This is a genomic window from Streptomyces sp. NPDC052396, from assembly GCF_044593195.1.
GTDB lineage: Bacteria > Actinomycetota > Actinomycetes > Streptomycetales > Streptomycetaceae > Streptomyces.
This window is the reverse complement of record NZ_JBIUAW010000009.1, coordinates 1-115,343: the sequence shown is the minus strand read 5'-3', so window position 1 is coordinate 115,343 and position 115,343 is coordinate 1. Positions and strand designations below refer to the sequence as shown.

General features: G+C 71.1%; 91 protein-coding genes, 1 tRNA gene and 5 pseudogenes (1 of these 97 running past the window's edge). 48 read left to right on the top strand and 49 right to left on the bottom strand.

Annotated features, from left to right (window positions below):
* Positions 1 to 203: the 3' portion of a phosphoketolase gene (locus ACIHFE_RS24000; protein ID WP_400109461.1), read on the top strand. The gene continues 2,182 nt to the left of window position 1, outside the view; only the last 203 of its 2,385 coding nucleotides appear in the window; its start codon lies beyond the left edge, outside the window; the stop codon is at positions 201 to 203.
* A 28-nt stretch (positions 204 to 231) separates the two neighbouring features.
* Here ACIHFE_RS24000 and ACIHFE_RS23995 read toward each other — a convergent pair whose 3' ends face one another.
* On the bottom strand, positions 232 to 2,634 hold the full coding sequence (locus ACIHFE_RS23995; protein WP_400109459.1) for a glycoside hydrolase family 65 protein: 2,403 nt from the start codon (positions 2,632 to 2,634) through the stop codon (positions 232 to 234).
* Positions 2,635 to 2,872: 238 nt separating this feature from the next.
* Here ACIHFE_RS23995 and ACIHFE_RS23990 point away from each other — a divergent pair, with 238 nt between their 5' ends.
* The 14 genes and pseudogenes from ACIHFE_RS23990 to ACIHFE_RS23925 all read left to right on the top strand — a co-directional run bounded on the left by ACIHFE_RS23990 (position 2,873) and on the right by ACIHFE_RS23925 (position 17,366).
* Positions 2,873 to 3,388: a hydrogenase maturation protease gene (locus ACIHFE_RS23990; protein ID WP_400109457.1), complete on the top strand. Its 516-nt coding sequence runs from the start codon at positions 2,873 to 2,875 to the stop codon at positions 3,386 to 3,388.
* A pseudogene (locus ACIHFE_RS23985) lies at positions 3,354 to 4,661 on the top strand (acylphosphatase); the annotation flags it as partial. The gene ACIHFE_RS23990 and the pseudogene ACIHFE_RS23985, both read left to right, overlap by 35 nt.
* A 62-nt stretch (positions 4,662 to 4,723) precedes the next feature.
* Positions 4,724 to 4,939 (top strand): HypC/HybG/HupF family hydrogenase formation chaperone, encoded by a 216-nt coding sequence (locus tag ACIHFE_RS23980; RefSeq protein WP_400109455.1) that lies wholly within the window; start codon positions 4,724 to 4,726, stop codon positions 4,937 to 4,939.
* A gap of 110 nt (positions 4,940 to 5,049) precedes the next feature.
* Positions 5,050 to 7,752 carry a GNAT family N-acetyltransferase gene (locus ACIHFE_RS23975; RefSeq protein WP_400109454.1) on the top strand — a complete coding sequence of 901 codons (2,703 nt, stop codon included), beginning with the start codon at positions 5,050 to 5,052 and terminating at the stop codon, positions 7,750 to 7,752.
* Between the two features lie 17 nt (positions 7,753 to 7,769).
* Positions 7,770 to 8,480 (top strand): CBS domain-containing protein, encoded by a 711-nt coding sequence (locus ACIHFE_RS23970; RefSeq protein WP_400109731.1) that lies wholly within the window; start codon positions 7,770 to 7,772, stop codon positions 8,478 to 8,480.
* Positions 8,481 to 8,516: 36 nt separating this feature from the next.
* Positions 8,517 to 9,689 (top strand): 4Fe-4S dicluster domain-containing protein, encoded by a 1,173-nt coding sequence (locus tag ACIHFE_RS23965; RefSeq protein WP_400109452.1) that lies wholly within the window; start codon positions 8,517 to 8,519, stop codon positions 9,687 to 9,689.
* The gene (locus tag ACIHFE_RS23960; RefSeq protein WP_400109451.1) at positions 9,686 to 10,141 is read left to right on the top strand and encodes a Crp/Fnr family transcriptional regulator; all 456 of its coding nucleotides are present in this window, start codon (positions 9,686 to 9,688) and stop codon (positions 10,139 to 10,141) included. Before ACIHFE_RS23965 ends, ACIHFE_RS23960 begins: the two co-directional genes overlap by 4 nt.
* Entirely contained in the window at positions 10,138 to 10,944 is an 807-nt protein-coding gene (locus ACIHFE_RS23955) for an FAD/NAD(P)-binding protein (RefSeq protein WP_400109449.1), read from the top strand. The genes ACIHFE_RS23960 and ACIHFE_RS23955 overlap by 4 nt, the downstream gene beginning before the upstream one ends.
* 2 nt (positions 10,945 to 10,946) lie before the next feature.
* Complete coding sequence (locus ACIHFE_RS23950; RefSeq protein ID WP_400109448.1) at positions 10,947 to 11,777, top strand: oxidoreductase; 831 nt, start codon at positions 10,947 to 10,949, stop codon at positions 11,775 to 11,777.
* The gene (locus ACIHFE_RS23945; protein WP_400109446.1) at positions 11,774 to 13,096 is read left to right on the top strand and encodes a Ni/Fe hydrogenase subunit alpha; all 1,323 of its coding nucleotides are present in this window, start codon (positions 11,774 to 11,776) and stop codon (positions 13,094 to 13,096) included. The genes ACIHFE_RS23950 and ACIHFE_RS23945 overlap by 4 nt, the downstream gene beginning before the upstream one ends.
* 10 nt (positions 13,097 to 13,106) lie before the next feature.
* A pseudogene (gene hypD, locus ACIHFE_RS23940) lies at positions 13,107 to 14,170 on the top strand (hydrogenase formation protein HypD).
* Entirely contained in the window at positions 14,167 to 15,207 is a 1,041-nt protein-coding gene (gene hypE, locus ACIHFE_RS23935; RefSeq protein ID WP_400109444.1) for a hydrogenase expression/formation protein HypE, read from the top strand. Before hypD ends, hypE begins: the two are co-directional and overlap by 4 nt.
* Positions 15,208 to 15,225: 18 nt before the next feature.
* Positions 15,226 to 16,956 carry a GAF domain-containing protein gene (locus ACIHFE_RS23930; RefSeq protein WP_400109443.1) on the top strand — a complete coding sequence of 577 codons (1,731 nt, stop codon included), beginning with the start codon at positions 15,226 to 15,228 and terminating at the stop codon, positions 16,954 to 16,956.
* Positions 16,957 to 17,078: 122 nt separating this feature from the next.
* On the top strand, positions 17,079 to 17,366 hold the full coding sequence (locus tag ACIHFE_RS23925; RefSeq protein ID WP_400109442.1) for an SHOCT domain-containing protein: 288 nt from the start codon (positions 17,079 to 17,081) through the stop codon (positions 17,364 to 17,366).
* Between the two features lie 6 nt (positions 17,367 to 17,372).
* On the opposite strand, the gene ACIHFE_RS23920 is transcribed toward ACIHFE_RS23925, so the two are convergent.
* Together ACIHFE_RS23920 and ACIHFE_RS23915 are read right to left on the bottom strand one after the other, a co-directional pair.
* On the bottom strand, positions 17,373 to 18,407 hold the full coding sequence (locus ACIHFE_RS23920) for a 2-hydroxyacid dehydrogenase (RefSeq protein WP_400109440.1): 1,035 nt from the start codon (positions 18,405 to 18,407) through the stop codon (positions 17,373 to 17,375).
* Between the two features lie 38 nt (positions 18,408 to 18,445).
* Entirely contained in the window at positions 18,446 to 19,162 is a 717-nt protein-coding gene (locus tag ACIHFE_RS23915; RefSeq protein ID WP_400109729.1) for a response regulator, read from the bottom strand.
* Between the two features lie 388 nt (positions 19,163 to 19,550).
* On the opposite strand from ACIHFE_RS23915, the gene ACIHFE_RS23910 reads away from it, so the two are divergent.
* Positions 19,551 to 19,874 carry an Hsp20/alpha crystallin family protein gene (locus tag ACIHFE_RS23910; RefSeq protein ID WP_400109438.1) on the top strand — a complete coding sequence of 108 codons (324 nt, stop codon included), beginning with the start codon at positions 19,551 to 19,553 and terminating at the stop codon, positions 19,872 to 19,874.
* A gap of 168 nt (positions 19,875 to 20,042) precedes the next feature.
* On the opposite strand, the gene ACIHFE_RS23905 is transcribed toward ACIHFE_RS23910, so the two are convergent.
* Positions 20,043 to 20,267: a DUF1918 domain-containing protein gene (locus ACIHFE_RS23905; RefSeq protein ID WP_400109437.1), complete on the bottom strand. Its 225-nt coding sequence runs from the start codon at positions 20,265 to 20,267 to the stop codon at positions 20,043 to 20,045.
* Positions 20,268 to 20,742: 475 nt separating this feature from the next.
* Between ACIHFE_RS23905 and ppsA the strand changes: the two genes are divergently transcribed.
* Positions 20,743 to 23,142, top strand: a complete 2,400-nt coding sequence (ppsA, locus tag ACIHFE_RS23900; protein ID WP_400109435.1) for a phosphoenolpyruvate synthase — start codon at positions 20,743 to 20,745, stop codon at positions 23,140 to 23,142.
* A complete protein-coding gene (locus ACIHFE_RS23895; protein ID WP_400109433.1) occupies positions 23,139 to 24,542 on the top strand; it encodes an MBL fold metallo-hydrolase RNA specificity domain-containing protein in 1,404 nt (467 codons plus the stop codon). Before ppsA ends, ACIHFE_RS23895 begins: the two co-directional genes overlap by 4 nt.
* Before the next feature lie 214 nt (positions 24,543 to 24,756).
* Here ACIHFE_RS23895 and ACIHFE_RS23890 read toward each other — a convergent pair whose 3' ends face one another.
* Entirely contained in the window at positions 24,757 to 25,734 is a 978-nt protein-coding gene (locus ACIHFE_RS23890) for an Acg family FMN-binding oxidoreductase (protein ID WP_400109727.1), read from the bottom strand.
* Between the two features lie 205 nt (positions 25,735 to 25,939).
* Here ACIHFE_RS23890 and ACIHFE_RS23885 point away from each other — a divergent pair, with 205 nt between their 5' ends.
* The 3 genes from ACIHFE_RS23885 (at position 25,940) to ACIHFE_RS23875 (ending at position 28,151) form a co-directional block, all read left to right on the top strand.
* On the top strand, positions 25,940 to 26,614 hold the full coding sequence (locus tag ACIHFE_RS23885) for a CBS domain-containing protein (RefSeq protein WP_400109725.1): 675 nt from the start codon (positions 25,940 to 25,942) through the stop codon (positions 26,612 to 26,614).
* Positions 26,615 to 26,644: 30 nt separating this feature from the next.
* A complete protein-coding gene (locus ACIHFE_RS23880; RefSeq protein ID WP_400109431.1) occupies positions 26,645 to 27,337 on the top strand; it encodes a CBS domain-containing protein in 693 nt (230 codons plus the stop codon).
* A 190-nt stretch (positions 27,338 to 27,527) separates the two neighbouring features.
* Entirely contained in the window at positions 27,528 to 28,151 is a 624-nt protein-coding gene (locus tag ACIHFE_RS23875) for a pyridoxamine 5'-phosphate oxidase family protein (protein WP_400109430.1), read from the top strand.
* 260 nt (positions 28,152 to 28,411) lie between these two features.
* Here the strand turns inward: ACIHFE_RS23875 and ACIHFE_RS23870 are convergent, their stop codons facing one another.
* A complete protein-coding gene (locus tag ACIHFE_RS23870; RefSeq protein ID WP_400109428.1) occupies positions 28,412 to 29,128 on the bottom strand; it encodes a hypothetical protein in 717 nt (238 codons plus the stop codon).
* A gap of 39 nt (positions 29,129 to 29,167) precedes the next feature.
* Here ACIHFE_RS23870 and ACIHFE_RS23865 point away from each other — a divergent pair, with 39 nt between their 5' ends.
* Positions 29,168 to 29,383, top strand: coding sequence for a hypothetical protein (locus tag ACIHFE_RS23865; RefSeq protein ID WP_400109426.1), 216 nt, complete (start codon positions 29,168 to 29,170; stop codon positions 29,381 to 29,383).
* A gap of 60 nt (positions 29,384 to 29,443) precedes the next feature.
* Here the strand turns inward: ACIHFE_RS23865 and ACIHFE_RS23860 are convergent.
* Positions 29,444 to 29,517: transfer RNA gene (locus ACIHFE_RS23860), tRNA-Pro, on the bottom strand.
* A 384-nt stretch (positions 29,518 to 29,901) separates the two neighbouring features.
* Here ACIHFE_RS23860 and ACIHFE_RS23855 point away from each other — a divergent pair.
* A complete protein-coding gene (locus ACIHFE_RS23855; RefSeq protein ID WP_400109424.1) occupies positions 29,902 to 33,075 on the top strand; it encodes an amidohydrolase family protein in 3,174 nt (1,057 codons plus the stop codon).
* 3 nt (positions 33,076 to 33,078) lie between these two features.
* On the opposite strand, the gene ACIHFE_RS23850 is transcribed toward ACIHFE_RS23855, so the two are convergent.
* Positions 33,079 to 34,212 (bottom strand): MBL fold metallo-hydrolase, encoded by a 1,134-nt coding sequence (locus ACIHFE_RS23850; RefSeq protein WP_400109422.1) that lies wholly within the window; start codon positions 34,210 to 34,212, stop codon positions 33,079 to 33,081.
* A 178-nt stretch (positions 34,213 to 34,390) separates the two neighbouring features.
* Complete coding sequence (locus ACIHFE_RS23845) at positions 34,391 to 35,110, bottom strand: alpha-ketoglutarate-dependent dioxygenase AlkB (protein ID WP_400109421.1); 720 nt, start codon at positions 35,108 to 35,110, stop codon at positions 34,391 to 34,393.
* Positions 35,111 to 36,235: 1,125 nt separating this feature from the next.
* On the opposite strand from ACIHFE_RS23845, the gene ACIHFE_RS23840 reads away from it, so the two are divergent.
* The 4 genes from ACIHFE_RS23840 (at position 36,236) to ACIHFE_RS23825 (ending at position 39,595) form a co-directional block, all read left to right on the top strand.
* Positions 36,236 to 36,547, top strand: coding sequence for a hypothetical protein (locus ACIHFE_RS23840; RefSeq protein ID WP_400109419.1), 312 nt, complete (start codon positions 36,236 to 36,238; stop codon positions 36,545 to 36,547).
* Positions 36,548 to 36,837: 290 nt separating this feature from the next.
* Complete coding sequence (locus ACIHFE_RS23835; protein ID WP_400109418.1) at positions 36,838 to 38,607, top strand: trypsin-like serine peptidase; 1,770 nt, start codon at positions 36,838 to 36,840, stop codon at positions 38,605 to 38,607.
* A gap of 297 nt (positions 38,608 to 38,904) precedes the next feature.
* On the top strand, positions 38,905 to 39,195 hold the full coding sequence (locus ACIHFE_RS23830) for a hypothetical protein (RefSeq protein ID WP_400109753.1): 291 nt from the start codon (positions 38,905 to 38,907) through the stop codon (positions 39,193 to 39,195).
* A 34-nt stretch (positions 39,196 to 39,229) separates the two neighbouring features.
* On the top strand, positions 39,230 to 39,595 hold the full coding sequence (locus ACIHFE_RS23825; RefSeq protein ID WP_400109751.1) for a hypothetical protein: 366 nt from the start codon (positions 39,230 to 39,232) through the stop codon (positions 39,593 to 39,595).
* A gap of 21 nt (positions 39,596 to 39,616) precedes the next feature.
* On the opposite strand, the pseudogene ACIHFE_RS23820 reads toward ACIHFE_RS23825, so the two are convergent.
* Positions 39,617 to 39,820: pseudogene (locus tag ACIHFE_RS23820) on the bottom strand (alpha-ketoglutarate-dependent dioxygenase AlkB); the annotation flags it as partial.
* 363 nt (positions 39,821 to 40,183) lie between these two features.
* Here ACIHFE_RS23820 and ACIHFE_RS23815 point away from each other — a divergent pair.
* The gene (locus tag ACIHFE_RS23815) at positions 40,184 to 40,549 is read left to right on the top strand and encodes a hypothetical protein (protein ID WP_400109417.1); all 366 of its coding nucleotides are present in this window, start codon (positions 40,184 to 40,186) and stop codon (positions 40,547 to 40,549) included.
* A gap of 312 nt (positions 40,550 to 40,861) precedes the next feature.
* Here ACIHFE_RS23815 and ACIHFE_RS23810 read toward each other — a convergent pair whose 3' ends face one another.
* The 5 genes from ACIHFE_RS23810 to ACIHFE_RS23790 all read right to left on the bottom strand — a co-directional run bounded on the left by ACIHFE_RS23810 (position 40,862) and on the right by ACIHFE_RS23790 (position 46,697).
* On the bottom strand, positions 40,862 to 42,103 hold the full coding sequence (locus ACIHFE_RS23810; protein ID WP_400109415.1) for a DUF1266 domain-containing protein: 1,242 nt from the start codon (positions 42,101 to 42,103) through the stop codon (positions 40,862 to 40,864).
* A 112-nt stretch (positions 42,104 to 42,215) separates the two neighbouring features.
* Positions 42,216 to 43,214 (bottom strand): alpha/beta hydrolase-fold protein, encoded by a 999-nt coding sequence (locus tag ACIHFE_RS23805; protein ID WP_400109413.1) that lies wholly within the window; start codon positions 43,212 to 43,214, stop codon positions 42,216 to 42,218.
* A 20-nt stretch (positions 43,215 to 43,234) separates the two neighbouring features.
* The gene (locus tag ACIHFE_RS23800; protein WP_400109411.1) at positions 43,235 to 44,224 is read right to left on the bottom strand and encodes an LGFP repeat-containing protein; all 990 of its coding nucleotides are present in this window, start codon (positions 44,222 to 44,224) and stop codon (positions 43,235 to 43,237) included.
* Between the two features lie 222 nt (positions 44,225 to 44,446).
* Entirely contained in the window at positions 44,447 to 45,880 is a 1,434-nt protein-coding gene (locus tag ACIHFE_RS23795; RefSeq protein ID WP_400109723.1) for a protein kinase, read from the bottom strand.
* A gap of 1 nt (position 45,881) precedes the next feature.
* A complete protein-coding gene (locus tag ACIHFE_RS23790; RefSeq protein ID WP_400109409.1) occupies positions 45,882 to 46,697 on the bottom strand; it encodes a serine/threonine protein kinase in 816 nt (271 codons plus the stop codon).
* A 756-nt stretch (positions 46,698 to 47,453) separates the two neighbouring features.
* Here ACIHFE_RS23790 and ACIHFE_RS23785 point away from each other — a divergent pair.
* Both ACIHFE_RS23785 and ACIHFE_RS23780 read left to right on the top strand, forming a co-directional pair.
* Positions 47,454 to 48,146 (top strand): ABC transporter ATP-binding protein, encoded by a 693-nt coding sequence (locus ACIHFE_RS23785; protein WP_400109407.1) that lies wholly within the window; start codon positions 47,454 to 47,456, stop codon positions 48,144 to 48,146.
* Complete coding sequence (locus ACIHFE_RS23780; RefSeq protein ID WP_400109405.1) at positions 48,137 to 49,885, top strand: hypothetical protein; 1,749 nt, start codon at positions 48,137 to 48,139, stop codon at positions 49,883 to 49,885. Before ACIHFE_RS23785 ends, ACIHFE_RS23780 begins: the two co-directional genes overlap by 10 nt.
* Here the strand turns inward: ACIHFE_RS23780 and ACIHFE_RS23775 are convergent.
* The 3 genes from ACIHFE_RS23775 to ACIHFE_RS23765 all read right to left on the bottom strand — a co-directional run bounded on the left by ACIHFE_RS23775 (position 49,875) and on the right by ACIHFE_RS23765 (position 51,894).
* Positions 49,875 to 50,621 (bottom strand): SAM-dependent methyltransferase, encoded by a 747-nt coding sequence (locus ACIHFE_RS23775; protein WP_400109722.1) that lies wholly within the window; start codon positions 50,619 to 50,621, stop codon positions 49,875 to 49,877. The genes ACIHFE_RS23780 and ACIHFE_RS23775 overlap by 11 nt on opposite strands.
* Positions 50,622 to 50,763: 142 nt before the next feature.
* On the bottom strand, positions 50,764 to 51,024 hold the full coding sequence (locus tag ACIHFE_RS23770; RefSeq protein ID WP_400109403.1) for a DUF397 domain-containing protein: 261 nt from the start codon (positions 51,022 to 51,024) through the stop codon (positions 50,764 to 50,766).
* A 3-nt stretch (positions 51,025 to 51,027) separates the two neighbouring features.
* Positions 51,028 to 51,894, bottom strand: coding sequence for a helix-turn-helix domain-containing protein (locus ACIHFE_RS23765; protein WP_400109402.1), 867 nt, complete (start codon positions 51,892 to 51,894; stop codon positions 51,028 to 51,030).
* Positions 51,895 to 52,031: 137 nt separating this feature from the next.
* Here ACIHFE_RS23765 and ACIHFE_RS23760 point away from each other — a divergent pair, with 137 nt between their 5' ends.
* On the top strand, positions 52,032 to 52,499 hold the full coding sequence (locus tag ACIHFE_RS23760) for an ATP-binding protein (protein ID WP_400109400.1): 468 nt from the start codon (positions 52,032 to 52,034) through the stop codon (positions 52,497 to 52,499).
* A gap of 11 nt (positions 52,500 to 52,510) precedes the next feature.
* Here the strand turns inward: ACIHFE_RS23760 and ACIHFE_RS23755 are convergent, their stop codons facing one another.
* Positions 52,511 to 53,302 (bottom strand): SGNH/GDSL hydrolase family protein, encoded by a 792-nt coding sequence (locus ACIHFE_RS23755; RefSeq protein ID WP_400109398.1) that lies wholly within the window; start codon positions 53,300 to 53,302, stop codon positions 52,511 to 52,513.
* Positions 53,303 to 53,509: 207 nt separating this feature from the next.
* On the opposite strand from ACIHFE_RS23755, the gene ACIHFE_RS23750 reads away from it, so the two are divergent.
* From ACIHFE_RS23750 to ACIHFE_RS23740, 3 genes are all read left to right on the top strand, one after another.
* Positions 53,510 to 54,307: a tyrosine-protein phosphatase gene (locus ACIHFE_RS23750; RefSeq protein WP_400109396.1), complete on the top strand. Its 798-nt coding sequence runs from the start codon at positions 53,510 to 53,512 to the stop codon at positions 54,305 to 54,307.
* 460 nt (positions 54,308 to 54,767) lie between these two features.
* Positions 54,768 to 63,131, top strand: coding sequence for an amino acid adenylation domain-containing protein (locus ACIHFE_RS23745; RefSeq protein WP_400109394.1), 8,364 nt, complete (start codon positions 54,768 to 54,770; stop codon positions 63,129 to 63,131).
* 3 nt (positions 63,132 to 63,134) lie between these two features.
* Complete coding sequence (locus ACIHFE_RS23740; protein WP_400109392.1) at positions 63,135 to 63,353, top strand: MbtH family protein; 219 nt, start codon at positions 63,135 to 63,137, stop codon at positions 63,351 to 63,353.
* Positions 63,354 to 63,448: 95 nt separating this feature from the next.
* Here the strand turns inward: ACIHFE_RS23740 and ACIHFE_RS23735 are convergent, their stop codons facing one another.
* The 17 genes from ACIHFE_RS23735 to ACIHFE_RS23655 all read right to left on the bottom strand — a co-directional run bounded on the left by ACIHFE_RS23735 (position 63,449) and on the right by ACIHFE_RS23655 (position 83,742).
* The gene (locus ACIHFE_RS23735; RefSeq protein ID WP_400109390.1) at positions 63,449 to 64,834 is read right to left on the bottom strand and encodes an aspartate aminotransferase family protein; all 1,386 of its coding nucleotides are present in this window, start codon (positions 64,832 to 64,834) and stop codon (positions 63,449 to 63,451) included.
* Positions 64,831 to 66,741 carry a 1-deoxy-D-xylulose-5-phosphate synthase gene (dxs, locus tag ACIHFE_RS23730; protein ID WP_400109389.1) on the bottom strand — a complete coding sequence of 637 codons (1,911 nt, stop codon included), beginning with the start codon at positions 66,739 to 66,741 and terminating at the stop codon, positions 64,831 to 64,833. The genes ACIHFE_RS23735 and dxs overlap by 4 nt, the downstream gene beginning before the upstream one ends.
* Before the next feature lie 71 nt (positions 66,742 to 66,812).
* Positions 66,813 to 67,988 carry a flavodoxin-dependent (E)-4-hydroxy-3-methylbut-2-enyl-diphosphate synthase gene (gene ispG, locus ACIHFE_RS23725; protein ID WP_400109721.1) on the bottom strand — a complete coding sequence of 392 codons (1,176 nt, stop codon included), beginning with the start codon at positions 67,986 to 67,988 and terminating at the stop codon, positions 66,813 to 66,815.
* Between the two features lie 2 nt (positions 67,989 to 67,990).
* Positions 67,991 to 69,016 (bottom strand): adenosyl-hopene transferase HpnH, encoded by a 1,026-nt coding sequence (gene hpnH / locus ACIHFE_RS23720; RefSeq protein ID WP_400109387.1) that lies wholly within the window; start codon positions 69,014 to 69,016, stop codon positions 67,991 to 67,993.
* 5 nt (positions 69,017 to 69,021) lie between these two features.
* Positions 69,022 to 69,666: a 1-hydroxy-2-methyl-2-butenyl 4-diphosphate reductase gene (locus ACIHFE_RS23715; RefSeq protein ID WP_400109386.1), complete on the bottom strand. Its 645-nt coding sequence runs from the start codon at positions 69,664 to 69,666 to the stop codon at positions 69,022 to 69,024.
* Positions 69,666 to 71,618, bottom strand: coding sequence for a squalene--hopene cyclase (shc, locus tag ACIHFE_RS23710; RefSeq protein WP_400109384.1), 1,953 nt, complete (start codon positions 71,616 to 71,618; stop codon positions 69,666 to 69,668). Before shc ends, ACIHFE_RS23715 begins: the two co-directional genes overlap by 1 nt.
* A gap of 119 nt (positions 71,619 to 71,737) precedes the next feature.
* On the bottom strand, positions 71,738 to 72,799 hold the full coding sequence (locus ACIHFE_RS23705) for a polyprenyl synthetase family protein (RefSeq protein WP_400109383.1): 1,062 nt from the start codon (positions 72,797 to 72,799) through the stop codon (positions 71,738 to 71,740).
* Between the two features lie 100 nt (positions 72,800 to 72,899).
* The gene (gene hpnE / locus ACIHFE_RS23700; protein WP_400109381.1) at positions 72,900 to 74,348 is read right to left on the bottom strand and encodes a hydroxysqualene dehydroxylase HpnE; all 1,449 of its coding nucleotides are present in this window, start codon (positions 74,346 to 74,348) and stop codon (positions 72,900 to 72,902) included.
* Between the two features lie 106 nt (positions 74,349 to 74,454).
* Complete coding sequence (hpnD, locus tag ACIHFE_RS23695) at positions 74,455 to 75,405, bottom strand: presqualene diphosphate synthase HpnD (RefSeq protein WP_400109379.1); 951 nt, start codon at positions 75,403 to 75,405, stop codon at positions 74,455 to 74,457.
* Positions 75,402 to 76,301, bottom strand: coding sequence for a squalene synthase HpnC (hpnC, locus tag ACIHFE_RS23690; RefSeq protein WP_400109377.1), 900 nt, complete (start codon positions 76,299 to 76,301; stop codon positions 75,402 to 75,404). Before hpnC ends, hpnD begins: the two co-directional genes overlap by 4 nt.
* A 434-nt stretch (positions 76,302 to 76,735) precedes the next feature.
* Entirely contained in the window at positions 76,736 to 77,515 is a 780-nt protein-coding gene (locus tag ACIHFE_RS23685; RefSeq protein WP_400105912.1) for an ABC transporter ATP-binding protein, read from the bottom strand.
* Entirely contained in the window at positions 77,508 to 78,452 is a 945-nt protein-coding gene (locus ACIHFE_RS23680) for an ABC transporter permease (protein ID WP_400109376.1), read from the bottom strand. The genes ACIHFE_RS23685 and ACIHFE_RS23680 overlap by 8 nt, the downstream gene beginning before the upstream one ends.
* A gap of 78 nt (positions 78,453 to 78,530) precedes the next feature.
* Positions 78,531 to 79,427, bottom strand: coding sequence for a glycosyltransferase family 2 protein (locus tag ACIHFE_RS23675; protein WP_400109374.1), 897 nt, complete (start codon positions 79,425 to 79,427; stop codon positions 78,531 to 78,533).
* Positions 79,424 to 80,203, bottom strand: coding sequence for a CDP-alcohol phosphatidyltransferase family protein (locus tag ACIHFE_RS23670; protein WP_400109372.1), 780 nt, complete (start codon positions 80,201 to 80,203; stop codon positions 79,424 to 79,426). Before ACIHFE_RS23670 ends, ACIHFE_RS23675 begins: the two co-directional genes overlap by 4 nt.
* Positions 80,181 to 81,242, bottom strand: a complete 1,062-nt coding sequence (locus tag ACIHFE_RS23665; protein ID WP_400109370.1) for an iron-containing alcohol dehydrogenase family protein — start codon at positions 81,240 to 81,242, stop codon at positions 80,181 to 80,183. The genes ACIHFE_RS23670 and ACIHFE_RS23665 overlap by 23 nt, the downstream gene beginning before the upstream one ends.
* Entirely contained in the window at positions 81,230 to 81,967 is a 738-nt protein-coding gene (locus ACIHFE_RS23660; RefSeq protein ID WP_400109368.1) for a sugar phosphate nucleotidyltransferase, read from the bottom strand. The genes ACIHFE_RS23665 and ACIHFE_RS23660 overlap by 13 nt, the downstream gene beginning before the upstream one ends.
* Complete coding sequence (locus ACIHFE_RS23655; protein WP_400109720.1) at positions 81,964 to 83,742, bottom strand: DUF5941 domain-containing protein; 1,779 nt, start codon at positions 83,740 to 83,742, stop codon at positions 81,964 to 81,966. Before ACIHFE_RS23655 ends, ACIHFE_RS23660 begins: the two co-directional genes overlap by 4 nt.
* Positions 83,743 to 84,009: 267 nt before the next feature.
* On the opposite strand from ACIHFE_RS23655, the gene galE reads away from it, so the two are divergent.
* From galE to idi, 3 genes are all read left to right on the top strand, one after another.
* Positions 84,010 to 85,002, top strand: a complete 993-nt coding sequence (gene galE, locus ACIHFE_RS23650; RefSeq protein WP_400109367.1) for a UDP-glucose 4-epimerase GalE — start codon at positions 84,010 to 84,012, stop codon at positions 85,000 to 85,002.
* A 48-nt stretch (positions 85,003 to 85,050) separates the two neighbouring features.
* Positions 85,051 to 85,998 carry a cation diffusion facilitator family transporter gene (locus ACIHFE_RS23645; RefSeq protein WP_400109365.1) on the top strand — a complete coding sequence of 316 codons (948 nt, stop codon included), beginning with the start codon at positions 85,051 to 85,053 and terminating at the stop codon, positions 85,996 to 85,998.
* A gap of 93 nt (positions 85,999 to 86,091) precedes the next feature.
* Positions 86,092 to 86,700, top strand: a complete 609-nt coding sequence (gene idi / locus ACIHFE_RS23640; RefSeq protein WP_400109363.1) for an isopentenyl-diphosphate Delta-isomerase — start codon at positions 86,092 to 86,094, stop codon at positions 86,698 to 86,700.
* Here idi and ACIHFE_RS23635 read toward each other — a convergent pair.
* Positions 86,675 to 87,181: an ATP-binding protein gene (locus ACIHFE_RS23635; protein WP_400109361.1), complete on the bottom strand. Its 507-nt coding sequence runs from the start codon at positions 87,179 to 87,181 to the stop codon at positions 86,675 to 86,677. The genes idi and ACIHFE_RS23635 overlap by 26 nt on opposite strands.
* 289 nt (positions 87,182 to 87,470) lie before the next feature.
* On the opposite strand from ACIHFE_RS23635, the gene ACIHFE_RS23630 reads away from it, so the two are divergent.
* A complete protein-coding gene (locus ACIHFE_RS23630; protein WP_400109359.1) occupies positions 87,471 to 88,226 on the top strand; it encodes an enoyl-CoA hydratase/isomerase family protein in 756 nt (251 codons plus the stop codon).
* Between the two features lie 126 nt (positions 88,227 to 88,352).
* Here ACIHFE_RS23630 and ACIHFE_RS23625 read toward each other — a convergent pair whose 3' ends face one another.
* Both ACIHFE_RS23625 and ACIHFE_RS23620 read right to left on the bottom strand, forming a co-directional pair.
* Positions 88,353 to 88,982, bottom strand: a complete 630-nt coding sequence (locus ACIHFE_RS23625; protein WP_400109358.1) for a DJ-1/PfpI family protein — start codon at positions 88,980 to 88,982, stop codon at positions 88,353 to 88,355.
* Positions 88,983 to 89,007: 25 nt separating this feature from the next.
* Positions 89,008 to 89,982 (bottom strand): GlxA family transcriptional regulator, encoded by a 975-nt coding sequence (locus ACIHFE_RS23620; protein ID WP_400109356.1) that lies wholly within the window; start codon positions 89,980 to 89,982, stop codon positions 89,008 to 89,010.
* Positions 89,983 to 90,102: 120 nt separating this feature from the next.
* On the opposite strand from ACIHFE_RS23620, the gene ACIHFE_RS23615 reads away from it, so the two are divergent.
* Positions 90,103 to 90,990, top strand: coding sequence for a hypothetical protein (locus ACIHFE_RS23615; protein WP_400109354.1), 888 nt, complete (start codon positions 90,103 to 90,105; stop codon positions 90,988 to 90,990).
* A gap of 76 nt (positions 90,991 to 91,066) precedes the next feature.
* Positions 91,067 to 93,379, top strand: coding sequence for a Tex family protein (locus ACIHFE_RS23610; protein ID WP_400109353.1), 2,313 nt, complete (start codon positions 91,067 to 91,069; stop codon positions 93,377 to 93,379).
* 83 nt (positions 93,380 to 93,462) lie between these two features.
* Here ACIHFE_RS23610 and ACIHFE_RS23605 read toward each other — a convergent pair whose 3' ends face one another.
* The 4 genes from ACIHFE_RS23605 to ACIHFE_RS23590 all read right to left on the bottom strand — a co-directional run bounded on the left by ACIHFE_RS23605 (position 93,463) and on the right by ACIHFE_RS23590 (position 102,447).
* Complete coding sequence (locus ACIHFE_RS23605; RefSeq protein WP_400109351.1) at positions 93,463 to 94,923, bottom strand: M1 family metallopeptidase; 1,461 nt, start codon at positions 94,921 to 94,923, stop codon at positions 93,463 to 93,465.
* The gene (locus ACIHFE_RS23600) at positions 94,911 to 98,894 is read right to left on the bottom strand and encodes a Pls/PosA family non-ribosomal peptide synthetase (protein WP_400109349.1); all 3,984 of its coding nucleotides are present in this window, start codon (positions 98,892 to 98,894) and stop codon (positions 94,911 to 94,913) included. The genes ACIHFE_RS23605 and ACIHFE_RS23600 overlap by 13 nt, the downstream gene beginning before the upstream one ends.
* 297 nt (positions 98,895 to 99,191) lie before the next feature.
* The gene (locus ACIHFE_RS23595; protein ID WP_400109347.1) at positions 99,192 to 100,298 is read right to left on the bottom strand and encodes an oxidoreductase; all 1,107 of its coding nucleotides are present in this window, start codon (positions 100,296 to 100,298) and stop codon (positions 99,192 to 99,194) included.
* Between the two features lie 193 nt (positions 100,299 to 100,491).
* On the bottom strand, positions 100,492 to 102,447 hold the full coding sequence (locus ACIHFE_RS23590; protein WP_400109345.1) for a Xaa-Pro dipeptidyl-peptidase: 1,956 nt from the start codon (positions 102,445 to 102,447) through the stop codon (positions 100,492 to 100,494).
* Positions 102,448 to 102,648: 201 nt separating this feature from the next.
* On the opposite strand from ACIHFE_RS23590, the gene ACIHFE_RS23585 reads away from it, so the two are divergent.
* Complete coding sequence (locus ACIHFE_RS23585; RefSeq protein WP_400109343.1) at positions 102,649 to 104,187, top strand: M1 family metallopeptidase; 1,539 nt, start codon at positions 102,649 to 102,651, stop codon at positions 104,185 to 104,187.
* 186 nt (positions 104,188 to 104,373) lie between these two features.
* Positions 104,374 to 105,120, top strand: a complete 747-nt coding sequence (locus tag ACIHFE_RS23580; protein ID WP_400109341.1) for a MerR family transcriptional regulator — start codon at positions 104,374 to 104,376, stop codon at positions 105,118 to 105,120.
* A gap of 7 nt (positions 105,121 to 105,127) precedes the next feature.
* Here ACIHFE_RS23580 and ACIHFE_RS23575 read toward each other — a convergent pair whose 3' ends face one another.
* Entirely contained in the window at positions 105,128 to 105,742 is a 615-nt protein-coding gene (locus ACIHFE_RS23575; RefSeq protein ID WP_400109339.1) for a YitT family protein, read from the bottom strand.
* A 331-nt stretch (positions 105,743 to 106,073) separates the two neighbouring features.
* Here ACIHFE_RS23575 and ACIHFE_RS23570 point away from each other — a divergent pair, with 331 nt between their 5' ends.
* Genes ACIHFE_RS23570 through ACIHFE_RS23555 form a run of 4 tightly spaced genes read left to right on the top strand, consistent with a single transcriptional unit; the run spans position 106,074 to position 109,610 of the window.
* Complete coding sequence (locus tag ACIHFE_RS23570) at positions 106,074 to 106,730, top strand: DUF6875 domain-containing protein (protein ID WP_400109338.1); 657 nt, start codon at positions 106,074 to 106,076, stop codon at positions 106,728 to 106,730.
* The gene (locus ACIHFE_RS23565; RefSeq protein WP_400109336.1) at positions 106,727 to 107,611 is read left to right on the top strand and encodes a tryptophan 2,3-dioxygenase; all 885 of its coding nucleotides are present in this window, start codon (positions 106,727 to 106,729) and stop codon (positions 107,609 to 107,611) included. The genes ACIHFE_RS23570 and ACIHFE_RS23565 overlap by 4 nt, the downstream gene beginning before the upstream one ends.
* Positions 107,608 to 108,834 carry a kynureninase gene (locus tag ACIHFE_RS23560; protein WP_400109334.1) on the top strand — a complete coding sequence of 409 codons (1,227 nt, stop codon included), beginning with the start codon at positions 107,608 to 107,610 and terminating at the stop codon, positions 108,832 to 108,834. Before ACIHFE_RS23565 ends, ACIHFE_RS23560 begins: the two co-directional genes overlap by 4 nt.
* A complete protein-coding gene (locus ACIHFE_RS23555) occupies positions 108,831 to 109,610 on the top strand; it encodes an SDR family NAD(P)-dependent oxidoreductase (protein ID WP_400109332.1) in 780 nt (259 codons plus the stop codon). Before ACIHFE_RS23560 ends, ACIHFE_RS23555 begins: the two co-directional genes overlap by 4 nt.
* A gap of 111 nt (positions 109,611 to 109,721) precedes the next feature.
* Here the strand turns inward: ACIHFE_RS23555 and ACIHFE_RS23550 are convergent, their stop codons facing one another.
* From ACIHFE_RS23550 to ACIHFE_RS23535, 4 genes and pseudogenes are all read right to left on the bottom strand, one after another.
* Positions 109,722 to 110,906, bottom strand: coding sequence for an RNA polymerase sigma factor (locus tag ACIHFE_RS23550; protein ID WP_400109718.1), 1,185 nt, complete (start codon positions 110,904 to 110,906; stop codon positions 109,722 to 109,724).
* Positions 110,907 to 110,956: 50 nt separating this feature from the next.
* Complete coding sequence (locus tag ACIHFE_RS23545; protein ID WP_400109330.1) at positions 110,957 to 111,304, bottom strand: YciI family protein; 348 nt, start codon at positions 111,302 to 111,304, stop codon at positions 110,957 to 110,959.
* A complete protein-coding gene (locus ACIHFE_RS23540) occupies positions 111,304 to 112,083 on the bottom strand; it encodes an SRPBCC domain-containing protein (RefSeq protein WP_400109328.1) in 780 nt (259 codons plus the stop codon). Before ACIHFE_RS23540 ends, ACIHFE_RS23545 begins: the two co-directional genes overlap by 1 nt.
* A 74-nt stretch (positions 112,084 to 112,157) precedes the next feature.
* Positions 112,158 to 112,473, bottom strand: a pseudogene (locus tag ACIHFE_RS23535) (DJ-1/PfpI family protein); the annotation flags it as partial.
* A 225-nt stretch (positions 112,474 to 112,698) separates the two neighbouring features.
* Here ACIHFE_RS23535 and ACIHFE_RS23530 point away from each other — a divergent pair.
* A pseudogene (locus ACIHFE_RS23530) lies at positions 112,699 to 113,554 on the top strand (alpha/beta fold hydrolase).
* Between the two features lie 116 nt (positions 113,555 to 113,670).
* Here ACIHFE_RS23530 and ACIHFE_RS23525 read toward each other — a convergent pair.
* A complete protein-coding gene (locus ACIHFE_RS23525; protein ID WP_400109326.1) occupies positions 113,671 to 114,612 on the bottom strand; it encodes an alpha/beta fold hydrolase in 942 nt (313 codons plus the stop codon).
* 73 nt (positions 114,613 to 114,685) lie between these two features.
* Here ACIHFE_RS23525 and ACIHFE_RS23520 point away from each other — a divergent pair, with 73 nt between their 5' ends.
* On the top strand, positions 114,686 to 115,252 hold the full coding sequence (locus ACIHFE_RS23520) for a helix-turn-helix domain-containing protein (RefSeq protein WP_400109324.1): 567 nt from the start codon (positions 114,686 to 114,688) through the stop codon (positions 115,250 to 115,252).
* Positions 115,253 to 115,343: the final 91 nt, after the last annotated feature.

Below are 115,343 nucleotides of genomic sequence, written 5' to 3'. Positions count from 1 at the left end.
CCACGCCCTTCGACATGGTCGTCCGCAACGACCTCGACCGCTACCGCCTCGTCATGGACGTCATCGACCGCGTCCCGGGCCTCGCCGTACGCGCCGCCCCGGTGCGGCAGGCCATGGAGGACGCCCGCACCCGCCACCACGCCTGGATCCGCGAGCACGGCACCGACCTGCCAGAGGTCGCCGACTGGACCTGGACCACGTGATCGCCACCGGCTCGCCGAGATGGCTGCCTCAATCGCTGTGATGCAGTGTCAACCTGCGGGTCCTGCCTGGCGGGATGATGACCGAACGGCCTTGCAACACGATCCTCAGTGCGGACTCCTCCGAGTCCGGCACGCTGATGGTCAGCTGGTCGCCGCGCAGGCGCACCCCGATCCCCCAGTGGCCGCGGTAACGGATCGTGAAGCCGAATTCGGAGAGTCCGAGGAACTCGACCGGGTCGAGCCAGAGGGCGTCCTCGCGGGTCTCCAGGCCCGTGAGGCCCCGCTGCACCAAGTCCAGCGTGCCGGCCATCGCTGCGAGATGGATGCCCTCCGCGGTGGTGCCTCCCTGGACGTCCACGGCGTCCTCCTCGAGCGCTTCACGGCAGTACCGCCAGGCATCGGCGCGGCGGGCCCGGGCCAGCACCCAGCCGTGGACCAGGCCGCTGAGGGTGGAGCCATGACTGGTGCGCCGGAGGTAGTAGTCGACGGTGCGGCGCCATGTGTCGTCGGTGAGTTCGTAGCCTAGCTGCCGGAAGAGCGCAGACAGTTCGGCGGGCGAGAAGAGATAGCCGAGCATCAGCACGTCCGCCTGCTTCGACGCCTGGTAGCGGTTGACCGAGTCGCCCTCGGCCTCCAGGATGCGGTCCAGCCGCCTGATGTCGCCGTACCGTTCACGGTAAGCGGCCCAGTCCAGCTCGGCCAGTTCCCCGTAGCCCTCGAACTGGCTGATGACGCCCTGGTGGAAGGGCACGTGCAGGCGCCGGGAGATCTCCTCCCAGCGCGTGAGCTCCCCGGCCTCCAGGCTCTCGCGCTCGAAGAGCTCCTGACGGAGCCGGCCGGGCAGGCTTCGGACCAGGTCCAGCGCGCGGGCGAGGACCCACGCGGCGGTGACGTTCGTGTACGCGTTGTCGTCGATTCCGGGATCCTCGGCCTCCGGATAGGCGTCGTGGTACTCGTCGGGGCCGACGACCCCGCGGATCCGGTAGCGGCCGATTGCCGAGTCGAATACCGCGCTGCCGGCCCAGAAGCGGGCGATCTGCAGCAGCATGTCCGCGCCCTTGGTGTGCAGGTACTTCGCATCTCCGGTCGCCTGGCAGTACTGCCACACGTTGTACGCGACGGCGGAACCGACGTGGTGCTGAAGCCGGGAACGGTCCGCAACCCAGCGGCCGGAGCACGGGTTGAGGTGCAGAGTCTGCGTCTCGTCGCGGCCGTCGCTCCCGCTCTGCCACGGGTACCGCGCCCCCGCCCGCCCCTCCTGCCGCGCGGCCAGGAGCGCCTTCGGCAGACGGCGGTGACGGTAGTTCAGCAGCGCCCGGGAGACCTCCGGGAAGTGCAGGTTCAAGTACGGGAGCACGAACAGCTCGTCCCAGAAGACATGGCCCCGGTACGCCTCGCCGTGCAGCCCCCGCGCCGGCACCCCCACGTCCAGGCCCGTCGTGTGCGGGGAGAGCGTCTGCAGCACGTGGAAGAGATGCAGGCGCAGGACACGGCCCGCTTCGCCCGGCACCCAGATGTCCGCCCGCCGCCACAGGTGCTCCCAGGCGACGGTGTGCGACTGCAGGAGCTCCCGGAAGCCCGGGGCTACCGCCACCCGTTCGAGGGCCGCGGTGAAAGGGTCGCTGATCGCACGGTCGTGGGAGGTGTGCAGCGCGACCGTCTTGTCCACCATGACGGGCTGACCGTCGGACACGACGAGCTGGAGGCGATGGACGGCCTGCCGGCCGACCATCTCCATGGACATGGATGTCGGCGCGTTGCCGGCGACAGTGGTGCGCTGCGCCATGGCGATGCCGATGTCCGACGTCCTGGTGCGGCAGCGCAGCCAGACCGTGTCCGGCTCGGCCGTACCGACATGGAACCCCGTGAGGTGGCGGCCGTCGAGGTCCCGGTAGCGGGCCACATTGGCATTGACGATGTTTCCGTCGAGCCCGGATTCCACCTCGATCCGCCCGGACCAGCCCTCGGGGGTGAAGACGGTCCGCAGGGCTCCGACGTGCGGGTCACCCATGTGGACCAGCCGGTGCTGCTCCACCCTCAGTACCCGGCCGTCAGGCGCCCGGCAGCGGAACGTCCGTGTCACCGTGCCGCTGCGCAGGTGGAGGACCAGCCGGTGGTCGAGGACCTCGCCTTCGTCCATGGTGAACCACGGCCCGGGCGCGCCGTCGGCCGCGAGCAGCCGGAAGCGCAGGAGCAGCCAGTTCGGGAGGTTGACGACATCCTCGTTCTCGACCTCGCGGCCGGACACAGCCGAGACCAGCCGGTCGTAACACCCCGCCGCATAGGTGCCCGGATAGTGGCCGTGCCCGGCCGGGCTCTCGGGCGCGGCGCCGCGGGTGGCGAAGTAGCCGTTGCCGAGCGTGCACAGCGCTTCCCGAAGCCCCTCGGTGGACGGGTCGTAGCCCGCGTACTCCCAGGTCCACTCCGGCATGGCCGTCCTCGCTTCCGGTCCTCCCGTTCAGCAGAACAGACACCGCCCCTGACCGGGCTCCCTGTCACCCTCCCGGGTCTGGGATGGTCCATCCAGACGTAGGCGTATGCGGCCACGGACGGTGTGGAGAACGCGGGGGAGGGAGGTTCGGGCCGGGGCTCGGGGACCATCCGGCCCAGGCGGGCTTGGCTCGTCCCGGAGATCATCGAAGATGGACACCCAGGACAGGGAGTGAGTCATGGCGATCTCCGCCCGCATCGCGGTCATCGGAGTCGGCAATGAGTTCCGCCGGGACGACGGCGTAGGCCCCGCGGTCATCGCCCGGCTGCAGGAGCGTGCCGCCGACCGGCCGCTGCCGGCGGGAACCACGCTGTCGTCGAGTGACGGTGAACCCGGACGGCTGATCGGTCTGTGGGAGAACACCGAGCTCGCCGTGGTCGTGGACGCCGCCCATGCGCATCCGGGACGCCCGGGACGGGTGCACCGGGTGGATCTGGACCGGCACGGGACCTGGCAGTCGGGATCCTCCAGCACGCACGGTCTCGGCCTCGGCGAGGCTGTGGAGCTGTCGCGGACGCTCGGCCGGATGCCGCGGCACGTGATCGTGTACGCGGTCGAGGGCGCTGACAGCTCGTTGGGGACCGGACTCACGGCAGCCGTCGCCGCAGCAGTGGACCCGTTGACCGAGCGGATCGAAGCGGACATCGCGCGGCACCGTGATGCCGTCGCCCGTGGTGAGGTCCCGGGCCTGTGAGACGAGCACACCGCGTCTCCGGCGCAGGTCCCGGGCACGGAGGATGCGACCGCTGGCGAGAGCAGTGTCCGGCAGGATTCAGGGGGTGGGCTTCCGCCCCTTCGTCCACCGCGTCGGCACGTGCCTGGGGCTCGACGGGTGGGTGCTCAATACCGGCGGGCATGTCGAGTTGTCGGTGGCCGGGTCGCCGGATGCGCTGAGAACCCTCGTCCATGTGTTGCGGCACGAGGCACCGCCCCTGGCCGAGGTCCGCCACGTGGGAACAGCACCCCTTGCGGAACCGCTTCCGGCTCCGGGCTCGGGCTTCTCCGTACGCAGCAGCACCAGCGCATCGGGCCGTACGGCCTCCCGGGCGCCGACCTGGTACGGCTTGACCGGCATCGAGCCGCGCGCCGTGGCACACGACCTGCACCCCGGCTACCTGTCCACCCAGTGGGCCCGGGCCCTTCCAATGGGGCGACGGATCGCCGTGCAGCACCACCATGCGCATGTCGCGGCCTGCGCCGCCGAGCATGGGGTGCGCGGAGCGTTCGTCGGGATCGCCTACGACGGGCTGGGGTTCGGTGACGACGGCACGCTGTGGGGCGGGGGGATCCTCGTCGCCGACCTGGTCCGCTATCGCCAGGTGGGCCGCTTCGCCACGGCGCCACTGCCCGGAGGCGCGGCGGCCGTGCGCCGGCCTGCGCGCATGGCAATGGGTTACCTCTACGGCGCCGAACCGCTGGGCACGCCGCTCCCGCCCGCCTCGCTGATCCGTTCGTTCACGCAGCGCTTCGATCCGCGCGAGGTGCGCGCGGTCAGGACGATGGTCGAGCGCGGCGTCAACTGCCCACGGGCGTCCAGTGCGGGCCGGCTCTTCGACGCCGCAGCAAGCCTGCTCGGCCTCGGCGACGACGCGACGTACGAGGGCCAGGCGGCCGTAGCCCTCGAAACGGCCGCGGGAAACACGCGCGTCGAAGCGCTGCCTTGGCGACTGGTTCCGGTCGGCGGCGTGTGGGTGTACGACCCCGTGCCCACCCTTATCGCCCTCCTCGAAAGAGCCGTCGACGGCGAGCGGGCCAGCTGGCTCGCGGCCGCACTCCACCAGACGGTCGCCGAGGTGACCGGCGCCCTCGTGGAGCGGGCCGTACAGGCAGGAGCGCCGCGCACGGTGTGCCTGTCCGGCGGCTGTTTCCAGAACGTCCGGCTGCTCACGGACACCACAACTCTGCTGCGGTCGCAGGGACTTCGCGTCCTCGTCGGCAGTGCCGTGCCCGTCAACGACGGCGGTATCAGCTACGGACAGGCGGCGGTCGCCGCCGCCCGCATCGGTGTCGAAGGCGTGCCGGGCTACGGGTGGCGACGGTCGACTTCGGCGGGGTCCGCCGCGAGGCATGCCTGGCCTATACGCCCGAGGCGGATGTCGGTACGTACGTCGTCGTCCACGTCGGATTCGCGATCACCACGGTCGACGAGGCCGAGGCACAGCGCACCCTGGGCGTGCTGCGGGCCATGGCCGACGCCGTGGAGGGCGAGCTCGGCGAGCCGCTCCCGGCCACCGGGACCAAGTAGCCGGTGACTCCTCCGGCAGGGCCGGTCGGCCCTTCGGCCTGCCCGGTCAGCCCATCCGTCCGAGCCGGACCCGACCCAGGCTGGAGGTGACCGAAGGAGGTGGCGGGAGGATGAAAGGCACCCTGAACCGGCCCTCACCGCCTGTGCATGCTCTGCTGGCGGACGGTACGACCGTGCAGGTCCGGCAGGCGGTGCCGGAGGATCATGCGGCCGTCCTGCGGATGTACCAGCGGATGTCCCCCGAGAGCCTCCGCCTGCGGTTCTTCTCGACGGGCTCCCGCAACGAACAGCGAGCAGCCGACCAGGTGTGCACCGGCGGGCGGCCGGGCGATCGGGCGCTGCTCGCGGAAGCAGGCGGCGGCGAGATCGCAGGCATCGCCGAGTACCACGCCGACCCCGAACTTCCGGCCCGGGCCGAGGTCGCCCTGGCCGTGGCCGACGACTGGCACCACCGCGGCGTCGGCACCCTGCTCCTGGAGCACCTGGTGGACGCCGCCCGCTCGGACGGCCTGGAAGCCTTCACCGCCGAGGCGCTCAGCGAGAACTATCCGGTCCTCCGGGTCTTCACGGATCTCGGCCTCCCGCTCACCCGGCGTTTCGACGGCCCGGAGGTCCACGTCACGGTCCGGCTGTCGCAGGACGAGGGCTATCTGACCGCCCTGGACACCCGGGGCCAGACCGCCGACGTCGCCAGCATGCAGCCACTGCTGCGCCCGAAGTCCGTCGTCGTCATCGGCGCGGGCCGCCGGCCGGGCTCGGTGGGCCGGGCGATCCTGCACAACCTCCGTGCAGGCGGATTCACCGGCCGCGTACACGCCGTCAATCCGCATGCGCAGGTCATCGAGCGCCTCCCCTGCCACGCGGCCGTCTCGGACCTGCCCGAACCACCCGAGCTGGCCGTCCTCGCGGTTCCCTGCGCCGCGGTGCCGTCCGTCGCCGAGGAGTGCGGCCGGTGCGGCGTACGGGCGCTGCTCGTCGTGACCTCGGGGCTCGATGCCTCCCAGGCAGCGGCTCTCCAGGCGGCCTGTCGCCGGTACGGGATGCGGCTGGTCGGCCCCAACTGCCTCGGTCTGGCCAACACGGAGCGGGACGTCCGGCTGGACGCGACCTTTGCGGCCGGCTTCCCGCTGCCCGGCACGGCAGGCGTCGCCGCACAGTCCGGCGGCGTGGGCATCGCCCTGCTCAGCGGTCTCTCCCGGCTCGGCATCGGGGTCTCCAGCTTCGTCTCCCTCGGAGACAAGTACGACGTCAGCGGCAACGACCTCCTCCAGTGGTGGGAGAGCGACGGGCGCACCGACCTCGCCGTCCTGCACCTGGAGTCCTTCGGCAACCCCCGGGCCTTCTCCCGCACCGCCCGCCGGGTCGGCCACAGGATGCCGGTGCTCACCGTGGACGCGGGCCGCTCGGAGGCCGGCCGCCGGGCGGCGGCCTCGCACACGGCCGCGGCCGCCACCCCCACCATGACCCGGCAGGCACTCTTCACCCAGGCCGGCATCATCGCCACCCGGAGCATCGGCGAACTGCTCGAGGCCATAGCGCTGTTGCACTCCCAGCCACTGCCGGCCGGCAACTCGGTGGTCGTCGTCACCAACGCCGGCGGTGTCGGCGTGCTGGCCGCCGACGCTTGCAGCGAAGCGGGCCTGGAAGTCCAGCCGCCAGAGCCCGAATTGGCGGCCGAACTGGCAGCGGTACTGCCCGACGGGGCCACCGTCGGCAACCCGGTCGACGCCACCGCCGCCGTCTCCGAGGAGGAGCTGCGCACCTGCCTCGACCGGCTGGCGGCGCACCGCGACGTCGACGCCGTGCTGGGCGTGCTGGTGCCCACGGCCCTCGCGGCGGCCACCGGCGACGACCTGGTGCGGGCGCTCACCCACAGCCCGGACCGTGCCCCCCTCACGACGGCGGCCGTGCTCCTCGAACAGCCCACGCGCGTCGAGCTGTTGGCGGCCGAAGGCGGCGGCACCGTTCCGGCCTTCGCCGACCCGCAGGATGCTGCCAGAGCCCTGGCGTACGCCACCACCTACGCCCGGTGGCGCGCACGGCCACAGGCGGCAGCGGCCGAAACTCCCGATGCCGACACCGAAGGCGCCCGGGCCGAGGTGATTTCCTGGCTCGCCGGGCACCCGGAGGGCGGCTGGCTGGACCCGCTCGCGTGCGCGCGGCTCCTGGAGTACTACGGCATTCCGCAGATCGTCTGGGAGTGGGTGTGCAGCGAGGACACCGCCGTCGCGGCAGCACGGCGGCTCGCCGGGCCCCGGGGCCGCGTCGTACTGAAGGCGCACTGGCCGGGGCTGGTGCACAAGACCGCCGAAGGCGCCCTCCGCCTCGACCTGCAGGGCGACGACGAAGTGCGGGCCGCCTATCGCGACCTCGCGGCCCGCTTCGGCGAGAAGCTCTCCGGAGTCGTCGTCCAGCCGCAGGCGTCCCACGTGCTCGAACTGGTGGCCGGGGTGGTGCAGGACGAGGTCTTCGGGCCCCTCGTGCTCTTCGGCCAGGGCGGCACCGCCACCGAGATCCTGGCCGACCACGCCGCCCGCCTCGCCCCGCTCACCACCTACGACGTCGACGACCTGATCACCGCCCCTCACTGCGCCCGCCTGCTGTCCGGCCACCCCGGGGCCGCCCCTGTCGACCTCGGCGCGCTGGAGCAGCTGCTGCTCCGGTTGTCGCGGATGGCGTGCGATCTGCCGCAGCTGGTGGAGGCGGACCTCAACCCGGTGGTGGCGAGCCCGGAGGGCGTCACGGCACTCGATGCCCGCATCCGGCTCGTACCGCGCCACGCGCATGACCCGTACCTGCGGCGACTGCGCTGAGAAAGGCCACGATGACCATGCGACAGAACAAGGTGGGAAACCTGATGACGAGCGACGTCGTCTCCGTGCTTCCCCCGACACCCTTCAAGGACGTCGCCAAACTGCTCGCGGAGCACGACATCAGCGGTCTGCCCGTGGTGGACGAGGACGACAAGGTCCTGGGCGTGATCTCCGAGAGCGATCTCATGCTGCGCCAAGCCGCTCTCCCGGCGGAGCCCGCTCCCCCACACCGCCGGTGGTTGAGCAGGCACCGCGACGCGGCCCCCACCCGGGCACCCGCACCGACCGCAGAGGGGCTGATGTCCCATCCCGCGATCACCGTGCACGCCGACGACACCATCGCCGAGGCCGCCCGCACCATGGCACGCCACCGCATCGAGCGACTCCCGGTGCTCGACGAGGAGGAGCGGCTGGTCGGCATCGTCACCCGTCGCGACCTGCTTCAGGTGTTCCTGCGGCCCGATGCGGACATCCGCCGCGAGGTGATCGCCGACGTGGTCGTGGGCACCATGTGGCTCACTCCCGCCACGCTCGACGTGCGGGTTCTGGACGGTGTGGTCACGCTGAAGGGGCAGCTGGAGCGGCGCAGCGAGGTCTCGGTGCTGCTGCGGCTGACGGAGCAGGTCGACGGGGTCGTCTCGGCCGTCGACGAACTGACGTACCGGATCGACGACTCGCGTCCGCCCCGGCCGGCCGAGCAGACGCTGCTCGGTCTCGCCGAGGACTGATCCGCGACCGCGTGCAAACCGGACAGGAGAGAGGCCATGGGTTCCGCGACCACGACACAGGACGTTGCGGGCCCGGAGGACGTGGCTTGTGTCCTCGACCGTGACGGGCTCGACGCGCTCGTGCAGGTCCTCCGTGCGCGCGGCCGCACGGTGGTCGGCCCCACGCAGCGCGACGGCGCCATCGTCCTGGCCGAGCTGGAGTCCGCGGCCGAGCTGCCCTACGGCTGGGGCGTGGAGCTGGAGGGCGGTCACTACCGGGTGATCCGGCGCGACGACGAGGCGGCCTTCGCCCACAGCGCCGGCCCCCAGTCCTGGAAGAACTTCCTGCTCCCGGAGCGGGTGCGTCAGTGGTCGGCCGATCGCGGCCCCGACGGCGAGCTGACAGTGCGGCCCGAGCGGCACGATCCGGCCTCGTACGCCTTCCTGGGAGTGCGGCCCTGCGATCTGCGCGCCATCGCCATCCAGGACCGGGTGCTGATCGGCGGACGCCACAAGGACGACGCCTATCAGGCCCGGCGCAACGGCGCGTTCCTGATCGCCGTGGAATGCACCGAGCCCGGCGCCACCTGTTTCTGCGTCTCCATGGGCACCGGCCCGGCCGCCGGGCCCGGGTACGACATCGCGATGACGGAGGTGCTCGACGACTCCGGGCACCGCTACCTCGCCCGCGCCGGAACGGCCGAAGGGGCCGAGGTGCTGGCCGAGTTGCCGCGCCAGGCCGCCGACCACGCCACCCGTACCGCGGCGACGGAGGCGGTCGAGGCCGCCGCGGGCCGCATGGGCCGCACCATGCCGGAGGTGGACCTGCGGGCCCTGCTGGCCGAAACACTGGACGCGGAGCGCTGGAATGACGTCGCCTCCCGCTGCCTCACCTGCGGCAACTGCACCATGGCCTGCCCCACCTGCTTCTGCACCACCACCGAGGACGTCACCGACCTCACCGGCGACCACGCCGAACGCTGGAGCCGCTGGGAATCCTGCTACGACCTCGACTTCTCCCACCTCCAAGGCGGCCCCGTCCGGGCATCCGGGCGCAGCCGCTACCGGCAGTGGCTCACCCACAAACTGGGCACCTGGTACGACCAGTTCGGCAGTTCGGGCTGCGTGGGATGCGGGCGGTGCATCGTGTGGTGCCCAGTCGCCATCGACATCACCGAGGAAGCCCACGCCCTGCACCAGGAGGCCCTCGACAAGGACAGCCCTTCATGACCAGGACCGGCCTCTTCTCCACCATCCCCGAAGACCACCGCGACCAGCTGATGGCTCTCGGCCGCGAAGTATCGTTCCCTGTCGGCGCCCGCATTTTCGAAGAGGGGTCCAAAGCCGACCGCTTCCGGGTCATCCACACCGGCGGTGTGGCCCTCGACCTGCATGTGCCCGGCCGACAGCCGGCCGTCGTCGAGACCACCGGGTCCGGGGAACTGCTGGGCTGGTCCTGGGTGTGCCCGCCCCGGCAGTGGCACCTGGGCGCCGAGGCCGTCAGCCCGGTACGCGCCTGGGAGTTCGACACCCAGGAAGTCTTCGACCTGTGCGACCGCGATCCAGCACTCGACCACGCGCTGCTCACCTACGTCATCGGGACCATCGGCCACCGGCTGCGGTCCGCCCGTACCCGCCTGCTCGACCTGTACGGCCCATACGGGAGCGGAGCACCACGATGACGGCGGTGCCGCTCCCCTACCGCGTGGTGGACACCCGCCCCGAGACCGCCGACACCATCACCGTCCGCCTGGAGCCGGTCCACGAAGCCCTGCCGCCTTTCGTGCCGGGCCAGTTCGCGATGGTGTACGCGTTCGGCGTGGGCGAGGCGCCGATTTCCGTGGCCGGCATCCTCCCCGACGGCGGTCTGCTGCACACCGTCCGCGCGGTCGGCGCGGTCTCGCGTGCCCTGTACGCGCTCGCACCGGGCGCGGTGGTCGGAATGCGCGGACCGTTCGGCACGAGCTGGGACCTGCCGTTGGCCGCCCGCGACGACCTGCTCGTCGTCGCGGGCGGCATCGGTCTGGCCCCGCTGCGGCCTCTGGTACAGGCCGTCCTGGCCGCACCGCAGGGCTACGGCCGACTGAACGTCCTCATCGGCGCCCGCACCCCCGACGACCTGCTCTACCGGGACGAGTTGGATCGCTGGGCCAGGCCGTACTGCGGCATCACCGTGGACCGCCCGGCGGCGGGATGGCGAGGCCGGATCGGCGTCGTCACCACCCTCCTCGACGAAGCACTCTTCTCCCCCGCCGAGACCACCGCCTTCGTCTGCGGCCCCGAGGTCATGATCCGCGCCACCGCCCGCGAACTGCTCCACCGCGGCCTGGCCCCCGACCGGATCCTGATCTCCCTCGAACGCAACATGCACTGTGCCACCGGCCACTGCGGCCACTGCCAGCTCGGCCCCCTGCTGCTGTGCCGCGACGGCCCCGTCGTCGGCTACGAGCGTGCCGAGCCCCTCCTCGCCGTGCGGGAGCTGTGACCATGGACGTAACTGCTCCGCGCCGTCCCAGACTCGGCGTCTTCAAGTTCGCCTCCTGTGACGGATGCCAGCTCACCCTGCTCGACTGCGAGGACGAACTGCTCCCGCTGGCAGGGGAGATGGACATCTCCTACTTCCTGGAGGCATCCAGCGCGGTCGAGCCAGGGCCGTACGACCTGTCCCTGGTCGAAGGGTCGGTCACCACCGCCGAGGACGCCGAACGCATCCGCCGCATCCGTGCCGAGTCCCGCACGCTCGTCACCATCGGCGCCTGCGCAACCGCCGGAGGCGTCCAAGCCCTGCGTAACTTCGCCGACGTCGCCGAATACCGCGAGATCGTTTATGCCAAGCCCGAGTACATCGAGACCCTCGCCACCTCCACCCCCATCGCCGCCCACGTCCCCGTCGACCTCGAACTCCAGGGCTGTCCCATCGACCGCGGACAGCTGCTGGAGGTCATCACCGCATTCCTCGCCGGACGCAGGCCGGACATCCCCCGCCACAGCGTCTGCTTCGAATGCAAGCGGCGTGGCACCCCCTGCGTGACCGTCGCCCACGGAACCCCCTGCCTGGGGCCCATCACCCACGCCGGGTGCGGCGCGCTCTGCCCGTCCTATGGGCGCGGCTGTTACGGCTGCTTCGGGCCGTCCGGCTCGGCCAACATGCCCGCGATGATCCCGCTGTTGCGCAGCGACGGCATGAGCGACGAAGACATGCTGCGGATCCTCCACACCTTCAACGTCGCCAAGTTCGCCGAGATCGAGACCAGCGAGGAAGCGCCACACCGCTGGGCAGCTCAGCGGGATACCGAGGCTGAGGGAGAGCGCCCGTGACGCACCGCGGTTCACGTGTCCTGCAACTCGGCTCGCTCGCCCGCGTCGAGGGCGAGGGAGCGTTGCACCTGAGCATCGACGACGACACGGTCACCGCTGCCCAGCTGAAGATCTACGAACCGCCGCGATTCTTCGAGGCGTTCCTGCGCGGCCGCCGGCACACCGAACCGCCCGACATCACCTCCCGGGTTTGCGGGATCTGCCCGGTTGCCTACCAGACGAGCGCCTGCCGGGCCATCGAGGACGCGTGCTCCGTCACCGTCGGCGGTCAACTGGCGGCACTGCGGCGCCTGCTGTACTGCGGTGAGTGGATCGAGAGCCAGACCCTGCACATCTACCTGCTCCACGCCCCCGACTTCCTCGGTTACGAGAGCGCCATCCATCTCGCGCGCGACCACCGGGAGCACGTCGAGAGGGGGCTACGGCTCAAACAGGCCGGAAACACCATCATGGAGCTCCTGGGCGGCCGCTCCATCCACCCCATCAACGTCCGCGTCGGCGGCTTCCACCGTGCACCCGCCCGCGCCGAACTGCGGCCGCTGGCCGAGCGATTGCGCCGCGCCCGCGACGACGCGCGGGAGACCGTCCACTGGGTGTCGGGCTTCGACTTCCCGGACGCGACCTGCGACGCGGATCTGTTCGCGCTCGCCGAGCCCGGCACCTACGCCATCGACGGAGGCACCCCCACGGTCCTCCCCTACGGAGACGGGCAGGAGCCGCGCGCCTTCCCGGTGCCCGCCTTCACCGATCACGTGGTGGAGGAGCAAGTCCCCTATTCCACCGCGCTCCAGGCACGGCTCGACGGCCGCCGACACCTGACGGGCTCCCTCGCTCGGTACGCCATCAGCGGCCACCTGCTCCCGCCCGCCGTCCAGGAGACCGCCCACGCCGCGGGCCTCGACGGAGTGTGCCGCAATCCCTTCCGCAGCATCGTCGTGCGGGCCGTCGAAGTCCTGTACGCGGTGGAGGAGGCCCTGCGCCTGATCGACGCCTACGAACCACCGCCCCGGCCGGCCGTGGACGTACCGGCACGGGCCGGCGTCGGCCACGGAGCGACCGAAGCACCGCGCGGCACCCTCTACCACCGCTACGTCCTCGACGCGGACGGGATCGTCACCGACGCCCGTCTCATCCCGCCCACCTCTCAGAACCAGGGCGCCATCGAGGAGGACCTGCGCCGCATCGTCCAGGACCAACTCGCCCACGGCGACGCCACCGACGCCGAGCTGACCCGCCTGTGCGAACGCGCCATCCGCAACCACGATCCGTGCATCTCCTGCTCCGCCCACTTCCTCGACCTGTCCGTCGAACGAGCGTGAGGACAGCTGCGTGAAATACCTCGACGAATACCGCGATCCGCAGCTCGCCCGGCGGCTGCTGGACGAGCTGCACCGCACCGCCACCCGCCCCTGGCAGATCATGGAAGTCTGCGGCGGCCGGACCCACACGCTCGTCCGCCAGGGCATCGACGAACTCCTGCCCACCGGCATGCGCATGGTGCACGGCCCTGGCTGCCCGGTCTGCGTCACCCCGCTGGAAACCCTCGACCGGGCCATGGCCATCGCCGCCCGGCCCGGCGTGATCCTCACCAGCTTCGGCGACATGCTGCGCGTCCCCGGCTCCCACACCGACCTGCTCGCGCAGCGGGCGCGCGGCGCGGATGTCCGCGTCGTCTACTCCCCCATGGACGCGGTGAAACTGGCGGAGGAGAACCCCGACAGTGAAGTCGTCTTCCTCGCCGTCGGCTTCGAGACCACCACACCCGCCAACGCCATGGCCGTCCTGCACGCCTCCCGCCTCCGGCTGCGGAACTTCTCGATGCTGGTCAGCCACGTGCTCGTACCGCCCGCCATGACCGCACTGCTGGAATCCCCCGAGTGCGAGGTGCAGGCCTTCCTCGCCGCCGGGCACGTCTGCGCGGTCATGGGCTGGACCGAGTACGAACCCATCGTCGCCAAGCACCGAGTCCCCGTCGTGGTCACCGGGTTCGAGCCCCTCGACCTGCTGGAAGGCATCTTGATGGCCGTCCGGCAGCTGGAGGAGGGCAGAGCAGAAGGTCCGCGGTCGCCCGCGTCTTCCGCGTCACCGACCGGGCCTGGCGGGGTGTGGGTGAGCTTCCCCGCAGCGGCCTCGAACTCCGCCCGGAATTCGCCGCGTTCGATGCGACGCAGCGCTACGAGGTCGGCGCGCTGCGCTCTGCCGAAGACCCCGAGTGCATCGCGGGCGCCATCCTCACCGGGGCCAAGCTTCCCACCGACTGCACCGCCTACGGCATCCGCTGCACTCCCCGCCGCCCCCTCGGTGCCCCCATGGTCTCCACCGAGGGCACCTGCGCGGCCTTCCACGCCGCGGGGCGAACCGCCACCACGCCTCTGGAAGGGAGTCCCGCGTGACCACCAGTTGCCCTCTGCCGTACGCGGAGAACGAGCGCGTCCTGCTCGGTCACGGAGCCGGGGGACGGCTCACCGCCGAACTGCTGGAGTCCGTGGTCCTGCCGGCCATCGGCAGCAGCGAGGAAGGCCCGATGGAGGACGCCGCCCTCCTGCCAGGACATCAGGATCTGGTGATGAGCACGGACGGCTTCGTCGTCAGCCCGCTGTTCTTCCCCGGAGGGGACATCGGGTCACTGGCCGTCCACGGCACCGTCAACGACCTGGCGATGCGCGGGGCCGAGCCCGTCGCTCTGTCCGTCGCCCTGCTTCTGGAAGAGGGGCTGGCGCTCACGGACCTGGAGGCCGTGCTCGGCTCGCTGGGCAAGGCGGCCCAGGAAGTCGGCGTGCCGGTGATCACGGGTGACACCAAGGTCGTCGGCCGGGGAGCGGCCGACCAGGTCTTCATCACCACGACCGGCATCGGCCGCCGCCTCCCCGGGCTCTCCGTATCGTCGGCCGGCGCCCGCCCTGGGGACGCCATCCTGCTGTCCGGGCCGATCGGGCTGCACGGCACCGCCGTGCTCAGCACGCGCGAGGGGCTCGGTTTCGAAGCCGATATCGCCTCCGACACCCGCCCACTGCACCGCCTCGTGGCCGGGCTCACCGGCTTGGGCGGTGAGATCCACGCCTTGCGCGACCCGACACGCGGCGGATTCGCAGCAGCGCTCAACGAGATCGCGCGGGACTCGGGCGTGACAGTGGAGATCGACGAGGGCGCGATCCCGGTGCCCGAGCCGGTCGCGGCGGCCTGCGACATCCTCGGCCTCGACCCGCTGCACGTGGCCAACGAGGGCTGCATGGTCGCCTTCGTGTCCCCGGCCGTGGCCGACGAGGCCCTGGCTGCGATGCACTCCTTGCCGGAGGGCGGCGGAGCGGTGAGGATCGGACAGGTAGCACCGTCCGACGGACACCCCGGGCGCGTCGTCATGCGGACGGTCGTCGGCGCCCGTCGCGTGGTGGACATGCCGGTCGGCGAACAGCTTCCCCGCATCTGCTGATCAGCGGCTGGAGGGACAGTGGAGGGCACGGGAGAAAGGCCGGTACGGCTGCCGCAGCTCAAACTCGACGAGCTGCTCGGCGAGTTGCAGGCCCGGCTGGACGCGGCGCGCGGCACCCGGGACCGGGTGCACAGCCTGCTGGAGGCCGTGCTCTCGGTGGGCCGGGGGCTGGACCTGGAGCACGTCCTGCGGCAGATCATCGAATCGGCCGTCGCGCTGGTGGATGCCCGCTACGGTGCGCTGGGCGTGATCGGCCCGGACGGCCGTACCATCGCGCAGTTCCTCACCGTGGGCCTGACCGACGAACAGATCAAGGCCATCGGGCCGTTCCCCTCGGGTCACGGCATCCTCGGCGAGCTCATCCGCAACCCGGAACCGCTGCGGCTCACCAAGATCTCTGCACACCCGGCCTCGTACGGCTTCCCGGCCAACCATCCACCGATGCACAGCTTCCTGGGCGTTCCCATCCGCGTGCGCGACCAGGTCTTCGGCAACCTCTATCTCACCGAGAAGCACGGCGGCGCGGACTTCACGGACGAGGACGAGGCGATGCTCTCCACCCTCGCTGTCGCCGCCGGTGTCGCCATCGACAACGCGCGGCTGTACGAGGAGTCCACGCGGCGGGAACGCTGGCTGCGGGCGAGCGCCGAAGTGACGACCAGCCTGATGTCCGGTTCACCGCGTACGGACGTCACCACTCTGATCGCCGAACTGGCGAAGGAGATCACCGGCGCCGAACTGGCCACTTTCTCGGTGCCGCTCCCGGACGGCACGTCCCTGACCGTCGAAGTGACCATCGGGACGCGCGGCGACGAACTGCGCGGCCTGGCGATCCCGGCGGAGGGAACCCTGGTGGGACTGGCATTCCACCAGGGCGACCCCGTACGCAGCCACGATGTCACCGATGATCCACGGGTGTCGCCGACTCCCAACCGACTGGCGGGACTCGGCCCGGCCGTGGCCGTCCCGGTCAAGACGGGAGAAGACGTATGCGGCGTCCTGCTGTTGGCCAGGGGCCATGGACAACTCGACTTCTCGGACGAGGAGATCGAGCCCCTGCTCGCCTTCGCCGGGCAGGCGGCGCTGGCCATGGAACTGGCCGAACGACGCGCGGGCGCCGAGCAGCTCGCGCTGCTGGAGGACCACGACCGCATCGCCCGCGACCTGCACGACCTGGCCATTCAGCGGCTCTTCGCGACCGGCATGACGCTGCAGAGCGCCGACCGCTTCATCGACCACCCCGAGGCATCGGAGCGGGTCCGCCGGGCGGTGAACGACCTGGACGAAACCACCAAGATCATCCGATCGACGATCTTCGGGCTGCGAGCGCGCGAAACGGCACCGCAGCACGGCCTGCGCACCCGCGTGCTCCAGACCGTCAACGAGGCCGGCGGCACCCTCGGCTTCGCGCCGAGCCTGCGCATGGAGGGCCTGCTGGACATCGAGGTGCCCCGCCCCGTCGCCGACGATGTGGTGGCCGTCCTGGGCGAAGCCCTGACAAACGTCACCCGGCACGCGCACGCAGGCACAGTGGACGTGTCTGTCGTCAACGACGGCCGGGAGCTGGCGGTAACCGTCACCGACAACGGCGTCGGGATACCCGAGGGCGCGCGCCGCAGCGGCCTGCGCAATCTCGCCGAACGGGCCAAGAACCACGGCGGAGAACTCCGTCTCACGGCCCCATCCGACGGCGGCACGACGCTTATCTGGCGGGTTCCGCTCGACGCGCCTCCAGTCCGTAAGGGCTGACCGGCCCAACTGGATGGGGCCGATGGACCCCCACGTCGCAGTCGTCTCCGAGGGACGGTGGCAATAGGAGAACGAACGTCGCACCCGGGCCCCGCACCGGGCCGACCTGGAGGTGACAGGCGATGATGTTCTGGTACGGCCACCCCGGCGGCGGCTGGGGCTGGATCGCCATGTCGATCGGCATGATCCTCTTCTGGGCGCTGGTCATTACCGCCCTCGTGCTGCTCTTCCGCACGCTCAGCCGGCCTCACGAGCACGCCCATGCACCCGCTCCTCCCACTCCCCCTGCGCCCACGCCCGAGCAGATCCTGGCCGAGCGCTTCGCCCGCAGCGAGATCGACGAGGAGGAGTACCAACGCCGACTTTCCGTATTGCGCTCTTTGGGCCCCCGCACACCACCAGCGGCCTGAAGGGCTTCACGCTCCGTCGGCCGCGCTCCCGGCGTCGTGCCGGTGGGCGGCCGGCACGAGCGTGTTGTCACTGGTCCGCCCGGCGAGATGGTCGGCGATGTTGTCCGCCGTGGTCCGCACGATCTGCCCGACCGCGTCACGGGTGAAGTAAGCCTGGTGCGAGCTGATGAGGACGTTCCTGAAGGTCATCAGCCGGGCAAGAGTGTCGTCGGTCATGACCTCAAGGGACTTGTCGAAGAAGAAGACGCCCGCTTCCTCTTCGTACACGTCCAGACCAACGCCCTCCAGCCGCCCGGCCCGCAGGGTCTCGACCAGTGCGTGGGCGTCCAGCAGGCCACCGCGGCTGGTGTTGATCAAAATGGCGTCGTCCTTCATGAGCGCCAACGCCTCCGCGTCGACGACGTGATAGGTCTCGGGCACCAACGGCGCATGCAGGCTGAGCAGATCGGATTCGGTGAACAGGCGCTTGCGGTCCACGTACTCCATGCCCAGCGCCTCGCACTCCTCGTTCGGTGCGACGTCATGGCCGAGCAGTCGCATCCCGAATCCCGCGGCGATACGGGCGAACGCGGTGCCGATCCTGCCGGTGCCGAGCACGCCCGCGGTGCGCCCATGGAAGTCCCGGCCCATCAGACCGTTGAGGCGGAAGTCGAAGTCACGGGTGCGGGTGACCGATCGCGGGATCCTGCGATCGACTGCCAGCGCCAGCCCCCACGCGAACTCGGCCACGGAATAAGGCGAGTAGAACGACACCCGGGACACGGCCACGCCCAGCTTCCGGGCTGCGTCCAGGTCGATGTTGTTGTAGCCCGTGGCCCGTTGGGTGATCAGCTCGGTGCCGCCCTCGGCAAGGGCCCGCAGGACGGTCTCGTCCAGGACGTCGTTGACACTGCTGCAGACAATCCTGCGTCCGGTCGCCGTGGCCACCGTGTCCGCGTTGAGGATGAGGTCCAGACACCGCAGGTCGTGGTCCCGGCCGAGTGCGCGCTCCAGCAGTGGCCGCTCGTCGGTGGTCACTCCGTACGCGACGATTCCCGCCATGGTCCTGTGCTCCTTGTCGTGCGTGGCCGGCCGTTTACTCAGCCGTGATGGCCTGGCGGCTCGTGGTGCACGGAGTGGGCGTCCGGATGTGCCGCCTCCGTGGCGATCACAGCGGCCTGGATGCGCCTCTCGACGCCGAGTTTGGCGAGCAGGCGCGAGATGTGGTTCTTGACCGTCTTCTCGGACAGGAACAGTTGCTTGCCGATTTCACGGTTGGTGAGTCCTTCGCCGATCAGGCCGAGGATGTCGCGCTCGCGCGGGGACAGACCGGCCAAGCGCTCGTCCTCGGGCTCGGCCTCCCCCTCGCCCCGCAAGCTGCTCATCAGCCGGGCGGTGGTGGCCGGGTCCAGCAACGACTGGCCGGAGGCCACCGTGCGGATGGCGGCCACGAGGTCAGAACCCTGGATCTGCTTGAGAACGTAGCCCGCAGCCCCGGCCATGATCGCGTCGAGCAGGGCGTCGTCATCGTCGAACGACGTGAGCATCAGGCAGGCTAGATCCGGCATGTGGGAGCGCAGCTCCCGGCACACGGTGACGCCGTCGCCGTCGGGCAGCCGCACATCCAACACCGCGACGTCCGGGCGGAGGGCCGGGCCCCGGGCCAGGGCGCGTTCGACGGTGCCGGCCTCTCCGACGATGGTGATGTCGTCCTCGGCGTCCAGCAGGTCGTGGATGCCTCGCCGGACGACTTCGTGGTCGTCCAGCAGGAACACCCGGATCGGCCGCTCCGCCGAGAAGATCCTTGCCTGATCCACAACCGGCTCCCTGCAGACGATCGGCACTAAGGCCGCGCCCCTACGAGGCTGCTACCAGCATGATCTCGCTGTTGGCCGGACGTCATGGGCCGAACGGTCCATACGCGTGACAACCGGCCCCAGGCGGGCCAGGCGCTCCATACCTCGGCAGTCTTGTCCCGTCCGGCCCCGGCCCCAGGGCCGGGTGACCCATGGCTGGAACGCGCCTGCGCGGGATGGTGGAAGCAGAGGAAGAACGCAAAGACGGTGAAGCACCGTTGGGACAAGGAGGCCCGTCATGGCAGGCTCATCGATATCCAGGCACCGGTCAGGTCTGCCGGAGCTGATGGAGTGGCTGGGTGCAGGGTTCCCCAACGTGCCAGTGGCCTGGAGCCACCGGGATTTCCACGTGATCCCGATCGAGGTCACCGACGATGACGGGAAGTACGTGCTGCGTGCCGAGCTGCCCGGCATGGACCCGGAGAAGGACATCCGGATCACGGTCGAGGGCGACACCCTGACCGTCAGGGCCGAGCACACCGAGAGCAAGGAAGACAAGCGGCACTCGGAGTTCCGCTACGGCTCGTTCGAACGGTCCGTCCGGCTGCCGTTCCCGATCCCGGACGAGGGCCCCGAGGCCGAATACCGCGACGGCATCCTCACCGTGACCGTCCCGCGGGCGGCTGAGGAAGCACCGGCCACTCGCACCGTGCAGGTCCGGCGTGCCGACTGAGCAGCCGACCGCCGGGCCGCAGAGGGGCCGGACCGCCCGTGTGGCCCGGCGTGAGAGGACACGGACTCAGCCGACCAGGAGGTCCTGCTCGATACAGTGCCGCACCCGGGCCGCAAGCACAGTGAGCGGCCCGGAGAACTGGGCCCGCGGAGCCGCAGGCGAGGCCGATTACGTCCGCGCATCCGTGCGCGGCGCCGCAGCCTCGTGTTCGAGGTGCTGAACGTGTGCGTCGGGCCCGGGGTAGACCAGGGTCACCTTGTCGTTGTCCGACCAGCGCACGTCGTAGGGAGGCGTGCCGTCGGTGTGGTGCAGGCCGACAATCTCCCCGTCGCGCTTGGTCGCTCCCGTCGTCGGGCTCTCGACAACGAGGCGGTCTCCGAGGTGGGCGCGCATGGAGCATCACCACTCTCCGGTTCGTCTGCTCCGACACCGGGGCTTCGGTTGCGGTCGATTCCAGCGTCGGCCTTCCTCGTCCCACTGTCATGGGCCGGTCGGGACCAGGACAGGGCCGCCCGGCCCTGGCGGCGAATCCGGGTGAATGGTGTGCTGGAGGTGACGGGAAGGAGCCTCTGAGACGCGGAGAAGCGGTGAAAGACCGCGCACCGCGCAATCGGGATCCGCGAGAAGCGGATGGGCCCTTCCCGTCCAGGAGCCGCTCGCAGACGCGAGCGGCCTGCGCTACGGCGACGTCAGCACGAACCGGACCTGCCCCGGGCATGACTGAGCAGGAGGTGGCGGCCATGATCCGGATCAGAATCGGCAGGCTCCCCGCCGACCGGCGGAAGCCCCCGCCCATGGACCTGCGCACACCGTCCGGCCGGCCCCTGCCCTACTGATCGGTCGCACAGTCACCACCAGGGAGGCAGCGATGTCCCCGAATCGACGCGTCGTCCCCTTCGCCGAGCTGGGACGTGCGGACGTCGGCCTCGTCGGCGGCAAGAACGCCTCGCTGGGCGAGATGATCACACACCTCATCCCCGCCGGCATCAAAGTGCCCGACGGGTTCGCCACCACCGCCGACGCCTACCGGGAACTGCTCGACACCGGCGGCCTGCGCGACCGCATCGCCGAACAGCTGGCCAGGCTGCACGAAGGAGCATCACTCTCCAAGGTCGGCACCGCCATTCGCGCCGACATCCTCGCCACCCCGCTGCCCCCTGCACTCGCCGAGGAGATCGGCGACGCGTACGCCCGGCTCGCTCACGAGGCCGGGCGTACCGACCCCGACGTTGCGGTCCGCAGCAGTGCGACCGCCGAGGACCTGCCCGAGGCCAGCTTCGCCGGGCAGCAGGAGACCTTCCTCAACGTGACCGGCCGGCGGGCGCTGCTCGCGGCGTGCCACAGCTGCTACGCGTCACTGTTCACCGACCGGGCCATCGACTACCGGGAGCGTATGCACTTCGACCACCTCGCGGTGGCGCTGTCCGTCGGCGTGCAGCTGATGGTGCGCTCCGACCTCGGCGGCGCCGGAGTGGTATTCACCCTCGACACCGAGACCGGCTTCCCCGAAGCCGTGGTCGTCAATGCATCCTGGGGACTCGGCGAGAGCGTGGTCAGCGGCCAGGTCGACCCCGACGAGTACGTGGTGTTCAAGCCGCTGCTGGAGAACCCGGCCCTGAACCCGGTCATCCGGGCGGAGACCGGGCGCAAGAGCCGCAAGGTCGTCTACGCGGAGGGCGGACGCACCCGCGTCACCGACACCACAGCGGCGGAACAGGCCGCGCGGGTGCTGGACGACACCGAGGTACGCCGGCTCGCCGAGTGGGCCGTCGTCGTGGAGAAGCACTACGGCGTGCCCATGGACATCGAGTGGGCCAAGGACGGCCGCACGGGCGAGATCTTCCTGGTGCAGGCCCGGCCCGAGACCGTACGCTCCCGCCGCAGCGCCACCGTGCTGCGCCGCTACCGCCTCACCGGCACCGGCGAGCGGCTGGTCACCGGCATCGCCGTCGGCGAGGCGGTGGGGGCCGGGCCGGTGTGTGCCCTGGCGGAACCCGTCGGGCTGGAACGTTTCCCGGCCGGTTCGGTGCTCGTCACCTCGGTCACCGACCCGGACTGGGAGCCACTGATGAAGCGGGCCGCCGCAATCGTGACCGACCACGGCGGACGCACCTCGCACGCCGCCATCGTCAGCCGTGAGCTCGGCGTGCCCGCCGTCGTCGGTACCGGCGAGGGGACCTCCGTCCTGGCCGAGGGCCAACCGGTCACCGTGTCCTGCGCCGAGGGCGCAGAGGGCCACGTGTACGCCGGGCTCGTCGACCACGAGGTGACCGAGGTCGATCTGGCGGACCTGCCGCGCACCAGGACCCGGGTGATGCTGAACCTGGCCGACCCGTCCGCCGCCTTCCGCTGGTGGCAACTCCCTGCGGACGGCGTGGGGTTGGCCCGCATGGAGTTCATGGTGGCCCATCAGGTCAAGGTGCACCCGATGGCCCTGGTCCACCCCGAACGGCTGGTCCGGTACGTGCGACGCCAGGTCGATCGGCTCACCGAGGGCTACCCCGACCCCGCCGAGTACTTCCTCGACCGGCTCGCACGCGGAGTGGCCACCATCGCCGCATCCCGCTGGCCGGCACCGGTGATCCTGCGCACCAGCGACTTCAAGACCAACGAGTACGCCAAGCTGGTCGGCGGCGGGCCGTTCGAACCGGCCGAGGCCAACCCGATGATCGGGTGGCGCGGCGCGAGCCGCTACTACAGCGAGGGGTACCGGGACGGCTTCGCCCTCGAATGCCGGGCGATCTCGCGGGTCCGCGAGGAGTTCGGTCTGACCAACGTCGTAGTGATGATCCCGTTCTGCCGCACCCCGCACGAGGCGGACCGGGTACTGGAGGTCATGGCCCAGGAGGGCCTGGAACGCGGCCGCGACGGCCTGAAGGTGTACGTCATGGCGGAGGTCCCCGCCAACATCATCCTGGCCGCGGAGTTCGCCGAGCGCTTCGACGGCTTCTCCATCGGTAGCAACGACCTCACCCAGCTCACCCTCGGCGTGGACCGCGACTCGGAGGAGCTCGCCCACCTCTTCGACGAAACCGACCGGGCCGTGACCCGCAGCATCGAGAACCTCATCACCGTCGCGCACAAGGCGGGCCGACCGGTCGGGCTCTGCGGTCAACGCCCGAGCGACGACCCGGAGTTCGCCGCGTTCCTGGTACGTGCCGGGATCGATTCCATCTCGGTCGCCCCGGACAGCTTCGTGACCGTGAAGCAGCATGTGGCCGCTGCCGAAAGGGAGTTCGTCACCGGAACCCTGGAGGCTGTCGCATGACCGGCACCAGCAGACCCGGTCTGCTGACGTTCCTCGGTGGCGTCGGCACCGTGACCGGCAGCAAGTTCATGGTCGAGACCGATCACGTACGGATCCTGGTGGACTGCGGCCTCTTCCAGGGCCTGGCGGACCTGCGCCGCAAGAACTGGCGACCCCTCCCCGCCGAAGCCTCCACGATCCATGCGATCGTCCTCACCCACGCCCACCTCGACCACTGCGGCTACCTGCCCCGCCTGGTCCGGCAGGGCTTCCACGGAGACGTCTTCTGCACCCCGTACACGGCCCGTCTCGCCGAGATCGTGCTGCGCGACAGCGCCCGGCTACAGCAGGAACAAGCCGAACACAGCAACCGCCACGGCCACTCCAAGCACCGCCCCGCCGAACCCCTTTACGAGGAGATGGACGTCGACCGCGCGATGAAGCTGTTCCGGATCGTTCCCCCCGGTCAGGACACCGAGATCGCCCTGGACACGCGGCTGCGCCTGCATCACGCAGGGCACATCCTCGGCTCGGCGTGGGCTCACGTCACGCTGGAGGACGGGCACACCCTGGCCTCCAGCGGCGACCTCGGCAGACCCGTCCACCCGCTCCTGCGCCCGCCGGATCCCTTCACCGGAGCCGATGTGCTGCTGCTCGAATCCACCTACGGAAGCCGCCGCCACGACACCGAGACCAGCCGCGCGGTTTTCGCCGAAGCGCTGCACCGCACGTTCCGACGCGGCGGGCTGGTGGTCATCCCGTCCTTCGCGGTGGACCGCACCGAAGTGGTCCTCAACGAACTCGCCCAACTCCGGGCATCCGGGCAGCTGTCCGCAAACGTGCCCATTTACGTCGATAGCCCAATGGCACTCGCGGCGCTGCGCGTCTACGAGGAGGCATTGACGAACCGGGATGACGGAATCCGCCCGGAGGTGCTGGCAGCGGGTGCATCCGTGCTGGACTCGGCCCCGTTCTCCGCCGCCCGTTCCGCGGCCGAATCGATCGAGATCAACAACGTCAGAGAACCGTGCATCATCGTCTCCGCCTCCGGGATGGCCACCGGCGGCCGCGTCCTGCACCACCTGTACCGGCTGCTGCCCGACTCCAGGAACACCGTGATCATCAGCGGGTTCGCCGCCCAGGGCACCCGGGCACGCGACCTCGTCGACGGTGCCCGCACGCTCAAGATGTTCGGCGAGTACGTGCCCGTACGCGCCGAAGTCGTCGACGTCCAGGGCTTCTCCGCGCACGCCGACGCCGCCGAGATCCTCGACTGGCTCCGCGGAGCACCGGCGCCGAGCGCAACGTACCTCGTGCATGGCGAGCCCGAAGCAGCCGAAGCACTGCGCGACCGGATCGACCACAACCTCCATTGGACCGCAGTCGTCCCCCGCTCCGGAGAACGCGTCCTCGTGCGCTGACGGATTGCCCGCTTCCGAGGTCTCCGCTGCCCTGGTGCCCTCCGAGAAGGGCTGCCCCAGCGCGGAAGCGGCGCAACGCGCTGACCGGCTCGGCCGCAACGGGCTCCCGCACGGTGCCCGCCGGACCCGTGGTGCACGCCGTACTGCATCACTCGCCGTGCCGGGTTGGGTGGCGATCGTCCCGCACGGCTGTGGGCCCGAGGGGTGAGTGCGGTCAATCCTCTGTGACCAGGACGTCCTGCACAGGCCGCCGCGCCACGCGCGGGCCCTTCGGGCCGTACCCGAGGCGCAGCATCATCTGGACGTGGCCCGTTCCGGAGGACGGGTCGCGCAGGGGCCAGCGCAGGTCGGGCCATTCGAGGGCCTGGGTGGAGAGGGATGTGGCCAGCCCCTCCAGGGTGGCCAGGAGCAGGACGCGTTCCATGGCCTGGCCCGCGCACAGCCAGTCCAGGGGCCGGTCGCCCTCGGTGCTCAGCAGGGCCAGGTGGGGGTCCTTCTCGAAGGGGGTCGATCCAAAGTCAGGGCTCGGCCTGCCGCCCGAGAAGTCGCGCACGGGCGCTCGGCCCCCGTGTTTCTGCGGCCCGAAGGCGTAGTCCGGGACGCCGTCGGTGGCCGTGTCGGCCTCGGCGATCCCAATGCGTGTCCACCGGGCCAGGTCCTCTTCGCTGCCGCTGTCGGTGAGATTGCGGGCTTCGGCTTCCTCGGCGAGCTCCTCGATCCAGCGCAGGTGCCAGGAGGCCGGGAAGGCCAGGGTGGCGCCCTCCTGCTGGGCGGCGTCGGTCAGGGCGGTTTTGAGGTTCTCGGGGATCTCGGTCTCCGCGAAGGGGTACCGGCTGGTATGCCGCTGGTGGATCGCCGGGTGGAGCAGGGCCAGAGCGACGTCGTCGGCACTGGGGTCGGCAAGCCGTACGGTCGCGAGCAGGGCCGCGTCGTCGGAGTCCGGCAGGAGCGTGACGCTCGGGTGGAAGCCGGCGTTGGCGATGGCGGCGCGCAGGTTGAACAGGGCCGCGCCGCAGCCCAGGTGCAGGGCGCGGGCGTCGGGGTCCGAATGCGGCATGATCCGCTCGAAGTCGGCGTACAGCCGGAACGTACGGCTCCTCCGCGCATACCGGAATCGCCAGGGCTGCGCGTTGTGCATGGACGGGGCGGCAGCCGCATCACGGACCAGCTCGGCCACGCGTGCGTCGTCCATCGTGAGTGATGCAGTCACCGGAATCTCCCTTCCGGAGGTTGCGACCCTGGTCCGGAGTCTCCTTCATGGTCCCTCCATCGCGGCCCGCCAGCGGGAGGGCCGGGTGTCCCCCGCCCTGGGCCGACCGGCTCATTCCAGGGCCGTCCCGGCCTGTCACGCTGAAATCAAGGACGCCCAGGACTTCAAGAGAAGGAGCGGGATCATGCTGCAGCACCGAACGGTCGACGAGCTCATGACCCGGAAGGTGGTCCAGGTGCGCCAGGACACGCCCTTCAAGGAGATCGTCAGGGAGCTCGCAGAGAACGACGTCACCGCCGTGCCGGTCGTGGCCCATGACGGACGGGTGATCGGCGTGGTGTCCGAGGCGGACCTGATGCGCAAGTCCGCCGACCAGCCCGACCCCTTCGGCCGCGTCCCGGTCCCGGACCTCGAGGCATGGGAGCGCGCCAAGGCCGAGGGCGCCAGGGCCGAAGAGCTGATGTCAGCACCGCCGGTATGCGCCCGGCCGGAGTGGAACGTCGTGGAGACAGCCCGGCTCATGACAGTGCAGGGCGTGAAGCGCCTGCCCGTGGTCGACGAGACCGACAAGCTGGTCGGCATCATCAGCCGCGCCGACATCCTGCGGGTCTTCCTGCGCGAGGACACCGCCATTCGCGAGGAGATCCACCGCGACCTGCTGCAGCACACCCTGGGCCTGGCTCCGTCGGCCGTGACGGCGGACGTCTCGGAGGGACAGGTCACGCTCACCGGAACGGTCGAGGCACGCAGCATGATCCCGGTCATCGAGCGGCTGTGCCGCTCCGTCGACGGCGTTGTCGCCGTCCATCAGCACCTCACGTACACGAGTGACGACACAGGCGGCCGCTTCCCCGCCCCATGAGCACGCTGTCCGGCTGGCGAGGAGTCAGAGATGAACAGCACCCAGCGCACCGTCAGTGACGTCATGACGCAAACGGTCATCGCGGTCAGCCGCAACGCCCTGTACAAGGAGATTGCCAAGACGCTCGCGGAGTGGAAGGTCAGCGCGATGCCGGTCCTGGCGGGCGAGGGCCGGGTCATCGGGGTGGTCTCCGAAGCCGACCTGCTGCCGAAAGAGGAGTCCAAGGACCGCGACCTGTCCCGTCCGGAACAGCTCCACCGCTTCGACGACCTGGTGAAGGCCGGCGCGGCGACCGCCGAGGACCTGATGAGCACGCCCGCGATCACCATCCACGCGAACGCGACCGTGGCGGAAGCCGCCCGTGTGATGGCCCGCAAGGGCGTCAAGCGCCTCCCCGTCGTGGACGCTGAGGGCATGCTCACCGGCATCGTCAGCCGCAGCGACCTGCTCAAGGTGTACCTCCGTGACGACGAGGACATCGCCCGGGAGGTGCGCGAGGACGTCATCGCGCGGCTGTTCCGCCACCGGAAGCCGACCGTGGAGGTCGAGGTGGCGGAAGGAGTCGTCACCCTCTCCGGTTCGCTGGACGATACGGCGATGGTGCCCCTGGTGGCACGGCTTGTCCGCGCGGTGGAAGGCGTTGTGAACGTCGAGCTCCAGCTCACCTCGCACACCGCCAAGTCCCGTATCCCGGAGCCGCCGATCGTCGGCTCGCAGTTCTGACGTCCCGCTGAACGGCCGATCAGCGCTGGCGCAAGGCCGCAGGGTCTGATCGCCTGGAAGGTGAGCAACCTAGCCACGTCGACGACGCGGCTCGCGGGTCACCGACGGGCGAGCGTACGGAGGAGCGGCCGTGCACGGCGAAGGGATGCCATCCGGCGGTTCGGCGGATGCCTCGTCCCGCGGTGACAGCATGGCCACCCGCGCCTCCCTGCGACGCGAGCAGCTCGGGATGACGCGGGAAGAACTGGCCTATCGCGCCGGCATGTCCGTCGCGTACCTGCGTCGGCTGGAGAAGTCCGGCAGCGACTTCGCCCCCGCCGCCCTCATGCGCCTCGCCGCCGCGCTGGAGATGTCCTACGAGGAGTTGGCCGAGGGCCGCCACGATGCTCCACCAGGTCAGCCAGGGGCAGGAGTTCACCCCATGCTCATGCGGCTGTCGGAACGCGAGTGCTGGGAAAGACTCGGCACACACGGCATCGGCCGCCTGGGCCTGTCGGCCGACACCGGCCCGGTCATCCTCCCGGTCAACTTCCTGGTCGACGCACACACCATCGCCTACCGCACGGATGCGGAAGGCGCGGCGGCGGCTGCTGCCGGATCCCAACTGGCCTTCGAAACCGACCACATCGACGAGCACTTGAGGAACGGCTGGAGCGTCCTCGTGGTCGGGACCGCGCATCACATCACCGACCCCGACGCGGTACGCACCCTGGCCGAGCGGCCGGGGGCGGAGCCGTGGGCGGGCGGCGCACGGGACCTGTGGATCCGCATCGTGCCGAGCCAGATCAGCGGACGCACCATCCGCATGTCCTGACCTCCGAGGTCCCAGACGCACAGATGGGCCATCAGGCCCACAGCCCGGCCCCACAGGTCCCTTGGCTCCGGTGCACGGCCGGGCATTGCCTGGAATCGGGAAAAAGGAGGCACGCCATGGGTACCGGCACACTCACCGTGACCTTCACGGGCGGCGAGTCCTATCGCGTCTCTTCACGCGGTCACGAGCTCACCATGGACCAGCCTCACGACGCTGGCGACAACGATCTCGGCCCGACTCCTGTGGACCTCTTCGTGGCCTCACCGGCCACTTGCATCGCTTTCTACGCCGGGCCCGGCCGGACCGAAGGACTGGCCGCACTCCGAAGTGGCCCGATTCCACCGGGCGTTGTCCGCGTTCGTGGCGGCGATCGCGGTACTCCTCGTCGCGGGCGAGCTGCTCCGGCACCATCGCCCGCTCGAAGCCCTCCTCCTCACCACGACCGGCTCCGTCCACACAAGTGTCCGAGCCGTCTCGTGCGCCAGGCTGGCCTCCGGGAAGAACCAGACGCGAGCAGGCTCCTCGAGGCCGGCATCCGCCGCGGCGAGATCGTCTTCCGCCCGAAGAAGGGCGGTGACCGCATCTCGCTTCTGCCCTGCCGCGGCCAGACTGCGCGCTTGCACCACGCCGAGCAAGGCCCGCTCCCGAGGGCAGGCGAGGCTGTAGCGCTTACGCTCGAACGACGCCAGCGCAAGGCTTACACCCTGCTTGGGGTGCCCCAAGTCGGTCGCCTGGTGGGCCATGGCCCGCAGGACATGCCCCTCCAGCGGCGCGTCACCGGCCTCCGCTGCCATGGTCACCGCCAGTGTGAAGTAGCGGCGGGCGACCTCGTAATCGGAGGCGTCAAAGCTCATCCAGCCGGCCACGTACACGGGCTCCGCGGCGGCGGCCAGCAGACGGCTTCGTATCTTGTCGGTGGCGAAGACGCCGCCGACATAGGCTGCCAGGTCGTCGTCGTCCGCCTCGGCTACGAGCACCTACGCCGGCACGACCTCCGGCACACCGGACTGACCTGGATGGCGGATGCCGGCATCCCCGTCCACGTCCTCCGCATGATCGCCGGACACGGCTCGATCACCACCACCCAGCGGTACCTCCACCCGGACCGCCGCTCGATCCATCTGGCGGGCGCCGCCCTCAGCCGCTACCTCGCAGAAGGCCGCCAGGAACCCGCTGGTCCCAAACTGGTCCATGAGGCCGCACCCGTGCGGCACCTGCGGCTCGTCAGGTGATCAACGCGAAAAAGCCTCTGACCTGCGGTTTCCCGCTGATCAGAGGCTTTTATCACCGTGTCGGGACGGCGGGATTTGAACCCACGACCCCTTGACCCCCAGTCAAGTGCGCTACCAAACTGCGCCACGTCCCGGTGCTTGTCCGGCCCTGGCTTTCGCCCGTGCCGACCGCGCAAGAGAACAATACCCCACCCGGCAGGGTGCCCGCGTACGGGTTGTCCGCGGCGGCCTGCGGCGGCGGTGTGCCGCGGGTCACCCCGGAGGGTCCGGCGCGGGCGGGAATGGAGACCCCCAGCCACCCGGCCGGCCCCGACCGGCCGCAGGTCAGGCCGCGCCTCCCCGCCCGCGACCGCCGCCCCGCCCACCCCCGCGCCCCCGGACTGCCGCACCCCGGGCCGCAGTTGCGCGGTGCCCACGTGGCCAAGGTGGTATTGACCGGCTACCCGATCTTCATGCGACCATCAGTCCGCCGCACCAGCACCCGGAGTTGACACAACTCCCGTAGCACAGGAGGACAGTTGGCCGTCTTCGAACCCGCCCCGCTTTCCAGACGCCGCTTCCTGCAGGCCACCGCCGGCACCGCCGCGGTGACCGGGCTGGCCGGGACGCTGCCTGCGGCGGCCGAGGCCGGGGAAGCGCATCCGGTCGTGCTGTCCTTCACCGGCGCGACCAATGGCGCCGGCACCCTCTCGCCGGCCGGTGACCGGCTGGTCGCCGAGGTGCAGAACATCCTGTGGTCCGTCCCCCGCAAGGGCGGCCGGGCCCGGGCCATCACGCCGGCGGATCTGGAGCCCACCCGGCCGGTGTTCTCGCCGGACGGCCGCCGGCTGGCGGTCTGCGCCTACCGGGGCGGCGGGTTCCACATCTGGACGCTGCGGCCCGACGGCTCAGGGCTGCGGCAGCTGACGGACGGGCCCTGGGATGACCGGGGTCCGTCCTGGTCGCCGGACGGCACCAAGATCGCCTTCGCCTCCGAGCGCGACGGCGATCCGGTCCAGGGCAGCCCGTACCGGGTGTGGGTGGCGGATGTGAGCACCGGCGCGCTCACCCGGGTCACCGGGCTGCCCGGGCAGGATGGCCCCCAACAGGGCGGCGCCTGGGAGGACTTCGACCCGGCGTGGTCCCCGGACGGCCAGCGGCTGCTGTTTGTCCGCGGCCATCTGGAGGGCACCACGCTGGTGGCCCGCACCATCGCCTCGGTGGCCGCGGACGGGCGCGGGCCGGTGCGCGCCGAGCACACCGAGACCGCGCAGGTGTCGGTGATGACGCCCGCCGTCTCGGCCGCCGGCCGGCTGGCCTATCTGCGCACCACTCCGGCCCCCGCCGCCTCCTGCACCCTGGTGGTGGACGGTGCCGTGGTGCCGGTGGAGGGCGATCTGGAGCCGGTTCCGCCGCGCTGGGTGTCGCGGGAGGAGCTGTTGCTGACCGTGGACGGCCAGTTCCGGATCGTCCGCGCCGACGCCGCCCGGCCCGCCGTCACCGCCACCGTGCCGTTCACCGCCGCCCTGCCGCTGGACCGGCCGCGCTACCGCGTCAAGCGGTACGACCTGGCGGGCGGCGGGGTGCGCAAGGTGCGTGCGGTGCATCTGCCCGCGCTGTCGCCCGACGCCCGCCAGGTGGCCTTCGCCGCGCTCAACTCGCTGTGGGTGGCCGACACTTCGGGTGGCCGGGCGCCGCGCCGGGTGGTTCAGGCCGACCCGGCGCACTATCTGCTCGGCCCCTCCTGGACCCCCGACGGCAAGGCGCTGATCTGGGCCGACGACCGGGACGGCCTGCTGGCCGTACGCCGCCGTGAGCTGGACTCCGGGCGGGAGAGCGTGCTGGCGAGCGGCGGCCGGGTCAGCCCGGCGCTGTCGCCGGACGGCAAGCGGCTGGCCTGTCTGGACATGAGCGGGAACCTGATCGTCCGCGAGCTGGGCAGCGGCACCGAGCGGCTGCTGACCGCTCCGATGGGCGGCGGCGGCCTGCCCGGCAGGCCCAGCTGGTCGCCCGACGGCCGCTTTATCGCCTATTGCGACCGCAACCGCCTCAATCAGCGCTTCCGTGAGGGCTACAACCTGATCCGGGTGGTGGACGCCGCCGACGGCGCCTCCCGGCTGCATGCGCTGGCCCCGCATGCCTCGGTCTCCGACCGCTTCGACTCCGGCCCGGTGTGGTCACCGGACGGCAAGTCCATGGCGGTGATCAGCGAGTCGGCGCTCTGGCTGCTGCCGGTACGGCCGGACGGCACCCCCGACGGCGCCCCGCGCCGGCTGACCGAGGAGGCCGCCGACCACCCCTCCTGGTCCGCCGACTCGCGCCGGCTGCTGTATCTGTCCGCCGGGCGGCTGCGGCTGCTGACCGTGGCAGACGGCACCACCCGCACCATCCCGGTCGCCCTGGACTACCGGCGGCCGGCCCCGCCGGACACCGTGGTGCACGCCGGAAGGTTCTGGGACGGCACCGGCAGCACGGTCCACGAGGACGTGGATGTGCTGGTGCGCGACGGGCGGATCTCGGCCGTGGAACCACACCGCGCCCGCCGGGGCGCGGCCCACACCGTGGACGCCTCCCGGCGCACCGTGATCCCCGGACTCTGGGACGCGCACACCCACCCCTGGCAGAGCACCTACGGCGGGCGGCAGACCGCGCTGCAGCTGGCCTATGGCATCACCACCGCGGTCTCGCTGGGCGGGCCCGCCTATGAGCAGGCCCGGATCCGGGAGGCGGTGGCCGCCGGGGCGCTGGCCGGGCCGCGTCTGCTGACCTGCGGCGAACTGCTGGACGGGGCCAGGGTGGCCTACAGCATGGGGCGCGCCCACCGCACCGAGGAGGGGCTGCGCCGCTCGCTGTCCCGGGCCGAGCCGCTGGACTGGGACTTCGTCAAGACCTATGTGCGGGCGCCGGGCTGGCTGATGGCGGAGGCGGCCCGGTTCGCCCACCAGCGGCTGGGCGTGCGCAGCGGCAGCCATCTGTGCACCCCGGGCATCCAGCTGGGGCAGGACCTGACCACCCATCTCCAGGCCACCCAGCGGCTGGAGTTCGGGCATGCCACCACCGCCACCGGTCGCGCCTACCAGGACCTGACGGAGATCTACACCGCCGGTGGCTTCCATATGATCGCCACCGTCTTCACCTCCGTCCCGCTGCTGGGCGCCGATCCCCAGCTGGCCGAGGACCCCCGGGTGACCCGGCTGATGCCGCCCTGGGACCGGGACCTGGTGCGCAAGACGGCCGGTACCGCGCCGGACGACCATCAACTGGCCACCCTGCGCACCGAGATCGAGGTCTACCGGCGGGTCCTGGCCGACGGCGGGCTGGTGGCGCTGGGCACCGACGCCCCCCTGGTGCCGGTGGGGCTCTCACTGCATCTGGGGCTGCGGGCACTGCACCGCCATGGCCTGTCCCCGGCCGAGGCGCTGCGTACGGCCACCCTGATCCCGGCCCGGGTCTTCGGCGCGGAACGGGACCTGGGCACCCTGGAGCCCGGCAAGCTGGCGGATCTCACGGTGGTGGACGGGGATCCGTTCACCGACTTCGACACGCTGGTACGGACCGAGTCGGTGCTACGCGGCGGAGTGCCCTTCTCCCAGGGCGAGTTGGTGAGCTCCTACCAGGAGACACCGCAACACGCCCGGCCCGCGCACGGCGAATGGCTGGATGTGGGGCGTCAGTTGCGGCGTGACTCCTGCTGTGAGCACGAACACGGCTGATCCTCAGACCGCGATGGGCTCCGGCGGGGCCGGTGCGGGCGCCGGCGCCGTGCCCGCCGGGGCCCACCACCGGTCAGGCGCCAGTCCGGTGGCCGGTTCGAAGGGCTGCCCGGGGCGCGGTACCGCACACCGCGTCCCGGCCTCCCGGGCGGCGGCCACGCTCAACTCGGCCGGATCCGCCCAGGGGTGGGGCGCCAGCACAAAGGTCCCCCAGTGGATCGGCATCATCAGCTCGCCGCGCAGGTCCAGATGGGCCCGCACGCCCTCCTCCGGGGTCATATGGATGTCGGGCCAGAACTCCGAGTAAGCCCCGACCTGCACCATGGTGGCGTCGAACGGCCCGTATCGCAGCCCGATCTCGGCGAAGCCGGGGAAGTAGCCGGTGTCCCCGCTGTGGAAGATCCGGTGCTCGGGGCCGGCCACCACCCAGGAGGCCCACAGGGTGTGCTGGACATTGCGCAGCGCCCGGCCGCAGAAGTGCCGGGCCGGGGTGGCGGTGAGCGTCAGCTCGCCGACGGTGGTGGACTCGTGCCAGTCCAGCTCGGTGATCTGTGCCGGGCGCACGCCCCAGTGCTCCAGGTGCGCGCCCACGCCCAGCGGCACCACAAAGGCCGTGCCACGGGCGGCCAGTGCGCGCACGGTCGGCATGTCCAGGTGGTCGTAGTGGTCATGCGAGATGATCACCGCGTCCACCCGTCCCACCTCGGCCAGCGGCACCGGCACGGGGTGCAGTCGCCGGGGGCCGGCGAAGCCGAAGGGCGAGCAGCGCTCGGACCAGACCGGGTCGAACAGCACCCGGTGGCCGTCGATCTCGGCCAGCACACTGGAGTGTCCCATCCAGGTGAGGCGGAGCCCGGAGGCCGCCGGGGTGGCGAGATCGGCCACGGTGGTCGGGTGCACCGGAATGGGGTGGGCCGGGGTGCGCCGGGCGCGCTCCTCCTTGCCGAAGTAGGTCGGCAGGTACTTCAGCATCGAGCCGGAGGGCTTCCGCGAGACGCCGAGCGGGTTGATGAACACCCCGTCCGCGAAGTTGGGCGACCGCCGGATGCGGGCCAGCCGTTCCCCGGCCGGATCGGCCCCGAACGCCGCCGGGCGCAGGGCGTCGAGCGGGGAGCTGAGCGAGCGGAAGCCGGGCACGGCACCTCCAGGAGGTGAGAGGGCAGGTTCCGTCATTATCCGCCGGGCCCGGCCGGCCGTTCCGGGCCCACCCCCGTTCACGGCCCGGACGGCCGGCCCGGCGGCCGACGGTGCCCCACTGTGCAGCCTGCCGCCGCGCCGCGCATCCGGTTTTCGAACGCGGCCGGTCAGGGCCTGGTCACAGGCCGCTGACCCGCAGGGTGATGTTCAGCCGCCCGGCCAGGCCCAGTCCGGTGGGCGCGGTGCCCGGGATGATTCTGGTCACCCCGTGATAGGCGAGCCGCGTGGGCCCGCCGAAGACCATCAGGTCGCCGCTGCGCAGTTCCACATCCGTCCAGGGGCGGCCGCGCCCCTCGGTGTTGCCGAAGCGGAACACACCGGTGTCCCCCAGGCTGAGCGAGACCACCGGGGCGTCCGACTTCTCGTCGCTGTCCCGGTGCAGTCCCATCCTGGCGTCGGCGTCATAGAAGTTCACCAGCGCGATGTCATACGCCTCCGGGCCCGCCGGCCGCCGGTACGCCCGCGCCACGGCTGCCCGGGCCAGGGCGTCCAGCCGGGGCGGGAAGGGTTTGACGGGCGCTCCGTCGCCGTCCACTACGGTGCGGGCGTAGCCGTAGGGGTACCAGTGCCACCCGGGGCACTGCGGATTTTCCCGTACCGACTTTCCGCAGTTCGGGCACCGGGGCACCACGGCCCAATGCCAGCCCAAGCAAACCTGCCGCACTGACATCGTGCCCCCGCCAGGCGTGCGCACCGTCCGCAGCCCGGCCGGCGGCCGTGCCCACTCCCGGCAGGCCGCCAGCAGCTCGCGCTGAGCGTCGAGATCCAGCCAGTCCGGAACGTGAACGGCGCCAGGGGCGACTTCCGCCTGGTCGCGCGGGAACAATCCGTCTTCCACCGTTCCCATGTTCGCAGCTGACGCTTACTGCTTGGAAACGTCGCCGATGAGCGCCAGCGCGTGCGATCCGCCAGGTACGTAGAAGCGACGGCTACCCACGCCGCCGATCGCTGCGCTCACCAGTGCTGTCCAGTCCATCACACCAGGCTGCCATCTCTGTGCGTGGAGCCGACACCAGGCCCGGCACCGTGCCGTCTTGACGAGAGACCATCCCCACTGTGCGGGGCAGACCTGTACAGCACGGGCATCGCGCGGGCTGCGCCCGAATCATCCCCGCGCATGCGGGAATCACCAAGCTCAGGAAGTGCCGGCCCCGCGCACGCGGGGTTGGTCCCTCGAACACGAGCCGCATGCGGTTGTGGTCGGTGTCGGTCCCGCGCGTAGGGACGGTCCGCATGACCGCAACCACCACCGCCCCCACCATAGGTCGGCCCCGTATGGTCCTCGGTGCACTACTCAGCGGGATCAGTGCCGCTCGTGCTCAGCAGATCGGCACCGACCTCCGCGGTGTTAAGCGCCCGCCCAAGAAGGGTGAGGATCTGTCTGCTGAGTGAGTCGGGCGCCGGATATCGGTGGCTCAGGTCGGGTGGCCTCGGCGATGTCAGTCAGTGAACTCTCCTTCCATACGCAGGATTTGGCCACAGCGGTAAATTTTTGTCATTGGCGGGAGCTCGCCACTACGGGGTAAGTGTGGTGTCGTACTGTCGCTGTTGCTGCTGCGGCATCCCGGGCAGGGGGCCCGGTGGGGAGACCACGGCGGCGAGCCAACGATCTGGCTGACCTGCTCCAGGACCGGTTCGGCGATGTCCTGGACGATGACGGCTACGAATGGACCCCAAAGTGACTGCACTTGCCCGGGCACGGCTTGCCTCGCTCCTCCTGATGGCATTCGCCTTTCTGGTCTTGTGCGGGGGACAGCCTGTTCACGCGGAAGACCAGAAGCGGGCCAGTGACAGATCCTGGTGGCTTGCAGTGTCTCCCGACCCCGACGGGAACGAACCGGAGAGCCCCCCGGAAATCGCACCTGGCGCCGCCGTGTCGCTCATGCTCAGAACCAGTGGGGGCATGCTCCCCAAAGGCGAATCCTGGACATTGCAGTCGCCGGCCTTCGTTTCCGATGTCCCCGTGAGCAGCACGGATGCCACCACCATTGGCAAGAGCCTGAAGTGGAAGATCATGGCAACGGCGCACATCCGCCGCGATGCCGCGCCTGGCTCCTACCCCATCACCGTCCCGGGGCTGCACGACGACAATCATCGCCCCCTTCGGGCATCGATCACGGTCACCGACTCCGGACGGGGCGCCGCTGCTGCCCGTCATACGGATACGCCGCTGTGGGTGTACGTCTCCACGATTGGCTTGGCGGCCGTTGCCCTCGGCGGTTCGGCCTGGTGGCTTCTGCGGCGGAACCGCCGCGCCCGCCAGTCCGCCGAGTAGCCGGACAGCCCGGGGTTCCCATCGACTCTATTTGAGGTGAATTCTTCTTGTTATCCCTTGCGCACATACGGGTGCGCCGCTTGGCCGGCGCTCTCCTCCTGGCAGGCATGCTGGCCGGCGGGACCGGCACGGCCACCGCGGCAGCAACGCCCCAGCCAGCGCCGTCCCCTTCCGCCCCGGGTACGGCGTCCCGGCCGCCCTCGGCGTCCTCCGACCCGACGGGCGGCACCGCGTCGCCGACCCCACCTTCCGCAGCAGCCGCGGCCGAGGCGTACTGGACCCCGCAACGCATGGCAGCCGCCAAGCCCTTCCCCGTGGACCGCACCAAGCAGCCCACCACCTCCCCAAGAGCACCGAGAACGCCAAGAGCGCCCGGCAACGACTTCGACGGCCTGCCAACCGTCGGCCAGATCTTCATCCCGGCGGCGCAGGACTATTTCTGCACCGCCTCCGTCGTCTCCTCGCCCGGCCATAACATCGTGCTGACCGCAGGGCACTGCCTGGATGACGAGGACGCCGGCAAGCCACTCGCCTTCGTGCCGCAGTACACCAAGAACAAACCGCAGCCGTACGGGATCTTCCCCCTGCTGAGCTGGTCACCGAGGCACAACAAGATCTGGATCGACGCCCGCTACTACTCACGCGGCCACCAGCACGGCGCACCCTACGACGCGGCGTTCCTCAAGGTCGGCGCCAACACCAACGGGAAGCAGGTGGAGGACGCCGTCGGCGGGAACCGGCTGAAGACCGACGCCGGCTACGAGCACAACAACGTCCACCTGATCGGCTACCCAGGCGGTCACCCTCGCCCCAAGACCTGCACCGCGCCCACCACCAAGTACACCAGCACCGACCCGAACATCCCCGGCTCCTACCTGCGCATCGCCTGCGACGGATACTCACCCGGGGTCAGCGGCGGCCCGTTCCTGGCAAACTTCGACGAGAAGACCAAGACAGGCGACGTCATCGGCGACATCGGCGGCTACAAGACCGGTGGGCCTACCGACGACATCTCCTACAGCTCCTACTTCGGCGCCGACATCAAGAACCTCTACGACCAGGCGGTCGCCGACCACCGTCCCGAAACCAGCGTCCTGGGAACCGCGGCGACGTGGCGGCACGCCCGGCTCCTGGCCTCGGGGAACTACACCGGCCACGGTGACGGCACCATGGACATGATCGTGGTGTGGACCGACGGCGAGGTCACCCTCTACACCGGCGACGGCAATGCCACCTTCAAGGCAGAACGGCAGTTGCTCAGCCCCAACAGCACCTGGAAGCACGCCAAGGCGATCACCGGCGGCGACTACGCAGGCAGCAACCTCTCCGACCTGCTGGTGACCTGGTCAGACGGGGAAGTATCGCTGTATCCGGACGTGGACCTCAGAGGCTTCCACCAAGAGATCCAGCTGGCCAAACCCGAGTCGATCTGGAAGAAGGCCGAGCAGATCGCCGGCGGGAACTTCGGCACCAACGGTTACACCACGGATCTGATCGTGCGCTGGGCCGACGGGGAACTCACCAACTACACCAAAGTCAGCAGCCAGGGCTTCGGCACCGAACACCAGTTGCTGAAGCCCAACGACCTGTGGAAGAAAGCCACCTTGACCACCGCAGGCGACTTCTCCGGAAACGACTACTGGGACCTGCTGGTCCGCTGGTCCGACGGCGAGGTCTCTCAGTACCAGGACACCAACGCCGCAGGCCTGGGCAAGGAGATCCAGATGGCCGCACCCCACACCATCTGGGAACACGACATGGCCATGACCGCGGGCAGCTTCAACCACAACGGACACCCCGACGACCTCATCGTCCGCTGGTCCGACGGCGAAGTCACCGACTACACCGACACCAATACCAAGTTCGGCACCGAACACCAACTCGTCGCCCCCGACGGACACTCCATCGCCAGTGACAGCGCCGAGAGCGCTGACGACCAAGGCACAACCGACAACACTGACAGTGCCGACACTCCCATCACCAACCCGACCGACAACAGCGACACGGACAGCGACAGTGATCCTGCCAGCGATGCCACCGGAACCAGCAGCATCGAATAGCCGCCATTGACCGCCCCCGCCACTCAGTCGGGGGTGCGTCAAGTTAACGGGTCTGGCTCACATTCGGTGGTAACGGAGCGTCGCTAACGTCACCATCGGTACGTATCGGACCCCATAGGCGCTCTGGCCTGGGGATTCGTCAACCGTCACTACGGACGTCCAGGGTGAGCGGCCTCTGCTCAACGGACATCCGACAGTCGGGCCGACGCCCGGCTTTGATGCCGCCCAACTCCAATGACCTGCAGGGTTTTCGAATCGTCGCCTTCAAGAGCATGATACGACGCTCCCTTACCACCGGTGACGCTTGACGAGATCCGCGCTATCTCCTCCAGGCTCTCCGAGTGCCGCTTCGACATCGACGGGCACGTCGCGGACAACGACTACCAAGCCGTCGAGCAATCCGCGTACGAAATCCGTGGGGCCACCGACGCAGGTCGGCTACTCCCCCTCGTCCGTCGAGCCATGTTGCTCCTGGCGCTCCGCGACGGCACACCGCCTCCAGCCGCGGGAGCGCTTGAGGCCCTACCAGAAACCGCTCCCGCTGAGGCCGGCCATCCGGCCCTCCCACTGGAGGAGCTGATGCCGTGACTCCAAGCGGGAACTGGAGTCCCATGAGGAGGAGTTGCGCAAGATCTGGTGCGACGAGGACGACGCTGCCGAACTCGACGGGTACCTGTACGACGCGCGGTTCGATGCCGTCCGGGATCGAGCGACCCGAGCCGGACGGCAGCTTATGGAACTGTGCGAATACATCCGTGAGGAACTGTGCCCAGAGCTTGTGCACAGCACAGAGCAAGGTCGCATCGAGGACGCGCTCCGAACGCTCGCGGCCATCGACATCGCCGGCAAGGAGGCCCCGAACGCGTACAAGGTCTACGAGGTGGCGCTGTCGGAACAGTACGAGCGCAGCCCCTCCTCGCTGGGAGCGATGGGCGAGCACCTCATGCTCTTCGAAACGTGGATCGCCTCCCAGGAGCCGCCGCGGTGACCGACGACGGGGCACTTGGTCCCAGTGCCACCCCAGGCACACCTGCCGCACCGACATGCTGCCCCCGCCGGGCGTACGCACCGTCCGCAGCCCGGCCGACGGCCGGGCCCACTCCCGGCAGGCCGCCAGCAGCTCGCGCTGGGCGCCGGGGTCCAGCCAGTCCGGCACATGGACGGCGCCGGGGGCGATCTCCGCCTGGTCGCGCGGGAACAGTCCGTCTTCCACCGTTCCCATGGTCGCAGCCGACCTGCACCGCCGGGAAACGCCGCCGATGAGCGGCACCGCACCGGTCCGCTACCGCACGAGCGCCACGGTTGCAGCGGTGACGGCGCTGCCACATCCGCTACTCCCTGACCGCACCGCGAGCCGCACCTCGCATACCGAGTTCTCCCGGGCCGGTGAGGACCCGCGAGCCGTGCCCCGTGTGACGCAGCGCACTGCACCTTCGTTTTCGCACCCATGCGCAACACGGCCTCGTCGATGCACGATTTAAGCGTCCGGAGAAGCGAAGCAGGAGGAGCCGCCGCAGTGAAAACCATGGCAGAACGAGAGAGCACGGCCCGAGCGCACCGTCGCCCAGGCCGATTAATGGCACTCTCCCTGGCCGTCGTCTGCTCGCTGTCTCTTGGAACGACCGCGTGCAAGTCCGAGAGCAAAACGAAGGACCGCGTCGAAGTGTGCGTCAAGGTTCTCAAACTGACGCTCTTCAACCCCGTCCCCGGCGACGCCGGCAAGGCCCGCAAGGACGTGCACGAGCGCGCCGACAAGCTCGACGACCTCGCCAAGGACGCGCCGGACGGCGACCTGCGCAAGGCCATTGAGTCCACCGCACGGTCGTTGCGCAACGCCAAGCCGAAGGACCATGGGGCTCGTAGGGTGGACCGCTACATCACCGAACAGAACGACCGCCTCAGGGAGTTGCGGCAAACCTGCACGGACATGAAGAAATATTGACCTCTGGCACGGATCAAAAGCGCGGGTGACGCGGGCCGAGGGAAATACCCGCCGCACGCCCATCCGGGCATTGGGGCCGGCACATCCCGCACCGTTGCCCGGCTGGGCGCCTCAAGACGTTCCCCCGACCCTTGAGGCGCCCAGGGCTGAGACGGCGACTTTCACGAGCAGCAGCACGCCCAGGAAGTGCTCCCCCAGCCTGCCCGGCATGGCACCCGTTCCACGCAACTCCGGCCGTGTCGGCGACAAAACGCGCCGCCGGTGCGAGCGCATCTCACTGTCCCGCCGCGTCAAGTGACGTGGGCTCGCGGCCTATTCGGCCGCGAACGGCACCGTCAGCCAGGGGCCGTCGGGGTCCGTGGCCAGCGACCGGTGGGCCTCCAGGACGTCCGTGTACCAGGGGCCGAACTCCTCCTCGTCGAAGTGCAGGCACCGCCCGAGGACGTACCCGGCGGAGAACTCCGCCCAGGAGCCGTAGGCGTCCCGTGCCGTACGGCTCGCGCGCTCGATGGCCGTGTGCATCTCGGGTTCGGTCGCATAGCGGGCGCCCCGGCCCCAGCGGGCCATCTTGGAGGCGCGGCCGATGTCCCAGGCGGCGATGGTGTCCACCCGGCCGTCGGGCGGCAGCAGGCCGTCGGCGCGGAAGCGGGCCTCATAGCGGAGGACCTTGCCCACCAGGTCGCGCAGTTCCACCACGAACGCCTCGAACTCCGGGTCGTTCTCGGGGACTTCCACGTTGGCGCGCAGCGTCGTCTCCACCCAGTCGCGCCACAGTGCGGGGTCGACGCGGCCACCGCCCCGCTCGCGGGCGAGGGTGCCGCGTCCGCCCAGGACGAAGTCCCAGTGCCAGGGGCTGACTTCGCGGTTCAGGAGCCGCTCCTGGACACCGAGCCAGTCCTCGCGGCTCGCTACGCCCCAGTAGTCCGCCAGGCGTTGGACCTCGCCCCGGTATCCCATGCCGTGCCAGTGCACGGTGTTCCAGGCGTCGCCGTTGCCATGGCAGAGATGGGCGCCGCAGGCGAGGCCGTGCAGCAGGGCGGCGGGGGCGCCGGTGCGGTGGGTCACCGTGCGGTCCATCAGCTCCTCGGGGGAGAAATGGTCGTCGTGCAGGCCGAGCCAGGCCTGGCGTTCCCCGTCGTCGGTCTGGAAGAACTGCTCGCAGGGCGTGCCGGCGTTGATGAAGAGGACATCGACGTGGCCGGGGAGGATCCGGGCGAGGGCGCCGAGGGTCGCGTACTCGTAGACCAGCTGGGGATGCGGTCGTGGCAGCACGCCGGAGGTGTAGACCTGCGCCACGGTGCGCCCGTCGGGAACGTCGACGAGCAGCATGGGGTACTCGTCCTCGCCGGCCGCCCGGGCCTCTTCGAGCAGTACGGGATAGTAGACGCCCTCCGCGGCGACCGCCCGCAGATAGCCGAGCACATCGCCGGACCGGCCCAGTTCGTAGAGGTGCTGCTCCAGCTCGGCCGGGGCCTGCCAAGGGCCGCCGTCCTCGGGCGCCGGGATGTCGGGGAAGATCTCGTCGTGGAGTTCGTCCTCGGCTACCGCGTCCATGGGTGGTCCTTCCCGGTTCTGCTCATGATCGGGTAGGTACGGTACCGGCGCTCTCCTCTCGGTCCGGACGCGGGGCGGGCTGCCGCCCCGCGCGACGAGCCGCCTGTGCGTGCTATGCCTTGCGGAGACGGTCGATGATGCCGTCGAGGTCGTTCTGGAACAGGTCCGGGCGGACGAAGTGGCCGCCGGGCACCTCATGCCATTCGAAGGGGATGCCGGCCCGGTCCAGGAGACCGCGGAACTCCCGCTGGGTCTGCAGCACGCCGACCTCGTTCATGGTGTCGAACCAGTTGATCGGTTCGGGGCTGGTGCCGGCGACCAGGAAGATCCGCTTATTGCGGTAACTGTCCAGGCGCTCGCAGGGGTTGTCCATACTGACCCGGTTCTGGTCCCAGGGCACGCCGTAGACCGTGCCACCGGCCAGGTCGAGGGCGGCGGAGGAGACATTGGCCCAGTGGACGACGGCGCCGGGGATCCCGGCGACGGGGCCGCGCAGGCTGGCCGGGCCGGAGTGGGCGCTCACCGAGGCGAAGTGGCCGTAGTACTTGGCCGCGTACTTCAGGGCGCCGAAGCCGCCCATGGAGAACCCGGAGACGGCACGGCCGTCGTACTCGGCGAAGGTCCGGAAGTTGGCGTCGATCCAGGGGAGCAGCTGGTTGATGTGGAAGCTTTCCCAGTTCCGGGGGCCGACGTTGGAGGTGACCGGGTTGCAGTACCAGCCCGCGTGCCCGCCGTCGGGCATCACCACGATGATGGGCTTGCCGGCGGTCCAGTCCCGGATGTGCAGCCGGTCGAAGGTGATGAAGTCCTGGTCGGTGCCGCCGCCGTGGAACAGGTAGAGGACGGGGTAGGTGCGTCCGCTGGTGTGGTAGTCGTCGGGCAGCAGCACATTCACGGCGGGGTTCCAGCCGATCTCGGGTGTGCTGAACCGGTAGTACCACATGCGGGGATCGGCCTCGCCGGCTTCCATGATGTGCAGGCCGAAGCCGTCGTTGGCCGCGCTGGCCGCCGACGCCGACGCCAGCACGCTCCCGGCGCCGAGCGCCATCGCCGCGGACAGCCCTCCGGCGGCCTTCAGCACGCTTCTGCGGGTGGGACGGTGCTCGCTCAACCTAGCCTCCTGATAATGAGTCAGTTCTTGGTGATCCAGGTGCCCTTGGCCGCGGTCCAGTGGATGGTGACGGCCTGGAAGCGCTGGGCCTTGCCGCCGCCGGCCTCATCGGTCTCGTCGGTGACCGGGTAGCCCAGCGCCTTCTCGCGGCCCGCGCCCTGGAACGCGTCGTAGATGGCGCCCTGCAGGGGATGGGCGCCGGTCTGCGGCGACCACAGGAACAGCCCCCGCTCGAAGACCTGGTAGCGGCCCTTGGTGCCGTCGGGCGCCGCCGCGGCGTCGGCCTCGTCCATGGTCGGGAAGCCCCAGTGCCGTTCCGCGTCGGTGGCCCAGAACTTGGCCAGGATGTCGCCGTGGACCGCGAAGGCCGCGTCGGGATGCCAGATGATGATCCCGTTCTGGAACAGCTGGAAGCGCCCGCCCAGCGAGGAGTCCTCCTCCGCGCGGACCGGCGGGCCCAGCACCCCGCCACGGCCGCCCAGGCTGTCGTACTTGGCGCCGATGGTGCCGTAGGGCTGCCAGGCCTCCTCCCGCTGGTCCCGGGCGGTGCCCTCCACCTGGTCGTACTTCAGGGGGTAGTCGGAGCGCTGGACGGCCTGGGCCAGCTGGCCGGCGGTGCTGCCCTCCATGCGGGGCTCCATCTGCTGGGCGACCTCGAAGAACTTGTTCGCCGCGTAGTCCACGTCGAGGATCTGCTCCCGGGTGCCCCAGCCCTGGGAGGGCCGTTGCTGGAAGACGCCGAGCGAGTCGCGGTCGCCGCAGTCCAGGTTGTTCATCCGGGACTCGACCCAGCCCGTCTCGAAGCCGGCGAGCATCACCTTGTCGGACACATTCCGGCGCTGGCCCACCTCATAGACCTTGCGGGTCACCGCGATGTCCCGGTCCGGGGGGATATAGCAGTAGACCGTGGCCGGGGCCTTGTGCCCCAGCGGGCCGGGGATGCGGCCGGCGGACTGCGCCCAGGCGGGGTGGGTCAGGGCGGACACGGCCGTCACGGCCAGCAGCGTCATCGTTCTGAGTCTCGTGCGTGGTGATCTCATGCGTCGTGATCTCGCGCGTCGTGCGGCTGGGCCACGCACGTGCCTGCTCCTTCGGGTGGGAAGGGGAACGGAGTCATCGGCCCACGCCTGAGCCCGGTGGTGGCCGACGGCCGGAAAGGTAGCCCCGTGGCCGCCGGGCGAGACATCCGGAACGTTCCGGGGCGGGCGGCCTGCCCCCGGCGAGCGGCCGCCCTACCGCAGCGGGGTGGGGCGCGGGCACTCGGGGACCGCGGGGCGGTCCTGGGTACGGACGGCCGGCAGCCAGGCCGTGGAGCGCTTGGCACCCGCCGGGAGCCGGACCCGGAACCACTGCGCGGACTGGGTGCCCGCCTCGTCGATGATGGGCATCCCCTGTGGGAGCCGGCACTCGACGGCCAGGACGTCCCCGTGCCACACCCGGGTGGGCACCACATTGTCGATGGTGTACGGCTGCAGGGGGTCGATCGCCAGGCCGAGACTGCACTGCGGGCTGCGGTCCTTGCGCTGCCGGCAGCTCTGCTCGATGTTGAACACCCGGATCCGGCCGGAGGTTTGGGAGATGTCGCCGGCGGATCCCACGGCTGCGGGATGGCCGGCCGGGGCCTCGGGCGCCATAGACGACCAGATCGCCGCCGCCGCTCCGCATCCGGCGGCGGCCAGCACGGCGGCCCGAACCAGCCTTCGCCGGCGCCTGGTTGGCGGGGCAGCGGGGTGCCCGGCGGTGGCCGGCCGGGCGGCGATGCGTGCCAGCAGGCTCTCGGCGGTGTGCACGGCGCGCTCGGTGTGGGTCGGCGCCAGGCAGTCGGTGGCCAGCTCGCGCCAGAACGGCGGCATCGCCCCGGCCAGCCGCAGCGGGGCGCGTCCCTCGGCGTACTCCTGTACCGCGGCTCCACGGGCGGCCGGTGTGGCACCGGGAAACGGAGCGGCACCGGCGGCGAACGCCTCGTGGATCATGATACCCAGGGCCCAGATGTCAGCGCTGGGCCGGACCTCCACGCCTTGCTCGCCGAGCGGGGCCTTCCAGCGCTCGGGCGGCAGGTAGTCCAGGGTGCCCATCGGGGGTGCGTAGCCATGGGTGCCATGGGTGCCGGTCAGTTCGGTGGCCAGCCCGAAGTCCGAGAGCCGCACCGAACCGTCCGCCATGAGCAGGACGTTGTCCGGTTTGAGATCCCCGTGCACCCAGCCGCTCCGGTGCAGATGGGCCAGCCCCTCGCAGATCCCGGTGAACAGCCCGGCCGCCTCGGCCTCGGTCACCCCGGCTTCGAGCAGCGGCCGCAGGCTGCCCCGGGCCCGCTCCATGACCAGCACGATGGCACCGTCCAGGAATGGGTGGTCCGGTGCGCTGAGCACCAGGGAGTCAAGCAGCCGGATCAGCCTGGGATGGCCGGTCCGGCGGCCGAGTTCGACCTCCCGCCGGGCGGTCTCGGCCACCTTGCGGGCCTGGCTGGGGGCGAGTCCGGCGGTCGGCAGGACCTTGAGGGCCACTTCCTCCGCACCGTCCGTGTCGTCAACGGGGCGTGCGGCGTAGACCGTTGCCCAACCGCCGGACGCTATCGGGCCGGTGACCTCCCAGCGGCCGATGCGGTAGCCGCACGGCAGCGCGTCGGTGCACTCATCCCGTCCCTCCCTGTCAACCCGGGCGTCCATGTCATCCCCCGAGCTGTCGGCCGGGCCATGCACCGTCTCCTCCTCCGGTCCGGGGCGGCAGCAGCCCAAGGTGATCCTCCCTCACCAGCCCGAAACGCAGGGCGAGTCCGACGATCGCCTCCCGCTTGCCGTTGCGGCGGGCTCCCCTGACGGGTCCGGGCTCGGACGGAGCGCTGATCCGCATCTTCTCCTCGGCGAGGTAGTCGATATGCGAGCTGACCGCCCGGGCCGTCAGCTGACCGCAGGCGGGGTGGGTGCGCAGCCGCTCGACGATCTGGGGTGTGGTGGGCACGGCCAGTGGTGACTCGTCCCGCAGCCTGGGTTCGCAGAGCGCGAGCAGGACCAGGAAGTAGATGGCCGTCTCGTCCAGGGAGTAGGCGGTGACGGTGCGGGTCCCGCGGTGGCCGCCCATGCCGTCGGGGTCCAGATAGAGATGGTCGGGTGCGAACACCTGGAAGGCGACGGTGGAGTCGCGGCGGGTGGGCAGCACCACCCGGGAGAACTCGAAGGGGATGGGCGCCCCGGCTCGCCGCGGCGGCACCCTCAGATACTCTCCCGCACCTTCCGGGTTCTCCACCAGATAGCTCTGGGTCGTACTGTGGTTGCTGAGCTGCCAATGGTCCTCGGTCACCCGGATCTCCCCCGCCAGCCGGGAGATCGCCGCGTCAACGAGACGGAGTTCCACGGGGGTCGTCGCGGAGCCCCGCCCGAACCGCGCCACCTCTCCGGCGCCCAGCCGCAGGGTCACCGCCTCACCACGCGGTTCCCCGCCGCCGTCGCCGACCCCTGGCGGCAGATAGATCACTACCCCGCTCACTGCCCCCTCCTCGCCCCCCGTCACCGGTCGTCACGCATGCCGAACGTTACCCTTCGGGCACATTCCGCGCGGGCTTCCGGGACTTGGCCTTGGCCGTTTTCGCCACTTGGGCGCCGCTGGGGAGTTGGCCCGCCGACTGCCTGCGGCCACGGCCCGGGCCTTGCAGTATCGTGTGGCCGTTCGGGGCCTGTTCGGGGCCTGTCCAAGCCCCCATGGGGGCGCGGAATCCGGTCGGGTGCCGACGCTGTGCCGGGGACCCGGCGCTGACCTCCATGGCCGGCGGGATGTCCACCCGGCCGCCGCGCAGCCGCGGTCGGCGTGCCAACTGACCCGAAGGCACCGGGTACTTCAACAAGCCCGGGCTGGGCCCCGCCGCAGGACCGACCGAGGAGAGCCGCGTGACCAGGCCCGGGGGGCGGGGACGGCTGCCCCGTCGCATCCGGGTTCTCCCCGGCCCTGATCCCCGCCCGCTGCCTCCGGCGGCCCGGAACACCCGGGCGGGCCGCGCCTTTGACGCCGTGCCCACCACTGACGCCATGCCCACCACCGGGCATGCCCGGGACCGGGCACCGGCAGAACTCCGCCACCCGGCCCGGACCGGCCCACGGCCACCGGCTACCGCACCCGCTCTCGTAGCCCCCACGATCCGCCCACCGCCAAGGGCGAGTTCGCCCTGACCGAGACGGTACGCCGCCCGTCGCCGTCCCCACCGGGCCGCAACCGGCCCGCCCGCACCCGACCACAGGGAATCCCGCCATGCCCCCTTTGCTCCAAGCCGAAGACCTCACCGTCCACTACGGCGGTGCACCCGTCGTCACGGGCATCAGCCTGCGGGTGGATCCGGGCCGGTGTGTGGCCCTGATCGGGGCCAATGGCTCGGGCAAGTCGACCGTGCTGCGGGTGCTGGCGGGGCGGCAGGCGGCCGACGCGGGCAGCGTGGTCTTCGACGGCGGGCCGGTGCGCGAGCAGGATCCGCGCTTCCGCCGCGAGGTGGCGGTGTCCATGGACGGCGGGGAGTGCTTCCCCGACCTGACCGTGGCCGAGCACATCCGGATGGTCGCCGCCGCCCACGGTCTGGGCTGCCGGGCGGCCGGGGCCGCCGCCACCGTGCTGAACCATCTGGGGCTGGCCGCCCATCACGACGCCTTCCCCGACACCCTCTCCGCGGGGCAGCGCCAGGCCCTGCTGCTGAGCGCGGCCCTGGTGCGCCCGGCCAGGCTGCTGATGCTGGACGAGCCGGAGCAGCGCCTGGACGCCCGGGCCAGGGAGCGGCTGGCCGAGGTGCTGCGGGAGACCAAGCGGGCGGGCACCGCCATCGTGCTGGTCTCGCATGACCGGACCCTGGTGGAGGCCGTCGCCGACCAGGTGGTGCTGCTCGCCTCGGGGCGCTGTGTGGCCCAGGGCGAGCCCGGGCGGGTACTGGACGAGGAGGCGGCGCCGTGGCGGTGAAACAGGCCGGCGGGGCCGCCGCGCCGGGGGTGCCGGAGGCGGTCCTCGATCTGACGGCCGCCACCGCCGGGGCGCTGGCGGAGGTACGGGCCGCCCGGCACGGCCGCTCCGGACGCTCCGGACGCCTCCGCCCGGCGGGGATCTGGCAGGCCCTGTTGGCGCTGACCGCCGTGGTGGTCGTGGCGGCCGGAGTGCTGCGGCTGGCGCCGGCCGCGGGACGGGCGGTGGGCGCGCCCGCCGCGTCCGGCACCGTACTGGCCCTGACCACGGGCACCGGTGCGATGCTGCTGGCCGTCCTGCTGTGGACGGCGACCTGGCTGGGTCCGGTGCTGCTGACCGGATATGAGGTCACCTGGCTGCTGCCGCTGCCCGGTGACCGGGGCCGGCTGCTGCGGCCCAGGCTGCTGACCGGGCTGGCGGTGGCTGCGGGCGCCGGTCTGTGCGGTGCGGTCCCGCTGGCCGCGGCCGCCGGGGCGGCGACGGGTACGGCCTCATTGGCCACCGTGGCGGTGGCGGTGCCGGTGGCGGTGGCCGTCGCGCTGCTGGCGGCGGGGGCCGGGGTGCTGACCCAGGCCCGTCCGGACCGGTCGTGTCGGGTGCGGGCCGCGGCCGCCGCGCTGGGCGTGCTGGGGGCGGGGGCGGCGGCCGCCTCGGCGTCCTGCCCGGCGCTGGGCGGTGCGCTGGCGGTGAGCGGGCCCTGGGGCTGGGCGGGCTGGGCGGTCGCCGAGGCCGCCCGGTCACATCCCTGGCCGGCCGTGGCGGCTGCGGCGGTGCTGGTCGCGGGAGCAGTGGGGCTGACGGCGTATGCCGGCCGGCTGCTGGCGGACCTGCCGGCGGCGGAGCTGGCCGCCCGGGCCCGGCACGGCTCGCGGGCCGGGCAGGGGGCGGCACTGCTGGAGGTGCGCGGCATCGCGCTGGTGGCGCAGTCGGTGGCCCGGGCCGGACGGGGCAGGGCCCGGTTCTCCCCGCGTGTCTGGGTCGCCCTGCGCCTGCCGGGCGGCGGCGCCTGGCCGGTGCTGCTGTGGCGGGACGCGGTGGCGCTGCTGCGCCGGCCTGCCCGGATCGCGGCGGCGGCGGGGTGTTCGGCGGCGGGTGTACTGCTGCTGCACCTGATGCGGCGGTGGGGGCAGTCCCCCCACCATGCTGCGGTGAGTGCCCCTCAGGCGGCGCTGCTGGGCTGGGCGTTGGTGATGCCGCTGTATCTGGCGGCCTCGGCGCTGAGCGAGGGCGCCCGTCAGGACACCGACAACCTCACCCGTACCCGGCTGCTGCCCTTCGCGCCGCGCACGGTGGCCCTCAGCCACTTCGCCGTCCCCACCGCCGTGCTCTGTCCGCTGGGGCCGGCCGTCGCCTGGGCCACCGCCCGGCTGGCCGGCCTGCCGGCCGCCGACTGGCAGCCCTGGGCGCTGGTCAGCACGGTGGGCGCGCCCGCCGCGGTGGGGGCCGCGCTGATGACGGCCTACCGCGGTGCGATGCGTTACGACCTGATGTTCGCCTCGCTGGACTGGTACGGAGTGCTGCCCTTCCTCCTGTGGTACACGGCCCCGGTGCTGCTGTGCACGGTGGTGGCCGCGCCGCTGTTGTGGCAGGGCGTGGTCTCCCCGTACGCGCCGCTGGGCCCGGCCGTGGTCCGGCTGGCGGTCGCCGCCGTCGTGGCGCTGGGCCTGAGCGGCTGGCGGGTCGGTGCCCAGGCCCGTGCGCTGACCCGGACCACGGCCGGGGAACGGGTCACTCCTTGACGCCCACCCCGGCGTAGAAGGCCACCCTGGCCAGTTCCTCGGCGGTGGGCGGCTCGCCCTCGGGACGCCACAACGGCGCCTGCACCACGCCGGGTTCCAGCAGTTCCCAGCCGTCGAAGAAGGGCACGAACTCGGCGAAGGAACGCACCGTGAGCTGGGCGGTGGCGTTCTTGTAGGAGTCGGCGGCATCACCGTCGATGTGCCGGTGGAAGTCGCCGGTGCCATGGGTGAGCACCAGACAACTGCCGCTGGGCAGCGCCTCGCCGAGGGCGGTGAGGATGCCCGCGGGGTCCTCCTCGTCCTTGATGAAGTGCAGGACGGCCACCAGCAGCAGGGCCACCGGCTGATCGAAGTCGATCAACTCCCTTACCACCGGGTGTTCCAGGATGGCCTTGGGCTGCCGCACATCGGCCAGCACAAAGCCGGCGTTGCCGGCGTGGGTGAGCTTGGCCCCGGCGTGGGTGGCCACAATGGGGTCGTTGTCGACATAGACCACCCGTACATCCGGGTCCGACTCCCTTGCCACCTCATGGGTGTTGGGCGAGGTGGGGATCCCGGTGCCGATGTCGATGATCTGGCGCACCCCGCGCCGTACCACCTCGCGCACCGCGCGGTGCATAAAGGCCCGGTTGGCGCGGGCGCTGGGACGGGCGTCGGGCACCAGCTGGAGGACGCTCTCGGCGGCCTGGCGGTCCACCTCGTAGTTGTCCCGGCCGCCCAGGTAGTAGTCGTACATCCGGGCCGGGTGCGGTCTGCTGGTGTCTATCTGCTGGGCCGTGAATCCCTGGCCGGCCGGGTCCTGTTCGTTCACGCGGTTTTCCCCCTGCGTTGTCTTTGGTGCCTCAGTCGGCTTCGGTGCCTCAGTCGGCTTTTGTGCCTCAGTCGGCCACGCCGGAGCCGGCGAGCAGGAAGTCGGCCTGCCCGTCCTTGGCCCCGCGGATAAAGGTCTCCATCTCGTGACGCGTGTAGATCAGTGCCGGACCCTCCGGATCGGTCGACTGGCGCAGCGCCACCCGGCCGTCCCGCAGCCGCATGGCCTCGACGCAGCTTCCCCCGTTGCCGCCGCTCCACGGCTTGTGCCAGCCCTCCGTACCGAGGTCGGCGGCGGGCATGCCGTTGTATATATGGTCCAGATCCATGGTTCAGATCTCCTTACGAATGCCACCCAGGAATGCCTTGGTGGTATGTGCCGGCGCGGCCTGCGCGCACATCCGGTCCAGCGCTTCGAGAAAGGCCGAGACATCATCGCGCTGGTCGAAGTACGAGGCGCCGATGAGGTTTTCGGCGTAGGCGATGTCCGGGAGTTCCTCGATGGGGAACCGGAAGATATGGAACGGTCCGTACATGGCCGGGTGCGGACCGGAGGCGAAGGGCATGACCTGGAGCCGTACATGGGGCAGTTCGGTGGCCTCGATGAGCCGGGAGATCTGCGCGCGCATCACTTCCGCTCCGCCGATGGGCCGGCGCAATACGGTTTCGTCCATCACCACCCACAGCAGCGGGGCGTTCTCCCGGCCGAGCAGGCTCTGGCGTTCTTGGCGGACGGCCACTCCGCGCTCGATCTCCTCCTGCGGGGCGTGCGGCTGGCCGGCGCGCAGGACGGCGCGGGTGTAGTCCTCGGTCTGCAACAGGCCGGGGACGTAGTGCGGTTCATAGGCGCGGATGACGTTGGCCTCGCCCTCCAGGCTCACAAAGGCGCTGAACCATTCGGGCAGGACATCACGGAAGCGGTGCCACCAGCCGGGTCGGTTGGCCTCCCGGGCGAGTGCCAGGAATCCTTCGATCTCGGTCTGGTTGTGCACGCCATAGAGGTGCAGCAGTTTCTCGACGTAGGGGATTTTCAGGCCGACTTCGGCCTTTTCCATCCGGCGTACCGTGGCATGGGTGACGTCCAGTGCCTGGCCGGCGTCCTGGAAGGAAAGCCCGGACTTCTCCCTGAGGTCCTGAAGCCGCTTGCCGAGCACCACGCGCAGCACGGTCGGGGCCCCGGTCGGCCGTGCGTCCCCCATTGTCCACCCCCTCCAACTCCCGTCATATGCCAGCAGTGTGCCATGCAACCTGTCGGGCGGACAGAGTGTCCCGGTCGATTCTGCAATTTGCAGACTGAAGCTTGCCACACGTCCGTCACATCGCACATAGTTGCGGAGTGGTCCCCTCCCAAGACGCACCTTCCCTGGGGCGCCTCGGCGGCCGCCTCACCGGGCGCCCGCAGGACGCCCACTCCTACTCCTTCAACTTTCCGGCTCTCAACGCCTGTGTGACGGAGGCCCGGCGACGGGTTCTCACGCGGCTGCGCGAGTGGGGAGTCGATGAAACGGCATGCGATGACGCCCAGTTGGTGGTGTCTGAACTCTTCACCAACGCGGTGCGGCATACCGACAGCGAAAAGGTGAGCTGCCAACTGCGGTTCAGTGAAGCGCATTTGCGCATAGAGGTGGCGGATCAGGGGCGTGCCGCCACGGAGCCGCGGGCGCGCTGCAGCGGCGCGGATGAGGAGAGCGGGCGCGGGCTGCTCCTGGTGGGCGCGCTGTCCAAGGCCTGGGGGGTCCGGCCCGACGACGCCGGCCGGGGCCGCGTCGTCTGGGCCGATCTGCCGCATGGGCGGCCGGTCTGACGGTGTCCCAGCTATAGCGGCAGCAGATCCGGGCGCTTGGGCTCCACATGGTCGCCGGAGGACTCACCGCGCAGCCGGCGGCCGATCCAGGGCACCAGGTGCTCGCGGGCCCAGTGGATGTTGTCCCGGCGCACCTCGGCGGGGGTGCGCTCCTCCTCCGCCGGCCATGGCTGGTCCGGGTCGGCGGGCACCTGGAGGCCCAGCACCTGCGCGGCGCGCAGCGCCACCCGGGTGTGCCCGTCGGCCGACAGGTGCAGCCGGTCCTCGCTCCAGGCCCGCCGGTCCTGCACCGAGCGCAGCGACCACAGGTCGAGCACCGGGCAGTCATGCCGGTCGGCGATGGCCCGGACATGGGCGGTATAGGTCGCGATCTTGCCCCGCAGATGGCGGAGCACCGGGACGTCCCGGGTGTCGAAGCCGGTGCACAGCAGCACCGTGCCGACCGAGGAGGTCAGCTCGGCGACGGCCGCCGCATAGCGCTCGGCCACATCGTCCGGGTTGCTGCCCGGCCGCAGAATGTCATTGCCCCCCGCGCAGAACGTGACGAGATCGGGCCCGAGTTCCTTGGCCCTGGGTACCTGCTCCTCGATGATCTGGTCCAGAAGACGACCGCGAACGGCGAGGTTGGCGTACCGGAATGTGTGCTCTTCCCGCTGATCGGCCAGGAGTACGGCCAGTCGGTCGGCCCAGCCGACGAAGGTGCCGTCGGGACCCGGGTCCCCGACGCCCTCGGTGAAGCTGTCCCCGACGGCTGCGTACGACCCGATCGCGCTCTTGTTGATTGAATTCGAATCGTCTGCCACGTCAGCACATCTTTCACCCTCCGGAGTGACCTACGCCACCGTAACCAGGGGTTGACGAGCCGTGATGTATCCCACCCCGATTTGGTCACCTACGGAGGAATACGCCTGCCGGGGGCTGCCGGGCGAGCTGATGACCCGTAAAACCGGTGTCGTAAGGTCAGTCACCCCGCCGGCGACGGTCGCCGGCGGCCGACCCTAGGAGCGCCCGTGACCCAGACGCCGCATGTCCCCGCCACCGAGCCGGAGCTGGCGGGAGTGCGCAACTTCCGCGACCTGGGCGGTCTGCCGGCCGCCGACGGCCGGCGGGTACGGCCCGGCGTCCTGTTCCGCAGCGGCCATCTGGCCAAGGCCACCGAGGCGGACGCGGCCTATCTGGCCTCGCTGGGCCTGCACACCGTCTTTGACTTCCGCAACGCCGCCGATATCACGCTGGAGGGCCCGGATGTGGCGCTGCCCGGGGTGCGCTATGTCAACCTGCCGCTGAGCGACCCGGCCGACGGCAGCGAGTTCTGGGAGATGGTCCGCGACGGCGGCATGGCGCAGCTGCGGGCGGTGCTGGCCGAGGGCCGGGCGGCACAGCGGATGGCCGACTCCTACCGCCTGATCGTCACCACCCGCACCGCCGAGCACAGCCGGGTGCTGCACGCGCTGGCCGAGGACGCGGTGCCCGCGCTGATGCACTGTGCGGCCGGCAAGGACCGGGCCGGGCTGTCCATCGCGGCCGCCCTGCTGGCGCTGGGCGTGGACCGGGAGGCCATCGAGGCGGACTATCTGGAGTCCAATGCCCCGCACCGCCGCTATGCGGTCAGCCGGGGCGACGGTGCCGTCTCCCCCGAGGTGATGGAGCTGCTCTCGCCGCTGTTCGAGGCCCGTGCCGAGTATCTGGCCGCCGCCTTCGCGGCCATCGACGAGACCTGGGGGACGAACGAGCGCTACCTCTCCGAGGGCCTCTCGCTCGCCCCGGCCACCGTGGAGCGGCTGCGGGAGCGGCTGCTTACCGACTGAAACCCAGCGGCTACATTCTGTCCGATTACCGGCTTCCGGCCGGAAGTTGGCCCCCGGTAGCGTCTGCGCGCATCAGGAGCGGGAACCGCCGCGACCGGACGGGAGAGATTGTGTTCACTGGGGGCGCTGAGTGATGCCTGGACAAGGCTGTCAGGGATCAAGACGCCAACAGCACGGATCCCCGGGCGGGTTCGCGTACCCAATGACCTCTCCATGAAGCAGACCGCAGGCCGCCGGTCCCGCCATCGGGCGGCCCCCTGCGGGTGAATGCCCGGCGTCGGCCCCATTGCGGCTGAACACCTCCACGGCCCACTCCACTCCGCCAACCGGTGTGGAGCGCGGTCGCCCGCGCTGATGCCCGCCCCCCTTGGGTTGCCACAGGGCGCGGTCCGTCTTCATGCCTTGGTAGTACCAAATCGCTGCCGCGAAAGCCGGCGCGAGTTTTCCAGAAAGGCTCGATATGACTTCATCCGGGGTGCGCGCTGCCCGCCTGCCCTTGTCGGCGGCGCAACGCGAAGTGTGGCTGGCGCAGCAACTGGCGCCCACCAGCCTGCGCTACCGGATCGCGGAATACCTGGACATCGCGGGCGCGATCGACGCGGCGTTATTCGAGGCGGCTCTGCGTGGTGCCGTCGACGAGGCCGAGTTCCTCCGGGTGCGGTTCTTCGAGGAGGACGGCGAGGTCTGGCAGGTCGTCGAGCCCCGCACCGACTGGCAGTTGACGGTCCTGGACCTCAGCGCCGAAGCGGATCCGCGGGCCGCCGCCGAGGCGTGGATGCGGGCCGAGACACAGCGGCCGCTGGACCCGACCCGCGACGCCCTGTTCTCGTTCGCCCTGTTCCAGGTGGGCCCACAGCATTTCCTCTGGTATCAGGGCTATCACCACATCGTCGCGGACGGGTTCAGCCTGTCGCTCCTCGCGCAGCGAGTGGCCGAGTCCTACACCGCCCGGGTCACCGGATCCCGGAACGCCGGAACCCCCCTCGCCCCACTGAGTACGCTGCTGGACCAGGACACGGCGTACCAGGCCTCGGAACAGTACACCGAGGACCGGCGGTACTGGCTGGAACGCCTGGCCGGCCAGCCTGAACCGCCGCGCCTGGCCGGCCGCCCGATCCGTCCGGCGACCGCCCGGGTCCGTCACTCGGCGGTACTGCCCCGGGAAATGGAAGCGCGGCTGCGAGAAGCGGGGGAAAAGGCCGGCGTCCGCTTGTCGGCCATCATGATCGCCGCCACGGCAGCCCTGACACACCGCCTGACCGGAGCGCCCGAGGTCGTGCTCGGCCTGCCTGTGTCGGCCCGGGTCGGCAGCGTGCTGCGCAAGGCTCCCGGCATGGTCGCCAATGGACTGCCGCTGCGCCTTGAGATATCCCCGCAGGCCACACTCCTGGACCTGGCGAAGGAGGCGGCGGACGAGATCCGGCGCATTCTGCCGCACCAGCGATACCGGATCGAGGACATGGTCCGGGACCTGGGCCGGTCCGGCGGAGCCCATGAACTGACCGGACCACAGGTCAACTTCATGTCCTTTCCCTACGAACTGCGCTTCGCCGGGCACCCGGTCACTGTCCGGAATGTGTCGACAGGATTGTTCGATGACCTGTGCGTCAACATCTTCGACCATGGCGGCGGTATTCGCATCACGCTCGATGCCAATCCCGAGGTGTACCGCGATGACGAACTCGCCGCTCTTTACCGGCGGTTGTGCGCACTGGTCGAGCGCCTGATCAGCAGCCCTGACCTGCCGGTGGGCCGGGTTGATGTGCTCGGTGCCGAGGAGCGGCGGGGGGTGTTGTCGGCCGGGACCGGTGTGGTGCGTGATGTGCCACAGGCCATGCTGCCGGAGTTGTTCGAGACTCAGGTGCTGGGGAACAGCCAGGCCGTGGCGGTGGTGTGTGGTGAGGAGTCGCTGACCTACGCCGAGCTGGATGCCGCCGCCAACCGCCTGGCCCGGCTGCTGACCGAGCATGGAGCGGGCCCGGACCGTCTGGTGGCGCTGGCCCTGCCACGCACACCGCAGTTGGTCATCGCGCTGCTGGCCGTGCTCAAGGCGGGAGCCGCCTATCTGCCGCTGGATGTGGACTACCCCGCCGAGCGGCTCACCTTTATGGTCGACGACGCCCGGCCCGCACTCCTCGTCACCTCCGATGAACTCACCGGAAAACTGCCCGGGTTCGACGTTCGCCGGGTGGTGCTGGACGACCCGCTGACGGTCAAGCGGCTGGCCGGCCTCTCCGATGCCACGGTGACGGACGAGGACCGGGTGGCACCCCTGCTGCCCGCGCACCCCGCCTATGTGATCTACACCTCCGGCTCGACCGGCACCCCCAAGGGCGTCATGGTCACACACGCCGGGCTGCCCCACCTCGCCACCGCACAGATCGAACGCTTCGGCGTGGAGGCCACGAGCCGGGTGCTCCAGTTCGCCTCCACCAGCTTCGACGCCGCCATCTCCGAGATATGCATGACCCTGCTCTCGGGTGCGAGGCTGGTGCTGGCCTCCCGGGACCGGCTGCTGCCGGGGGAACCGCTCGCCAACACCTGCTCCGCCTTTGGCATCACCCATGCCACACTGCCGCCGAGTTCACTGGCGGCGATGGCGCCGGACAGCCTCCCCGCCGGAACCACCCTGATCGTTGCCGGTGAGGCATGTCCGGCCGGGCTGGTCGACACCTGGGCCCCCGGCCGCAGGTTGGTCAACGCCTACGGCCCCACCGAAACCACCGTGTGCGCGACCATGAGCAACCCCCTTGCCCCTGGCTCGGGTTCACCCACCATCGGCCACCCCAACCCCAACACCCGCGTCTACCTCCTCGACAGCAGCCTCCAGCCGGTACCCCCCGGGGCGGCAGGCGAGCTGTACATCGCCGGGCCCGGACTCGCCCGCGGCTACCTCGGCCGTCCCGGCCTCACCGCCCAGCGCTTCATCGCCAACCCCTTTGCCGCCGACGGCGAGCGCATGTACCGCACCGGTGACATGGCCCGCTGGCGCGAGGACGGCCAGCTCGAATACCTCGGCCGCACCGACGACCAGGTCAAAATCCGCGGCTTCCGCATCGAACCCGGCGAAATCGAATCCACCCTCGCCGCCCACCCCGACGTCGCCCAAGCCACCGTCCTGGTACGCGAAGACCAACCCGGCAACCACCGCCTCGTCGGCTACGTCACCCCCGCCACGCCCACGCCCGGCCTGGCGGCCTCGGTGCGTGACTTCGCCGCCGAGCGGCTGCCCCGGCACATGGTCCCGGCGGCCGTGGTGGTCCTCCCCGAACTCCCGGTGACCGTCAGCGGAAAGCTCGACCGCCGTGCCCTGCCCGCCCCTGAACCGGCGGCCGGCACCTCGCGGCGGCCGCTCACTCCCGCCGAACAAGTCCTGTGCGATCTCTACGCGGATGTCCTGGGTGTCCCGGCGGTCGGTGCCGAGGACGACTTCTTCGCCCTGGGCGGGCACTCACTGCTGGCCACCCGGCTGATCTCCCGGATCCGCACCGCCCTGGGCGCGGAACTAGAACTGCGCACCCTCTTCCAAGCCCCCACACCGGCCCGGCTCGCCAAGGAACTCGACCGGACCCACGAAGCACGCCCGGCACTGGTGCCGCAGGAGCGTCCGTCGCAGTTGCCGCTGTCTTTCGCGCAGCAGCGACTGTGGTTCCTGCACAAGCTGGAAGGCCCCTCGGCCACCTACAACATTCCGCTGGCCGCCCGGCTCTCCGGCGAGCTCGACGTCGACGCGCTCCGTGCGGCGCTGACGGACGTGGTCGAACGCCACGAAGCCCTGCGTACCGTCTTCACCGAGGTGGGCGGCGAACCCTGCCAGCGCATTCTCCAGGGCGCGGAGGCCGTCCCAGCGCTGGCCGAGGTGAAGCTGAGCGAAGCGGAGCTCGACAGTGCGGTGGCCACTGCGGCGGTTCACCCCTTCGACCTCGCCGGTGAACTGCCGGTACGGGCGACGCTGTTCGCGCTGGACGGCGGCGACGAGCACGTTCTGATGCTGGTGGTCCACCACATCGCCGCCGACGGCTGGTCGATGCGCCCGCTGTGGCGTGACCTGTCCGCCGCGTACGCCGCCCGCCGTGACGGCCGCACTCCCCACTGGGCTCCACTGCCGGTGCAGTACGCGGACTACACACTGTGGCAGCGCGGACTGCTCGGGGATGCCACGGATCCGGACGGCCTCTGGACACAGCAGGTGGCCTACTGGAAGGAGGCTCTGGCGGATCTGCCGGAACGCATCGAACTGCCGGCCGACCGCCCTCGCCCGGCACAGGCCTCCTACCGAGGGGAGGCGATCTCCTTCCACTGGGACGCCGGCCTCCATACGTCGCTGAAGGAGCTGGCCCACTCCTGCCGGGCCAGTGAATTCATGGTTGTCCAGGCCGCATTGGCGGCGCTGCTCTCCCGGATGGGAGCGGGCTCCGACATCCCCGTGGGCATCGGCATCGCCGGCCGCCTGGACCAGGCCGCGGAGAGTTTGGTCGGGTTCTTCGTCAACACCCTGGTCCTGCGGGTGGACACCTCCGGCTGGCCCAGCTTCCGCGAACTGGTGGGCCGTGTGCGGGAGAAGAGCCTTCAGGCCTACGCGCACCAGGACATCCCCTTCGAGAGCCTGGTCGATGTCCTCAACCCTGCTCGCACCCTCGCCCACCAACCGCTGTTCCAAGTCGCACTCGCCTGGCAGAACGTCCCCCAGGGAGAGCTGGCACTGCCCGGTCTGGAGACCACGGTCAGGCCGGTGTTCACCGGTACGGCCAAGGTCGACCTGTCCTTCCACCTGACCGAGCAGCACACCGCCGACCGCGTGCCGTCGGGCATCGAGGGCTTCGTCGAGTTCAGCACCGATATCTTCGACGCGGCCACCATCGAGGCGCTGACGGACCGCCTGCGGTTGCTGCTCGAGGCGGCCGTGGCCGATCCCGACCGATCGGTGGGCGGGGTCGATGTGCTCAGTGCCGAGGAGCGGCGGAGGGTGTTGTCGGCCGGCACCGGTGTGGTGCGTGATGTGCCACAGGCCATGCTGCCGGAGTTGTTCGAGGCGCAGGTGTTGCGTGATGGTTCGGCTGTGGCGGTGGTGTGCGGCGAGGAGTCGTTGACGTATGCCGAGCTGGATGCCGCCGCCAACCGTCTGGCCCGGCTGCTGACCGAGCATGGAGCGGGCCCGGACCGTCTGGTGGCGCTGGCCCTGCCGCGTACGCCCGAGCTGGTGATCTCGATCCTGGCCGTGCTGAAGGCGGGAGCGGCGTATCTGCCGCTGGATGTGGACTACCCGGCGGAGCGGCTCGCCTTCATGGTCGGTGACGCCCGGCCTGCTCTCCTCCTGACCGTCGAGGAACTCGCCGACAGGCTCCCCGGGTTCGATGTTCGCCGGGTGGTGCTGGACGACCCGCTGACCGGTAAGCGGTTGGCCGATCTGTCCGATGCCATGGTGACGGACGAGGAGCGGGCGGCACCCCTGCTTCCCGCGCACCCCGCTTACGTGATCTACACCTCCGGCTCGACCGGCACCCCCAAGGGCGTCATGGTCACACACGCCGGACTGCCCCACCTCGCCACCGCGGAGATCGAACGCTGGGGAGTGGGGCCCGGGAGCCGGGTACTGCAGTTCGCTTCCACCAGCTTCGACGCCGCCGTGTGGGAACTCCTGGTGCTGCTGTCCGGTGCGAGCCTGGTTCTGGCCTCCCGGGACCGGCTGCTGCCGGGGGAACCGCTGGCGGACACCTGCTGCGCGTTCGGCATCACCCACGCCATGCTGACGCCGAGCTCGCTGGCGGCGGTGACGCCGGGCAGCCTCCCCGCCGGGACCTCCCTGGTCGTCGGTGCCGAGGCGTGCCCGGCCGGACTGGTCGACGCCTGGGCACCGGGCCACAAGATGATCAACGCCTACGGTCCCACCGAAGCCACCGTGTCCGCGACCATGTCCGACCCCCTCGTCCCCGGTTCCGGGACGCCCGCGATCGGCCGTCCCAACCCCAACACCCGCGTCTACCTCCTCGACTCGGGCCTCCAGCCGGTACCCCCCGGGGCGGCAGGCGAGCTGTACATCGCCGGGCCCGGACTCGCCCGCGGCTACCTCGGCCGTCCCGGCCTCACCGCCCAGCGCTTCATCGCCAACCCCTTTGCCGCCGACGGCGAGCGCATGTACCGCACCGGTGACATGGCCCGCTGGCGCGAGGACGGCCAGCTCGAATACCTCGGCCGCACCGACGACCAGGTCAAAATCCGCGGCTTCCGCATCGAACCCGGCGAAATCGAATCCACCCTCGCCGCCCACCCCGACGTCGCCCAAGCCACCGTCCTGGTACGCGAAGACCAACCCGGCAACCGCCGGCTCGTCGGCTACATCACCCCCACCGCCCCCACAACAGACGCCGACAACCCACACAGCACAGAACACGTCGACGAATGGCGGGACATCTACAACTCGGTCTACGGCCAGGAACCCGACGCCGTCCCTCTGGGTGAGGACTTCTCCGGGTGGAACAGCAGTTATGACGGCGAGCCCATCCCGCTGGACCACATGCGCGAGTGGCGGCAGGGCACTGTTGAGCGCATCAGCGCACTCGAGCCGCAACGGATTCTGGAGATCGGCATCGGCAGCGGGCTGCTCTTCGCCCATCTGGCACCGCACTGCGAGACCTACTGGGGTACGGACATCTCGTCCGCGGTGATCGAGCGCCTCGGCCGGCAGATCTCCGGCCGGCCCGACCTGGCCGGCCGGGTACACCTGCACTGCCGTGCCGCCGACGACTTCAGCGGCCTGCCCGCCGGGTTCTTCGACACGATCGTCGTGAACTCGGTGATCCAGTACTTCCCACACGCCGATTATCTGGCCGGGGTACTGGGCTCGGCGATCGAACTCCTCGCCCCGGGCGGCCGGATCTTCGTCGGCGACGTACGCAATCTGCGGCTGGCCCGCTATCTGCGCACCGCGGTTCAGCTCCACCGCACGACCGCCACCGCGCAGCCGGCCGATGTGCGCCGGGCGGCCGAGCACGATCTGCTGTTTGAGAAGGAACTGCTCATCGCCCCGGAGTTCTTCACCGGCCTGCGCTCACAGCTGCCCGCCGTCGCCGCCGTGGACATCCGTCTCAAGCGGGGCCGGAACCACAACGAACTGACCCGGCACCGCTACGACGCCATCCTCCACAAGAGCCCCGCGACCCCGGTCCCGGAACTCCCGGCGGACCAGGAGCCGTTGCTGTGCCTGCCCTGGGGCGGAGAGATGAGCAGCGCAGCGGAGTTGAAGGAACTCCTGGCAACCAGGCACCCTGCCGGACTGCGCATATCCGCCATCCCCAATGCCCGGGTCGCCGGTGAAGCGGCCGCCTGGCGCGCGGTCCACGCCGCTCATCCGGTGGCGGACGCACAGCGCGAACTCAACAGCTCCGAGCACCCGGGAAGCGTCGATCCCGAGACAGTGCACCAGCTGGGCGAAGAACTCGGCTACCGCACCACCACGACCTGGTCCGCCGAAGCCGACCACTTCGACGTGGTGTTCCTCGACCCCGACAGCCCGGCCGGTGAGATGCCCGTCGAGGCATACCGGCCGACGGCTGTCCATGGGGCCGCCCTTACCAACCACCCCTCGGCCACCCAGCAGTTGGCGGCACTGGCGGCTTCGGTACGTGACTTCGCCGCCGAGCGGCTCCCCCAGCACATGGTCCCGACGGCCGTGGTGGTGCTCCCCGAACTGCCCATGACCGTCAGCGGAAAGCTCGACCGACGCGCGTTGCCCGCCCCCGAACCGGCGGCCGGTATGTCACGGCCTCCGCTCACCCCCGGTGAACAAGTCCTCTGCGACCTGTACGCCCAAGTACTGGGCGTCCCCGCGGTCGGAGCCGAGGACGACTTCTTCGACCTGGGCGGACACTCGCTGCTGGCCACCCGGCTGATCTCCCGGATCCGCGCCACCCTGGGGGCGGAGCTGCAACTGCGCACCCTCTTCCAGGCCCCCACACCGGCCCAGCTCTCCAAGGAACTCAACCAGACCCAGGAAGCACGCCCCGCACTGGACACCCTGCTGCCCCTGCGCGAGCGCGGCAGCCGCCCCCCGCTGTTCTGCGTACACCCGGCCAGTGGAATCAGCTGGCCCTACGCGGGACTGCTGAGCCATCTCGGCCAGGACCGTCCGCTGTACGCCTTGCAGGCAAGGAGGTTGATGGACCCGCAGGCTCTCCCCGCAACCCTGGAGGAGATGGCGGCCGACTATGTGCACCTTCTGCGCACCGTCCAGCCGTCCGGCCCCTATCACCTGCTCGGCTGGTCCTTCGGCGGCATGGTGGCGCACGCCATGGCCACCCGGCTCCGGCAGGAGGGGGACGAGGTGGCACTGCTGGTCATGCTCGACACCTATGTCCGCGCCGAGCAGTCCGTGCAGGGCGTGCCCGAGGAGGGCGAGCAGCAGATCTTCGGCCTCCTGCTCGACGCGGCCGGTTATCGCCCCGAAGACCTTGCGGGGAAGGACCTCACCCGCGAGGTCGTGGCGGACCTGCTGCGCCGGACCAATCTCCTCCCCCCGGAGATCCTGGAGGACAGTGCCTTGACGGGCATGATCGACGCCTACAGCCACAACATCGGCCTGCAACGGAAGTTCACCCCGGAGCGGTTCGACGGCGATCTGCTGCTGTTCACCGCGGCGACGTCCGACACGGGCCCGACCGTCACCGCCAAGGACTGGGAGCCGTATGTGGCCGGCACGGTCACCGCGCATCCGATCGCCGGCGAACATCACCATCTGATGCGGCCGCAGTCCCTGAGTCACATCGGTCCGATCCTGCGCGCGGCACTCGACCAGACCGCCCAGAACTCTTCCACCTCCAGGAGCTGAACCATGAACAACCCCTTCGACAACGACAGCGGCACCTTCCTCGTCCTCGCCAACGAGGAAGGACAGCACTCCCTGTGGCCCGCGTTCACCGCGGTCCCCGCCGGCTGGCACATCGTCCACCCGGAAGGAACCCGTCAGTCCTGCCTGGCCTACATCGAAGAGCACTGGACCGATCAGCGGCCCAAGAGCCTGGTCGACGCCATGAACCGCGCCGAGTCGTAAGGACGCGCTCCTGAGTGCGTGACCTCGCCCCGCCATGCCGGCACCGGCCGGCACGGCGGGGCGACACCGCCGAAGAGCGCTTCGGACGGGCCTGTTCAGGTCTGCAACGCCTGCTTCACCAGCGTCCGGCCGAATTCCCAGATCAGCGAACCGCCGCCATGGGCCTCGTCCATCACCGTGGTGAAGGCGTCCACAAACCGGTCGACCTCGCGCTCCCCGATGATCAGCGGCGGGATCAGCTTGATGACCTCCAGATGGTCACCCGAGACCTGGGTGAGGATGCGGTGCCGCTGCAGCAGCGGCACCACTACCATCTGCGCGAACAACCCCTTGCGCGCCGCCTGGAGCATCGTCCAACGGCTGCGCAGGGCGAGGGACTTGGGCCGGCCGAACTCGATGCCGATCATCAGGCCCCGGCCGCGCACTTCGTGCAGCAGCTCGTACTTGTCCACCAGTGCCGCCAGCCGGCCGCGCAGCAGGTCGCCGGTGGCCCGGGCGTTGGCCACGATCCGCTCGTCCTCCATGACCGCCAGCACCGCCAGACCGGCCGCCATGGCCTGGGCGTTGGAGCCGAAGCTGGCCGAGTGCACCAGCACCCGGTCCATGGAGGAGTAGATCTTTTTGAAGATCCAGTCCTTGCCCAGGGTGGCGCCCACCGGGACATAGCCGCCGGACAGCGTCTTGGCCACACACACCAGGTCGGGTTCCACCCCGGCCTCGTGCTGGTAGGCGAAGAACTCTCCGGTGCGTCCCAGGCCGGTCTGCACCTCGTCCGCGATCAGCAGCGCCTTGTGCCGGTGCAACAGCTCCTGGGCGGCGCGCAGATAGCCGGGCGGCGACTGGTGCACGCCCTTGCCCTGGATGGGTTCCACGATCAGCGCCGCCACATCGCCGCGCTTCAACTCCCGTTCCAGGGCGGCCAGATCGCCCAGTGGCACACCGGTGTCCGGCAGCAGGGGCCGGAAGCCGTCCTTGAAGCCCTCCTCGCCGTTGACCGACAGCGAACCGGTGGTCAGTCCATGGAAGGCGTGGACGCAGTAGAGCACCCTGGGTCTGCCGGTGGCGTAGCGGGCGAATTTCAGCGCGGTCTCCACCGCCTCGGTGCCGCTGTTGCCGAAGAACACCCGGTCCAGATGGGGGGTGTAGGACAGCAGCCTCTCGGCCAGCAGCCCGGGCAGCGGCGGGCAGTCGAAGCGGGTGAGGTCGGCCAGCGAGGCGTCCAGGACGTCATGCAGCGCCTTGCGCACCACCGGGTGGTGGCGGCCCAGGCCCATCACCCCGAAGCCGGCCAGCATATCGAGGTAGTCCTGGCCCTCCTCGTCCCAGAAGTAGGCGCCCTCGGCCCGCTGGTAGACCTTGTCGAAGCCGATGGTGTGCAGCATCCGTGGCAGCTGGTGGTTGAGGTGGCGGGTGTGCAGGTCATAGCGTTCGCCGCCGCGCTCGGCCAGCAGCCGGGCCAGGTCGAATCCCCCGTCGGTCATGCGTTCTCCTTGACCGCCGTGGCGGGCCGGGCGGTACGGGCCAGCACGGCGCTGATCCGGCCGGCGATCTCCACCGGGGTGAGCCCCACATCCGCCAGCACCTCGGACCGTTTGGCATGGGCCAGGAACTGCTCGGGGAGGCCCAGGGTCTCCACCGGCAGGTCCACCCCGGCGTCGCGCAGCGCCTGGGCGACGGCCCAGCCGACGCCGCCGGTACGGACGTTGTCCTCCACCACGCCGACCATCCGGTGGCGCCGGGCGAGGTCCGGCAGGGCCGGGTCGACCGGCTTGACCCAGCGTGGGTCGACCACCGTGCAGGCGGTGTCCCGGGCGTCCAGCAACCCGGCGGCATCCAGGGCCACTTGGGCCATGGTGCCGACCGCGACCAGCAGGACGTCCGGGTCCTCCGCCTCGGGCCGGCGCAGTACGTCCATGCCGCCCACCCGGCCGACCGCGGGCACATCGGGGCCCACTTTCTCCTTGGGGTAGCGCACCACGGTGGGCGCGTCCGTCACGTCCACCGCCTCGCGGAGCTGGGCGCGCAGCTGGCCGGCGTCGCGCGGGGCGGCGATCCGCAGGCCCGGCACCACCTGGAGCAGCGAGAGGTCCCACATGCCGTTGTGGCTGGGCCCGTCGGTGCCGGTCACCCCGGCCCGGTCCAGGACGAAGGTCACTCCGCACTTGTGCAGGGCGACATCCATCAGCACCTGGTCGAAGGCCCGGTTGAGGAAGGTGGCGTAGACCGCGAACACCGGGTGCAGCCCGCCGGTGGCCAGGCCGGCGGCCGAGGTGGCCGCGTGCTGCTCGGCGATGCCCACGTCCCAGACGCGGTCCGGGTACGCCCGGGCGAAGGCGGTCAGCCCCACCGGGTCCAGCATGGCGGCGGTGAGCGCCACCACATCCGGCCGCTCGGCGCCGATGCGCACCAGTTCCTCGCCGAACACCGAGGTCCAGGAGCGGCCGTCGGAAGGTGCCAGCGGTTCGCAGGTGAGCGGGTTCATCACCCCGACGGTGTGGAAGCGGTCCGCCTCGTCCTCCAGCGCCGGCCGGTAGCCGCGGCCCTTCTGGGTGCGGCAGTGCACCAGTACCGGCCCGTGGAAACGCTTCGCCCGGCGCAGCGCGGACTCCACGGCGGCGATGTCATGACCGTCTATCGGCCCCAGGTACTTCAGCCCCAGGTCCTCGAACATGCCCTGGGGGGCGAAGGCGTCCTTGAAGCCCTTCTTGGCGCCGTGCAGCGATTCATAGAGCGGCTTGCCGATCAGCGGCAGGCTCTGGACCGCCTCCTTGCCGCGGGCCAGGAAGCGTTCATAGCCGTCGGTGGTGCGCAGGGTGGCCAGGTGGTTGGCCAGGCCGCCGATGGTGGGTGCGTAGGAGCGCTCGTTGTCATTGACCACGATGATCAGTGGCCGGTCGCGGGCGGCCGCGATGTTGTTGAGCGCCTCCCAGGCCATGCCGCCGGTGAGGGCGCCGTCCCCCACCACGGCCACCACATGGTCGTTCCAGCGGCCGAGCACCTGGTTGGCCTTGGCCAGGCCGTCGGCCCAGCTGAGCACGGTGGAGGCATGGCTGTTCTCGATGACATCGTGCTCGGACTCGGCGCGCGAGGGGTAGCCGGACAGGCCGCCCTTGCCGCGCAGTTTGGAGAAGTCCTGCCGCCCGGTGAGCAGTTTATGGACATAGGACTGGTGCCCGGTGTCCCACAGGATGCGGTCGGACGGTGAGTCGAACGACCGGTGCAGGGCGATGGTCAGCTCCACCACCCCGAGGTTGGGCCCGAGGTGTCCGCCGGTCCTGGCCACCGCGTGGACCAGGAAGTGGCGGATTTCCTCGGCGAGTTCCGTCAGTTCCTCCGCGTCGAGCGCCTTCAGGTCGCGTGGACTGCGGATGTTCTCCAGCAAGGACATCCCGGCCCCCTCCTTACTCTGTCGGCCTTTGTTCCCCGGGCCCGCGGCGGGCCCGTCCTGCTGCCGGCCCCTCAGGCCGGGGAGACGGCGGGTGTCCCGGAGGCGGCGCCGTCCTTCTCCATCTGCTCGGCGAGCTTCAGGGCCTCTTCGATCAAGGTCTCCACGATCTTCGACTCCGGCACGGTCTTGATCACCTCGCCCTTGACAAAGATCTGCCCCTTGCCATTGCCCGAGGCCACACCCAGATCCGCCTCACGCGCCTCACCCGGACCATTGACCACACAGCCCATCACAGCCACCCGCAGCGGAACCTCCATCCCCTCCAGCCCCGCCGAAACCTGATCCGCCAGCTTGTACACATCCACCTGCGCACGCCCACACGACGGACAGGAAACAATCTCCAGACGACGCTGCCGCAGATTGAGCGACTCCAGGATCTGGATCCCCACCTTGACCTCCTCCGCCGGCGGCGCCGACAGCGAGACCCGGATGGTGTCCCCGATACCCTCGCTCAGCAACGCGCCGAAGGCCACCGCCGACTTGATCGTCCCCTGGAACGCCGGCCCCGCCTCGGTCACCCCCAGGTGCAGCGGGTAATCGCACTGCGCGGCCAGCTGCCGGTAGGCGTTGACCATCACCACCGGGTCGTTGTGCTTCACCGAGATCTTGATGTCACGGAAGCCGTGCTCCTCGAACAGCGACGCCTCCCACAGAGCCGACTCCACCAGCGCCTCCGGCGTGGCCTTGCCGTACTTCTGCAACAGCCGCCGGTCCAGCGAACCGGCATTCACCCCGATCCGGATCGGCGTCCCGGCGTCGGAGGCCGCCTTGGCAATCTCCTTGACCTTGTCGTCGAACTGCTTGATGTTCCCCGGGTTCACCCGCACCGCCGCACAGCCGGCGTCGATGGCGGCGAAGACATACTTCGGCTGGAAGTGGATATCCGCGATCACCGGGATCTGCGACTTCGCCGCGATCACCTTCAACGCATCAGCGTCATCCTGCGTGGGACACGCCACCCGCACAATCTGGCAGCCCGACGCCGTCAGCTCCGCGATCTGCTGCAACGTCGCCCCGATGTCCGAGGTCCGCGTCGTGGTCATCGACTGCACCGAAACCGGGGCATCACCACCCACGGCCACCGACCCGACCTGGATCCGCCGCGAGGCGCGGCGCACCGCGAGCGGCCGGGCCGGTACGCCGGGCAGCCCCAGCGTGACCGGCTCCGCCGGCTCGGCCGGACCCATGGTCACTGGGCCCGGTTTCCGGCGATGGTCTCGCTGGCCGCCCGGATGGTCTCGCGCAGGGACCCCATGGTGGCCAGTACGGCCGTGGGCTCATAGCCGCAGTGCGCCATGCAGTTGTCGCAGCGCGGATCCTTGCCCCGCCCGTACTTGTCCCAGTCGGTGTCCTCGACCAGTTCTCGGTAGGTGGGCACATATCCGTCGCTCATCAGGTAGCAGGGGCGCTGCCAGCCGAAGAGCGAGTAGTTGGGAATTCCCCAGGCGGTGCACGGGAAGTCGGCCTTGCCCTCCAGGAAGTCCAGGAAGAGCGGGCTGTGGTTGAGCCGCCAGCGGCGCCGGTTGCCGCCCGAGAACGCCTTCTTGAACAGCTCGCGGGTCTGCTCCACGCCCAGGAAGTGGTCCTGGTCGGGGGCCTTCTCATAGGCATAGGCGGGCGAGATCATCATCTCGTCCACCTTCAGTTCGTCGTTGAGGAAGTCCAGCACCTCGACGATGGTCTGCGGGGTGTCGGTGTTGAAGAACGTCGAGTTGGTGGTGACCCGGAAGCCGCGCCGCTTGGCCTCCTTGATGGCCGCCACCGCCTCGTCGAACACGCCCTCCTTGGCGACCGACTCATCGTGCCGCTCACGCATTCCGTCGATGTGCACGGCGAACGCGAAATACGGGGAGGGTTTGAACTTGTCCATCTTCTTGCGCAGCAGTACGGCATTGGTGCACAGGAAGACATATTTGCGTTTGGCCACCAACTGCCGGACGATTTCGTCGATTTGCGGGTGCATCAACGGTTCGCCGCCGGCGATGGAGACCATCGGTGCCCCGCACTCCAGCACCGCGCCCACCGCCTGGGCAACCGGCATGCGCTGCTTGAGAACTCCGGCCGGATGCTGGATCTTGCCGCATCCCTCGCACTTGAGGTTGCAGGCGAAAAGCGGCTCCAGCTCCACGATGAGCGGGAACTTCTCCCGCTTCCGCAGCTTCTGTTCAAACAGATAGGTCCCGACGCGGATGGTCTGACGAAGCGGCATGGCCATCTGGCTCACCTCCTGGGGAGCAGCAAAGAACGGTGCCATTCGAAAAAAGCCGGAAGGACGGTGCGCAGCACACGGAATGCCGATATTCCACCGCGCAGGGTCCCGATTCGTACGAGTTCATGTTCTGGAGCGTCCACGACCACCCGGACGGCCGCAACCGGGCGTGAACCGGCCCGCACGGCGCTTCGGAGCGTGGCGGCGGACTCCATGTCCACCGCCACCGCGCCCGCGGCGTGCAGCGCGGCGCGCTCGGCGCCGCGCACTACATGGTCGGAGCCGACCAGCGGGCCGGTGTGGATGGCGCGGCCGGACACCGCCCGGGCCAGCTCCTTGGCGAGCAGCTCGACCCCGGCGCACTCGGTGTGCCCGTCCCGGTCACGGGTCTCATCGGCGACGACCAGGTCCCCGGGGTGCATTCCGGGGGCCAGACCGGCGCAGAATCCGGTGGCGATCACGGCGGCCTCGCTCAGCGGGCCGGCCAGCGCCCGGGTGATGGCACGGTCCGCGGCCTGCGGTCCCATGCCGGTGCGCAGAACCGTCACGGGACCGGCCGCCCCGCCGAGCCCGCCGCGCAGGGCCAGGCGCTCGATGCCGAGCGCACAGGCGATCAGCAGCGGTGCGGGGGCGGGGGTTCCCGTGCCGGTGGTCATCAGCTCTCCCGGCGGCCGGAAGTGAGGGGTTCGCCGTGCAGATAGCGGCCCAGCGCGGTGAGCGGGAAGACCTGGCGGTAGAGGTGGTAGTTGATGGAGAAGTCCCAGGGGAAGCCGGTGCCGGTGAAGTAGGGCTCGTCCCAGGAACCGTCCTCGCGCTGGGAGTTGGCCAGCCAGCCCACGCCCCGTTCCACCGCCTTGGAATCCCGCTCCCCCGCGGCCAGCAGGGCCAGCAGGGCCCAGGCCGTCTGGGAGGCGGTGGAGGCCCCGCGGCCGATCCACTCCGGGTCGCGGTAGGAGCGCAGATCCTCGCCCCAGCCGCCGTCGGGGTTCTGCACCCGCTCCAGCCACTCGACGGCCCGGCGGATGGCGGGGTGGGCGGCGGGCAGTCCGGCGGCGGTCAGCGCCGGGACCACCGCCCCGGTGCCATAGACATAGTTGACGCCCCAGCGGCCGAACCAGGCGCCGCTCTCCTCCTGTTCGGCCAGCAGCCATTCGATGCCGCGCCGGGCCCGGGGGTCATGCTGTTTGCCCAGCGCCGCCAGCGCCTCCACCACATGGGCGGTGACATCGGCCGAGGGCGGGTCGATGACCTCGCCGAAGTCGCAGAACGGCAGCCGGTTGGGGAACGGGCTGGTGTTGTCGGCGTCAAAGGCGCCCCAGGCGCCGTTCTTGGACTGCATGCCCACGGTCCAGCTCATGGCCCGCCGGATGGCCGCCTCGACGCGTTCGGGCCGTGGATGTGCCACCCGCTTGAGCGCCAGCACCACCTCGGCGGTGTCGTCGATATCCGGGTAGTTGTCGTTGTGGAACTCGAACGCCCAGCCTCCGGGGGTCAGTTGAGGCCGTCGCACGGTCCAGTCGCCGGGCCGGCCGATCTGCTCGTCCAGCATCCAGTCGGCCGCCTTGACCAGGGCCGGGTGGTCGGCCGGCAGCCCGGCGTCGGCGAGCGCGATGGTGGCCAGGCAGGTGTCCCAGACCGGGGACTGGCATGCCTCGATCATCCGGACCGGGCCGTCCTCGCTCTCTCGCCACACGGCGAACCGGTCCAGCGATTCGATGCCGGCCCGCAGCACCGGGTGGTCGAGGTCATAGCCGAGCAGATGCAGGGCGATGACGGAGTAGACGGCCGGCGGCTGGATGCCGCCCCAGCAGCCGTCGTTCTCCTGCCGCTCGATGATCCAGCGGGCGGCGGAGTCGACGGCGGCCTTGCGCAGGAGCCGCGGGGCGAATCTGCGGTAGGTGTGCAGCGCCTTGTCCAGCCGCTGGAAGAAGCCGTCCCAGCTGGCCGCCGGGGCCGGCGGGCGGGGCGGGACGGGCCGGCGGGGGTCGGTGTGCAGCTCGTCCAGCGGGAAGGGCGCGGGCCGTACCGGCCGCAGCGCGGAGACAACGGTCAGTGGAACAATGGTCTGCCGGGCCCAGCAGCCGAAGTCATAGATGTTCAGCGGAAACCACTTGGGCACAAACATGATCTCGGGCGGCAGCTCGGGCAGGTGCTCCCATTTCCACCAGCCGAAGAGCGTCAGCCAGATGCGGGTGAAGACCCGGGCGGCGGCGATCCCGCCGTGCTCGCGGATCCAGGCGGAGGCGGCGGCCATATGCGGGGCGTCGGGGGCGTCCCCGGCCAGCCGCAGCGCCGCATAGGCCTCGATGGTGGTGGACAACTCCCCCGGCCCGCCGTGAAAGGTGGCCCAGGTGCCGTCCGGGCGCTGCTCGGCCCGGATGAAACGGGCGGCGGCCTCGGTGGTCCGCCGGTCCTGAATGCCCAGGAATTGACGGAGCATCAAATCTTCGGCGTCCATGGTGACATTGGTCTCCAGGTCGCCCTTCCACCAGCCCTGCGCGTCCTGGAGCGCGAGCAGGTGCTCGGTGGCGCGGGCGGTGGCCCGCTCCGCGGCGGCGCGAGGCGTCACCTCGACGGTGGCGCCGGTGCCGTCGGTCGTCGCTGTCATTGGCTTCCCCTATTGCGGTGAGTCTCTTCTCTGCCGTACTCGGGGTTCCGTCGGCCGGTGCCAGGCACCGGCCGGCGACCGCGATCTTCAGGATCGGTGAGGGGTTCGGTGAATAGTCATCATCTCTTCCGTACGACAACGAAGTCGGCGAGGGCCACCAGCTGGGCCCGGACCGCCGGCGGGATGTCCACCCGGTTCAGGGCCTCGATGGCGGTGGTGTGCTGACGGCGGGCCTCCTGGGAGGTCCATTCCCGGCCGCCCGCCTCCTCGATCAACGCCGCGCGGGTGGCGAATTCCTCCTCGTCGAAGCCGGCCGGGTCGCTTTCGCTCTTGGCGTCGGCGGCGAGGATGCGGGCCAGCCGCTCGGAGGCCGGGCCGCCGGCCGCCAGCGCGGCCACCACCGGCAGCGACTTCTTGCGCTGGCGCAGATCGCTCCAGGTCTGCTTGCCGGTGGCCTCCGGGTCGCCCCAGATCCCCAGCAGGTCGTCCACCGCCTGGAAGGCCAGGCCCAGGTGGTAGCCGTAGTCCTCCAGGGCGTCGGCGGTACGGTCGTCGGCGCCGCCGAGCACCGCGCCGATGGAGGAGGCACAGGCCAGCAGGGCGCCGGTCTTGTTGCCCTCCATCTCCAGGCACTCCTCGACGGTGACCCGCTCCCGGTGCTCGAAGGAGATGTCCTGGGCCTGACCGTCGATCAGCTTGCGGGTGGCGGTGGTCAGCCGCTTGGTGGCCCGGGCCGCCTCCGCGCTGCCCAGCTCCAGCAGCACCTCGTTGGCCAGCGCGAACAGGGCGTCACCGACCAGGATGGCCTGGGCCGGACCGTGCACCTTCCACACCGTGTCCCGGTGCCGCCGCTGCTCGTCGCCGTCCATCAGGTCGTCGTGCAGCAGCGAGAAGTTGTGCACCAGCTCCACCGCCACCGCGCCGGGCACCCCGGTCTCGGGCGATGCCCCGGCCGCCTCGGCGGACAGCAGGGCCAGCGCGGGGCGCACGGCCTTGCCGCTGTCGCCGTCGGTGGGCCGTCCCTCGGCGTCGATCCAGCCGAAGTGGTACGCGGCCGTGGTGTCCATGGGCGCCGCGAGTCTGCCCACGGCGGCACGCAGCACCGGCGTGGCAAGCGCCCGTCCGCGCTCCAGCAGGGCGTGTACGCCCTCGGTGTCGCAAGCTGGGATCGCCGAAGTCACGGTCTCTCCTTGGGTGATCGTGCTCACGCGCGCTCCGCCTCGGAAGCGCGCGCCTGGAAGGCTCGCTGGGTCAAGCCGTCTGGTCTGGTGCCGCCCGCTCTCACGCCGCCTCCCACAGGAGGTCACGCCGCGGCCGGCCGAGCCCGGTGAGCGCCTCGTCCGCGGCGCTCAGGCCGCTGCGCACAGCGCCCTCCATGGTCGCGGGCCAGCCGGTGGCGGTCCACGCGCCGGCCAGGAACAGGCCGGGCGCGTGGGTACGGGCGCCCGGCCGCAGCCGGCCGACGCCCGGAGTGGGCGCGAACGTGGCCGTCCGCTCCCGGGTGACGAAGAAGTCCCGTACCCGAGCGCCGCGCGCGGCCGGCAACAGCCGTGCCAGCTCGGGCAGATAGCGCTCGCGCAGCTCGGCCACGGGCCGGTCGATGTCCTGCTGGGCGGCCGACTGGGAGACGGCCAGGTACTGGCCGCCGCCGGCCAGCCCGGAGGACTCGGTGCGGTCGAAGACCCACTGCACCGGGCTGCCCAGTGCGGTGAAGAACGGGCGGCGCAGCACCTTGCGGTCATAGACCACATGGAGGTTGAGGATCGGCGCGGTGCCGATTTCCAGCAGCCGGTCCGGATCGTCCAGCGCACCGTCCGGCAGCAGCGGACGGGCCTCCTGCTGCGGCACCGCCAGCACCACCGTGTCCGCCCGCAGGTGCTCGGGCTCGCCGGTGCCGCGCTGCGCGGTCACCCGCCAGCCGCCGTCCGCGTCCGCGGCGATCCCGCCGACCCGGGTGCGCAGCGCGACCCGCACCCCGGCCCGCTCCAGGGCGGCCCGGGTACGGATGTCATGCAGCTCGCCCAGCGGCACGCTCGCCCAGCCGATGTCGGCGGCGCCGGGCTCGGTGAGCAGACCGGTCTTGAAAACCATCGCCGCCAGCCCCAACGAGGCTTCTCCGGCAGGGGCGTTGAGGGTGGCGATGCCCACCAGGTCCCACAACGCCTCGACGGTACGGGCGGATTGGCCGTGTGCCCGCAGCCAGCCGCCGAAGTCCACGCCGTCCAGCGCCGGATCGGCCGGGTCGAGCTTCTTCAGCGCCAGCGCCGCCCGTCCCACGCTCAGCCGCTCGGCGGCCGACAGATGCGGATAGCCGGCCAGGCTGGCGGCCAGGTGCAGCGGCACCGGCAGCGCGGCGCGCCGCAGCCGGCCCAGCCGGGGCCGCCCGGAGGGGTGACCGACGTCCAGCACCGGCACATCCAGCCGGTCCTGGACCGGGGCCAGATGGGTGGCGCCGATCCGCTGGAGGAACCAGCGGTAGGCGGTGCAGCAGCGCAGGAAGACATGCTGCCCGTTGTCGACGGTCAGCTCCCCGCGCCGGAAGGAGAAGGCCAGGCCGCCCAGCCGGGGCCGGCCCTCCAGCAGGGTGACCTTCAGCCCGGCGTCGGCGAGCCGGAGCGCGGCCGTGATGCCGGCCAGCCCGCCCCCGATCACTACCGCGGCCGCCCCCGTGGGGCGGCCTGCCTCGTCTGTTTGGAGCCGACCGGGCCGGGTCGCCGGTTCCGCCGTCATGCTCCCACCCCCTCGGCTGCTGTCAGGGACGCGTCTACCGGGCGGAGGGTTGCGCCCCTCACGCGGTGCCGGTTCGCACACCGGTCAGCGGTGTGCGCGCAGGTCATCAAGCGCGCCCCCTGGCGGTCTGCCGGTGGACGCTGCGCGCGTCGTAACCGGACAGGCCGCGCACGGCCACCAGGGCCTTCTCCCGCCCGGGCAGGGACACCCGGCCGCGCAGCACGGCCTGCGGGTCCTCGGCGATGCGCTCCAGGAGCCTGCGGTAGATGCCGGACATGGCGGCGACACAGGCGCCGCTGCGCCGGTCCAGCATGGGCAGCAGCCGCATCCCCTCGGCGAACAGCGCCCGGGCCCGGCGGACCTCGAAGGCCACCAGCCCGGTGAAGTCGGCCCCGGCGGGTGGACTGGCGGAGTGGAAGCCGTCCGAGCAGCCGAACTTGGCGAGGTCGTCGGAGGGCAGATAGGTACGGCCGTTGGCCGCGTCCTCGCGCACATCACGCAGGATGTTGGTGAGCTGAAGCGCCAGGCCCAGCGTGTTGGCGTACTCGGCGGCGCGTTCGGTGTCCCGCGCCCCGGGCACGGTGCCGAACACACCGAGCGAGAGCCGGCCGATGGAGCCCGCGACACACCGGCAGTAGTCGGCGAGGTCGTCCCAGCTCTCATAGGTCTGACCGCGAACGTCCATCTGGACTCCGTCGATCAGTTCGTCGAGCGCGCCGAGCGGAATGGGAAAGCGCCGCGCGGCATGGGCCAGCGCGACGGCCACCGGGTCGGTGTCGTCCTCGTCGACCTCGCCGTCCCTTATCCGGGCCAGCACCGCCCGGGTGTCCTCCAGCCGCAGTTCCTTGGCGGAGGCGTCCAGCGGTCCGTCGCCGATGTCGTCGATGCGCCGGGAGAAGGCATACAGCGCCGACATCGCCTGTCGCTTGGCGGTCGGCAGCAGTCTGATGCCATAGCTGAAGTTGCCGGCCTGCTGTCCGGTGACGGCCTCGCAGTAGCTGTACGCGGCGAGTACCGGTGCGGACGCGTGTGGCGTTCCGATCACGGTCCCGCTCACCCCTCTCTTCGCAGTGTCGCCCCCACCTCGCGCAGCAAGCTGAGCTTGGTGGGCTTGGGCGGTCCTGGGAGTACGTCATGCCCCGCGGCGGCGACCGCTCTGAGCGCGGCTCTCCCTCCGCCCACGAACCCCGCGAGCAACAGCCTCAGCCTGCCGTGGACGCTACCCACCAGGGGGGTGCCTTCATTCAGCAGGTGCCGGGCGCGTTCCGCCTCGTACGCGACCAGCGCGCGCACCGACGCGTTGCCGGTGGGGCGGGCGAGGTCCGCCTCCGTGACGTGGAAACGCCTCATGTCCTCGGCCGGGAGGTAGACCCGGTCGCGGCCGAGGTCCTCGGCGACGTCCTGGAGGTGCTCGACGATCTGCAGCGCGGTGCAGACCGCGTCCGAACGGCGGATCCGCTCGGGGCTGCCGGTGCCGGTGATGGCGAGCACCAGCCGGCCGACCGGGTTGGCGGAGAGCTCGCAGTAGCCGAGCAGGTCCTGGTAGGTGGCGTAGCGGCGCACCCGCTGGTCCTGCCGGTTGGCCTCGATCAGGCCCAGGAAGGGCTCGGGGGTCAGTGAACGCCGGCGGACGGTGGGCCGCAGGCGCAGCAGCAGGGGGTGGCGGGGGCCGGTGCCGGTGTGGTCGAAGACCCGGCGCAGATCGGCCTCGAAGGCGTCCAGCATGGCCGGCCGGTCCTCGCTCTGCTCCCGGTCCAGGCCCAGCAGCTCGGCGTCGCGGGCGGCGTGCGGCAGGTCGCCGTCGCCGATGTCGTCGACGAACCGGGCGTAGCCGTAGACCGCCATCAGGTCGTCCCGCCAGGCGCGGGGCAGGAAGAACGGCGCCACCGGGAAGTTCTCGTGCGCGGCCTTGTCGAGCACGGCGCGCTCATGCGCGTCCGTCCCCGCGGTCATCGCGGGCTGCCCAAACCGGAGACGGCGTGCGCGCCTCGGATCTGGAGAGTTCCCGTAGCCATTGCCGTCACATCTCCGTTTCTACACTGCCGACCCAGAACATCCTATTTCGGACACGCCGCAGCGCGACCCCGCCCGGCGGCTCCCCCTTGAGCCCTCCCCCATGGCTTCGCGTCCGGTGGCGCGGGCGCCCGGGCGGCACCGCACATCACCGCGAAGCACGCTACAGCGTACGCCGTACAAGTATCCGGTGTACCCCGAGGTCCCCCTCTTGATCCGCCCGAGTTCACCACCGGGGAGGCCGGTCCGGACTGGGCCGGGGCCCTCGCGCCGGAAGCCGGCGGCTGCGGTGGCCGTGGGCGGAGTCACACCATGCCATGCATCACATGGCATGGTGTGTCAATGTCCGGGCGGGCCGGGCTCATTGACGGCGGTCAGCGGGCGGTTTCCTTCTCGTACGCCGCGACCACTTCCTCGGTGGGCCCGTCCATCATCAGCTCACCACGCTCCAGCCACAGCACCCGGGTGCAGGTGTCCCGGATCGAGCGGTTGTTGTGACTGACCAGGAACACCGTCCCGGCCTGCTCCCGCAGTTGCCGCACCCGCTCCTCGGACCGCTTCTGGAACGCCCGGTCACCGGTGGCCAGCGCCTCATCGATCATCAGAACGTCATGATCCTTGGCCGCCGCGATGGAAAACCGCAGCCGGGCCGCCATACCCGAGGAATACGTCCGCATCGGCAGGGTGATGAAGTCACCCTTCTCATTGATCCCGGAGAAATCCACGATCTCCTGGTAACGCGAACGGATCTGCTCCCGGGACATCCCCATCGCCAGACCGCCCAGCACCACATTCTTCTCACCGGTCAGGTCGTTCATCATCGCCGCGTTCACCCCCAGCAGCGAGGGCTGGCCATCGGTGTAGACCTTGCCGCGCTCGGTCGGCAGCAGCCCCGCGATCGCCTTCAACAGCGTCGACTTCCCCGAGCCATTGGAACCGATCAGACCGATCGCCTCACCCCGGTACGCGGTGAAACTCACCCCCTTCACCGCATGCACCTCACGCACCCCCGCACCCGGCTTACGGCGCACCATGCGGTTCAGGGCGGCGGTGGCACTGCCCCGGCCGGTGCTGCCACCGTGCACCCGGTAGACGATGTGCACATCGTCCGCGATCACGGTCGGAATACGCTCGTTCTGCTTCTGCTCAGCCACGGCCGTACTGCTCCTCAGCCTTCCAGAAGTAGACGAATCCGCCGATGCCCAGCACAACCGCCCAGCCGATCGCCAGCGGCCACACATGCTGGGGCAGCGGAGCGCCCTTTATATGGCCCATCAGGGAGAAACGCATCAGGTCGATATAGACGGCCGCCGGATTGGAACTGATCAGGTCGACCACCCAGGGCGAGGCATGCATCCGCTTGAGGTTGTTGATCAGCGGATACATCACGCCGGACATATACATCCAGGTGCGCAGGACAAAGGGCAGCAGCTGCGCCAGGTCCGGCGTCTTGCTGCCCAGCCGCGCCAGCACCATGGCCAGCCCGGTGTTGAAGAAGAACTGGCAGACCAGCGCCGGGATGATCATGAGCCAGGACAGCCGGGGCATATGGCCGCAGCCGACCACGATGGCCAGCAGGACCACCATCGAGTACAGCAGCTGCTGGAGCTGCTGGAGAGCGAAGGACACCGGCAGCGCGGCGCGCGGGAAATGCAGCGCCCGCACCAGGCCGAGGTTGCCGGAGATCGCCCGGACACCGGCCATGGCGGAGCTCTGGGTGAAGGTAAAGACAAAGACGCCGGTCACCAGGAACGGGATGAACGCCTGGGGAGTGCCGTCTCCCACATGGCGCTTGCTGTCCATCAGCAGGCCGAAGATGAGGTAGTACACCGCCGCGTTCAGCAGCGGGGTGGCCACCTGCCAGATCTGGCCCAGCTTGGCCTGGCTGTACTGAGCGGTCAGCTTGGCCCGGGAGAAGGCCAGGATGAAGTGCCGCCGGGCCCACAGCTGCCGGGCGTACTCCCGCAGCGAAGGCCGGGCGCCGCTCACCGACAGGCCGTACTTCCCGGCCAGCTCGGCGGCCGACAGGCCGCCGTCGGGCGAGGGCGGGGCACTCACCACGACCGCACTGTCGTGCGTTGTCTCGCTCACAGTTGACACTTTCGTCTGCTAGATGCGCCGCCCGGGGCCTGGCCCCGGCGGCGCCCGGTGTTCTCCGACACGAGCTTGTCAGATCACGGGCGGTCGGCCCAGTCGGGTCAGGCGCCAAACGGTACGCCACTTCATCGGACGCCGTGGACCGCAGGGCGTCGTCCAGCCCTCCCGGAAGCCGCCGAACCAGGCGCGCAGCGCCGGCAGCGAGGGCCGCCGGGCCAGCGTCAGCAGCAGCCAGACCCCCACATAGACGGGGACCAGCAGGGCGGGGAGGTTGCGGCGGGCCAGCCAGACCCGGTTGCGGGCGACCATGCGGTGGTAGACCGCGTGCCGGCTGGGGGCGGTGGTGGGGTGGTACAGCACCATGTCCGCGCGGTAGTCGATCAGCCACCCGGCGTCCAGCGCCCGCCAGGCCAGGTCGGTCTCCTCATGGGCGTAGAAGAACTCGTCCGGCAGGCCGCCGACCTCGGCGAAGACCCGGGTGCGCACCGCGTTGGCGCCGCCCAGGAAAGTGGTCACCCGGGAGGAGCGCATCGGGTCGGAGGCCCGCAGCCGCGGCACATGGCGGCGCTGGGTGACCCCGGTGTCCGGGTCGGCGATGCGGAAGCTGATGATGCCCAGTTCCGGGTCGTCCGTGAATGCCCGGCGGCACAGTTCGGCGGTGTCCTGGCCGGGCAGCAGTCCGTCGTCGTCCAGGAACAGCAGGATGTCGACCTCGCGGCCGGCCGGGCCGAAGGCTTCTATGCCGACGTTGCGGCCGGCCGGGATGCCCACGTTCTCGGGCAGTTCCACGGTCCGTACGGTCAGGCCGGGGACGTTCAGCTCGGGCAGCGGGGAGCCATTGCCGACCACGGCGACCTCGATGGGGTCGCCGGTCTGCTTGGCCACCGACTCCAGCAGGGCGCGCAGTTCCTCGGGGCGGTTGCCCATGGTCAGCACGACCGCGCCGACCTTCATCGCGGGGGCGCTCATCGCAGCCTGCTCGAGGCCAGGACGGACACCAGGTGCAGCAGCGTCTGGAGCAGGGCGATGCCTGCCAGGACGGCGGTGCCGAGCCGGGTGAAGAACAGGTCTCCCCTGCTCGCGTCCACGATGGCCAGGACCAGGATCAGCAGGGATGCCTCGATCCCGAGGATCAGCCGGTGGAACTTCAGCGCCGCGGCGGCCTTGCGGGCCAGCGCCATGCCGGAGGAGCGCGGCTCGGCAGCGGCCTCCTTGACCGGCGGCAGGCCGGCCTGGTGGCGGGCGACGCCGACGAGGTCGGTCTCGGCCTTGATCAGGATGGCGCCGAGCGCGGCGAGGGTGCCGAGAAAGGCCCACAGCCAGTTGATCCGGCCGCCGCCCCATGGGTCGGAGGCGCGCAGGCCCAGGCCGACCAGGACCGCGGCATCGCACAGATAGGCGGCGACCCGGTCCAGGTAGACGCCGGACATCGAGTACTGCTTCTTCCAGCGGGCGATCTCGCCGTCGACGCAGTCCAGCAGCAGATAGAGCTGGACCATGACCACGCCGAGCACGGCGCCCGCGATCCCCGGCACCAGCAGGGCCGGGGCCGCGAGGGCGCCCGCGACGGTCATCAGATAGGTGAGCTGGTTGGGCGTGACCCTGGTGTTCACCAGGTGCCGGTCCACCCGCAGCGAGATCTCCCGCATGTACAGGCGACCCGCCCAGTGCTCACCGCTGCGCCGGTCCTTCACGCCCAACGGGTGGACGACCGGGCGGAGTTCAGCGACTGACGGTTTCTGCATAGTCGGCGTATGCGTCCCTGATCTGGTCGGTGGAGAGGTCGAGGTGTTCCAGGATGGTGTACCGCCCCGGGCGCGTTCGCGGCGCGAACTCCACGGCGCGGACGAACTCGTCCTCGGTGAAGCCGATGTCGGCGGGCAGCACCGGCAGGCCGTGCCGGCGCAGCGCCTCGACCATCAGCGCGGACTCCTCGCGGGCACCGCGCAGGTGCATGGCGAAGGCGGCGCCCAGGCCGCACTGTTCGCCATGCGGGGCGGCGCGCTTGGGGTAGAGCAGGTCGAAGGCGTGGTTGATCTCATGGCAGGCGCCGGAGGCCGGGCGGCTGTCGCCGGCGACGGACATGGAGATGCCGGTGAGTACCAGTCCCTCGGCGAGCACCTGGAGGAAGCCGTCGTCGCCGACCCCGCCGGGGTGGCGCAGCACGGCCTCGCCGGCCTGGCGGGCCATGGCGGCGGCCAGTCCGTCGATGGCCTCTCCGGTGACCCGGTTGGACAGCTCCCAGTCGGCGACCGAGGAGATGTTGGAGATGGCGTCGCCGATGCCGGAGCGGATGTAGCGCACCGGTGCCTGGCGGATCACATCGAGGTCGATGACCACGGCGATCGGGTTGGGCACGCCGTAGGAGCCACGGCCGGCGTCGTTGTCCAGGGTGGCCACCGGCGAGCACAGGCCGTCGTGCGAGAGGTTGGTGGCCACCGCGACCAGCGGCTTGCCGATGCGCGCGGCGGCGAACTTCGCACAGTCGATGATCTTGCCGCCGCCCAGGCCGACCACGGCGTCGTAGTGCCCGGACTTCATGGCGTCCGCCAGCCGGATGGCGTCGTCCAGGGTGCCGCCGCCCACCTCGTACCAGGAGGCGCCGGGCAGCGCCGGGGCGAGCCGCTCGCGCAGCACCGCCCCGGAGCCGCCGCTGATGGCGACGGCCAGCTTGCCGGAGCTGGAGATCCGCTGGTCGGCGAGGACACTGGCGAGATCGTTCAGGGCTCCGGCCCGGATGTCGACGACGACCGGCGAGGGGATGAGCCTCGTCAGTACTGGCACGCGATCTCCCGGCCCTTGGCGAGGTCGTCGTGGTTGTCGATCTCGACCCACTTGACGTCGCCGATCGGCGCGGTGTCGATCTTGAAGCCGCGGTTGACCAGCTCCTGGTAGCCGTCCTCGTAGTAGAGGTCGGGGTCCTTCTCGAAGGTGGCCTTGAGCGCGTCGGCCAGCTCGGCGGCGGCCTCCGGCTCGATCAGGGTGACACCGATGTACTCACCGGTGGCGGTGGCCGGGTCCATCAGCTTGGTGATCCTCTGGACGCCCTTGTCGCCGTCCACGATGACCTTCATCTCCTCGTCGGCCAGGTTCTTCACCGTGTCCAGGGCGAGGATGATCTTCTGGCCGTCGCCGCGCGCGGCGAGCAGGGTCTTCTCGACGGAGACCGGGTGGACGGTGTCGCCGTTGGCCAGGATCACACCGCGGCCGAGCACCTCACGAGCGCACCACAGGGAGTAGGCGTTGTTCCACTCCTCGGCCTTGTCGTTGTCGATCAGGGTCAGCTTGAGGCCGTACTTCGCCTCCAGCGCCGCCTGACGCTCGTAGACGGCCTCCTTGCGGTAGCCGACGACGATCGCGACCTCGGTCAGGCCGACCTCCGCGAAGTTGGCCAGGGTGAGGTCGAGCACGGTGATGTCACCGTCGACGGGCACCAGGGCCTTGGGCAGGGTGTCGGTGTAGGGGCGCAGACGGCGTCCGGCGCCGGCTGCCAGCACGAGGCCGATCATGCGGGTTCTCCTGTTTCGTCGTGTACTGCGGGCGCCCCGGAGGACACCCAGAAGCGGATGCTCTCGCTGAGCACCGCCAGCGCGATGGCGGCCGCCAGGACCGTCAGCGCAGTCGTGAAGCCCTGCCCCGGCCACAGGACGGCGGCGATGGTCACCGTCAGGACCCGTCCCTCGTGCCCGCCGATCGCCCGCACCAGCCAGTGGGGCGGCGCGCCGGTGCCACCGCGGATGCGGTACACCGTGTCGTAGTGATGGTAGGCGACCGCGGCCACCAGGCCGAATGCGGCGGGGAGCGCACCGGGGGCGGACGAGTGCGCGGCCAGCGCGAGGACCAGGCAGTATTCCCCGGCACGCAGCACCGGCGGGACCAGCCAGTCCAGGGCGCCCTTGAGCGGCCGGGCCACGGCCAGGCCGGTGAGGACGGTGTACGCCAGGGCCCGGGCGACGCCCGGCCAGGTGGCGCCGTTGCCGGCGAAGACCGGGTCGGCGAGCAGTACGGCCGCGCCCAGCAGCGCGAACAGCGGGGCGGTGTACGAGGCGGCGGGCACCACCCGGCCGAGGGTGGCGCGTACGCCCTCGGCCAGCGGCCCGGAGTCGGAGAGGTCGTAGAGCGCCTGGGCGGCGCGGTCGGTGCGGCGGGCCTTGCGGGCCAGGGAGCGCAGCACCCGGCCGGCGGTGGTGTAGCAGGCGGCGAAGGCGCAGCCGATCAGCAGGACCGTGAAGACGATGCGGGGGGTGGTGAGCGCGGTGAGCACCGCTATCAGCGCCCAGCGCTCCCCGATCGGCAGGATGATCATGCGGCGGGCCCAGACCGTCCAGCCGACGCTGTCCAGCTTGCCGGAGAGGGCGGCGGTGGGGCTGGTGTTGCCGGTGGCGTCATGGTTGGCCTCGTTGAAGGCGAAGTCCACGACATGCCGGCAGGTCTGCAGGACCATGGCGCCCAGCGCCAGCGCCCATACGTCGTCGCCGCCACGGGCCGCGCCCAGCGCCAGGCCCGCGTAGTAGGCGTACTCCTTGGCGCGGTCGAAGGTGGCGTCCAGCCAGGCACCCAGGGTGGAGTACTGCAGCGAGTAGCGGGCCAGCTGGCCGTCGGTGCAGTCCAGGACGAAGGAGGCGATCAGCAGCAGGCCCGCGGCGGCAAAGCCGGCCCGGGTGCCGGTGGCCGCGCAGCCGGCCGCGATCAGCGCGGTGAGCAGCGAGGCGGTGGTCACCTGGTTGGGGGTCAGGCCCCGGCGGGCGCACCAGCGGGCCAGGTAGCGGGAGTAGGGGCTGATGCAGAAGGTGGTGAAGAACCCGTCGCGGGACTTCACCGCGCTGCGCAGCCGCAGCGCCTCGTCGTCGATGGCGGCCACATTGCCCATGGCCTTGGCCCGGGCTTCGGCGTCGGCCGGTACCTCGGCGACCAGCACACCCAGCTCGGGGCGGTGCACGGGGGTGCCAAGGGCTTCCAGCCGGGTGGCCAGGGTGTCGGGTGCCGCCCCGTCGTCCGCCAGGGCCCGGGCCAGCGCGGCGCGGGCCTCCGGCTGGGCGGTGAGTGCGCCGGCCACCGCGGCCGCCGGGTAGCGCGGATCGGTCAGCGCCAGGCGCAGCGCATGGCGGTGGCCGACGAAGTGGGGGTCCACCACCGCGACCCGCTCACCGGCCGGGACGGCCGTCAGCGTGGCGGCCGCCTCGGCGGCGTCGGTCGCCGTGCGCACATCAAAGCCCAGGGACCGCAGGTCGCCCTCGAGGGAGGAGCCGGCGGGCGGCAAACCGGTGAGGATGGCGGTCGACAGACGAACTCACTCCTTGGTGAAGCGGACGGCGGCCGCCTCGGTCCCACCGGGCGTCCGGGCAGCGGGCACGGCACGCGGGACCCGTCCCCGGGGGGCGTGCGGCACGTCGGCAGAGGCTATCGGATCACCGGGAGCCGGTGGTCACCGCCGCCGTCCCGCCATCGACAGGACGTTTGGGCCGCGCCAGGAGTTCCGCGCCGGGTCGCGCCTGGCGCTCCCCGCGCGCGGACTTCTCGTCCGCCCGCCCGGCTGGTCTAGGGTGCGGTCATGACCTGGCTGATCACCGGCGGTGCCGGATACATCGGAGCGCATGTGGCGCGGGCCATGCTCGCGGCCGGCGAGCAGGTGGCCGTACTGGACGACCTGTCCAGCGGCGTCCCCGGCCGGCTGCCCCGGGAGGTGCCGCTGGTGCATGGCTCGGTGCTGGACCGCCCGGTGCTGGACCGCGCCTTCGCCGAGCTGGGTGTGACCGGTGTGGTGCACCTGGCGGCCAAGAAGCAGGTCGGCGAGTCGGTGGAGCAGCCGCTGCGCTACTACCGGGAGAACGTGCACGGCCTGACCGTGCTGCTGGAGGCGGTGGTGGCGGCCGGGATCGGCAGCTTTGTCTTCTCCTCCTCGGCAGCCGTCTACGGGATGCCGGATGTGGAGCTGGTCACCGAGGAGACGCCCTGCGTCCCGATCAACCCCTACGGTCAGACCAAGCTGGCCGGGGAGTGGCTGGTCCGCTCGGTCGGGGCCGCCCATGGCATCTCCACCGCGTGCCTGCGCTACTTCAATGTGGCCGGCGCGGCGACGCCGGAGCTGGCCGACACCGGTGTGTTCAACATCATCCCGATGATGTTCGACCGGATCACCCGCGGCGAGCGGCCGCGGATCTTCGGGGACGACTACGACACCCCGGACGGCACCTGCGTCCGTGACTACATCCACATCGAGGACCTGGCCACCGCCCACCTCGCCGCGGCCCGCCGGCTGGCCGAGCGGCCGGGCGGCGGCGACCTCACCCTCAATGTGGGCACCGGGCAGGGGGTGTCGGTGCGCGAGATGGCGGACCTGATCGCCGAGGTCACCGGACGTACCGGCCTGCCGCCCGAGGTGGGGCCGCGCCGGCCCGGCGATCCGGCCCGGGTGGTGGCCGCCAACCGGCGGATCGGCGAGGAACTGGGCTGGCGGCCGGTGCACGATGTGCGGAGCATGGTCACCTCGGCCTGGGAGGGCTGGTGCCTGCACCGCCCGCAGGCGGTCGCCGGGCGTCCGTAGTCCACCGGGGGCTTCGGCCGGCGCGGGCCAGGGAGCCAAGGAGGCGGCATGGGCGCAGGTCATGACCACGGCCACGCGCACGGCGGTTCCCCGCCCGCCCCAGGCACCACGGCGGCGGCCGCCTACCGCGGACGGCTGCGCATGGCCCTGGGCATCACCCTGACCGTGCTGGTGGCGGAGGTGGTGGGCAGCGTGCTCACCGGCTCGCTGGCGCTGCTGGCGGACGCCGGCCATATGGCCACCGACGCGGTGGGGATCTCCATGTCCCTGGTGGCCATTCACTTCGCCGGCCGCCCGGCGGCCGGGCGGCGCACCTATGGCTACGCCCGCGCCGAGATCCTGGCGGCCCTGCTCAACTGCCTGCTGCTGCTGGGGGTGGGCGGCTTCATCCTGGTCCAGGCGATCGAGCGGTTCGCCGAGCCGGCCGGGGTGCACGGCAGTCTGACGGTGGTCTTCGGCCTGGTGGGCGTGGTGGCCAACCTGATCTCGCTGGGGCTGCTGATGCGCGGCCAGCGGGAGAGCCTCAATGTGCGCGGGGCCTTCCTGGAGGTGCTCTCGGACGCACTGGGCTCGCTGGCCGTGGTCCTCTCCGCCCTGGTGATCATGGCCACCGGCTGGACCCAGGCCGACCCGGCCGCCTCGCTGCTGATCGCCCTGATGATCGTGCCGCGCACCCTGCGGCTGCTGCGCGAGGCGCTGGACGTACTGCTGGAGGCCGCGCCCCGGCACGTGGACATGGCCGAGGTACGGGCGCACATCATCGCCCTGCCGGGGGTGGTGGGCGTCCATGATCTGCATGTGTGGACGATCACATCGGGGATGCCGGTGCTGTCCGCGCATGTGGTGGTGGAGGCGGAGACGCTGGACGCCGCGGGGCACGAGAGGATGCTGCACGACCTCCAGGACTGTCTGGGCGAGCACTTCGACGTGGAGCACTGCACCTTCCAGCTGGAGCCCGGGGGGCACGCCGCGCACGAGGCGCGGTTGTGCCACTGACGCCGTGGGCAGCCTCCATCGGCCGTTCCGGCGTGGCGGTGAACTCCGGGTACGGCAGACTGGAAGGTCGAAGTCCGACACCGAGGATGGTCAATGCCGATCACATCAGCCGAGGGCCGCAGCACCGAGTCGAGCACCGCCCCCGCCGCCGACAACGCTGAACCGATCATGCTGGAGCTGGTCGACGAGAACGGCAGAACCATCGGCACGGCCGAGAAGTTCTCCGCGCACCTCGCCCCCGGCCGGCTACACCGTGCCTTCTCGGTCTTTCTCTTCGACGAGGCCGGGCGGCTGCTGCTGCAGCGCCGTGCGCTGGGCAAGTACCACTCCCCCGGCGTCTGGTCGAACACCTGCTGCGGTCATCCCTATCCCGGTGAGCAGCCCTTCGTCGCGGCCGTCCGCCGCACCGGTGAGGAGCTGGGCGTGGCGCCCGCGCTGCTGCGGGAGGCCGGCACGGTCCGCTACAACCATCCCGATCCGGTGTCCGGCCTGGTGGAGCAGGAGTACAACCACCTCTTCGTGGGCATCGTGCGGGCCGGGCTGAACCCGGATCCGGAGGAGGTCGAGGAGACCGCCTTCGTCACCCCCGCCCATCTGGACGAGCTGCGGGCGAAGATGCCGTTCTCGGCGTGGTTCATGACCGTGCTGGACACCGCGCGGCCGGCGATCCGTGAGGTCATCGGAGCGTCGGCGGGCTGGTGAGGGCCGGGTGGGGCGGGGGCACCGGCAGCGTGGCCCAGACCACCTTGCCGCCGGCGGTGCACTCCACGTCGCAGGCACCGCCCGCCTCCTCCACGATGGCCTGGACCAGCAGCAGCCCCCGGCCGCCGATCCGCTCCTGGTCGGCCGCCGGCGGCCGGGGCCGGCAGGGGTGGTCGTCCGCCACCGCCACCCGCACCCAGGCCGGGCCGATGGAGACCTCCACGGCCACCTCGGGGGAGAGCAGCGCGGCATGCTGCACGGCGTTGGTGACCAGCTCGGAGACGATCAGCAGCAGTCCGTCCAGCCGGTCCCCGGTCAGCGGCACCCGCTGACGTGACATCAGGTCCCGGACCTCATGCCGGGCCCGGGGCACGGACGAGGGGAGCGCGGGGGTGGTCAGGCGCCAGGTTCCCTGGTAACCGGCCGGCTTGCAGGGCGCGGTCCGCCCCGGCTCCGGGGGGACGCTCCCGAGGATCTCCATGTCCGATACCAACCCCTCACCGTGGCTCCACCGCACAGGGCGAAGTCTTGGGAAGGTTGAACCCAGTACCGGGCAGCTGACCAGAAGTCGCTCTCTATCGACGTGATTTGATCGCGTGCGTATGCCGCAGTCACTCTCGCGACTGTTCCTGGCTGCCCTGATCACCGATCCGGAACTCCGCTCTCCGGCAGCTCTCCATCGGCTTTCCGGTTTCCGGCGGCCTTGCCGACGGCTTTCCGGTGAATCTCCGGCAATTCGCCCTGGGCCCGACCCGGATAGCATCCGGCACATGGAGCCCGCACTGCACCTGGACATCAACGACACCACGGCCACCATCCGCATCGCCAACCCGGCCCGGCGGAACGCCATGACGGCGGACATGTGGCGGGCGCTGCCCGGGCTGCTCAGGCGCTGCGCGGACGACCCCGGAGTCCGGGTGCTGGTGCTCACCGGCGAGGGCGACACCTTCTGCGCGGGCGCCGACATCTCGGGGATGACCGAGGACGGGGGCGATGCCGCCCGGCACCTGGCGGCCGAGGCCGAGGAGGCGCTGGCGGCATTCCCCAAGCCGGTGCTGGCCGTTGTGCGGGGGCACTGTGTGGGCGGCGGCTGCCAGCTGGCCGCCGCCTGTGACCTGCGCTTCGCCGCCGAGGACGCTTCCTTCGGCGTCACCCCGGCCCGGCTGGGCATCGTCTACCCGGCCTCGTCGACCCGCCGGCTGGCCGCCCTGGTGGGGCCCGCCACCGCCAAGTACCTGCTGTTCTCCGCCGAGTTGATCGACGCCCGGCGGGCCCTGCGCACCGGCCTGGTGGACGAGGTGTGGCCGGCGGCACGGCTGGAGGCGCGGGTGGCGGAGTTCGCCCGCACCCTGGCCTCCCGGTCACCGCTGACCCAGGCGGCGGCCAAGGAGTTCACGGCCGAGGGGCCGGTGCGGGAGGAGCGTGTGGCGCACTGGGCCGAGTGCGCCCGGGGCAGCGGCGAGGCCCGCGAGGGGGTCGCCGCCTTCCTGGAGCGGCGGTCGCCGCGCTTTCCCTGGCGGGGCTGAGCGGGGGCCGCCGTTGGCGTGCGAGGTGCGATGTCATGTGCGGCCCGCCGGTGGCTGGTCGCGCCCGCGCGGCGGAGCCGCCTGGCACACCGCCTCGCGCCCCGTAGGGCGCCCAGCGGGCAGGCCCTATATCTTCCCCCGCACCCGCCGCCACTCCCCCACCAGCTCCGCCGGCGCCTTCTCCGGTGAGCCCGCGTCATAGGGCGGCTGGGGGTCGTACTCCACGATCAGCTGGACCATTTGCGCGGTACGGTCGTCCGCCAGCCGCCCGGCCAGGGTGAGCCCCATGTCGATGCCCGAGGAGACCCCGGCGGCGGTGACGTACTTGCCGTCCGTCACCACCCGCTCCCCGGTCGGCCGGGCCCCGTAGCCCGCCAGCTGTTCCAGCGCCAGCCAGTGCGAGGTGGCCCGGCGGCCCTTCAGCAGCCCGGCCGCGCCCAGGATCAGCGAGCCGGTGCACACCGAGGTGGTCCACTGGGAGTGCCGGTCCGCCTCCCGCAGCCACTGGTGCAGCGGCCCCGGTTCCAGCGGCAGGTTCGCCTCCGGGCCGCCGGGCACCACCACCACATCGGGGCGCGGCACTTCGGCCGGCGCGGCCTGGGCGACGACCGTCAGCGCCCCGCCGTCATTGGTCAGCGGCCCCGGCCGCTCGGCGACGAACACCGGCCGTGCGCCCGGGAGCCGGCTGAGGATCTCATAGGGCCCCATGGCGTCCAGCACCGTGAAGCCGGGGAAGAGCACGATCGCGATCTGCATCGAAAACCTTTCCGCACAACGGAGTTCAGTGGGTTCGGACAAACAGCGGCGACGGCCGGAACCGGCGCCGGTACTCGGCCGGGCCGGTGCCCAGGGCGCGCAGGAAGGCCCGGCGCATGGCCTCCGGGGTGCCATAGCCACAGGCCCGTGAGATGTGTTCGACGCTCTCGGCGGTGTCCTCCAGCAGCCGGCGCGCGGCCTCCAGCCGTACGGAGTCGACATAGCGCCCCGGCGACTGGCCCACCTCGGACCGGAAGGCCCGGGCGAAGTGCCGGGGCGAGAGGCCGGCTTGGGCGGCCAGGGCCGGCACGCTCAGGTCCGCCTCCGGATGCTCGGTGATCCAGTGCTGCACCTCGCGCAGCGCGGGCCGCTGCGCGGTCTGCGCCGCCAGCTGGGCGCTGAACTGCCGCTGGTTGCCCGGGCGGCGCAGGAAGACCACCAGGTGCCGGGCGACCGCCAGCGCCACCTCACGGCCCAGGTCCTCCTCGACCAGGGCCAGCGCCAGATCGATGCCCGCGGTGACCCCCGCCGAGGTGGCCACCTTGCCGTCGCGGACGTAGATGGGCTCCTCCTCCACCCGCACCCCGGGGTAGCGCTCGGCCAGCCTGGCGCAGTAGGCCCAGTGGGTGGTGGCCCGGCGCCCGTCCAGCAGCCCGGCGGCGGCCAGCGGGAACGCCCCGGTGCACACCGCGACCAGCCGTCCGGCCCGTGGACCGTGCGCCCGCAGCCAGGCCACCAGCCGGGGGTCCGGCTCGGCACTGCCACCCGGCACCAGCAGCACATCCGGCACCGGGCAGTCATCGAGCGCGGCATCCGGCAGCATCCGCAGACCGCTGTTGGTACGGACCGGACCGCCGTCCACGCTCGCGGTCCGCACCCGGTAGGCACCGGCGTCACCGGCCTCCCGGGCGGCCCGGGTGAACACCTCCAGCGGGCCGGTCACATCGAGGCTCTGCACCTGGTCGTAGAGCACGATCAGCACGGAATGGCGGGGCGTCATGCCGGTCATGTTCAGGTGTGCCGGATCCCGGCCGCAATGACGAGTTCCCCACCTTTTCCGCCATGGCCCCTGGGCCGGCATGCCTTTCGAAGGCGCCAACTCGCCGGTAACGTGCGGCATATGACCACTCTGCCGCCCGGCGCCGGCCGCCGGTGCCACGCTTTTCTCAACCCCCTGCACTCGGCCCACTACTTCGCGCCCGAGACCGGCAAGGAGCTGTCCGCCCTGGGCATCGAGGGCTGGATCCCCGGCTATCTCGCGATCCGCGGTGCCGCCATGGGCCGGGTCAACGCGGGGATCGTCACCGCCGCCTTCCACAACTTCAAGCACGAGATGGTGGCCGAGCACATTCCGGCCGTCTGGGACGCCGCCTCGCCGGAGCAGGTGCTGGACGCCCGGCTGCGCGCCGTCGACGCCGCCCTGCGCCGGCTGCTGGGCGAAGAGGTGCTGGCCTCGGCCGAGTTGGCGGAGGCCGCCGAGCTGGCGCTGCGGGCCGCCGAGGGCTGTGCGCGGGCGGTCCGTCCGCTGTACGCCGCGCATGCGGACCTGCCGGTGCCCCGGGCCCCGCACCTGGCCTTGTGGCACGCCGCCACCCTGCTGCGCGAGCACCGGGGCGACGGCCATATGACGGTGCTCGCCGCCTCCGGCCTGGACCCCGTGGAAGCGCTGGTCAGCCATACCGCCACCGGCCAGGGCATGGCCGTCAAGTGGCTGCTGGTCACCCGGGGTTGGAGCGAGGAGGAGCTGACCGCCGCCCGGCACCGGCTCACCGAGCGCGGGCTGCTGGACGCACAAGGCGTGCTCACCGAGGCGGGCACCGCCCTGCGCGAGCGGCTGGAGGAGGAGACCGACCGGCTGGACGCCGCCCCCTATGAACACCTCGGCGCGCCGGGGGTGGCCCGGCTCACCGAACTGGCCAAGCGCTTCACCACCTCCGTCGTGGCGGCCGGCGGCTTCCCCGCGGACCTGCGCGGCGGCACGCCGCCCGAGGGCTCCGGCCGCGGCTGAACCGGGGGCGGCCGGTCCTGTCGGCGGCACCTGCCACAATGCAGATCACGGCTTGAACAGAATGCGGAGCGTGATCGTGACGGCTACTGGAGCGTCGGTCGAAGGCAGGATCGCCGAGGAGCTCGGCGTACAGGAACGACAGGTGCGGGCCGCCGTCGAGTTGCTCGACGGCGGGGCCACCGTGCCGTTCGTCGCGCGCTACCGCAAGGAGGCGACCGGCGCCCTGGACGACGCGCAGCTGCGCACCCTGGAGGAGCGGCTGCGCTATCTGCGGGAGCTGGAAGAGCGGCGGACGGCCGTGCTGGAGTCGGTGCGTTCCCAGGGCAAGCTGGACGCGGCCCTGGAGGCGCAGATCCGCGCGGCCGACTCCAAGGCCCGGCTGGAGGACATCTATCTGCCCTTCAAGCCCAAGCGGCGCACCAAGGCGCAGATCGCCCGGGAGGCCGGCCTGGAGCCGCTGGCCGAGGGGCTGCTCGCCGATCCTGGGGTGGAGCCGGCCGCCGCGGCGGCGGCCTTTGTGGACGCGGCCAAGGGCGTGGCCGATCCGGCGGCCGCCCTGGAGGGTGCCCGGGCCATCCTCACCGAGCGCTTCGGCGAGGACGCCGACCTCATCGGCGAGCTGCGCGAGCGGATGTGGACCCGGGGCCGGCTGACGGCCAGGGTGCGCGAGGGCAAGGAGGAGGCCGGCGCCAAGTTCGCCGACTACTTCGACTTCGCCGAGCCCTTCACCGCACTGCCCTCGCACCGGGTGCTGGCCATGCTGCGCGGCGAGAAGGAGGAGGTGCTCGACCTCACCCTGGACCCGGAGGGCCCGGACGCGCCCGAGGGGCCGAGCGGCTACGAGGCCGCCATCGCCCGGCGCTTCGGCATCGCCGACCGGGGCCGCCCGGCCGACAAGTGGCTCGGTGACACGGTGCGTTGGGCCTGGCGCACCCGCGTCCTGGTGCACCTGGGCATCGATCTGCGGCTGCGGCTGCGCCAGGCCGCGGAGGACGAGGCGGTGCGGGTCTTCGCCGCCAACCTGCGCGATCTGCTGCTCGCCGCCCCGGCGGGCACCCGGGCCACCATGGGCCTGGACCCGGGCTTCCGCACCGGCGTCAAGGTCGCGGTGGTGGACGCCACCGGCAAGGTGGCCGCCACCGAGACCATCTATCCGCATGTCCCGCAGAACAAGTGGGACGCCTCGCTGGCGGCCCTGGCCCGGCTGGCCCGTGAGCACTCGGTGGAGCTGATCGCCATCGGCAATGGCACCGCCTCCCGGGAGACGGACAGGCTGGCGGCCGATCTCATCGCCCGGCAGCCGGAGTTGAAGCTGACCAAGGTGATGGTCTCCGAGGCCGGCGCCTCGGTGTACTCCGCCTCCGCCTACGCCTCCCAGGAACTGCCGGGCATGGACGTGTCGTTGCGCGGCGCGGTCTCCATCGCCCGCCGCCTCCAGGACCCGCTGGCCGAACTGGTCAAGATCGACCCCAAGTCGATCGGTGTCGGCCAGTACCAGCACGACCTGTCCGAGGTGAAGCTGTCCCGCTCGCTGGACGCGGTGGTCGAGGACTGCGTCAATGGTGTGGGCGTGGATGTCAACACCGCCTCGGTGCCGCTGCTTTCCCGGGTGTCCGGCATCGGCGCCGGCCTGGCCGAGAACATCGTGGCCCACCGCGACACCCATGGCCCCTTCCGCTCCCGCAAGGCGCTCAAGGGCGTGTCCCGCCTGGGCCCCAAGGCGTATGAGCAGTGCGCCGGCTTCCTGCGCATCCGGGACGGGGAGGATCCGCTGGACGCCTCCGCCGTGCACCCTGAGTCCTACCCGGTGGTACGGGCGATGGCCAAGGCGGCGGGCGGCGCCTCACTGGTCGGCAACACGGCCGTGCTGCGCTCGCTGCGGCCGGATGACTTCGTCAGCGACTCCGTGGGTCTGCCCACGGTCACCGACATCCTGCGCGAGCTGGAGAAGCCGGGCCGTGACCCGCGCCCGGCGTTCAAAACCGCGGCCTTCAAGGAGGGCGTGGAGAAGATCGGCGACCTCACACCCGGGATGCTGCTGGAGGGCGTGGTCACCAATGTGGCCGCCTTCGGCGCATTCGTCGACATCGGTGTGCACCAGGACGGGCTGGTCCATGTCTCGGCGATGTCCAAGAACTTCGTCAAGGACCCGCGGGATGTGGTGAAGCCGGGCGACATCGTGCGGGTAAAGGTCCTGGAGGTGGATGTCCCCCGCAAGCGGATCTCGCTGACCCTCCGCCTGGACGACGAGGCCGCGCCCCGCGACCGCCAGGAGCGGGCACCCCGCCGCGGCCCGGCCCCCCGGCAGCGCCGCCCCCGCGAGACCCAGGCCCCGCGCCCCGCCAACGACGCCATGGCCGACGCCCTGCGCCGCGCGGGCCTGCGGTAAGACTCCGACGGCGCTCAGCCGACCCGGACCAGGGTTACGGGTGGGTGGCCAACGCCCCACAGGGGCGTGCCACCCACCCGCGATCAGCCGGCATCGAACCGGGGCAACGACCGCTCGAACAGCCAGGGTTGAAGCACCGTCCCCAGCGGCCGCCCCACAACCCCCTCCGCATGCGCCAGAAAAGCAGCGGTATCCGCACTCCCACCCCGGTACGCCGCATGCCAGGTGCGCAGCACCCGGAAAAAGGAGTCGTCCCCCACCGCCAGCCGCAGCGCGTGCAACGCACACGCGCCACGCACATAGACACGGTCGTCAAACAAATGCCGCCGCCCGGGATCGGCGATCCGCAGATTCTGCCGCCGCGCGGACAGATCCAGCCAGGCCCGCCGCGCCAGCGTCGCCGCATCGTCCTCGCCCAGGTGCTCGGACCACAGCCACTCCGCATAGGTGGCGAACCCCTCGTTCAGCCAGATGTGCCGCCAGTCGGCCAGCCCCACGCTGTTGCCGAACCACTGGTGGGCGATCTCATGCGCGACCAGCGTCTCCCAACTCCGCTGCCCGTCCACATGGTTGCGCCCGAACACCGACAGCGTCTGGTTCTCCACCGGCGCCGCCAGGTCCGCGTCCACCACCACCGCGCCGTAGGACTCAAAGGGATAGTCGCCGAACAGCCCGCTGAACAACCGCAGCATCTCCGGCTGGCGCGCCAGGTCGTACCGGGCCTCCGCCGCCAGATCCGCGGGATAGGCGATCCGCACCGGCATCCCGTCGGCGCCCGCGTCGGTGAGGCTCGCCTCCCCGAACCGCCCGGTGTAGACCGCGGCCAGATAGGTGGCCATCGGCCCGGGGTGGTGGTACGTCCAGCGCACCCCGTCCTCGACCTCCTGCCGCTCCCGCAGCGTCCCGTTGGCCAGTGCGTGGTGCCCGCGCGGCACGGTCACCGAGAAGGTGTAGGCCGCCTTGTCGTCGGGCCGGTCGTTGCAGGGGAACCAGGACGGCGCGCCCACCGGCTGGGAGGCGACCAGGGTTCCGTCGTGATCGTCCCCCGTGCGGTCCCAGCCGACCCCGCCGAACGGGGTGCTGACCGGCTTGGGACGCCCGCCATAGGCGATATCCATGATGAAGGGCTGTCCGGCGGCCAGCGGCTTGGCCAGGGTCAGCAGCACCTTGCCGTCCCGCCGGTGGACGGCGACCGGTTCCCCGTCCACCCGGGCCTCGCCCACCTTCAGCCTGGCCAGGTCCAGCTCGACCCGGTTCAGTCCGTCCCGGGCGACCGCCCGGATCCGGGCGTGGCCGTCCAGCCACGCCCGGTCCGGGTCATATCCGAGCCGCAGGTCGTAGGCCAGGGTCCGGTGGCCGTAGGAACCGTGCCGGGGGAAGTAGCTCTGTTCCCCGGCGGGCCCGGTGGCTCCGGCGATCCTGGCGGCCTGGGGAAGGCCACCGTCACCGGCCGCGGCGGCCGCGGTCAACGGGACCACGGCCGCCGCGGTGAGCAGCGAGCGCCGGCTGCACGGAAACCTGGCCCGCAGGCTCAGGCCGCGCATTCCTGCCCTGCCACACACACCAGCGCGGGCGGCGCGGGCTGCTCGCCGGCGATCGGGTTGCCCGCCCACCGGGTGCCGGCCGGCACGGACTCGCCGCGCATGACCAGGGAGGACGGGGCGATGGCGGTGTGCGCGCCGACGGTGGTGCCGGGCAGCACGATGCCATGCGGGCCGAGGGACGCGCCCTCGTCGAGCTGGACGGTGTCCATACGCATGATCCGGTCGTGGAAGAGGTGGGTCTGCAGTACGCAGCCGCGGTTGACGCTGACCCCGTCGCCAAGGCTGATGAGGTCCGTCTCCGGCAGCCAGTAGGTGTCGCACCAGACGCCCTTGCCGATCTTCACGCCCAGGGTGCGCAGCCACCAGTTCAGCACGGGGGTGCCGGTGAAGGGGCCCGCCAGCCAGGGGACGGCCAGGGATTCCACGAAGGTGTCGTACAGCTCGTTGCGCCAGACGAAGGAGGACCACAGCGGGTGCTCGCTCACCTTGAAGCGGCCCACCAGCACCCACTTGCTGAGGGTGGCCAGCAGTCCGGCCGCCAGGCCGGCCAGCAGCAGCAGCGGGGCACCGACCAGAGCGGCCAGCCACAGGCCGCCGGCGTCCAGCGCCCGCTGCTCGCCCAGGAAGACCAGGTCACCCAGGGCCAGGCCACACATCAGCGGCAGTACCCGGCAGAACTCCACACCGGCCCGGGCCAGGATCAGCTTCTTGGGCGGGTCGAAGGTGCGCCCGGAGTCGGCGGCGGTGGCCACCCGGGGCAGCGGCATGGCCGGACGGCCCAGCCAGGAGGTGCCCGGCTCGCTGTGCTCGGGGGCGTCGGAGAGCACGCCGATCAGGCTGTGATCGGGGACGGTGCGGTCCGGGCCGACGATGCCGGAGTTGCCGACAAAGGCGCGCCGCCCGATGTGGGAGTGGCCCACCCGTACCCAGCCGCCGCGCAGTTCATAGGGGGCGACCAGGGTGTCGTCGGCGAGGAAGGCCCCGTCGTCCACGCTGAGCAGCGAGGGCAGCGGCAGCACGGTGGACAGCTCGGCACGGCGGCCGATCTTCGCGCCCAGCATCCGCATCCACACCGGGGTGAACAGGCTGGCGTAGATGGGGAAGAGGCTGCGCCGGGCGCCGTCCAGGATCCGGCTGATCAGCCAGGCCCGCCAGGCGACGCCGCCGTCGGCGGGGTGCAGGCCGGGCTTGAGGCCGCGGTTGAGGATGCGCACCGTCCCGGCGAGCACCAGCATCGCGGTCAGGGTGCTGAGGATGGTCAGCGGCGGCACCGCCAGCAGCAGGCGCCCGGTCACCGAGGTGAGCGAGGTGGCGTCCTTGACCAGGTAGTAGGTGATCACCAGGGCGGGCACAAAGGCGATCAGCGACAGCAGCGGCATGCCGATCAGGGACAGCGCATAGGCGACGGCCCAGCGGCGGGAGCGCTGGGTGCGCGGGGCGGGCCAGCCGTGCGCCGAACTGTCGGCCGAGCGCACCGGGCAGTTGTCCCGGTGGCCGGAGGAGCCGTCGGGCCGGGCGGGCGAGCCGATCCAGGTGTGGCCGGCCGGGATCTCGCCGGCCAGGCAGGCGCCGGGGGCGAGCTCGGCGCCGGGGCCCAGCGAGGCGCCGGGCATCACCATGGCGCGATGGCCGACCCGGGCGTTGGCGCCGATGCGGACCGCACCGATGTGCACCACCTCACCGTCCAGCCACCAGCCGGCGATGTCCGCCTCGGACTCCACGCTGCAGCCGTCGCCCAGCTCGGCCAGGCCGGTCACCGGCGGCATGGCGTGCAGGGCGATGTTCTGGCCGGTGGAGCAGCCCAGGGCGCGGGCGTACCAGTGCATCCAGGGCGTACCGGTCAGCGAGGGCACGCCGAAGGAGGCCACCAGGCGCTCGGCGGCCCACAGCCGCAGATGGACGCGGCCGCCGCGCGGGTAGCTGCCGGGGGTGATGCCCCGGGTGAGGGTACGGGCGGCCAGGGCGCCGATGGCGAACCGGCCGGGGGCGCTGAACAGCAGCACCCAGCCGATGATCACCAGCCACCAGGGGGTCTGCGGGGCCCAGGAGCGCGGGGTCAGCAGGCCCAGGACGTTGTCAGCGGTGGCCAGGGCCACCAGGCCGCGCAGGCCCTGGATGCCGAACAGGCCCAGCTGGATGAGGATCTGGGCGGCTCCGGAGCGGCGGCGCACCGGGCGGACCCGGCGGTGCTTGTCGGCCTTGGGCGCGTGGGAGGCGTCCAAGGAGTCGATGTGCTCGGCCATGTCGCGCAGCACGGTGTGCCGGTAGAGGCCGGCGACCGAGACGCCGGGGTGGTTCTCGCGCAGTGCGGAGGCCATCCGGGCCGCGGTCAGGCTGCTGCCGCCGAGGGCCACGAAGTCGTCGTCCGGACCCGGGCGGGTGCCCAGCAGTTCTTCCCAGAGGACGGCCAGGGTGGCCGCGGTGCCGTGCAGTTCCTCGCCCGGCTCCGCCGCGTCGGCGGTGGTGGGCAGCGGCCAGGGCAGGGCGTTGCGGTCGACCTTGCCGGAGGTGCGGGTGGGCAGGTCGTCGACCTCGGCCAGCACCGGTACCAGGGCGGCCGGCATCCGCTCGGCCAGCAGTGCCCGGGCCTGCTTGCGGTCGTACGTCTCGTCGGTCACCACATAGCCGACCAGCAGCTGGCCGCCGGCCGGGGTGGAGCGCACGGCGGCGGCCGCGCCGCGGACGCCGGGGAGAGCGCTGAGCGCGGCGTCGATCTCGCCGAGCTCGATACGGCGGCCGCCCAGCTTGATCTGGTCGTCGGCGCGTCCGGCGAAGACCAGGCCCTTGGGGTCGGCCTTGACCAGGTCGCCGGTGCGGTAGACGCGGTCCAGGCCCAGCGCCTCGTTGGGGCGGAAGCGCTCGGCGTCCTTGACCGGGTCGAGGTAGCGGGCCACACCGGCGCCCGCGATCACCAGCTCGCCCTCGCCGCCGAACGGGACCGGCTCGCCGGCCTCGTCGACGACGGCCAGCGTCCAGCCGTCCAGCGGCAGGCCGATGCGCACCGGCTCGCCGGGGAACATCCGGGCGGCGCAGGCGACCACGGTGGTCTCGGTGGGGCCGTAGGTGTTCCACATCTCACGGCCGGGTACGGCGAAGCGCTCCACCAGCTCGGCGGGGCAGGCCTCGCCGCCGACGATCAGCAGCCGGACCCGGTCCAGGGAGTCGGCGGGCCACAGGGCGACCAGGGTGGGGACGGTGGAGACCACGGTGACACCGCGCTCGACCAGCCAGGGGCCCAGCTCATGGCCGGCCCGGACCAGCGAACGGGGGGCGGGCACCAGGCAGGCGCCGTAGCGCCAGGCCAGCCACATTTCCTCGCAGGAGGCGTCGAAGGCCACGGACAGGCCGGCCAGCACTCGGTCGCCGGGCCCCAGCGGCTCCTCCTGGAGGAAGAGGCGGGCCTCGGCGTCGACGAAGGCGGCGGCGCTCGCGTGGCTGACGGCAACGCCCTTGGGCTTGCCGGTGGAGCCGGAGGTGAAGATGATCCAGGCGTCGTCGGTGGGCAGCGGCAGCCGCGCCTCACCGTGCGAGGGGGCCTGCTCATGCGGGGTGAGGGAGCCCTCGGCGCCCAGCACCACACAGACGCCGGCCTCGTGGAACACCGTGGCGGCGCGTTCCTCGGGGTCGTCGGCGTCCACCGGCACATAGGCGGCGCCGGCGCGCAGCGTGGCCAGGATGGACAGGTAGAGCTCCGCGGTACCGGAGGGGACCCGGATTCCGACCCGGTCACCGGGGCCGACTCCGGCCCGCCGCAGCCGCTCGGCACGCTGTTCGATTTCCTCTGCCAGCTGCCGGTAGGTGAGGACGTCACTGCCGGTGTCGATGGCGGGGGCGTCCGGGTGGGCGGCCGTGCTGGCGTCGAGCACGTCGATCAGGGTGCGCACGCCGGGCGGCGATGCGCTGGGGTAGAGCGCCCGCCCCACTGGCGGATCCAGTGAGGTGGGCGTGGAACTGGACAGGGTCGGGGACATGCGTACGCCTCAATTCGACGTTGGTGATCCGGACGCCCTCCACGGACGTCCGCACCCACAGACGTCGCTCCGGGCCCCAAGGTTCGGATATCGAGGCCAACGTTCTGTAAATCGAACAGACGCTGTATGAGCCTCACGACCGCCGTTTCTCCACGATCCGGGCCGCCTCCATGCAAAAACTGCGGATTTCAAGCACTCGGGCACCGGTGACCGCTTGGGAAACTGTTGGCCATTCTCTCAGGTTGTTTTCGGCGGTCCTCTCATCCATACGGATGCCGCCGGAACGAGTGAGGCCGGTCAGCGCCGGGCTGACCGGTCGGTACGGAGCCGACGGGCCGGCCCGGTCCGGCCGGGCACCCCGGCGACCAGCACATCCCCGAAGGCGCGGGCCACCACATAGCCGCCACCGCCCAGGCCGTCCAGCGGCAGCCGGTGCACTCCCGGCGCCAGGCGCCCTTCGAACAGGCAGTGCACCCGCTCCCGGCGCAGGGCGTCCCGCCAGTATCCGGTCAGCCGCACCCGGCAGGCGCCGCGCACTTCCAGCCGGGCCCAGCCGTCGACGGTGGTCAATGTCACCAGCCGCCGCTGTGCGCGGGGGGTCTGCTGCAGGGCCTGTTCCAGCTGGGCGACCAGCGGCGGCACCAGCGGGGCCGGCGCCTCCACAAACACCGTGTCCGCATTCGCGGCCGCGAACGCCGCCCGGACTGCCGCCCGCTCCCGCTCGCCCGCCGCCGGGTCGATCACCACCGCGCCATAGCGCCGCAGCTCCTCCCGCGCGGTCGCGGCCACATCCCCGGTGAGGTCAGTGCCGATGCCAATGGAGCGCAGCGCGGCGGCCAGCCGGACAAACAGCGCCACCCGCCGCCCCACCAGCAGCACCTGCCGGACCAGGGCGGGGGTGTCAAGGAGCAGCCGCTCCAGCACCCCGTCGTACTGCTCGGCCCGGAAGCGGAACGGACCGGCCCGGGGGTAGCGGTCCCGCTCGGTGACCGGCCGGTCACCGGTCTGCCAGGCGAAGTCCCGCCAGATCACCGCCGCGCCCCGGCGCTCGATGACCGCGGTCACCACCCCACAGTCCAGCCCTTCGCATTCGGGACAGCCGTAAACGATCCGGCGCCCGCCGCCGAGCCCGGACTCGCGCTCCAGCAGCAGCCCGCGCACCTGCGAGGTGAACAGCGAGGGCCCCAGATCGGCGGCCAGCGGCGAGACCGCGTCCACGACGTCCCGGGCATCCCGGGCATCCCGGACGTCGCGGCCGTCCGGCTCGTCCAGCCGCAGCAGTAGCGACCGCCCGTCCACGATGAAGTCCAGGAACTCCCGGTGCGCCTGGTATCCGCCCCCGGCGAGCACCGCGCCGGCCCTGGTCGCCCGCGCCACCTCGAACGTCGCGTACTCCGCAGCCATGTACCGAGTATTCCCGGCCAGTTGGGCGATTTTTACCCCCAACACCCGCCGTTCCGGGCGAGTTTACCCAAGCCTGGTACGGCACCCGCGCCCCGTAAGGGGCGCGGGGCGGCTGTTGTCATGCGGCTCCGCCGGGTGGGCGCGACCGGCCATGACCGGCCCGCGGTTGCGTCACCGCACTTTCGGCGGAGGGTCAGGGCAGGCGGTTGAGGCCCGGAATCCCCACCACCCGCGGCGACTTGGCCGGCACCGACGGCGGTGTGCCGCCCAGCGCCCGGGCCAGCGCCGGATATCCGCCGACCAGCGGCAGACGGGCCGAGGTGCGGTGCAGGTCCACGCTCACCTTGGGGGTGCTCGCGGCCGGCACGATCAGCCCGGCGTCGGTGCCGGCGATCACCAGGGCCAGCCGGTGGCCGGCCGGCACCACATGGTCGGTGGCGGCCAGGTCCAGGGTGATGGTGTAGGCCCTGCCGGGCGTGATCTCCCGGCTGTGACCGAGCGAGGCGTAGTGGCCGAGGTCGGCCCAGCCGCGGCTGAAGACGGTGCGGTCCACCCGCTCGGTGTCGGCCGCGGTCTTCTTGAAGCAGCCGGTGTCACCGGTGTTGCCGCTGCCGAAGCACTCCCGGTCCGCCAGGGTGGTGATGCCCTCGCCGTCCGCGGCGTAGTTGCGGATGACGGACGGCCCCAGATCGACCAGCACCGCCGACAGATGCGCCGAGCCGGTGGAGGGGGTGACCCGCACGGTCACCGTGGACGAGCCGGACAGCCGCAGCTCATGGCTGAGCGGGCCGGTGAGGAAGGCGGCCTTGTCCGGGGTCGGCTGGTCGATGGCGGCCGCCCAGTCGCTCTCACTGCGCTTGGGGTCGTCGGTGAAGCTCTCGGTGGCTCCGGTGGGCGCGGCCTTGACGGCCAGCCCGCCGACGCCGGCCGCCGGGCCCGCCACCGGGCGCAGGGTGGTGGCCCGGGTGCCGGCGGGCGGCCACACCCGGTCGGTGGTCCACACATCGGGAGCCCGCTCCACATCGGCCATCGGCTCGCGCTCGATGCCGTTGTCATAGCCCAGCAGGTAGTGGTCGAACCAGCGGTGCAGGGTGGGCACCCAGGCACCGCGGCGGAAGTCGAAGGGGTCCACATGCCCGGTCTGGGACAGCCAGATCTTGCGCTGCACCCCGTGCGCGGCCAGCGCGTCCCACCACTGACCCAGGTGCTTGGTGCGCACATTGAGGTCCTGCATGCCATGGACGGCAAAGACGCTGGCCTTCACCTTGCCCGCGTCGGGCACATAGTCGCGCTCGCTCCACAGCCCGGTCCAGTCGCCGGTGCGCGGCGCGCCCTTGGCCAGCTTCTGCTGTACGGCCTGGCAGTGCGCCTTGGCCTGCGGGCTCTCCACATAGCCGGCCAGGTCGTCGGGCCCGCCGTCGTAGAGCGCGGCGCCCTTGGCGAAGTAGTAGTCGTACCAGGAGCTGATGCCCCCGATGGGGACGATGGTCTTCAGGCCCCTGACCCCGGTGGCGGCCACCCCGTTGGCGATGGTGGCGTCCCAGCTCTTGCCGATCAAGCCCACCGCGCCGGTGGTCCAGTCCGCCTTGACCCGGCTGCCGCCGGTGCGTGAACCGTAGCCGCGGGCCCGGCCGTTGAGCCAGTCGACCACCGCCTTGGCGGACTGGATGTCGGAGCGTCCGCCCACATCCACACAGCCGTCGGAACGGTTGGTTCCGGCGAGGTCGACCAGCGCCACCGCATAGCCGCGCGGTACGAAGTAGTTGTCGTAGTAGAGCGGGAACTGGACCGGCCGGCCCTGGGCGTCATAGGTCTTCTTCTGGCTCTCGTTGCCGCGCCCGCAGCAGGAGTAGTAGGGGCTGGCATCCATGATCACCGGTACTCTGCGGCCCTGTTGGGCCGCCTCCCGGGGCCGGATGATGTCCACGGCCACCCGGTCGGTGTGACCGGCCGCGGTGGGGGCGGCCACCCATACCGTCTCGCGGATGGCCTTGTCGTAGGAGTAGACGGGTCTGCTCTCGCCGCCCCGCCCCCCGGCCGCCGCGTGCGCCGTACCCGGCGGCGCGGCGAACACCGCCAGCAGGGCGGCAACGGCCGTGAGGACAAGGGCTGTCCAGGATATGCGGGTGTCCCGCGTGACTTTCAGCACGGGCGGAGGGTACGCGGGTCAACTCGCGCAACAGAAGGGTATGTGCCGAGGAGTTCATCCGACGGACTGCCCGGAACCCGTCCATGTCGGGCGCATGTCGATCGCATGACGGGAATGGCCATGGACATTCCGGTGTGCGGAGTGAGTACATAGTCTGCGGTCAGCGAACGATCTTCCGCCCCCGACGAGTTGGAGTGTCCCGTGCGTCACAGACTCCTGGTTCCGAGCGCCGCCGCTGCCGCCGCCTTCCTGCTGCTGGCCGTGCCCGCCTCGGCCGCAGAGCCCAAGCCGGGCGCGCCGAGCATCGGCGACTCGTACTACCCGGACGCCGGCAACGGCGGGTACCACATCTCGCACTACGACCTGCGGCTGAAGTACCAGCCCAGGACCGACCTGCTGGACGGCACGGCCACCCTCACCGCCACCGCCACCCAGGACCTGTCCCGCTTCGACCTGGACTTCCTGCTGGACGTCAAGGAGGTGCTGGTCAACGGGAAGAAGGCGGCCTTCGCCAAGTCGGGGGTGCACAAGCTGGAGGTCACCCCGGCCACCGCGCTCCCCCAGGGCAAGTCCCTGACCATTGTGGTCCGTTACAGCGGCACCCCCTCCCAGGTGAAGGTGGGCGGCTTCTCCGCCTGGCAGCGCACTCCGGACGGCGGGGTGGCGGCCCAGGAGCCGGAGGGGGCGGCCTGGTGGTACCCCAGCAACGACCACCCGCAGGACAAGGCCACTTACGACATCTCGGTCTCGGTGCCGGACGACGTCCAGGCCATCAGCAACGGCGTGCTGGCCGCCAAGTCCTCCAGGCTGGGCTGGACCCGCTACAACTGGCGCTCCACCAAGCCGCAGGCGACGTATCTGACCACGCTGGCGGTGGGCAAGTTCGACATCACCACGGACACCACCGCCAACGGCCTGCCGGTGGTCAACGCCTACAGCAAGGACCTGGGCGACAACTACGATTCGGCCAAGGCCAGCGTCGAGCGCAGCAGCGAGGTGATCGACTGGGAGAGCACGGTCTTCGGCCCGTACCCCTTCACCGCGGTCGGCGGCTATGTGCCCAATGTCCCCACGCACTTCGCCCTGGAGACCCAGAGCCGGCCGTTCTACAGCCCGGCCCAGTTCGGCAATGGCGCCAATGTCTCGGTGGTGGTGCATGAACTGGCCCACCAGTGGTTCGGGGACAGCGTCTCGGTCCACGACTGGCGCGACATCTGGCTCAACGAGGGCTTCGCCTCCTACGCCCAGTGGCTGTGGTCGGAGAAGGAGAACGAGGGCAGCGCTCAGCAGCTCGCCGACTACATCTACAACCTCCACCCGGACACCGACGCCTTCTGGTCGGTCAAGCCGGGTGACCCGGGCGCGGACAAGCAGTTCGACGCCGCGGTCTACGACCGGGGCCCCATCGCGCTGCAGGCGCTGCGCAACCAGGTCGGCGACAAGGTGTTCTTCGACATCCTCAAGGGCTGGACGACCACCAACCGCTATGGCAACGCCTCGGTCCAGGACTTTGTGAAGTACGCCGAGAAGGTCTCCGGCAAGCCGCTGGCGGAGCTCTTCGACACCTGGCTGTTCACCACCACCAAGCCGTCGGCCGCCGAGGCCGCCAAGTGGGGCATCGGGGTGCCCGCCAAGAGCGCCGCGGGCGCCAAGGGTGCCCGGCACGGCCTGGCCGCCTCCCCGGCCAAGCCGGCGCAGCCCAAGTCCTGGAAGCAGATCCAGGACTCGCACCGCCGCTGATCTCAGTGCCGCCCAGGGCCCGCCGTACCCCAGGGGTACGGCGGGCCCGCCGCGTTCCGGGCCGGCCGCCGGTGGGACAACACCACTGGCACACCCATACTGTTGGGCTGCGAAGCACGCGGACGACAGCACGCGGACCAAAACGCGGGAACGACAGCGCGGAACGAAAAGAGCGAGGCATCACCGATGGCCCTGGACACCGACGAACCCCGTCTCACCATCGACGAGCTGGCCGCCCGCGCCGGAGTGACCGTACGCACCATCCGCTTCTACGGCACCCGGGGCCTGCTTCCCCCGCCGGAGCTGGGCCCGCGCCGGGTCGGCCACTACGGGCCCGGCCACCTCTCCCGGCTGGCGCTCATCGAGGACCTCCAGCACCAGGGCCTGACCCTGGCCGCCATCGAGCGCTATGTCCGGCGGCTGCCGGACGACCTCAGCGCGCATGACCTCGCCATCCACCGTGCGGTGGTGGCCTCCTGGGTTCCCGACCGGGCCGAACAGGCCACCCTCGCCCAGCTGGAGCGCCGGGCCGGCCGGCCGCTCACCGAGGACGACCTGGACCGGCTGGCCGCCATGGACATCCTGGAGCACGAGGGCGAGCAGACCTTCCGGGTGGACCCCGGACTCCTGGGCGTGGGGCTGCAGTTGCTCAACCTCCCGATGGGCCTGGACACCATCCTGTCCGCCCGGGCCGTACTGCTCGACCACGCCCGGGCCACCGCCCGCGAGCTGACCCGCCTCTTCCACTCCGAGGTGTGGGGCCCCTACCGCGAACGCGAGCCGGACCCCGAGCAGGTGGAGACCATGCGGACCCTCTCCGCCCATATGCAGCCGCTGGTGGTGCAGGCCCTGGTGACCGCCTTCCAGCGCTCGCTCAACGAGGAACTGCGGGCGACCTACGGGCCCGAGGACCAGCCGCACCACACGCCCTGACGGCGGCTCACTCCTCGCCCCGGGCCACCACGGGCACCGCCTCGCCCGGCACGGTGATCACCCGCTGGAAGAACTGGATCAGCGGCCCGATGGCCAGCGCGTACAGGACCGTGCCCACCCCCACCGACCCGCCCAGCAGCCAGCCGACCACCAGCACCACCAGCTCGATTCCGGTGCGCACCAGGCGGGTAGGCCGTCCGGTGCGCCGGCACAGGCCCGTCATCAGGCCGTCGCGCGGGCCCGGTCCCAGCCGCGCGGAGATATAGAGCGCGGTGGCCAGTCCGTTGAGCACCATGCCGGTGAGCAGCAAGGGGATCCGGACGGCCAGTGCGTGCACCTCGGGCAGCAGGCGCAGGCTGGCGTCGATACCCAGGCCGACCAGCAGCACATTGGAGAGCGTGCCCATGCCCGGCCGTTCACGCAGCGGGATCCACAGCAGCAGGACCACCACCGAGGCGAGGATCACCACGGTGCCGATGGACAGGCCGGTGCGCCGGGACACCCCCTGGTGGAAGACATCCCAGGAGTTGAGCCCCAGGGCCGCCTGGAGCTGGAGGGCCACACTGAAGCCGAACAGCACCAGCCCCGCGTAGAGGTGGACCAGGCGGCGGGCGAGATTCATCGGGGCCACTCTCCGGCGGGCGGGTCGGCGGACGGTGTCCTCATTGTTCCCTTGACCCCGGACATCTCAAGGAGTTGTCCAGCCCCCACAAGGGTGATTCCCGGCCATCCGGCGAGTACCGCTTGTCAGCGGCATAATCCGTGATCACCCGGATACCGCGACAAGATCCCTTTGCCCGGCGAATCACGGCAAACCCCGCGATCCACCACCCCGCCCGAACACGCATTTGACGCGGAAGCGCCTCCCGGTGAGCCCTCCGCTCCCAGGACTCTGACCTTGCTCCCGCCACCATCGGAGAGGGCGGGGCCGGACGGGGGTGGCAGCAGCAGTCATGGCCCATAACCACACCCCGGCGGTGGACTCACCGCCGGTTTCCGCCGCACTGGAGATCGCCCGCCGGTGGTTCCGGGAGTATCTGACCCGTTCCCACCAACTCATCGGCCGCAGCGGGCCGGTGTGCCCCTTTGTGGAACCGGCCCTCAAGGCGGGCTCCCTGGAGACCCGGGTGTGGGACACCGCCCCGGACACCGACACGGCCGGCCTGGTGCGGATCATCCGCCGGTTGACCGAGACCTTTGACGCCATGGCCTGGCAGGGCCGGAACCGCACCCTGCACGCGCTGGTCGTGGTGTTACCCGGCTTGCCGCCCGGCCGATTACCGCTGATGGACCGGGCACACTCCCTGATGAAGACCGAACTGGCCCAGCGTGGCCTGATGCTGGGGCAGTTCCACGCCGCCTGCGACGAACGAGCCGCGCGCAACCGGGAGTTCCCGGTCTCCCGCTCGCCCGTCCCCATGTTCGCGCTCCGCCATATGGCCTTTCACGATGTGATGTTCCTGCACACCGACCCCCGCTGGTTCGCCGCCTACCGCGCCCGCTATGGGGCCCGCTACCGCTCCGGGAGCGTGCCCGATCCGCTGTTCGCCGAGATCTTCGCCCAGGCCCAACGGACCTGGGGCCATGAGCAGGACAAAGGAGATTTGTGACCAGCACTCCACCGGACCTGGGCCTCGGCAGCGACGCCGAACGCGCCGCGACCTCCCAAGTCACCGGCGGCGACCCGCTGCTGGACTTCGAGGGCCGGAGCACCCCGTACATCGACTACCAGAGCATCACGGTCCTGCTCGGCCTCCAGCAACCCCGCTCCGACGCGCCCTCCGAGCTGACCTTCTACATCCTTGGACAGGTCAAGGAGCTGCTGTTCAAGCTGATCCACCAGGAAGCGGTGCGCACCCGGGGCCTGTTGGACGAGGACCGCGTCCCCGACGCGGTCTGGGCCCTGCGCCGCTCCCGCCGGGTGGTGGACCTGCTGGTCTCCTGCTGGGATGTGCTGGGCACCCTGGCCCCCACCGAGTTCAACGCCTTCCGCGACCACCTGGGCCAGGCATCCGGCTTCCAGTCGTATATGTACCGCATGGTGGAGTACGTCCTGGGCAACAAGGTCCCCGAACTCGCCCGCCCGCACCGCCGGGTGCCCGAGGTGCACCAGGCCGTTCAGCAGGCCCTGCGCTCCCCCAGCGTCTATGACGCCGCCCTCGCCCTGCTGGCCCGCCAGGGCGCGGACATCCCGCCCGCCCTGCTGGACCGCGACTTCTCCCTCCCCTACCGACCGGACGAGCGGGTGGAACGAGCCTGGGCCGAGGTCTACCGCGACTCCGGCCCCGCCGACCCCCTCTTCCTGCTCGCCGAAGCCCTGATGGATGTCGCCGAGGGAATGTCCCGCTGGCGGTCCCTCCATCTCCTCACCGTGGAGCGGGTGATCGGCTTCAAGCCGGGCACCGGCGGCACCCAGGGTGTGGCCTGGCTGCGCCGCATCAATGAGCACCGCTTCTTCCCGGAACTGTGGACCGCCAGGGGGCTGCTTTGACTCTTTCCGACCGGGCTCGCCGTCTGGACGCCGCCGATCCGCTGGCCGCCTTCCATGACCGTTTCCACCCCGTCCCCGAGGGAGCCCTGTTCCTCAACGGCGCCTCCCTGGGCCGTCTTCCGGCCGCCACCCCCGTCCTGCTGGACGAGCTGGTACGCGGCCGGTGGGGCGACCACCTCGCCCAGGCCCGCACCCAGTGGCTGGACCTGCCCCAGCGCATGGGCGACCGGATCGCCGAGGCGCTGCTGGGCGCCGAGCCGGGCGAGGCGGTGGTCAGCGACTGCACCAGCGTCAACCTCTACAAGCTGGCCGTCGCCGCCCTCCGCGCCCGCCCCGGCCGGACCACGGTGATCGTGGACGACGACAACTTCCCCACCGACCGTTATGTGATGGCCGGTGCCGCCGCCGAGGCGGGCGGCCAACTGCGCACCCTCCACACCGACCTCGACCTGGGCCCGGACCCGGCCGCTCTGCGCGCCGCGCTCGACGATACCGTGGCCCTGGTATGCCTCTCCCTGGTCTCCCCGCGCTCCGGCGCGCTGCTGGACATGGCAGCGGTCACCGAGACCGTGCACTCGGCCGGCGCCCTGATCCTCTGGGACCTCAGCCACGCCCTTGGCTCCGTCCCCCTCCAACTCAGCGCCTGCCAGGCCGACTTCGCCGTGGGCTCCACCTACAAACACCTGATGGCCGGCCCGGGCGCACCCGCCCTGCTCTATGTCCGCCGCCCGCTGCACGCCCTGACCACCCAGCCCGTCCAAGGCTGGTACGGCCACCGCGAACAGCTCGCCATGCGCCCCGACTACGACCCCGACCCCACCATCCGACGCTTTCTCACCGGCAGTCCGCCGGTGCTCTCCATGGCCGCCATCGGAGCCGGAGTCGATCTGCTCGCCGAGGCGGGCATGGACCGGGTACGGGCCAAGAGCCTTGCCCTGACCGCCTTCTTCCAGGAACTCGCCGACCGTGAACTGACCCCGCTCGGCTTCCGCCTGGCCGGCCCGCCCGACCCCGCCCAGCGCGGTGCCCACCTCACCTATGCGCACCACGCCGCCCATGACCTGGTCCCGCGCCTGGCCACCGCCGGTGTCTTCGTCGACCCCGCCCTCCCCGACCGGATCCGCATCACACCGGCTCCCCTGTCCACCCGCTTCACCGACCTCTGCGAAGCCGTCACCCGTATCCGCCAAGTCGCCCACTCCCATGAGAAGGAGACCGCGTGAGCGAGCGTTCCCGCCCCCGGGCCCTGGTCACCGGCGCCTCCCGGGAGACCGGCATCGGTGCCGCCGTCGCCACCGCCCTGGCGGCCCGGGGCGCCGCCGTCGCGGTGCACTGCCGGGCCGACACCAAGGCGGGCGAGGCGGTGGTCCAAGGCCTCCCCGGCGACGGCCACTTCACCGTCACCGGCGACCTGTCCGACCCGCAGACCGTCTCCCGGGTGGTGGGCGAGGCCGTCGACGGCCTGGGCGGCCTGGACATCCTCGTCAACAACTCCGGCATCTACCTCGAACACCCCATCGCCACCACCCCCTACGACCAGTGGCAGCGGATGTGGCGGCGCCACCTCGACATCAACCTGCTGGCCGCCGCCAACACCGCCTGGTGCGTGGTCGACCACCTGCTGCACCGCCCCGAGGGCCCCGCGGGCGGCCGCATCATCATGATCGGTTCACGCGGCGCCTACCGCGGTGAACCGGACGTCCCCGCCTATGGCGCCAGCAAGGCCGCCCTGCACGCCCTGGCCCAGTCCCTGGCCGTCTCCCTGGGCCCGCACCGCATCGCCGTGGCCGCCCTGGCCGTGGGCTTCACCCGCACCGACCTGACCACCGGCCTGCTGGACGACCCCGCCACCGCCCGGTCCGTCCTCGCCCAGCACCCCATCGGCCGGGTCGCCGACCCCGCCGAGATCGCCTCAGCCGTGGCCTGGTTCACCTCACCGGAGGCGGAGTTCGCCACGGGGGCGGTGCTGCATCTGAACGGAGCGTCGTATCTGCACTGAGCGCCCCAACCGGCTCAGAGCTTCAAACGGCGCACCAGGCACGCCACCGGCCCGGGCGGCGATCTCCCGCACTCGCGCACCGGCGAATCCCCTGAGCGGCCGGCCGCTCGCTCACCCCGTGGATCTGATGCGTTCCAGGAGGAATTCCTGTTCGGCGGCATTGCCGCTGAGCGCCAGGGCCGACTGATAGGCGGCGATCGCTTCGCTGTGCCGGCCCAGTCGGTGCAGCAGGTCGGCCTTTGCCGCATGGAGGTAGCGGTAGCCGGCCAGCCGGCCATCATGTTCGAGTGCCTGGATCTCGGTGAGAGCGGCCTGCGGCCCGTCGACCATGGAGCCGGCGACCGCACGGTTGAGTGCGACGACGGGTGACGGCCAGATCCGCAGCAACTCATCGTAGAGGGTGCGGATTTGCGGCCAGTCGGTTTCCGGGTAGCCGGGTGCCTGGGCGTGCAGAGCCGCGATCGCGGCCTGGAGGCCGAAGCGGCCCGGCGGGCCGGCGGTGAGCGCCGCGATCACCAGCTGGTCGGCCTCGGCGATCAGGGCACGGTCCCATTGGGACCGGTCCTGCTCCTGCAGGCGCAGCAGCCGGCCCTGGCCGTCGGTCCGGGTGGCGCGACGCGCCTGGTGGGCGAGCAGCAGCGCCAGCAGGCCGGCGGTCTCGCCGTTTCCCGGCAGCAGTCGGTGCAGCATCCGTGCCAGGTCCAGGGCGCGATCGGTGAGGTCCTCACGAACCAGACGATCGCCGGAGTGCGCGGTGTGTCCGGTGGTGTAGAGCAGGTGGATGACGGCGAGTACGGCATCCACCCGGGCCGGCAGTTCGTCCGGCGACGGCGTGGCATAGGGGATGCGAGCCAGGGCGATCTTCTTCTTGGCGCGGGTGAGGCGAGCGGCCATCGTGGTCTGCGGGACCAGGAACGCATGGGCGATATCGGGCGTCGCCACGCCGCACACCAGCCGCAGGGTGAGCGCGATCCGGGCCTCCGGTGCCAGCGCCGGATGGCAGCAGATGAAGACCAGCCGCAGCCGGTCATCGCCGATCGGATCGGCGACCGTGCCGGAGCCCGGCCCGTCACCGGCCCCGGCCGGCTCGACCAGCAGCGGCAGCTTGGCCTCCAGCGTCCGACGGCGACGCATGGCATCGAGCGCCGACCGGCGGGCGACCGTGGTCAGCCAGGCCCCGGGGCGATCCGGTACCCCGTCCTGAGCCCAGCTGCCGAGCGCCCGGACATAGGCGTCCTGCACGGCCTCCTCGGCGGCGTCCAGATCGTGGGTCACGCGCACCGTCGCGGCGAGCACCACTGCCCACTCACGACGGTGCGCCTCGGCGACCGCCTCGGCGACGGTGCTCAGTTGTCCTCCATGATCTGCAGGCCGGCCAGCGGCCGGACCTCGACTCCGCCGTTGACCACCGGCGTCAGCCGGGCCAGCGCCAGGGCATGGTCAAGGTCGCGGGCCTCGATCACAAAGACCCCGGCCAGCGCCTCCTTGGTCTCGATAAACGGGCCATCGGTGATCACGTCATCCCGAAGCGCCGTCGCGGTATCGGACGCTTCCAGCGCCATCCCCGCGACGATCCGGCCGCCCTGTTCGGCGATCCGCTCCGGCAGCTGCTCGTGGGCCCGGAGAACCGCCGGTGGCAACTCGGCGTTCTCACGGTTCTCCCGTTCGAAGATCAGCACCGCGTACTGGGGCATCACACTCCCGCCTCTCCGGTCGCCGCCTCGGCGAACACCTTCTCCAGCCAGCCGCTCCAGGCCAGAGTGGCGGACTGTTCCTCGGCCTGGTCGGTGAACAGATGGTGCGCGACACCGACGGGCATGCCCCAGGCGTCACGGCCGTAGAAGCGGTAGAGCGCGTTGGTGCCGCGCACACCGAGAAAGTGCCTGGTGGTGTAGTCGACAACGCCGTCGATCGGCTCCAGCCCCTCGGGCGCAAGCCGTACCCGGTCGCCGACCGCGACGCCCTCGCTGATTCCCAACGCCCGGCGCAGCAGCGGAAATCCGCCGCGGGCCGAGGACTCCTGGGCCTGTGCACGGACGTAGACCGCGTCCCGCCCACGGAAATGACGCAGGTACTCGCCCAGTGAGTGGTAGTAGAACGCCGTGTGCTGCCGGCAGGCGTCGAGCAGCCGGTCGTAGTCCGCGCCGAATACGCCACGGTGCCTGAACCTCAGATAGCTGCCGGCGCCCCGGGGTTCGAGCCGGTAGTCCAGCTCATTACAGCCCTCCCCGTCGTCCTCGGACCGCGTGACAAAGTGCCGTGGCCGGTCCCACACGATCACCCGTCCACCGCCGGGAGTCAGTCCCCGCTCGGCGCCGCCGCGCCACGGCTCGTACGCGATATTCCAGTACCAGCCGGTGGTATGGACGGTGAAGGCCGCCCACACCTCCTCGGGGCTCGCCGACAGCTCGCCCTCCCAATCCACCTCGAACCGCTGACCCATCGGCCCTCCCACGTCGACTTCGATGGCCATCCTCTATGGCCCTTCACCACTGACGACGCACGGGACCCACCGAAATCGACAGCACCGGGAGAGACGATATGCGTTCAGCTCTTCACCGGAGCCGCTTCCCGCAACAACCCGAGGAACGCCCGCATCCACGCCGGATGATCCGGCCAGGCCCGGGCGGAGACCAGATTGCGCCCCGTGGCAGATCTGGGCAACCGGCTTTCCCTCGGCGAAGAAGTGGCGGACGATCCGCGCGAAGTCCGCGTCCAGCCGCAGATATTCGGGCGCCCGCCCACCGGGGATGACCAGGGCCGCGTACCGGGCCGGAGCCACCTCCGCGAAGGCGAGATCGGCGGGCCAGGAGTGTCCCGGTTTCTCGGTGTAGGTGTCGAACCCGTCCACGAAGTCGTGCACGCTGCGATCCCCCGCCCCGGCGCAACATCCGGCGATCAAAGAGGTGCCGGCCGCCGAGAGCGCCGCTCGCTGACCGGACGGCGACCCCCGAGATGCGTCTGCCAGCCTGCCGGGCCAAAGAGTTACCCCCCTGCGGCAGCCGCGAACACCGTCACGCCGTACATTCGACACTGGGGTGAAGGGTGCTGCCCCTGCTCTCGACGCCAGGAACCCTAGGAGAGCGCCATGCCGACCTTGAAGGCCCCCGATGGAACCCAACTCGCCTACCACCTCAGGGGTGAGGGCGCACCGCTGATCTGCCTGCCCGGCGGGCCCATGCGTGCCTCCGCCTATCTCGGTGATCTCGGCGGGCTGTCGGCGCACCGCCGGCTGGTGATGCTCGACCTCCGGGGCACGGGCGACTCCGGCGTTCCCGCCGACCCGGCGACCTACCGCTGTGACCGGCAGGTCGCCGATGTCGAGGCGCTGCGCGCTCATCTCGGCCTGGAGCGTGCCGACTTACTGGCCCACTCCGCGGGCGGTGACCTCGCCATCCTCTACGCGGCCCGGTATCCGCGGCGCATCCGCACCCTGACCCTGGTGACGGCCCGGGCCCGGGCCCTGGGCGTCGACTTCACCGAGGAGCACCGCCGGGAGGCGGCCGCCCTTCGTACGGCCGAGCCATGGTTCAAGGAGGCGCACCGCGCCTATGAGGCCATCTGGGCCGGTTCCGGTGACGACGCCGACTGGGACGCCATCATCCCCTTCTTCTATGGCCGTTGGCGCGGTCGCGCAGGCGCATGCCGCGGCGGAGGCCGCCCAGAGCAACGCGGAGGCGGCGGAGCACTACGCGGCCGACGGAGCCTTCGCTCCCGCCGGGACCCGCGCCGCCATCGCCACCACCCTGACCTCGCCGGTGCTGCTGCTCGCCGGTGAGCTGGACGGCGGCCCGCTCCCCCGGGTCGCCACCACCATCGCCGGACTGTTCCCGCACGCCCAGCTGGCCGTGCAGCCGGGGGCCGGGCACTATCCCTGGCTGGACGACCGGCTGCGCTTCGTCCGGACCGTCGCCTCCTTCCTCGGCCGCGGCCCCAGGCCGTAGAGCGCCTCCCGGCAGGACGCTCCATCGGCCCCCTGCCAGGCCACAAAGCCGTCGGGCCGTCGGGCTTTCCCGGCTGGTCCATACATCGCGGCGGCCGTTTATGACTGCGAGCCGCTCTACGGGTGTGCGCGATCGAGGTGTCCCCGTACCGCGGCCACAAACTCGGCCGGGTGGCTGAGCTGTGGTGCGTGGCCGGCTCCCGCGATGTACGTGACCACGGCCCGCGGCAGCTTCCCCGCCAGCACGGTATTGATCATCCGGAGTGCGGGCATGGTCGCCGTGCCGGTGGTCAGCGTGAGCGCTCCGGGGAACGCGGCGAGGCGGTCCAGGTCGAGCGTGTAGTGGTCCGGGTCGTGGTACTGATCGAGCCAGGTGCCGGCATTGGCCACCATGGTCGCGCGTTGTTCCGGGGTGAACAGCTCCTCCCAACTGCCCGGCCCGAAGGCGCACTTCTCGGCGAAGAGCCGTATGGCATCCTCGGGCCGGCCGGCGTTGATCAGCGCCGCGACCTCGGTCACCTGCCGCTTGGTGCCGGCCAGCAGAGGTTCCCCCCGCGGGTCGCCGGCCAGCAGCGGATACGCCGGGGGCTCATGCACCAGAACGCTGCGCGCCAGCGTCGGATGCCGGGCCGCGGCCAGGAGGACGACCAGCGCGCCATAGGAGTGGCCGACCAGATGGGCCGAGCCGTCGGCCGGCTCCATGACGACCGCGGCCAGGTCGTCGGCGTGCTCATGGAGGCTGCCCTGGCCGGGAGGGGCGCTGCTCGCGCTGTGGCCGCGCCGGTCGTAGCGGATGACGGCGACGTCCCTGCCGAGGAGGGGAGCCACTCGGTCCCAGCTGTGCCGGTCGTCCCAGGAGCCGTGTACGAACACCATCGGGATGCCGTCCGAGTCCCGCTGCCACGCCAGTCTCGCTCCGCCGGTCGACAGCGCGTCATGGGCCGGGCCGCACGCCGCCGAGGGGGAAGCCGCCGCGATCTGTGTCGCGACAACACCCGCGGTACCGGCGGCGACGCCGCCCAGCAGAAACCGTCGACTTACCTTTGTGTCAAGTCCCATGACTCACAGGCAATCAGACCCTGATCTTCGGCGCAATGGCCGGTACCGGATTCCGGTGATCTACCCTCACGGTATGGCGAACGAGGAACCGGACCCGCTGGCCGGACTGGGCGAACGCGTGCGCCGGTTGCGCACCGCTCATGGACTGAGCCAGCAGCAACTGGCCACCCATAGCGGGGTCAGTGAGGCCCATGTGTCCCGGCTGGAGGGCGGCACCCGACTGCCCTCCCTTCAGGTGCTGGCCAGGATCGCCGAGGGACTGGACGTCGCGCTCGCGGACCTGTTCGCCGAGGAGCGGCCCGGCTCACCCGCCCTTGTGCAACGCGGGGACCAGGCCCCGACCGTGCGCGTCGACGGGGGCACCATGCAGGTGCTGACACCCGCCGCCGTCACGCTCGGCCTGTACGCGGCGCGCTATGTCATAGAGCCGGACGCCCCGGACCGTGGCCCGGTGCGGCATGAGGGTCGCAACTGGCTGTATGTACTTCGCGGCCGGCTGCGCATCGACTTCGAGCAGGAGAGCTTCCGGCTCCGGGCCGGCGACGGTGCGGCCGTCGACGCGACCCGACCGCACCGGCTCACCGCCGAGGGCAACCGCGCCGTCGAGTTCCTGGCCGTCGGCCGGACCCACGACTACTAGACGAGTCTTTCCGAACGCGTTCAGTGGTCGTAGGCGGTCAGTGAGCGGCTGACCGCCTGGCCGGTGCGGAAGTTGTGCCAGATCGCGGCGG

Coding starts and splice junctions, on each gene's coding strand:
- ACIHFE_RS23785 (WP_400109407.1), top strand. CDS start 47,454: ATGCCCCCTTTGCTCCAAGCCGAAGACCTCACCGTCCACTACGGCGGT.
- ACIHFE_RS23965 (WP_400109452.1), top strand. CDS start 8,517: ATGGGTTCCGCGACCACGACACAGGACGTTGCGGGCCCGGAGGACGTG.
- ACIHFE_RS23595 (WP_400109347.1), bottom strand. CDS start 100,298: ATGGCTGCGGAGTACGCGACGTTCGAGGTGGCGCGGGCGACCAGGGCC.
- ACIHFE_RS23675 (WP_400109374.1), bottom strand. CDS start 79,427: ATGAGCGCCCCCGCGATGAAGGTCGGCGCGGTCGTGCTGACCATGGGC.
- ACIHFE_RS23865 (WP_400109426.1), top strand. CDS start 29,168: ATGGCGGATGCCGGCATCCCCGTCCACGTCCTCCGCATGATCGCCGGA.
- ACIHFE_RS23765 (WP_400109402.1), bottom strand. CDS start 51,894: ATGGGGGACGCACGGCCGACCGGGGCCCCGACCGTGCTGCGCGTGGTG.
- ACIHFE_RS23735 (WP_400109390.1), bottom strand. CDS start 64,834: ATGACCGACGGGGGATTCGACCTGGCCCGGCTGCTGGCCGAGCGCGGC.
- ACIHFE_RS23615 (WP_400109354.1), top strand. CDS start 90,103: ATGACCACTCTGCCGCCCGGCGCCGGCCGCCGGTGCCACGCTTTTCTC.
- ACIHFE_RS23995 (WP_400109459.1), bottom strand. CDS start 2,634: ATGCCGGAGTGGACCTGGGAGTACGCGGGCTACGACCCGTCCACCGAG.
- ACIHFE_RS23875 (WP_400109430.1), top strand. CDS start 27,528: ATGGCCACCCGCGCCTCCCTGCGACGCGAGCAGCTCGGGATGACGCGG.
- ACIHFE_RS23620 (WP_400109356.1), bottom strand. CDS start 89,982: ATGACGCCCCGCCATTCCGTGCTGATCGTGCTCTACGACCAGGTGCAG.
- ACIHFE_RS23955 (WP_400109449.1), top strand. CDS start 10,138: ATGACGGCGGTGCCGCTCCCCTACCGCGTGGTGGACACCCGCCCCGAG.
- ACIHFE_RS23920 (WP_400109440.1), bottom strand. CDS start 18,407: ATGGCGGGAATCGTCGCGTACGGAGTGACCACCGACGAGCGGCCACTG.
- ACIHFE_RS23745 (WP_400109394.1), top strand. CDS start 54,768: ATGACTTCATCCGGGGTGCGCGCTGCCCGCCTGCCCTTGTCGGCGGCG.
- shc (WP_400109384.1), bottom strand. CDS start 71,618: ATGACAGCGACGACCGACGGCACCGGCGCCACCGTCGAGGTGACGCCT.
- ACIHFE_RS23990 (WP_400109457.1), top strand. CDS start 2,873: ATGGCGATCTCCGCCCGCATCGCGGTCATCGGAGTCGGCAATGAGTTC.
- ACIHFE_RS23575 (WP_400109339.1), bottom strand. CDS start 105,742: ATGAATCTCGCCCGCCGCCTGGTCCACCTCTACGCGGGGCTGGTGCTG.
- ACIHFE_RS23660 (WP_400109368.1), bottom strand. CDS start 81,967: ATGATCGGCCTCGTGCTGGCAGCCGGCGCCGGACGCCGTCTGCGCCCC.
- ACIHFE_RS23570 (WP_400109338.1), top strand. CDS start 106,074: ATGGCCCATAACCACACCCCGGCGGTGGACTCACCGCCGGTTTCCGCC.
- ACIHFE_RS23600 (WP_400109349.1), bottom strand. CDS start 98,894: ATGTCCCCGACCCTGTCCAGTTCCACGCCCACCTCACTGGATCCGCCA.
- ACIHFE_RS23740 (WP_400109392.1), top strand. CDS start 63,135: ATGAACAACCCCTTCGACAACGACAGCGGCACCTTCCTCGTCCTCGCC.
- ACIHFE_RS23810 (WP_400109415.1), bottom strand. CDS start 42,103: ATGGACGCGGTAGCCGAGGACGAACTCCACGACGAGATCTTCCCCGAC.
- ACIHFE_RS23800 (WP_400109411.1), bottom strand. CDS start 44,224: ATGACGCTGCTGGCCGTGACGGCCGTGTCCGCCCTGACCCACCCCGCC.
- ACIHFE_RS23905 (WP_400109437.1), bottom strand. CDS start 20,267: ATGCGCGCCCACCTCGGAGACCGCCTCGTTGTCGAGAGCCCGACGACG.
- ACIHFE_RS23890 (WP_400109727.1), bottom strand. CDS start 25,734: ATGGACGACGCACGCGTGGCCGAGCTGGTCCGTGATGCGGCTGCCGCC.
- ACIHFE_RS23525 (WP_400109326.1), bottom strand. CDS start 114,612: ATGGGACTTGACACAAAGGTAAGTCGACGGTTTCTGCTGGGCGGCGTC.
- ispG (WP_400109721.1), bottom strand. CDS start 67,988: ATGGGTCCGGCCGAGCCGGCGGAGCCGGTCACGCTGGGGCTGCCCGGC.
- ACIHFE_RS23975 (WP_400109454.1), top strand. CDS start 5,050: ATGAAAGGCACCCTGAACCGGCCCTCACCGCCTGTGCATGCTCTGCTG.
- ACIHFE_RS23880 (WP_400109431.1), top strand. CDS start 26,645: ATGAACAGCACCCAGCGCACCGTCAGTGACGTCATGACGCAAACGGTC.
- ACIHFE_RS23960 (WP_400109451.1), top strand. CDS start 9,686: ATGACCAGGACCGGCCTCTTCTCCACCATCCCCGAAGACCACCGCGAC.
- idi (WP_400109363.1), top strand. CDS start 86,092: ATGCCGATCACATCAGCCGAGGGCCGCAGCACCGAGTCGAGCACCGCC.
- ACIHFE_RS23775 (WP_400109722.1), bottom strand. CDS start 50,621: ATGTACGACTACTACCTGGGCGGCCGGGACAACTACGAGGTGGACCGC.
- ACIHFE_RS23970 (WP_400109731.1), top strand. CDS start 7,770: ATGCGACAGAACAAGGTGGGAAACCTGATGACGAGCGACGTCGTCTCC.
- dxs (WP_400109389.1), bottom strand. CDS start 66,741: ATGTCCTTGCTGGAGAACATCCGCAGTCCACGCGACCTGAAGGCGCTC.
- ACIHFE_RS23520 (WP_400109324.1), top strand. CDS start 114,686: ATGGCGAACGAGGAACCGGACCCGCTGGCCGGACTGGGCGAACGCGTG.
- ACIHFE_RS23715 (WP_400109386.1), bottom strand. CDS start 69,666: ATGACCACCGGCACGGGAACCCCCGCCCCCGCACCGCTGCTGATCGCC.
- ACIHFE_RS23630 (WP_400109359.1), top strand. CDS start 87,471: ATGGAGCCCGCACTGCACCTGGACATCAACGACACCACGGCCACCATC.
- ACIHFE_RS23950 (WP_400109448.1), top strand. CDS start 10,947: ATGGACGTAACTGCTCCGCGCCGTCCCAGACTCGGCGTCTTCAAGTTC.
- ACIHFE_RS23815 (WP_400109417.1), top strand. CDS start 40,184: ATGGCACTCTCCCTGGCCGTCGTCTGCTCGCTGTCTCTTGGAACGACC.
- ACIHFE_RS23635 (WP_400109361.1), bottom strand. CDS start 87,181: ATGGAGATCCTCGGGAGCGTCCCCCCGGAGCCGGGGCGGACCGCGCCC.
- hpnE (WP_400109381.1), bottom strand. CDS start 74,348: ATGACGGCGGAACCGGCGACCCGGCCCGGTCGGCTCCAAACAGACGAG.
- ACIHFE_RS23895 (WP_400109433.1), top strand. CDS start 23,139: ATGACCGGCACCAGCAGACCCGGTCTGCTGACGTTCCTCGGTGGCGTC.
- hpnH (WP_400109387.1), bottom strand. CDS start 69,016: ATGGCCATGCCGCTTCGTCAGACCATCCGCGTCGGGACCTATCTGTTT.
- galE (WP_400109367.1), top strand. CDS start 84,010: ATGACCTGGCTGATCACCGGCGGTGCCGGATACATCGGAGCGCATGTG.
- ACIHFE_RS23540 (WP_400109328.1), bottom strand. CDS start 112,083: ATGGCCATCGAAGTCGACGTGGGAGGGCCGATGGGTCAGCGGTTCGAG.
- ACIHFE_RS23645 (WP_400109365.1), top strand. CDS start 85,051: ATGGGCGCAGGTCATGACCACGGCCACGCGCACGGCGGTTCCCCGCCC.
- ACIHFE_RS23925 (WP_400109442.1), top strand. CDS start 17,079: ATGATGTTCTGGTACGGCCACCCCGGCGGCGGCTGGGGCTGGATCGCC.
- ACIHFE_RS23580 (WP_400109341.1), top strand. CDS start 104,374: ATGGCCCTGGACACCGACGAACCCCGTCTCACCATCGACGAGCTGGCC.
- ACIHFE_RS23670 (WP_400109372.1), bottom strand. CDS start 80,203: ATGCAGAAACCGTCAGTCGCTGAACTCCGCCCGGTCGTCCACCCGTTG.
- ACIHFE_RS23625 (WP_400109358.1), bottom strand. CDS start 88,982: ATGCAGATCGCGATCGTGCTCTTCCCCGGCTTCACGGTGCTGGACGCC.
- ACIHFE_RS23770 (WP_400109403.1), bottom strand. CDS start 51,024: ATGGATCTGGACCATATATACAACGGCATGCCCGCCGCCGACCTCGGT.
- ppsA (WP_400109435.1), top strand. CDS start 20,743: ATGTCCCCGAATCGACGCGTCGTCCCCTTCGCCGAGCTGGGACGTGCG.
- ACIHFE_RS23545 (WP_400109330.1), bottom strand. CDS start 111,304: ATGCCCCAGTACGCGGTGCTGATCTTCGAACGGGAGAACCGTGAGAAC.
- ACIHFE_RS23795 (WP_400109723.1), bottom strand. CDS start 45,880: ATGGACGCCCGGGTTGACAGGGAGGGACGGGATGAGTGCACCGACGCG.
- hpnC (WP_400109377.1), bottom strand. CDS start 76,301: ATGACCGCGGGGACGGACGCGCATGAGCGCGCCGTGCTCGACAAGGCC.
- ACIHFE_RS23605 (WP_400109351.1), bottom strand. CDS start 94,923: ATGCGCGGCCTGAGCCTGCGGGCCAGGTTTCCGTGCAGCCGGCGCTCG.
- ACIHFE_RS23835 (WP_400109418.1), top strand. CDS start 36,838: ATGGCAGCCGCCAAGCCCTTCCCCGTGGACCGCACCAAGCAGCCCACC.